Source organism: Clostridium sp. JS66 (genome assembly GCF_033561535.1).
Taxonomy (GTDB): domain Bacteria; phylum Bacillota; class Clostridia; order Clostridiales; family Clostridiaceae; genus Clostridium_AM; species Clostridium_AM carboxidivorans.
The window spans coordinates 5,651,809-5,767,151 of record NZ_CP131467.1 but is presented as its reverse complement, the minus strand read 5'-3'; the positions used below and the strand labels follow the sequence as shown (position 1 = coordinate 5,767,151).

The 115,343-nt window shown below is 31.0% G+C and carries 94 protein-coding genes, 6 tRNA genes, 6 rRNA genes, 1 riboswitch and 3 other annotated features (2 of these 110 only partly in view); of the genes, 80 read left to right on the top strand and 26 right to left on the bottom strand.

Annotated elements, in window-relative coordinates:
* From Q6H37_RS26745 to pyrE, 10 genes are all read left to right on the top strand, one after another.
* Positions 1-823, top strand: the 3' portion of a protein-coding gene (locus tag Q6H37_RS26745) for a double-cubane-cluster-containing anaerobic reductase (protein WP_318737929.1). Its footprint begins 437 nt before the window's first position; the window shows 823 of its 1,260 coding nt (coding positions 438-1,260); the start codon falls outside the window, past its left edge; the stop codon is at positions 821-823.
* A 16-nt stretch (positions 824-839) separates the two neighbouring features.
* Positions 840-1,091 (top strand): DUF3343 domain-containing protein, encoded by a 252-nt coding sequence (locus tag Q6H37_RS26740; protein ID WP_318737928.1) that lies wholly within the window; start codon positions 840-842, stop codon positions 1,089-1,091.
* Between the two features lie 71 nt (positions 1,092-1,162).
* The gene (locus Q6H37_RS26735) at positions 1,163-1,921 is read left to right on the top strand and encodes an acyl-CoA dehydratase activase (protein ID WP_318737927.1); all 759 of its coding nucleotides are present in this window, start codon (positions 1,163-1,165) and stop codon (positions 1,919-1,921) included.
* Positions 1,922-2,145: 224 nt separating this feature from the next.
* Positions 2,146-3,066, top strand: coding sequence for an aspartate carbamoyltransferase (gene pyrB, locus Q6H37_RS26730; protein ID WP_318737926.1), 921 nt, complete (start codon positions 2,146-2,148; stop codon positions 3,064-3,066).
* 20 nt (positions 3,067-3,086) lie between these two features.
* Positions 3,087-3,518, top strand: coding sequence for an aspartate carbamoyltransferase regulatory subunit (locus Q6H37_RS26725; protein WP_318737925.1), 432 nt, complete (start codon positions 3,087-3,089; stop codon positions 3,516-3,518).
* Positions 3,519-3,558: 40 nt separating this feature from the next.
* On the top strand, positions 3,559-4,743 hold the full coding sequence (locus Q6H37_RS26720) for a dihydroorotase (RefSeq protein ID WP_318737924.1): 1,185 nt from the start codon (positions 3,559-3,561) through the stop codon (positions 4,741-4,743).
* A gap of 48 nt (positions 4,744-4,791) precedes the next feature.
* Positions 4,792-5,664 (top strand): orotidine-5'-phosphate decarboxylase, encoded by an 873-nt coding sequence (gene pyrF / locus Q6H37_RS26715; protein WP_318737923.1) that lies wholly within the window; start codon positions 4,792-4,794, stop codon positions 5,662-5,664.
* A 39-nt stretch (positions 5,665-5,703) separates the two neighbouring features.
* Complete coding sequence (locus Q6H37_RS26710) at positions 5,704-6,444, top strand: dihydroorotate dehydrogenase electron transfer subunit (RefSeq protein WP_412523890.1); 741 nt, start codon at positions 5,704-5,706, stop codon at positions 6,442-6,444.
* A gap of 34 nt (positions 6,445-6,478) precedes the next feature.
* A complete protein-coding gene (locus Q6H37_RS26705) occupies positions 6,479-7,372 on the top strand; it encodes a dihydroorotate dehydrogenase (protein ID WP_318737922.1) in 894 nt (297 codons plus the stop codon).
* Between the two features lie 27 nt (positions 7,373-7,399).
* Positions 7,400-7,981: an orotate phosphoribosyltransferase gene (gene pyrE, locus Q6H37_RS26700; RefSeq protein WP_318737921.1), complete on the top strand. Its 582-nt coding sequence runs from the start codon at positions 7,400-7,402 to the stop codon at positions 7,979-7,981.
* 647 nt (positions 7,982-8,628) lie between these two features.
* On the opposite strand, the gene Q6H37_RS26695 is transcribed toward pyrE, so the two are convergent.
* Positions 8,629-9,450, bottom strand: a complete 822-nt coding sequence (locus Q6H37_RS26695) for an FtsX-like permease family protein (protein WP_318737920.1) — start codon at positions 9,448-9,450, stop codon at positions 8,629-8,631.
* Positions 9,451-9,997: 547 nt separating this feature from the next.
* On the opposite strand from Q6H37_RS26695, the gene carA reads away from it, so the two are divergent.
* From carA to Q6H37_RS26635, 12 genes are all read left to right on the top strand, one after another.
* Positions 9,998-11,059: a glutamine-hydrolyzing carbamoyl-phosphate synthase small subunit gene (gene carA, locus Q6H37_RS26690; RefSeq protein ID WP_318737919.1), complete on the top strand. Its 1,062-nt coding sequence runs from the start codon at positions 9,998-10,000 to the stop codon at positions 11,057-11,059.
* 31 nt (positions 11,060-11,090) lie between these two features.
* A complete protein-coding gene (gene carB, locus Q6H37_RS26685; RefSeq protein ID WP_318737918.1) occupies positions 11,091-14,279 on the top strand; it encodes a carbamoyl-phosphate synthase (glutamine-hydrolyzing) large subunit in 3,189 nt (1,062 codons plus the stop codon).
* 200 nt (positions 14,280-14,479) lie between these two features.
* On the top strand, positions 14,480-15,253 hold the full coding sequence (locus tag Q6H37_RS26680) for a hypothetical protein (protein ID WP_318737917.1): 774 nt from the start codon (positions 14,480-14,482) through the stop codon (positions 15,251-15,253).
* A gap of 14 nt (positions 15,254-15,267) precedes the next feature.
* Entirely contained in the window at positions 15,268-16,050 is a 783-nt protein-coding gene (locus tag Q6H37_RS26675; RefSeq protein ID WP_318737916.1) for a sugar phosphate isomerase/epimerase, read from the top strand.
* A gap of 173 nt (positions 16,051-16,223) precedes the next feature.
* On the top strand, positions 16,224-17,516 hold the full coding sequence (gene tig, locus Q6H37_RS26670; RefSeq protein WP_318737915.1) for a trigger factor: 1,293 nt from the start codon (positions 16,224-16,226) through the stop codon (positions 17,514-17,516).
* A gap of 108 nt (positions 17,517-17,624) precedes the next feature.
* Positions 17,625-18,209 (top strand): ATP-dependent Clp endopeptidase proteolytic subunit ClpP, encoded by a 585-nt coding sequence (gene clpP, locus Q6H37_RS26665; RefSeq protein ID WP_007064191.1) that lies wholly within the window; start codon positions 17,625-17,627, stop codon positions 18,207-18,209.
* Between the two features lie 20 nt (positions 18,210-18,229).
* Complete coding sequence (gene clpX / locus Q6H37_RS26660) at positions 18,230-19,519, top strand: ATP-dependent Clp protease ATP-binding subunit ClpX (protein WP_318737914.1); 1,290 nt, start codon at positions 18,230-18,232, stop codon at positions 19,517-19,519.
* 214 nt (positions 19,520-19,733) lie between these two features.
* Positions 19,734-21,413, top strand: a complete 1,680-nt coding sequence (gene lonB, locus Q6H37_RS26655; RefSeq protein ID WP_318737913.1) for an ATP-dependent protease LonB — start codon at positions 19,734-19,736, stop codon at positions 21,411-21,413.
* 224 nt (positions 21,414-21,637) lie between these two features.
* On the top strand, positions 21,638-23,959 hold the full coding sequence (gene lon / locus Q6H37_RS26650; RefSeq protein ID WP_318737912.1) for an endopeptidase La: 2,322 nt from the start codon (positions 21,638-21,640) through the stop codon (positions 23,957-23,959).
* A 14-nt stretch (positions 23,960-23,973) separates the two neighbouring features.
* Positions 23,974-24,561: a ribosome biogenesis GTP-binding protein YihA/YsxC gene (gene yihA, locus Q6H37_RS26645; RefSeq protein WP_007064097.1), complete on the top strand. Its 588-nt coding sequence runs from the start codon at positions 23,974-23,976 to the stop codon at positions 24,559-24,561.
* Between the two features lie 41 nt (positions 24,562-24,602).
* Complete coding sequence (locus Q6H37_RS26640) at positions 24,603-25,382, top strand: CPBP family intramembrane glutamic endopeptidase (protein WP_318737911.1); 780 nt, start codon at positions 24,603-24,605, stop codon at positions 25,380-25,382.
* A gap of 177 nt (positions 25,383-25,559) precedes the next feature.
* Positions 25,560-26,513: a YafY family protein gene (locus Q6H37_RS26635; protein ID WP_318737910.1), complete on the top strand. Its 954-nt coding sequence runs from the start codon at positions 25,560-25,562 to the stop codon at positions 26,511-26,513.
* A 163-nt stretch (positions 26,514-26,676) separates the two neighbouring features.
* On the opposite strand, the gene Q6H37_RS26630 is transcribed toward Q6H37_RS26635, so the two are convergent.
* On the bottom strand, positions 26,677-27,609 hold the full coding sequence (locus tag Q6H37_RS26630; protein WP_318737909.1) for a VCBS repeat-containing protein: 933 nt from the start codon (positions 27,607-27,609) through the stop codon (positions 26,677-26,679).
* A gap of 133 nt (positions 27,610-27,742) precedes the next feature.
* Between Q6H37_RS26630 and Q6H37_RS26625 the strand changes: the two genes are divergently transcribed.
* Positions 27,743-28,981, top strand: coding sequence for an ABC transporter substrate-binding protein (locus Q6H37_RS26625; RefSeq protein ID WP_318737908.1), 1,239 nt, complete (start codon positions 27,743-27,745; stop codon positions 28,979-28,981).
* Positions 28,982-29,084: 103 nt separating this feature from the next.
* On the opposite strand, the gene Q6H37_RS26620 is transcribed toward Q6H37_RS26625, so the two are convergent.
* Positions 29,085-29,495, bottom strand: coding sequence for a transcriptional repressor (locus tag Q6H37_RS26620; protein ID WP_318737907.1), 411 nt, complete (start codon positions 29,493-29,495; stop codon positions 29,085-29,087).
* 248 nt (positions 29,496-29,743) lie between these two features.
* On the opposite strand from Q6H37_RS26620, the gene Q6H37_RS26615 reads away from it, so the two are divergent.
* From Q6H37_RS26615 to Q6H37_RS26585, 7 genes are all read left to right on the top strand, one after another.
* Positions 29,744-31,093 carry a DUF2334 domain-containing protein gene (locus tag Q6H37_RS26615; protein WP_318737906.1) on the top strand — a complete coding sequence of 450 codons (1,350 nt, stop codon included), beginning with the start codon at positions 29,744-29,746 and terminating at the stop codon, positions 31,091-31,093.
* Between the two features lie 307 nt (positions 31,094-31,400).
* Positions 31,401-32,741, top strand: a complete 1,341-nt coding sequence (locus Q6H37_RS26610; protein ID WP_318737905.1) for an APC family permease — start codon at positions 31,401-31,403, stop codon at positions 32,739-32,741.
* 142 nt (positions 32,742-32,883) lie between these two features.
* Positions 32,884-33,471, top strand: coding sequence for an alpha-ribazole phosphatase (gene cobC, locus Q6H37_RS26605; protein WP_318737904.1), 588 nt, complete (start codon positions 32,884-32,886; stop codon positions 33,469-33,471).
* Positions 33,472-33,552: 81 nt separating this feature from the next.
* A complete protein-coding gene (cobS, locus tag Q6H37_RS26600; RefSeq protein ID WP_318737903.1) occupies positions 33,553-34,311 on the top strand; it encodes an adenosylcobinamide-GDP ribazoletransferase in 759 nt (252 codons plus the stop codon).
* Between the two features lie 15 nt (positions 34,312-34,326).
* Positions 34,327-34,875 (top strand): bifunctional adenosylcobinamide kinase/adenosylcobinamide-phosphate guanylyltransferase, encoded by a 549-nt coding sequence (gene cobU / locus Q6H37_RS26595; RefSeq protein ID WP_318737902.1) that lies wholly within the window; start codon positions 34,327-34,329, stop codon positions 34,873-34,875.
* A 99-nt stretch (positions 34,876-34,974) separates the two neighbouring features.
* Positions 34,975-36,018, top strand: coding sequence for an FAD:protein FMN transferase (locus Q6H37_RS26590; protein WP_318737901.1), 1,044 nt, complete (start codon positions 34,975-34,977; stop codon positions 36,016-36,018).
* A gap of 117 nt (positions 36,019-36,135) precedes the next feature.
* Entirely contained in the window at positions 36,136-36,330 is a 195-nt protein-coding gene (locus Q6H37_RS26585) for a DUF1858 domain-containing protein (RefSeq protein WP_007062705.1), read from the top strand.
* Positions 36,331-36,402: 72 nt separating this feature from the next.
* Here the strand turns inward: Q6H37_RS26585 and Q6H37_RS26580 are convergent, their stop codons facing one another.
* Entirely contained in the window at positions 36,403-37,305 is a 903-nt protein-coding gene (locus Q6H37_RS26580; RefSeq protein ID WP_318737900.1) for a cation diffusion facilitator family transporter, read from the bottom strand.
* Between the two features lie 222 nt (positions 37,306-37,527).
* Between Q6H37_RS26580 and Q6H37_RS26575 the strand changes: the two genes are divergently transcribed.
* The 3 genes from Q6H37_RS26575 (at position 37,528) to greA (ending at position 40,711) form a co-directional block, all read left to right on the top strand.
* Positions 37,528-39,366, top strand: a complete 1,839-nt coding sequence (locus Q6H37_RS26575; protein WP_318737899.1) for an APC family permease — start codon at positions 37,528-37,530, stop codon at positions 39,364-39,366.
* Between the two features lie 106 nt (positions 39,367-39,472).
* A complete protein-coding gene (locus Q6H37_RS26570; protein ID WP_318737898.1) occupies positions 39,473-40,126 on the top strand; it encodes a peptidylprolyl isomerase in 654 nt (217 codons plus the stop codon).
* A gap of 117 nt (positions 40,127-40,243) precedes the next feature.
* A complete protein-coding gene (gene greA, locus Q6H37_RS26565) occupies positions 40,244-40,711 on the top strand; it encodes a transcription elongation factor GreA (protein WP_318737897.1) in 468 nt (155 codons plus the stop codon).
* 40 nt (positions 40,712-40,751) lie between these two features.
* Here the strand turns inward: greA and Q6H37_RS26560 are convergent, their stop codons facing one another.
* The 4 genes from Q6H37_RS26560 to Q6H37_RS26545 are packed head-to-tail and all read right to left on the bottom strand — an operon-like array spanning position 40,752 to position 44,467.
* Positions 40,752-41,855 (bottom strand): ABC transporter permease, encoded by a 1,104-nt coding sequence (locus Q6H37_RS26560; RefSeq protein WP_318737896.1) that lies wholly within the window; start codon positions 41,853-41,855, stop codon positions 40,752-40,754.
* Between the two features lie 15 nt (positions 41,856-41,870).
* Entirely contained in the window at positions 41,871-42,644 is a 774-nt protein-coding gene (locus tag Q6H37_RS26555; RefSeq protein WP_318737895.1) for an ABC transporter ATP-binding protein, read from the bottom strand.
* 13 nt (positions 42,645-42,657) lie between these two features.
* Positions 42,658-43,773 (bottom strand): HlyD family secretion protein, encoded by a 1,116-nt coding sequence (locus Q6H37_RS26550; RefSeq protein ID WP_318737894.1) that lies wholly within the window; start codon positions 43,771-43,773, stop codon positions 42,658-42,660.
* A gap of 19 nt (positions 43,774-43,792) precedes the next feature.
* The gene (locus Q6H37_RS26545) at positions 43,793-44,467 is read right to left on the bottom strand and encodes a TetR/AcrR family transcriptional regulator (protein WP_318737893.1); all 675 of its coding nucleotides are present in this window, start codon (positions 44,465-44,467) and stop codon (positions 43,793-43,795) included.
* Between the two features lie 284 nt (positions 44,468-44,751).
* Here Q6H37_RS26545 and Q6H37_RS26540 point away from each other — a divergent pair, with 284 nt between their 5' ends.
* Positions 44,752-45,600, top strand: a complete 849-nt coding sequence (locus tag Q6H37_RS26540) for a YitT family protein (protein ID WP_318737892.1) — start codon at positions 44,752-44,754, stop codon at positions 45,598-45,600.
* 35 nt (positions 45,601-45,635) lie between these two features.
* Here the strand turns inward: Q6H37_RS26540 and Q6H37_RS26535 are convergent, their stop codons facing one another.
* From Q6H37_RS26535 to Q6H37_RS26515, 5 genes are all read right to left on the bottom strand, one after another.
* Positions 45,636-46,163 (bottom strand): hypothetical protein, encoded by a 528-nt coding sequence (locus Q6H37_RS26535; protein WP_318737891.1) that lies wholly within the window; start codon positions 46,161-46,163, stop codon positions 45,636-45,638.
* A 21-nt stretch (positions 46,164-46,184) separates the two neighbouring features.
* A complete protein-coding gene (locus Q6H37_RS26530) occupies positions 46,185-48,632 on the bottom strand; it encodes a glutathionylspermidine synthase family protein (RefSeq protein ID WP_318737890.1) in 2,448 nt (815 codons plus the stop codon).
* A 29-nt stretch (positions 48,633-48,661) separates the two neighbouring features.
* Positions 48,662-48,970 (bottom strand): hypothetical protein, encoded by a 309-nt coding sequence (locus tag Q6H37_RS26525; RefSeq protein ID WP_318737889.1) that lies wholly within the window; start codon positions 48,968-48,970, stop codon positions 48,662-48,664.
* A 5-nt stretch (positions 48,971-48,975) separates the two neighbouring features.
* Positions 48,976-49,626, bottom strand: a complete 651-nt coding sequence (locus tag Q6H37_RS26520; RefSeq protein WP_318737888.1) for a hypothetical protein — start codon at positions 49,624-49,626, stop codon at positions 48,976-48,978.
* Between the two features lie 71 nt (positions 49,627-49,697).
* Positions 49,698-49,883 carry a hypothetical protein gene (locus tag Q6H37_RS26515; protein WP_007062720.1) on the bottom strand — a complete coding sequence of 62 codons (186 nt, stop codon included), beginning with the start codon at positions 49,881-49,883 and terminating at the stop codon, positions 49,698-49,700.
* Positions 49,884-50,200: 317 nt separating this feature from the next.
* On the opposite strand from Q6H37_RS26515, the gene Q6H37_RS26510 reads away from it, so the two are divergent.
* The 3 genes from Q6H37_RS26510 to pflB all read left to right on the top strand — a co-directional run bounded on the left by Q6H37_RS26510 (position 50,201) and on the right by pflB (position 54,777).
* Positions 50,201-51,733: a transglutaminase domain-containing protein gene (locus tag Q6H37_RS26510; protein WP_318737887.1), complete on the top strand. Its 1,533-nt coding sequence runs from the start codon at positions 50,201-50,203 to the stop codon at positions 51,731-51,733.
* A 141-nt stretch (positions 51,734-51,874) separates the two neighbouring features.
* The gene (locus tag Q6H37_RS26505) at positions 51,875-52,219 is read left to right on the top strand and encodes a cupin domain-containing protein (protein WP_029163009.1); all 345 of its coding nucleotides are present in this window, start codon (positions 51,875-51,877) and stop codon (positions 52,217-52,219) included.
* A gap of 150 nt (positions 52,220-52,369) precedes the next feature.
* Positions 52,370-52,453: riboswitch (ZMP/ZTP riboswitch) on the top strand.
* A gap of 77 nt (positions 52,454-52,530) precedes the next feature.
* Positions 52,531-54,777, top strand: a complete 2,247-nt coding sequence (pflB, locus tag Q6H37_RS26500; protein WP_318743170.1) for a formate C-acetyltransferase — start codon at positions 52,531-52,533, stop codon at positions 54,775-54,777.
* 90 nt (positions 54,778-54,867) lie between these two features.
* On the opposite strand, the gene Q6H37_RS26495 is transcribed toward pflB, so the two are convergent.
* From Q6H37_RS26495 to Q6H37_RS26485, 3 genes are all read right to left on the bottom strand, one after another.
* Positions 54,868-55,569, bottom strand: coding sequence for a L,D-transpeptidase family protein (locus tag Q6H37_RS26495; RefSeq protein ID WP_318737886.1), 702 nt, complete (start codon positions 55,567-55,569; stop codon positions 54,868-54,870).
* 47 nt (positions 55,570-55,616) lie between these two features.
* The gene (locus Q6H37_RS26490) at positions 55,617-56,210 is read right to left on the bottom strand and encodes a flavin reductase family protein (RefSeq protein ID WP_318737885.1); all 594 of its coding nucleotides are present in this window, start codon (positions 56,208-56,210) and stop codon (positions 55,617-55,619) included.
* Between the two features lie 178 nt (positions 56,211-56,388).
* Positions 56,389-57,972 (bottom strand): DEAD/DEAH box helicase, encoded by a 1,584-nt coding sequence (locus Q6H37_RS26485; RefSeq protein WP_318737884.1) that lies wholly within the window; start codon positions 57,970-57,972, stop codon positions 56,389-56,391.
* Positions 57,973-58,145: 173 nt separating this feature from the next.
* Here Q6H37_RS26485 and Q6H37_RS26480 point away from each other — a divergent pair, with 173 nt between their 5' ends.
* From Q6H37_RS26480 to Q6H37_RS26465, 4 genes are all read left to right on the top strand, one after another.
* Positions 58,146-59,378, top strand: a complete 1,233-nt coding sequence (locus Q6H37_RS26480; RefSeq protein WP_318737883.1) for a pitrilysin family protein — start codon at positions 58,146-58,148, stop codon at positions 59,376-59,378.
* Between the two features lie 12 nt (positions 59,379-59,390).
* A complete protein-coding gene (recX, locus tag Q6H37_RS26475) occupies positions 59,391-60,257 on the top strand; it encodes a recombination regulator RecX (RefSeq protein WP_318737882.1) in 867 nt (288 codons plus the stop codon).
* A gap of 99 nt (positions 60,258-60,356) precedes the next feature.
* On the top strand, positions 60,357-61,544 hold the full coding sequence (locus tag Q6H37_RS26470) for a transglutaminase-like domain-containing protein (protein ID WP_318737881.1): 1,188 nt from the start codon (positions 60,357-60,359) through the stop codon (positions 61,542-61,544).
* Between the two features lie 71 nt (positions 61,545-61,615).
* The gene (locus tag Q6H37_RS26465) at positions 61,616-62,467 is read left to right on the top strand and encodes a polysaccharide deacetylase family protein (RefSeq protein WP_318737880.1); all 852 of its coding nucleotides are present in this window, start codon (positions 61,616-61,618) and stop codon (positions 62,465-62,467) included.
* Between the two features lie 91 nt (positions 62,468-62,558).
* Here the strand turns inward: Q6H37_RS26465 and Q6H37_RS26460 are convergent, their stop codons facing one another.
* The gene (locus Q6H37_RS26460; protein WP_318737879.1) at positions 62,559-62,912 is read right to left on the bottom strand and encodes a tetratricopeptide repeat protein; all 354 of its coding nucleotides are present in this window, start codon (positions 62,910-62,912) and stop codon (positions 62,559-62,561) included.
* Positions 62,913-63,065: 153 nt separating this feature from the next.
* Positions 63,066-64,085, bottom strand: coding sequence for an ABC transporter substrate-binding protein (locus Q6H37_RS26455; protein WP_318737878.1), 1,020 nt, complete (start codon positions 64,083-64,085; stop codon positions 63,066-63,068).
* 198 nt (positions 64,086-64,283) lie between these two features.
* Here Q6H37_RS26455 and Q6H37_RS26450 point away from each other — a divergent pair, with 198 nt between their 5' ends.
* From Q6H37_RS26450 to Q6H37_RS26430, 5 genes are all read left to right on the top strand, one after another.
* Entirely contained in the window at positions 64,284-65,111 is an 828-nt protein-coding gene (locus Q6H37_RS26450; RefSeq protein WP_318737877.1) for a PRD domain-containing protein, read from the top strand.
* A gap of 244 nt (positions 65,112-65,355) precedes the next feature.
* The gene (locus Q6H37_RS26445; protein ID WP_318743168.1) at positions 65,356-67,323 is read left to right on the top strand and encodes a glucose PTS transporter subunit IIA; all 1,968 of its coding nucleotides are present in this window, start codon (positions 65,356-65,358) and stop codon (positions 67,321-67,323) included.
* Positions 67,324-67,451: 128 nt separating this feature from the next.
* The gene (locus tag Q6H37_RS26440; protein ID WP_318737876.1) at positions 67,452-67,583 is read left to right on the top strand and encodes a hypothetical protein; all 132 of its coding nucleotides are present in this window, start codon (positions 67,452-67,454) and stop codon (positions 67,581-67,583) included.
* Between the two features lie 65 nt (positions 67,584-67,648).
* Positions 67,649-67,866 (top strand) — a binding site (T-box leader).
* Positions 67,867-68,050: 184 nt separating this feature from the next.
* Positions 68,051-70,699 (top strand): valine--tRNA ligase, encoded by a 2,649-nt coding sequence (locus Q6H37_RS26435; RefSeq protein ID WP_318737875.1) that lies wholly within the window; start codon positions 68,051-68,053, stop codon positions 70,697-70,699.
* A gap of 182 nt (positions 70,700-70,881) precedes the next feature.
* The gene (locus Q6H37_RS26430; protein ID WP_318737874.1) at positions 70,882-72,225 is read left to right on the top strand and encodes a folylpolyglutamate synthase/dihydrofolate synthase family protein; all 1,344 of its coding nucleotides are present in this window, start codon (positions 70,882-70,884) and stop codon (positions 72,223-72,225) included.
* A 55-nt stretch (positions 72,226-72,280) separates the two neighbouring features.
* Here the strand turns inward: Q6H37_RS26430 and Q6H37_RS26425 are convergent, their stop codons facing one another.
* Complete coding sequence (locus tag Q6H37_RS26425) at positions 72,281-72,523, bottom strand: TIGR03905 family TSCPD domain-containing protein (RefSeq protein WP_007063101.1); 243 nt, start codon at positions 72,521-72,523, stop codon at positions 72,281-72,283.
* 130 nt (positions 72,524-72,653) lie between these two features.
* On the opposite strand from Q6H37_RS26425, the gene Q6H37_RS26420 reads away from it, so the two are divergent.
* Positions 72,654-73,541, top strand: coding sequence for a YncE family protein (locus Q6H37_RS26420; RefSeq protein WP_318737873.1), 888 nt, complete (start codon positions 72,654-72,656; stop codon positions 73,539-73,541).
* Positions 73,542-73,548: 7 nt separating this feature from the next.
* Here the strand turns inward: Q6H37_RS26420 and Q6H37_RS26415 are convergent, their stop codons facing one another.
* Entirely contained in the window at positions 73,549-74,073 is a 525-nt protein-coding gene (locus Q6H37_RS26415) for a DUF4364 family protein (RefSeq protein WP_318737872.1), read from the bottom strand.
* Positions 74,074-74,276: 203 nt separating this feature from the next.
* On the opposite strand from Q6H37_RS26415, the gene pdaB reads away from it, so the two are divergent.
* The gene (gene pdaB / locus Q6H37_RS26410) at positions 74,277-75,029 is read left to right on the top strand and encodes a polysaccharide deacetylase family sporulation protein PdaB (protein WP_318737871.1); all 753 of its coding nucleotides are present in this window, start codon (positions 74,277-74,279) and stop codon (positions 75,027-75,029) included.
* Positions 75,030-75,249: 220 nt separating this feature from the next.
* Entirely contained in the window at positions 75,250-75,945 is a 696-nt protein-coding gene (locus Q6H37_RS26405; RefSeq protein ID WP_318737870.1) for a single-stranded DNA-binding protein, read from the top strand.
* 39 nt (positions 75,946-75,984) lie between these two features.
* Here the strand turns inward: Q6H37_RS26405 and dapD are convergent, their stop codons facing one another.
* Positions 75,985-76,695, bottom strand: coding sequence for a 2,3,4,5-tetrahydropyridine-2,6-dicarboxylate N-acetyltransferase (gene dapD / locus Q6H37_RS26400; RefSeq protein WP_318737869.1), 711 nt, complete (start codon positions 76,693-76,695; stop codon positions 75,985-75,987).
* A gap of 164 nt (positions 76,696-76,859) precedes the next feature.
* Here dapD and Q6H37_RS26395 point away from each other — a divergent pair, with 164 nt between their 5' ends.
* The 18 genes from Q6H37_RS26395 (at position 76,860) to Q6H37_RS26310 (ending at position 102,490) form a co-directional block, all read left to right on the top strand.
* On the top strand, positions 76,860-77,843 hold the full coding sequence (locus tag Q6H37_RS26395) for a sulfide/dihydroorotate dehydrogenase-like FAD/NAD-binding protein (RefSeq protein WP_318737868.1): 984 nt from the start codon (positions 76,860-76,862) through the stop codon (positions 77,841-77,843).
* A gap of 57 nt (positions 77,844-77,900) precedes the next feature.
* The gene (locus Q6H37_RS26390; protein WP_318737867.1) at positions 77,901-79,181 is read left to right on the top strand and encodes an FAD-dependent oxidoreductase; all 1,281 of its coding nucleotides are present in this window, start codon (positions 77,901-77,903) and stop codon (positions 79,179-79,181) included.
* A 671-nt stretch (positions 79,182-79,852) separates the two neighbouring features.
* Positions 79,853-81,364 (top strand): 16S ribosomal RNA (locus Q6H37_RS26385).
* Positions 81,365-81,587: 223 nt separating this feature from the next.
* Positions 81,588-84,486, top strand: a 23S ribosomal RNA gene (locus Q6H37_RS26380).
* Between the two features lie 51 nt (positions 84,487-84,537).
* A 5S ribosomal RNA gene (gene rrf, locus Q6H37_RS26375) occupies positions 84,538-84,654 on the top strand.
* A 7-nt stretch (positions 84,655-84,661) separates the two neighbouring features.
* Positions 84,662-84,736, top strand: a tRNA-Asn gene (locus Q6H37_RS26370).
* 685 nt (positions 84,737-85,421) lie between these two features.
* Positions 85,422-86,933, top strand: a 16S ribosomal RNA gene (locus tag Q6H37_RS26365).
* Between the two features lie 223 nt (positions 86,934-87,156).
* A 23S ribosomal RNA gene (locus Q6H37_RS26360) occupies positions 87,157-90,055 on the top strand.
* A 51-nt stretch (positions 90,056-90,106) separates the two neighbouring features.
* Positions 90,107-90,223, top strand: a 5S ribosomal RNA gene (gene rrf, locus Q6H37_RS26355).
* Together the 16S, 23S and 5S rRNA genes with 1 tRNA gene alongside form the textbook arrangement of a ribosomal RNA operon.
* Positions 90,224-90,427: 204 nt before the next feature.
* The gene (locus Q6H37_RS26350) at positions 90,428-91,579 is read left to right on the top strand and encodes a pyridoxal phosphate-dependent aminotransferase (protein ID WP_318737866.1); all 1,152 of its coding nucleotides are present in this window, start codon (positions 90,428-90,430) and stop codon (positions 91,577-91,579) included.
* A 588-nt stretch (positions 91,580-92,167) separates the two neighbouring features.
* Positions 92,168-92,578 carry a methylaspartate mutase subunit S gene (gene glmS / locus Q6H37_RS26345; RefSeq protein ID WP_007062959.1) on the top strand — a complete coding sequence of 137 codons (411 nt, stop codon included), beginning with the start codon at positions 92,168-92,170 and terminating at the stop codon, positions 92,576-92,578.
* 66 nt (positions 92,579-92,644) lie between these two features.
* A complete protein-coding gene (locus Q6H37_RS26340) occupies positions 92,645-94,096 on the top strand; it encodes a methylaspartate mutase subunit E (protein ID WP_007062960.1) in 1,452 nt (483 codons plus the stop codon).
* A 49-nt stretch (positions 94,097-94,145) separates the two neighbouring features.
* Entirely contained in the window at positions 94,146-95,387 is a 1,242-nt protein-coding gene (locus Q6H37_RS26335) for a methylaspartate ammonia-lyase (protein WP_318737865.1), read from the top strand.
* A 158-nt stretch (positions 95,388-95,545) separates the two neighbouring features.
* On the top strand, positions 95,546-97,279 hold the full coding sequence (locus Q6H37_RS26330; protein ID WP_318737864.1) for a sigma-54 interaction domain-containing protein: 1,734 nt from the start codon (positions 95,546-95,548) through the stop codon (positions 97,277-97,279).
* 299 nt (positions 97,280-97,578) lie between these two features.
* Entirely contained in the window at positions 97,579-98,364 is a 786-nt protein-coding gene (locus tag Q6H37_RS26325; RefSeq protein ID WP_318737863.1) for a gamma-glutamyl-gamma-aminobutyrate hydrolase family protein, read from the top strand.
* Between the two features lie 96 nt (positions 98,365-98,460).
* Positions 98,461-99,870, top strand: a complete 1,410-nt coding sequence (locus Q6H37_RS26320; RefSeq protein WP_318737862.1) for an amino acid permease — start codon at positions 98,461-98,463, stop codon at positions 99,868-99,870.
* A 320-nt stretch (positions 99,871-100,190) separates the two neighbouring features.
* Positions 100,191-100,973, top strand: a complete 783-nt coding sequence (locus tag Q6H37_RS26315) for a gamma-glutamyl-gamma-aminobutyrate hydrolase family protein (RefSeq protein ID WP_318737861.1) — start codon at positions 100,191-100,193, stop codon at positions 100,971-100,973.
* Between the two features lie 149 nt (positions 100,974-101,122).
* Positions 101,123-102,490: a sodium:alanine symporter family protein gene (locus tag Q6H37_RS26310; protein ID WP_318737860.1), complete on the top strand. Its 1,368-nt coding sequence runs from the start codon at positions 101,123-101,125 to the stop codon at positions 102,488-102,490.
* A gap of 156 nt (positions 102,491-102,646) precedes the next feature.
* On the opposite strand, the gene dapB is transcribed toward Q6H37_RS26310, so the two are convergent.
* The 3 genes from dapB to Q6H37_RS26295 are packed head-to-tail and all read right to left on the bottom strand — an operon-like array spanning position 102,647 to position 105,330.
* The gene (gene dapB, locus Q6H37_RS26305; protein ID WP_318737859.1) at positions 102,647-103,393 is read right to left on the bottom strand and encodes a 4-hydroxy-tetrahydrodipicolinate reductase; all 747 of its coding nucleotides are present in this window, start codon (positions 103,391-103,393) and stop codon (positions 102,647-102,649) included.
* Positions 103,394-103,405: 12 nt separating this feature from the next.
* Positions 103,406-104,287 (bottom strand): 4-hydroxy-tetrahydrodipicolinate synthase, encoded by an 882-nt coding sequence (gene dapA, locus Q6H37_RS26300; protein WP_318737858.1) that lies wholly within the window; start codon positions 104,285-104,287, stop codon positions 103,406-103,408.
* A 47-nt stretch (positions 104,288-104,334) separates the two neighbouring features.
* The gene (locus tag Q6H37_RS26295) at positions 104,335-105,330 is read right to left on the bottom strand and encodes an aspartate-semialdehyde dehydrogenase (RefSeq protein ID WP_048030317.1); all 996 of its coding nucleotides are present in this window, start codon (positions 105,328-105,330) and stop codon (positions 104,335-104,337) included.
* Positions 105,331-105,689: 359 nt separating this feature from the next.
* Between Q6H37_RS26295 and Q6H37_RS26290 the strand changes: the two genes are divergently transcribed.
* The 11 genes from Q6H37_RS26290 (at position 105,690) to Q6H37_RS26240 (ending at position 111,732) form a co-directional block, all read left to right on the top strand.
* Complete coding sequence (locus Q6H37_RS26290; protein ID WP_318737857.1) at positions 105,690-107,393, top strand: peptide ABC transporter substrate-binding protein; 1,704 nt, start codon at positions 105,690-105,692, stop codon at positions 107,391-107,393.
* An 81-nt stretch (positions 107,394-107,474) separates the two neighbouring features.
* Positions 107,475-107,726, top strand: coding sequence for a small, acid-soluble spore protein, alpha/beta type (locus Q6H37_RS26285; protein WP_007062971.1), 252 nt, complete (start codon positions 107,475-107,477; stop codon positions 107,724-107,726).
* A gap of 107 nt (positions 107,727-107,833) precedes the next feature.
* Positions 107,834-108,589, top strand: a complete 756-nt coding sequence (locus Q6H37_RS26280) for a class I SAM-dependent methyltransferase (RefSeq protein ID WP_318737856.1) — start codon at positions 107,834-107,836, stop codon at positions 108,587-108,589.
* A 3-nt stretch (positions 108,590-108,592) separates the two neighbouring features.
* Complete coding sequence (hslO, locus tag Q6H37_RS26275; protein ID WP_318737855.1) at positions 108,593-109,477, top strand: Hsp33 family molecular chaperone HslO; 885 nt, start codon at positions 108,593-108,595, stop codon at positions 109,475-109,477.
* Positions 109,478-109,572: 95 nt separating this feature from the next.
* A tRNA-Val gene (locus tag Q6H37_RS26270) sits at positions 109,573-109,648 on the top strand.
* 5 nt (positions 109,649-109,653) lie between these two features.
* A tRNA-Asp gene (locus Q6H37_RS26265) sits at positions 109,654-109,730 on the top strand.
* 5 nt (positions 109,731-109,735) lie between these two features.
* Positions 109,736-109,811 (top strand) — tRNA-Phe (locus Q6H37_RS26260).
* A gap of 15 nt (positions 109,812-109,826) precedes the next feature.
* Positions 109,827-109,901 (top strand) — tRNA-Gly (locus Q6H37_RS26255).
* Positions 109,902-109,905: 4 nt separating this feature from the next.
* Positions 109,906-109,979: transfer RNA gene (locus Q6H37_RS26250), tRNA-Cys, on the top strand.
* A 136-nt stretch (positions 109,980-110,115) separates the two neighbouring features.
* On the top strand, positions 110,116-110,937 hold the full coding sequence (locus Q6H37_RS26245; RefSeq protein WP_318737854.1) for a MerR family transcriptional regulator: 822 nt from the start codon (positions 110,116-110,118) through the stop codon (positions 110,935-110,937).
* Between the two features lie 93 nt (positions 110,938-111,030).
* Positions 111,031-111,732, top strand: coding sequence for a B3/4 domain-containing protein (locus Q6H37_RS26240; RefSeq protein WP_007062976.1), 702 nt, complete (start codon positions 111,031-111,033; stop codon positions 111,730-111,732).
* A 96-nt stretch (positions 111,733-111,828) separates the two neighbouring features.
* On the opposite strand, the gene Q6H37_RS26235 is transcribed toward Q6H37_RS26240, so the two are convergent.
* Both Q6H37_RS26235 and Q6H37_RS26230 read right to left on the bottom strand, forming a co-directional pair.
* Positions 111,829-112,299, bottom strand: coding sequence for a hypothetical protein (locus Q6H37_RS26235; protein ID WP_318737853.1), 471 nt, complete (start codon positions 112,297-112,299; stop codon positions 111,829-111,831).
* Positions 112,280-113,014 carry a DUF6873 family GME fold protein gene (locus Q6H37_RS26230; protein WP_318737852.1) on the bottom strand — a complete coding sequence of 245 codons (735 nt, stop codon included), beginning with the start codon at positions 113,012-113,014 and terminating at the stop codon, positions 112,280-112,282. Before Q6H37_RS26230 ends, Q6H37_RS26235 begins: the two co-directional genes overlap by 20 nt.
* 137 nt (positions 113,015-113,151) lie before the next feature.
* On the opposite strand from Q6H37_RS26230, the gene ytxC reads away from it, so the two are divergent.
* Positions 113,152-114,051, top strand: coding sequence for a putative sporulation protein YtxC (gene ytxC / locus Q6H37_RS26225; RefSeq protein ID WP_318737851.1), 900 nt, complete (start codon positions 113,152-113,154; stop codon positions 114,049-114,051).
* A gap of 105 nt (positions 114,052-114,156) precedes the next feature.
* Positions 114,157-114,427, top strand: a binding site (T-box leader).
* A gap of 141 nt (positions 114,428-114,568) precedes the next feature.
* Positions 114,569-114,854 (top strand) — a binding site (T-box leader).
* 72 nt (positions 114,855-114,926) lie between these two features.
* Positions 114,927-115,343, top strand: partial view of a threonine--tRNA ligase gene (gene thrS, locus Q6H37_RS26220; RefSeq protein ID WP_318737850.1) — the 5' end (the start) only. Its footprint extends 1,500 nt past the window's final position; only the first 417 of its 1,917 coding nucleotides appear in the window; its start codon is at positions 114,927-114,929; the stop codon falls past the right edge of the window.

Genomic DNA, 115,343 nt, shown 5'->3' with positions numbered 1-115,343 from the left:
TAAGAAAAAAGCTTGGGAAGTATTAGAAGATTATGTTCCAGTACATGTTATGGATTTACCACAGATGAAAAGAGCTAAGGACTATACAGCATGGAGTAGTGAGATAAAAGATGTTATTGCAAAAGTTGAAGAACTTACAGGCAATAAAGTTACAGTTGATAGTCTTAAAGAAGCTATAAGAACAGCTAATGCTAAAAGAAGAGCACTAAAGAGATTATATGATTTAAGAAAGTACAAGCCATCGCCAATTAGTGGATTGGATTGTCTTTTAATATCTCAAATTGCTTTTTATGATGATCCTCATAGATTTGTTGAAAAACTAAATGAACTTTGTGATGAATTAGATGAAAGAGTTAAGAATCTAAAAGATCAAGGAAAGAAAAGATTAATGATAACAGGAACTCCTATGGCATTGCCAAACTGGAAACTTCATTCTATAATCGAGGGATTAAATGCACAAGTAGTAGTGGAAGAAACTTGTACAGGTACAAGATATTTTGAAAATGAAGTATCAGAAGAAGGCGAAACTATAGATGATTTAATTAAAAATTTAGCAGATAGATATTTAAATATAAACTGTGCTTGTTTCACTCCTAACACAGGCAGAATAGATGATATAATAAAATATTCAAAGGAATATGATGTAGATGGTGTAATAGATTTTAATTTATCCTTCTGCCATACTTACGCAGTTGAACATAAAGCAGTTGAGAAAGCTTTAAAAGAAAAAGATATACCTGTTATGCATATAGAGACAGATTATTCAACAGAAGATGCTGGACAGATAAAAACAAGAGTAGAAGCTTTCCTTGAAATGATTTAAAAAGAGGGTAAGCAAAATGCAGCAAATAAGATATTATATACTATTTCCATCTCATACAGAAGGTATGAAATTGGAGAAAGTGTTGAAAGAACAAAAAATAAAGTATACAATAGTACCAACACCTAGGCAACTTTCAACTTGCTGCGGTATTTCTATAATGTATAATAAAGAGGATGAAGATAAGATAAAAACTTTAATAGATATGCACAATGTGAAAACTTTAGGTTTTCATTCTGTGGATAGAAAAGTAAAAAATCCATATTTATAAGTAGAAAAATTTAAATGGGGAATGGGAAAGTATATTTTCCATTCTCTATTCTGTTAAACTGGAGGTTTTTAATGTTTTACGTAGGAATAGATATAGGATCAACTGCTTCAAAGGTTTGTATTTTTAATGGTGATGAAATGGAAAATACCTTTGTTTTGCCTACAGGATGGAGTAGTGTAAAAACAGCAGAGGACATAAAAGAAAGATTGGAAGAATTAAATTTGAACAAAGATAACTCTAGGATTGTTGCTACAGGTTACGGCAGAGTTTCTGTGCCTTATGCAGATAAAACTGTTACTGAAATAACTTGTCATGGAAAAGGAGCATACCATATTTTAGGTGAAGACTGTACTGTTATAGACATAGGAGGACAAGATACTAAAGTAATAACTGTACAGGATGGAAAGGTAACTAATTTCACCATGAATGATAAATGTGCAGCAGGTACAGGAAGATTTTTAGAACTTATGGCAAACACTTTGGGACTCAGTATAACAGAAATGTGTGAAATGTCAGAGCAAGGGGAAGAAATTACTATAAGTTCTATGTGTACAGTTTTTGCAGAATCAGAAGTTATAAGTTTAATTGGCAGTGGAAAAAAAAGAGAGGATATTGCTTGTGGAGTAGTAGATTCTATCGCAAGTAAGGTAAAGTCTTTATGCCAAAAACATTCAGATAGTTTCAACTACTTTTTAACAGGCGGATTAAGTAGCAATAAGTATATAATAAAAAAATTATCGGAAAAGCTTCAATCAAAGGTTAAAGCTGATGAATTAGGCAGATATGCAGGAGCTATAGGTGCTGCATTAGTAGCAAAGTCCTTGAAATAGATATTGACTTTGTATATAAATTATGATACAGTAAATAAGATAAAAGTTGAATATTAAAATTTTTATAACCTTTAAAACTAATCCAGAGAGATTAGAAAGGCAAATTGAAGAAAAAAGTATAATCAAAATGTATGTAGAAACCATGCCTTCCTTAATCTTTAAAGGAAAGGCATTTTTTTATACCTTTAAATTTAGCACAGAGAGGCTAAGAAGGAGGAGATATTATGTTAAAAGGTAGAAATTTAATAGACCCTATGGATTTTACATTAGAAGAATTAGAGGAAATTTTTAAATTAGCAGGTCAAATTATTGCAAGTCCAGAAGAATTTACCCATGTTTGTCAGGGTAAATTACTAGCCACACTATTCTATGAACCAAGTACAAGAACTAGATTCAGCTTTGAAGCAGCAATGTTAAGACTTGGTGGTCAGGTTATAGGATTTTCAGAACCAAATTCAAGTTCAGTTGCAAAGGGAGAAAGCGTAGCAGATACTATAAGAACAGTAGGGTGTTATGCAGATATAGTTGCTATGAGACATCCTAAAGAAGGAGCACCTAAGGTTGCAGCTATTAATTCTCCAATACCAGTTATAAATGCTGGAGATGGTGGACATCAGCATCCAACACAAACACTTACAGATCTTTTAACAATTAAGTCTATAAAAGGCAGATTGTCAAATTTAAAAATAGGTCTTTGCGGAGATTTAAAATTTGGAAGAACAGTTCACTCCCTAATAAAGGCTATATCTAGATATCAAAATAATAAATTTGTTTTGATAGCCCCTAAAGAACTTAAAGTCCCAGAGTATATAATTAAAGAATTAAATAAAAATAATATAGAGTATAAAGAAGTAGAAAAGTTAGAAGATGTTATAGGAGATTTGGATATACTTTATATGACAAGAGTTCAAAAAGAAAGATTTTTTAATGAGGAAGATTATATAAGACTTAAGGATAGCTATATATTGGATGAAGCAAAAATGTCTATAGCATCAGAGGATATGATAGTTCTTCACCCTCTTCCAAGAGTTAATGAAATAGCCTATGAAGTAGATGATGACCATAGAGCTTGCTATTTCAAACAAGCTAAATACGGAATGTATGTGAGAATGGCATTAATTGCTAAGCTTTTAGGTGTTAGATAATTTTGAAGGGGGATTATAATATGTTAACAATAAATAGTGTGAGAAATGGTATAGTAATAGATCATATAAGGGCTGGACACGGAATAAAGATATTTAATTACTTAGGATTAGATAATGTTGATTATTCAGTTGCATTAATAATGAATGCAGAAAGTAAGAAGTGTGGAAAAAAAGACATAATTAAGATAGAGAATAATTTAGAATTGGATCTTAAAGTACTAGGATTTATAGATCCTAATATAACAATAGATATAATAGAAGACGAACAAATAAAGGAGAAGATAAAATTAAAGTTACCTGAAAAAGTTGAAAATATAATAAAATGCAAAAATCCAAGATGTATAACTTCTGTAGAAAGAGATTTAGCACATGTATTTTATCTTACAGATGAGGAACATGGAGAGTACAGATGTTTATACTGTGACGAAACCTACAGAGTTTCAGATATGTAGAACCGAATTAACTCTTAGTTGGAAGAAAGGGGATGCATATATGGAACTATTAATAAAAAATGCAAAAATAGTAGATTGGTCGCAGAATTTTATTGGAGATGTTTATATAAATGAAGGTATAATTTGTGAAATGGGAAAGAACTTAAAAAAGGATTGTAAAATTATAGATGCTGAAGGATTAACATTATTACCATCATTTATAGACTTACATGTACATTTTAGAGAGCCTGGTTTTACAAATAAAGAAGATATTGAAAGTGGAAGTTATGCTGCAGCTAAGGGTGGATATACTATGGTAAACCTTATGGCAAATACTAAGCCTGTATGCAGCAATATGGATACTATAAATTATGTTTTAAATAGAGCAAAAGAAGTAGGAATTATAGATGTTCATCAAGTATCAAGCATAACAAATAACTTTGATGGAAAAGATATAAGTCACTTAGATAGATTAGATCCTTCTGTAAAAATAATATCAGAGGATGGAAGTGACGTAATGGATAGCAAAGTTATGCTTGAGGCAATGGTTAAAGCAAAAGAGAGCGGCAGAATTGTTATGTGTCATTGTGAGGAACATTTACTTAGTAATATAGATACAAGGTTGTCAGAAAACACTATGACATGGAGAAATATAGCATTAGCTGAATTTACAGGATGTGCAGTTCATATAGCACATGTAAGTACAAAAGAATCCATGGAATATATTATAGAAGCTAAGAAAAAAGGAATTAATGTAACTTGTGAAGTTGCACCACACCATATAGCACTTGTAGATAATGATTATAGAGTAAATCCTCCTATTAGAAAAAAAGAGGATGTTGAGTTTTTAATAAAGTCTATAAAAGATGGATGGGTAGATGCTATAAGTACAGACCATGCACCACATACGGCAGAGGATAAAAAGAATGGGTCACCAGGAATATCAGGAATAGAAACTGCTTTTTCAGTATGCTATACAAAGCTTGTAAAAGAAGAAAAAATAAGTTTTAGTAAGCTTTCAGAGATAATGTCTAAAAATCCAGCTTATATAATGGGTGTTAAAAAAGGACAAATAAAAATAGGCTATGATGCAGATTTAGTTTTAGTAGATACAGAGAAAAAATATGAAATATGCTCAGATACTTTTAAATCAAAGGGTAAAAATACTCCTTTTAATGGAATGCAAGTATATGGAGCTGTGATAAGAACATTAAAGTCTGGAAATACAGTATTTAGCGAAATGTAAAAGTGAGCATAAAAATCCAATAAAGTATGAATGGAGCTGTAATCAATTATGATAATAGATAAATTGTTTGAAAGTGTAGAAAAGAATGGTCATGTATGTGTTGGTTTAGATACTGATATAGAATATATTCCTAAGTGGGTAATTAACAAGAATACTTCAATAGAAGATGCTATTTTTGAATACAATAAAAATATAATAGATGCAACTTTAGATGTAGCTAGCTGTTATAAAGTTCAAATAGCATATTATGAAGCATTAGGTATATCAGGGCTAATGGTTTATAAGAAAACTCTTGAATATATAAGAAGTAAAAAGGCTATAGTAATTGCAGATATAAAAAGAGGGGATATAGCTAAAACAGCAGAGATGTATGCAAAAGCACATTTTGAAGGAGATTTTGAAAGTGACTTTGTAACTCTAAATCCATATATGGGCTTGGATGGGGTGGAACCTTATTTACCTTATGTGAAAAATAAAGAAAAAGGTTTGTTTTTGCTAGTTAGAACATCTAATAAAGGTGCTGAAGATATACAGTATGTAGATACGAAGGAAAAAGAAAAAGTTTATAACGTCGTAGGAGAAAAAATACAACAAATTGGAGAGCAGTGCATGGGAAGCTGTGGATATAGTTCCATAGGTGGAGTTGTTGGATGTACTCATGTAGAAGAAGGAATAAAGCTTAGAGCTGATTTAAATAAGATGTTTTTCCTTATACCTGGATATGGAGCACAAGGAGGAAAAGCTGAAGATGTAGCACTTTACTTGCATCAGGGAAATGGTGGAGTAGTTAATTCTTCTAGAGGAATATTACTTGCCTATAAAAAGGTTGAAGATGGAGAAAAAAATTACGCAGAATGTGCAAGAAAAGAAGCTGTAAGAATGAGAGATGACATACTTAGTAAATTGAAAATTAATGGCTAAATATATATAATTAGTTATTTAGGGAAGAGAGAATGATTTATGGAAAAAGTAAAGATGAATTATTCAACTGAAAAAGTTTATGAAAATATTGAAATAGAAAATCCAGTATATAAATTAACTATTAAAGGCAAGTTTAATGGTAAGCCAGGTCAGTTTTATATGTTGAAATGTTGGAACAAAGAGCCTATTTTATCAAGGCCTATAAGTATAAATCATATAGATGAAGAAAAAATAGTTTTTTTATATCAAGTAGTTGGTGAAGGAACTGAAATTTTAAGTAATTTGAAGAAGTTTGAAACTGTAGAAATTATGGGACCACTTGGAAATGGATTTGACATAGATGACATAAAAGGAAAAGTAGCCATAGTTTCAGGAGGTATAGGAACAGCGCCTATGCAGTATGTGGCAGAATCCCTTAAGGAGTGCAAGGTAGATTTGTATGCAGGGTTTAGAGATAAAAGCTACATTATTGATGAATTTAAGGGAATTGTTGAAAATGTAAATATATCAACTGAAACTGGAAGAGAAGGACATAAGGGATATATAACGGATATATTTAAACCTGAGCTTTATGATGTAGTCTTATGCTGTGGACCAGAAATTATGATGAATAAAGTAATTAAGCTTTGCAAAGATAAAAATGTAAAAGTTTATGTTTCTATGGAAAAACATATGGCCTGTGGTGTAGGCGCCTGTTTAGTATGTACTTGTAAAACAAAGCATGGAAACAAAAGAACCTGCAAGGATGGTCCAGTGTTTTCAGGGGAAGATATCATATGAGTTATTAATTAATAACTCAGAATGGAGAATTAAGATGAATGTGAATATATGCGGAGTAGATTTGAAAAATCCAGTTATTGCTGCGTCAGGTACTTTTGGTTTTGGTGAGGAATATGCTAATTTTTATGATATATCAAGATTAGGAGGAATATGTACTAAAGGTCTTACATTGAATCCTAAAGAAGGAAATGATGGTATAAGAGTATTTGAAACAAGAGGCGGAATGTTAAATAGTGTAGGACTTCAAAATCCAGGAGTTGATCATTTTATACAGTATGAACTTGAAAATATGAAAAAGTTTGATACAGCTATAATAGCCAATTTAGGTGGAGCAGCTATTGAGGATTATATAAAAGGCGTAGAAAAGCTTAATAGTACGGATATAGACATACTAGAACTTAATATATCCTGTCCTAATGTTAAATCAGGAGGAATGGCTTTTGGAATTAAATCAAAAGTTGCTTTTGAAGTAGTATCTGAAGTTAAAAAGATTTGCAAAAAACCTTTGATGGTGAAACTTTCACCTAATGCAGAGGATATCATAGATATGGCCTATAGATGTTGTGAGGCAGGAGCAGATTCTATATCTCTTGTAAATACTTTTAAAGGTATGGCTATAGATATTAATAAAAGAGAACCTGTATTTAATAATATTTCAGCAGGTCTTTCAGGTCCTGCAATAAAACCTATAGCACTTAGAATGGTTTATGAAGTTAGTAAAGCAGTAAATGTTCCTGTAATAGGACTTGGAGGAATAAGCAGCTGGAAGGATGCTGTAGAATTTATTATGGCAGGTGCTACTGCAATTCAAGTTGGAACAGCAAATTTTATAAAGCCAGATATATGTTTAGATATTATAAATGGAATAAAGAGTTATATGGAAAAAGAAAATATAAAAGATTTATGTGAAATAAGAGGAATCGTATAAAATTTCATGTATATGGAGGAATTTAAAATGGAAAACACAGATAAAATGGTTATAGATACACTGAAAGAAGTAGGTGCACTTTTAGAAGGACATTTCCTTCTATCTTCAGGAAAACATAGTAATAGATATTGCCAGTGTGCAAAATTACTCCAATATCCTGATAAAGCTGCAAAAGTTTTAAAAGTAGTAGCAGATAAGCTTAAAGATGTAGATTTTGATATTATAGTAGGACCAGCTATGGGAGGCGTAGTTGTATCCTATGAATTAGCAAGACAAACAGGAAAGCCTGGAATATTTGCTGAAAGACAAGATGGAAATATGACTATAAGAAGAGGATTTGAAATAAAGAAAGGACAGAAGGCTATAATATCAGAGGATGTTATAACTACAGGTAAGTCTTTTCTAGAAGTAGCAAATATAATTAAAGATCTAGGTGGAGAAGTAGTAGGAATAACCTGTATAGTAGATAGAAGGGCAGAAGGGGTAGAAGTAGAATATCCTTTATACAGTGCTGTAAAGTTAGATATTAAAAGTTATGAAAAGGAACAGTGCCCTATGTGCAAAGAAGGTACCCCATATGTAAAACCTGGCAGCAGGAATATTAAATAATTAGCTAAGTATTTTCCTTAATATATATATTTTATATATTTTTGAATTTCATTTTAGACCTCAAACTTTTTAAGTTTGGGGTCTGTTTTTTTTATATGTATTCTATTAATTAAATTCTTTCCATAAAGGACGTAATAAGAAAAACATGATTAAGTATGAAATTATCGTAAATGTTATAGGAAGAATTATATGTATTAAGGTCAAATTAGGTGTATTGAATTTTTTAAAAAGCGTGAATATATCACTTGGAATATTTAATATTAAATATAAAAGTATACCCATTTTACTTAGCTTAAGTATTAAAATAATGCTTAATATCTGAATTAAATATAAAACTAAGTGAAGTAAAATCGTATTTTTTGATACACTAACTGACCCTATATTTATTAATGATAATAATTGTTGGGTCATATCTAGTGTGGAAGAAAATGTAGGGAGTATCAAGAATATAATAAGGAATAATCTAAATTTACTTTCTTTTTCCATTAATGTCACCTCTTATATTAATTTTAAATTGTTTAGAATATACCAGCATATAACTGCACCAATAAATCCTCCTATATTGCAACTTATAATTGCAAGTTTAGAAATAAAAAATGCTTTATAGCTATTAAAGGATTTTTTATTTCCGACTTTTACTTGCTCCATTAAATTATTAAGAACTTTTTTACAACCAAAGTACTTCCTATAGTACTTAGAATTATCCCAATAAGTATAAAGCTCCATGACATAGTTGTTAATATAAAAGAAGGATCTATAAAGCTAATAAACACTGTTGATAAATAAGGAGTTACTTGTTTATATATAAAACTATATAAAAAATAAATTATTATTACTGCGGACACTGATCCTAAAAATCCAATTATCATTCCCTCAAGAATAAATGGACATCTAATAAACCAATCTGTTGCACCAACATATTGCATTATACTAATTTCATTATGTCTTGGATATATAGCAAGTTTTATTGTATTTTTAATTAAAAAGAATGATACTGCCATAAGTATAAGGAAAAGTATTGCTCCTATCAATTGAATTATTTTAGTTAGTACTAAAGTTTTTATTGGAACATTTTGTCCACCTTTAATTTCTTTTATACCTTGTAATCCACTAAGCTGAGAAATTATTTTAGGTATATTATTTGGTCCATTTACTTTAATTATATAAGATTTTGATAGAGGGTTATAATTTTTAAAAGTAATATCAGTTACATCATTTGTCACTTTTATTTTATTATATATATTTTGCTGGTCTGTAATCTTTATATTATCCTTTAAAGTTACTCGTATTTCAAATTGGGAGTAAATACTGATAATTCCCATTTTAATATTCAATATGAATAGCAAAAATAATCCTAAAACAAATAATGTTGACATTACTGTAGTAATTGAAGAAATGCTAACAGTAGCGTTTCTTCTAAGATTTTTTAAAGCGTCTTTTAAAAAAAAATTTAAGATACTAGGCCTCATAATTGTAACTACCCCTTTCTTCATACCTTGTTAATTATAACATAATAAAACATATTTTGACATTACTACTAAAGTAACTATAGTTGAGAAAGTTTCATAACACATATTTATAGCTGTAAATTTAAAACGTGGAAATAGAGTTTATATCTTGATATATAAGTAAGCGATGGGACACATACCGTACCACAAAAAACTAGTTTCACATCAATATGCGAAGCTGGTTTTTTAATAAAAATCTTCTTTTACAATTTAATTTTTGCATTGTGTAAAAGTTACAATTAAATAAAACGCTAATAGTACTTTTTTAATTAAAAGCTTTTATTGACAACAAATCAGCATTGTGATATTCTATGTATAAATATTAATAGTAATGAATAAAAATAAGCAGCCTAAATTTGAAAATTAACGTAAAATCAATTAAAAAGCAAATGACAAGTTTCATTTTATACATAAATGTTGCATAAATTTAAGTTTAAAGTGAAATAGGTTTGAACCTTCTGTGACATACAGGGGGCTTTATTTATAAAAAATTATAGAGGTGAATAGTATGAACGGATTATTATATTTAGAAGATGGAAGCATATATGAGGGAAAAGGTTTTGGCAAAAATGGAACTTCTGTTGGAGAGCTTGTTTTTAATACTTCAATAACGGGATATCAGGAAATACTTACAGATCCATCTTATGCTGGACAGGTAATAACAATGACGTATCCATTAATAGGTAACTATGGTGTAAACAGTTTTGAAGATGAATCTACTAAAGTACATGCAAAAGGTTTTGTGGTTAAAAACATATCAGATAATCCTTCTAACTACTTAAGCGAAAATACTGTAGATCAGATGCTTAAAAGGATGAATGTAGTTGGGGTTTATGATTTAGATACAAGAAGTATAACTAAGAAGGTAAGAAATAAAGGAGCCATGAAGTGTGTAATATCAACAGAAGAATTAAGTAAAAAACAGCTTGATGAATACTTAGACAAAACTGAACTACAAGGAAACTTTATGGAAGAGGTTAGTACCAAGAAAGCTATTCACATAGAGGGCCAGGGTGCAAAGGTTGCTGTTATAGATTTTGGAGTAAAATCAAATATAATAGAAAATTTAAAGCATAGAGAGTGTGATATAACAATATTGCCTTATGATACAGCTTATGAAGAAATAGTAAAACTCAATCCGCAAGGAATTCTTTTGAGTAATGGACCTGGAGATCCTAAAACAGTAAAAGAAGGAATAAAATTAATAAAAAGTATAATTGATAAATATCCGATCTTTGGAATATGTTTAGGACATCAGATGTTGGCTCTAGCAGTTGGAGGAGATACTTATAAGATGAAATATGGACATAGAGGTGGAAATCATGGGGTATATGATATAGAAAAGGATAGAGCATATATAACATCCCAAAATCATGGATACGCAGTAGATGCTGAAAGTGTAAAAGAAAAAATGATTATAACTCATGTAAACTTAAATGACAATACAGTGGAGGGCATGAGACATAAAGAGCTTCCTGTATTTTCTGTGCAGTTTCATCCAGAAGGTGCACCAGGACCACAAGACTCAGCATACTTGTTTGATAAATTTATAAAATCAATGAAGGCATAATTAAAGGTTTGGAAATCAGGAGGTAGCAATAATGGCTTTAGATAAAAGTTTAAAAAAGGTTTTAATATTAGGATCAGGTCCAATAATAATAGGTCAAGCAGCTGAATTTGATTATTCAGGAACTCAAGCATGTAAAGCTATAAAGGAAGAAGGTATAGAAACCATTCTTATAAATAGCAATCCAGCCACTATAATGACAGATAGTAACATGGCAGATAAGGTTTATATAGAACCTTTAACTTTAGAATGTGTAAAAGAGATAATAAGAAAAGAAAGACCAGATGGAATCTTAGCAGGCTTTGGAGGTCAGACTGCCTTAAATCTTGCTATGGAATTGAAAAAAAATGGTGTGTTAGATGAATTTAAAGTAGAACTTTTAGGAATAAATAGTGAAGCTATAAAAAAAGCAGAGGATAGAGAAGAATTTAAAAAGCTAATGATAGAAAACAATCAACCTATACCTATGAGTATTATAGCTACTAATGTAGATGAATGTGTTGATTTTGTAGATAAGTATGGCTTTCCTGTAATAATAAGACCTGCATATACACTTGGAGGAACTGGCGGCGGAATAGCTGAAAACATGGATCAGCTTCTAGAAATATGTGATTTGGGAATAAAAATGAGTCCTATAGGTCAAATACTTTTGGAACAAAGTGTAGCAGGATGGAAAGAGCTTGAATATGAGGTTATAAGGGATGGAAAAGATAACTGTATTATTATATGTAACATGGAAAATATAGATCCTGTAGGTATACACACAGGTGACAGTATAGTAGTAGCACCTTCACAAACTTTAAGAGATAAGGAATATCATATGCTTAGAAAAGCAGCCATAGATATAATAAGAAGTCTTAAAATAGAAGGTGGATGTAATATACAATTTGCACTGGATACAGAAAGCAGCAATTATGTGGTAATAGAAGTTAACCCTAGGGTTAGTCGTTCTAGTGCTTTGGCTTCAAAAGCTACAGGATATCCTATAGCAAAAATAGCATCAAAAATAGCTATTGGTTACAGTTTGGATGAATTGAAAAATTACGTTACTGGAAATTCCAGTGCTTGTTTTGAACCAACATTAGATTATGTGGTAACAAAAATACCAAAGTGGCCATTTGATAAATTTAGCAAAGCAGAGAGAATGTTAGGTACTCAAATGAAGGCTACAGGAGAAGTAATGGCAATAAGCAGAACTTTTGAAAGTTCACTATTAAAAGCTGTAACATCTTTAGACGGAAAGTTCTCTACTTTAAAGATACACAAAATGGAAGAAATGACTGTGGATGAACTTATAGAAAAGATAAAAATGCAGGATGACCAAAGAATATTTGCTGTAACAGAGGCTTTAAGAAAAGGGGTCACTGTAGAGAAATTGCATAATATAACTAAAATAGATAAATGGTTTTTAAATGGCATAAATAATATTGTAGTTATGGAAAATAGGCTAAAAACAGAAAAAATGAATGCGAGCCTTTTATATGATGCAGAAGCAATGGGATTTATAGAAGAAGAGATATATGGAATTTCAGGAGAATCTAAAGAAGAAATAGATGATTTTAGAGTTAAGAACAATATATATCCAGTGTACAAAATGGTTGATACCTGCAGTGGAGAGTTTGAAGCACAAACACCTTATTACTATTCTTGCTATGAGGATGAGGATGAAAATATAATAACTGATGATAAAAAAGTATTGGTAATAGGTTCAGGTCCTATAAGAATAGGACAGGGGATAGAATTTGATTACTGCTGCGTACATGGTGTATGGGCTATAAAGGAAACTGGACATAAAGCAATAATAATAAATAATAACCCTGAAACAGTAAGTACCGATTTTGATACAGCAGATAAGCTTTATTTTGAACCACTTCATATTGATGATGTAATGAATATTGTAAATAGGGAAAAGGTAGAAGGCGTTATAGTTCAACTTGGTGGACAGACATCTATAAATTTAGCACAAAAACTTTATGAAAAAGGTGTGAAGATATTAGGAAGTTCTTTTGAAGCTATAGATCTTGCAGAAGATAGAGATAAGTTTAGAAAGTTTTTACAACAACTGAATATTCCATCACCAACAGGAACAGCAGTTACAAGTATTGAGGAAGCTTATAAGGCAGTAGAGAAACTTCAATATCCAGTGGTAGTAAGACCTTCCTATGTAATTGGAGGCCGTGCTATGGAAGTGGTATATGATAAAAAGGGTCTTACAAAATATATGAATGAGGCAGTTCAAGTTTCAACAGATCATACTATTCTTATAGATAGATATATTAAAGGAACAGAAATAGAAGTTGATGCTATATGTGATGGTGAAGATATATTAATGCCAGGAATAATGGAACATGTTGAAAGAACAGGAGTACATTCAGGAGATAGTATAACAGTATATCCTTATATGACTTTAAAAGAAGAAACAATAAATACTTTAATTGCATATACAAAAAAGATAACAAAGAATATGAATATAATAGGACTTGTTAATATACAATATGTATTTGATGGAAATAATGTTTATGTAATAGAAGTTAACCCTAGAGCATCAAGAACAGTGCCTATACTCAGCAAAGTTACTGGTGTGCCAATGGTTAAAATAGCTGTAGAAGTTATGTTAGGAAAAAAATTAAGTGAGTTTAAGTATGGTACAGGTCTTTTAAAGAATAAAGATTTATTTGCTGTAAAGGTACCTGTTTTTTCAGGAGAAAAGCTAGCTGATGCAGATATGTACTTAGGACCAGAAATGAAATCTACAGGGGAAGTACTAGGAGTAGATCATACTTTAGATAAGGCCATATATAAGGGATTTAGTGCTTCTGGTGTGAATATAGTTACAGAAGGAAGTATTTATGTGTCATTAAAAGATGTAGATAAAAAAGAAGGAATAGACATAATAAAAGATTATCAAAAACTTGGATTTAAATTTTATGCTTCAGAAGGAACTGGTAACTATTTAAAGGAAAATTCAATAGATTGTACAATAATAGGTTTGGATCAGGTTTCAGAATTTATAGTGGATGGAAAAATAAAAATGCTTATAAATACACCAACTAGAGGAAATAATCCTGAGAGTGAAGGATTTAAGTTAAGGCGTAAAGCTGCCGAATATAGAGTTCCAGTATTTACATGTATAGATACTGCAAAAATATTTTTAACAGCTATAAATTTTAAAAAGAGCAATGAAAAAATAGAGTATATGAGCATGTTAGAATATTTAAATTAATATTAAAAAATCTTATGAAAATTGTTTTTCATAAGATTTTTTTACTTAAATTGATTTGAATTTTATAAATAAAATATTTGTAATAGTAACAAAAAATTATTATTATTTATGCTTTTGAGTTATAATAAATAATGAGTTATTATGGTATAATAAAAGAACAATAGTATAATTTTTAATATTTTATGTAGGAGGAATTGAAGGTGGCAAAACCAAGTATATTTAGTAAAGACTATGAAAAGAAGATGAGAAGAAGAAGGAAAACAATCACCTTCGCTGTTGTCATAGGTGTTGTTTTAGTTATATTTACAGCAATATCTGCCCAAGGAATATTTAAGGATATAAGTAAGAACATAAATCAGGCTAAAAATGTTACTACTGATAATACTAAAGAGGCAAAAAAACAACCAGAAATAACTCCTAAAAAGGAACAAAAAACAGAAAAATCAACAGGTTATGCAATTAGTTTAAGCAATGGAAAAAGTATAAATGCAATATATGAAACTAAAAATGGAGATAAAGTCTTTAAAGGGGTATCGCCAACAGAAAGTAATGTAGTTTATAGTATAAGCCCATCAGGTAAGAATATGATAGTTTATGATGATAAAGTTCAAGGTATTATACTTGTGGATATAAATGGAAATAAGCAAGATATAAGCAATATGCAGTATACTGCAAGTGATGGAACAGTAATAGCAAGAAATGCACAACTTTCAGCACAACCTAACTATGTGTGGTGTTCTTCACCAAGATTCATAGATGAAAACAATGTTGCATATATAAGCCAACTTCCATGGTTGGGAAAGACTACAAAGTATGTTTGGATTGAGACTATTGCAAATAAAAATCAAATGTTAGTTCAAAATATTCCAGAAAGTGAAGATGTAAAATTTGATAAGTTAACAGATAAAGGATTAACAGTAATTTCAGGTGGTAAAACTTTATTTTTAACATCAGATGGAAATGTTAGTGAATAAGTTTGGAGGACACAATGGAAATAGGTATATCATCAGCTAGCTTTTACCCTAATATTGATACTGAAAATAGTATAAGCTTTATGAGTAATTTAGGATTTAAAAGTGGAGAAATATTTTTAAATAGCCCTAGTGAATATGAAGAGGATTTTGCAGAAAAAGTTTTGGAAGAAAAGCTTAAATATGATTTTAAAATTCATTCAGTTCATTGCTTATCTTCAGCTTTTGAACCTTATCTTTTTGATGATTATAAGAGAAGAAGAGATGACATGTTTTTATGTTTTAAGAAGGTATGCAGGGCAGCTAAGATTTTAGGTGCTAAATGTTACACTTTTCATGGAATGAGATATAAGAATATAAATGATTTAAATTATAAACTTGTATTAGAGGTATATAATAAATTAACATATTTAGCTATGGAAGAAGGTATAGAGCTTGCTCAAGAAAATGTATCTTGGTGCATATCTTCAGATTTAGGATTTTTAAATATGGTAAAGGAAAATGTAAAATATCCAATATATTTTACATTGGATATAAAGCAAGCATATAAAGCACATACACTTCCAGAAAAGTATATGGATATAATGGGAAGCTCTATGGTTAACTTTCATATAAACGATAGAGATGATAACAATGTTTGTTTATTGCCAGGGAAAGGTGATGTAAATTTTAAAAAAATATCTTGTAAATTAAAGGAAATAGGTTATAATGAAATAGGAATTATTGAAGTATACAGTAATAACTATTCTAGTTATGATGAAATTAAAGCCTCAAAACAGTTTTTGACTAATGAAATATAAATTAAAAATTAATTGTAAAATTTATATTTTTTGGTATATAATTATAATACAGAAATTTAATCTAAATGTTAAATAACTCATAACATTAATTCAATGTATGTTAATACTTTTAAATATATGTTATAATGTTGTGGTTAACATAAGCACGTATGGTGATTAGGAGGAATAGTATAATGAATGCTAAAGTAGAAAAAATAGAAAATAATGTTGTAAAATTAGAAATAACAGTTGATGCACAAGAATTTAAGGGAGCAATGAAAAAGGCATTTAACAAAAATGCTAAAAAGTTTAATATACCAGGATTTAGAAAAGGTAAAGCTCCAAAAAATATAATAGAAAAGTATTATGGAAATAATGTATTTTATGAAGATGCAATAAACTTCTGTTGTGATGATACATATCCACAAGCTTTACAAGAAAATGATGTAAAGCCAGTTGATTATCCACAAATAGACATAGTTCAAATAGAAGAAGGAAAAGATTTCATATATACAGCAAAAGTAACTGTTGTTCCAGAAGTAAAACTTGGGGATTACAAGGGACTAGAAGTTAAGAAAAATGTATATGAAGTAAAAGATGAAGAAATTGATAATGAATTAAAAGCAATGCAACAGAAAAATGCAAGAGTTGAAACAAAAGAAGAAGGTTCAATTGAAAAAGGAAATATAGCAGTTGTAGACTTTAAAGGTTTTGTTGATAATAAAGCTTTTGAAGGTGGAGAAGGAAAAGATTATGAACTAGAAATTGGTTCAGGTACATTTATAGATAACTTTGAAGATCAGTTAATAGGTTTAAACAAAGGGGATTCAAAAGATGTTGTAGTAACATTCCCAGAAGAATATGGCAAAGAAGAATTAAATGGCAAGGAAGCAACTTTTAAAGTTACTGTTAAAGATATAAAATTAAAAGAGCTACCAGCTTTAGATGATGAATTTGCTAAAGAAGTTTCAGAATTTGATACAATAGATGAGTTAAAAGCAGATCTAAAGAAAAAGATGGAAGAAGCAAATGAATTAAGAACTAAGAGAGAATATGAAGAAGCAGTTATTGATGCAGTTTGTGAAAATGCAACAATAGATATTCCTAAAGCTATGATAGATAAAGAAATTGACAATATGTTAAAAGATCTAGAAATGAGATTAAAATATCAAGGATTAGACCTTCAAACATATTATCAATATACAAATAATACAGAAGCAAAAGTTAGAGAATATATGAAAGAAACTGCAGAAAAGAGAGTAAAGACTGATTTAACTATTGAAGAAATATCAAAAGTTGAAAAAATTGAAGCAACAGAAGAAGAACTTTTAGCTAAAGCAGCAGAAATGGCAAAACAATATGGCGGCAAAGACATCGAAAAAACATCAAAATTAATCCTAGATTCACAGAAGAGTTATTTAAAACTTGGTGTAATTAATGAAAAAGTTATAAAGATGTTAGTAGACAATAGTAAAGAAATAGCATAATATGTTAAAAGGATTAATTGCCAGGAATTTTTCTGGCAATTAATTTTAAATTTATAAATTTTAAATGGGTTAAAATCATTCATATGATTTAAAAAGGAGGAGAGAATTATGAGTTTAGTACCAGTAGTTGTTGAACAAACTAATAGAGGAGAAAGATCTTACGATATCTATTCTAGGCTACTGAAAGACAGAGTAGTAATGTTAACTGAAGAAGTTAATGATGTAACTGCTAGTCTTGTGGTTGCACAATTACTTTTCTTAGAGGCTGAAGACCCTGATAAGGATATATATTTATACATAAATAGCCCAGGAGGCTCTATAACAGCTGGAATGGCAATTTATGATACAATGCAATATATAAAACCAGATGTGTCTACAATATGCATAGGAATGGCTGCTTCAATGGGAGCCTTTTTGCTAAATGCAGGTGCAAAAGGAAAGAGAGTTGCACTTCCAAATGCTGAAATTATGATACATCAACCATTGGGAGGATTTCAAGGTCAGGCAACAGATATAGGCATTCATGCTGAAAGAATACTAAAAATAAAGAAAAAATTGAATACTATATTCAGTGAAAGAACAGGTCAGCCACTAGAAACGATTGAAAAGGATACAGAGAGAGACAACTTTATGTCAGCAGAAGAAGCTAAAGAATATGGACTTATAGACGAAATTATGGTAAAGAAGAAATAACCTTATAGAGAGGTGTAGAGATGGCCAAAATTGATGATAAAAAGCAATTAAAATGTTCTTTTTGTGGTAAAACTCAAGATCAAGTTAGAAGATTAATAGCAGGACCAGGCGTATACATTTGTGATGAATGTATAGAACTTTGTTCTGAAATAATAACTGATGATTTTGAAGAAGATGCTCAAGTAGATATGACATCTCTTCCAAAACCAATAGAAATAAAAAACTATCTTGATCAATATGTAATAGGTCAAAATGAAGCAAAAAAGTCTTTGGCAGTAGCAGTTTATAATCATTATAAGAGAATAAATTCAAATACTAATAATGATGATGTAGAATTACAAAAAAGTAATATTTTATTACTAGGACCTACAGGTTCAGGAAAAACTCTTTTAGCACAAACATTAGCTAAGTTTTTAAATGTTCCATTTGCAATTGCAGATGCTACAACTTTAACTGAAGCTGGTTATGTAGGTGAGGATGTTGAGAATATACTTTTAAAGCTTATTCAAAATTCCGATTATGACATAGAAAGAGCAGAAAGAGGAATTGTATATATAGACGAAATAGATAAAATAGCTAGAAAGTCAGAGAATCCATCTATAACAAGAGATGTATCTGGAGAAGGAGTACAACAAGCATTGTTAAAAATACTTGAAGGTACAGTAGCTTCAGTACCACCTCAAGGAGGAAGAAAGCATCCACATCAGGAATTTATACAAATAAATACTACAAACATATTATTTATTTGTGGTGGTGCCTTTGATGGAGTTGACAAAATTATTGAAAGTAGAACTAGAGTAAGCACCTTGGGATTTGGAGCTGAAATACAGTCTAAAAAGGAAAAGGATATAGGAAAACTTTTACAAGAAATAATGCCAGGAGATCTTTTGAAATTTGGCCTTATTCCTGAATTCGTAGGAAGACTTCCTATAGTAGTGACTCTTGATGCATTAGATAAAAATGCCTTAATTAGTATATTAAAAGAGCCTAAAAATGCACTTGTTAAGCAGTATAAGAGACTTTTCGAAATTGATAATGTTGAACTCGATTTTGAAGATGAAGCTTTGGAAGCTATAGCTAATGAAGCTGTAAAAAGAAACACAGGTGCTAGAGGGTTAAGAGCTATAATTGAGGAAACAATGAAGGATATAATGTTTGAAATTCCTTCAAAAGAAGAAATTGCTAAAGTAGTTATAAACAAAGATACTATAGAGACGAAGAAGCCAGAGCTTATTAACGCAGAAGGAGATAAGAGAACTCCTATAAAAGTAAAAAAGTCTAGAACAAGAAAAGGTTCAGAAAGCGCATAATATGATAATAAAAGAGTACTGTTTTTATTCAGTACTCTTTTTTATTTTAAAGTAAAGCTGATATAACAATTAGTAAAAATTTTATAATATAAGATTTTTATAGAATATACAAAATAAAAAATGTGCATAATATGAAAATGACAGTATCCATGAAAAATAATAATATTATAACATATAGTCATGAAATAAAACTATTGGAGAGAGGTTTTAAACGATGATGTACACTTTAATGATTATTGAAATGGTATTTACTATAATTATGGGGCTTTATTTTTTAAATGCACTTAAAGGTCAAAAATCGAATAGGATAGTTATTGATAAAGAAAGTAAAAAAGAAATGGAGAACTTAAAAAAGCTCAGAAATATAAAGCTCACAGAACCTCTTACGGAAAAGAGCAGACCATCAGATTTTAATGAAATTATAGGTCAGGAAAAGGGGATAAAAGCACTTCAAGCAGCACTTTGTGGTCCAAATCCACAACATGTAATAATATATGGACCTCCTGGAATTGGTAAAACAGCTGCAGCTAGGTTAGTGCTTAAATACGCTAAGAAAAAAAATTATTCTCCTTTTACTGAAGTTTCAAAGTTTATTGAAATAGATGCCACAACTATAAGGTTTGATGACAGGGGAATAGCTGATCCGCTTATAGGTTCTGTCCATGATCCCATTTACCAAGGAGCAGGACCTTTAGGAGTTGCTGGTATACCTCAGCCTAAGCCAGGAGCAGTTACAAAGGCTCATGGAGGTATATTATTTATTGATGAAATAGGCGAACTTCATCATATAGAAATGAATAAGCTTTTAAAGGTATTAGAAGATAGAAAAGTTTTTTTAGATAGTTCATATTACAATTCATCAGATACAAATATGCCAACATATATTAGGGATATTTTTGAAAATGGTCTTCCAGCTGACTTTAGGCTTGTTGGTGCAACAACAAGGAATCCAGAAGAAATTACTCCAGCTTTAAGATCTAGGTGTGTTGAAGTGTTTTTTAGAGCACTTAATCCAGAAGAAATTAAAACAATAGCTCTTAACGCTGTAAACAAAATAGGTTTTAACATAGATGATAAAGCTTGTAGTATGGTGGGTAAGTATTGTGAAAATGGTAGAGATGCTGTAAATTTAATTCAATTAGCTTCAGGTATAGCTTTAAATGAGGATAGAAATAATATTACAATAGAAGATGTTGAATGGGTAATTGAAAATGGACAATATTCGCCAAGATTTGAAAAAACAATAAATGATAGTCCTGCTGTGGGTTATGTTAATGGTTTGGCTGTTTATGGATCAAATATTGGAGCTGTAATGGAAATAGAGGCTACCGCTAAAAAATCTAATACTAGAAAAGGAGTATTGAAAATAACAGGTATTGTAGAAGAAGAGGAAATAAGTAATCAAAATAGAAAAATGATAAGAACTAGTACGGCTAGATGTTCTGTAGAAAATGTGATTACTGTTATTGAGAGAAGCTTTGGGCTAAATTGTGACGAATATGATATACATATAAACTTTTCAGGAGGAGCACCAGTAGATGGACCTTCTGCAGGTATAAGCATTGCTACAGCAGTATACAGCGCTATAAGCAATATTCCTGTAAGTAATGAAGTTGCAATGACAGGAGAGCTGTCTATACATGGAGATGTAAGAGCTGTTGGTGGAGTAAATGCCAAAGTTCAGGCAGCAAAAAAAGCAGGTGCCAAAATTGCCATAATACCAGATGAAAATTGGCAGCAAAGTTTTTCTAAATTAGATGGAATAAAGGTTATAACAGTTAAAAATATAAAAGAAGTTATAAAAATAGCATTGGAAAAAGAAAATGTAGAAGATAAATCCAATTGCATAAATACTAATATTGATGTATTAGCGGCAGAATCTCTAAAGGCTTAAAATCAAAAAAAGTATTTTAATACTAAATTTATTTTTGTGTTAAAGTACTTTTTTATATGATTTTTAATTTAAAAAGAATAAACTACTTATTTATAATCTAAAAAACATAACAAGTTGAATAGAGTAATTGAAAAAAAACTATTTTATGGGTATAATATATTAGTCTAATTATATATTAAATTATTATTAAGTTGAAATAAATTTGAAAAGTGAGGGGAGAAATAATGGAGAAAAATTTAGAAGTTCTTCCTCTGATTCCGTTAAGAGGCATTACTGTGTTTCCATATATGGTTCTACATTTTGATGTTGGCAGGGAAAAGTCTATAGTTGCGATTGAAGAAGCAATGCTTAATGAACAAAAGATATTCTTAGCAGCTCAGAAAGAAGCCAAGATTGAAGAACCTGAAGAAGAAGATATATTTGAAACAGGGACTATTTGTAATATAAAACAGATTCTTAAGCTTCCAGGTGATACTATAAGAGTATTAGTAGAAGGAGAAAGCAGAGGAAAGCTAGCAAAATATATTGAAAAAGAACCATTTTTAAAAGTTGAAGTTGAGAGTTTAGTAGATGAAGATGGTATTAACAATAATAAATGTGAGGCATTAGTTCGTTCAATTAGAAAAAACTTTGATGAGTACATAAAATTATCAGGAAGTATACCAATAGATACAATAGTTACACTTGAGGAGCTAAATAATCCAGGAAGGCTTGCAGATGTTATAAGTTCGTATCTTACGCTTAAACAAGAAAAAAAGCAGGAACTTTTAAACACATATGAAGTAGAAGAAAGACTTCAAAAGCTTTTAGATATATTAATTAATGAAGTTGATATATTAAAAATAGAGAGAAAAATAGGTGTAAAAGTAAAAAATAAAATTGATAAAGTACAGAAGGAATATTATCTAAAGGAACAACTAAAAGCTATACAAGAGGAACTTGGAGAAGAAGACGAGGATAAAAAGGAATTAGCTAAATATAAAAATAAAATAAGTAAAGCTAAACTTCCTAAGAATGTTAAAGAAAAAGCTTTATATGAATTAGAAAGATTAAAAAGTAATGGAGGATATTCAGCAGAAAGTGGAGTAATAAGAACATATCTTGACTGGATATTAGATCTTCCTTGGAATAAACAAACGGAAGATAACTTAGATATAAAATCAGCTAGAGATGTATTAGAAAAAGAACATTATGGACTTGAAGATGTAAAGGATAGAATAATTGAATATTTAGCTGTTAAAAAGATGAGCAATTCATTAAAAGGACCAATACTTTGTCTTGTTGGACCTCCAGGAGTAGGAAAGACTTCTATAGGCAAATCTATAGCACATGCTTTAAACAGAAATTTTGTTAGAATGTCCTTAGGTGGTGTTAGGGATGAAGCTGAAATAAGAGGACATAGAAAAACTTATGTAGGAGCTATTCCAGGAAGAATAATATATGGAATGAAGCAAGCTAAGTCGAAAAATCCTTTATTCTTATTAGATGAAATAGACAAAATGAGCAATGATTTTAAAGGTGATCCAGCAGATGCACTTTTAGAAGTATTAGACAGTGAACAAAATAGTACATTTAGAGATCATTATCTTGAATTGGAATTTGATTTATCAAATGTATTGTTTATAACTACAGCTAACAGCTTGGAAAATATACCTAGACCATTATTAGATAGAATGGAAATAATAGAGGTTTCAGGATATACCAGTGAAGAAAAGTTCCATATAGCAAAAGAACATTTAGTAGCAAAAGAATTGAAAGCACATGAAATAGATGATGATAAAATAAAGATATCTGATTCAGCTATACAACTTATAATAGATAGCTATACAAGGGAATCAGGAGTTAGAAGCTTAGAAAGAAAAATATCTTCTGTAATAAGAAAAGCTATAGCAGAGATTATGGAAAAAGATAAAAAGAGAATAATACTTAATTCAACTAAAGTGAAGACTTATCTTGGACCTGAAATATTCACTTATGATAAAGCTGATGAAGAAGATAAAGTTGGAGTAGTAATGGGGATGGCATGGACAGGATATGGTGGAGATACTTTACCTGTGGAAGTAACTGTTATGCCTGGAACAGGGAAATTAGAACTAACTGGTCAATTAGGTGATGTCATGAAGGAATCTGCTAAAGCTGGATATAGTTATGTTAGAGCTAACGCTCATAAATATGGAATAGAAGATAATTTCTATAAAGAGAAGGATTTGCACATACACGCTCCAGAAGGTGCTGTACCTAAAGATGGTCCATCAGCAGGTGTTACAATGATAACTGCAATTATATCTGCACTAAGCGGCATAAAGGTTAAGCATAATGTAGCTATGACTGGCGAAATAACCTTAACAGGTAGAGTCCTTCCAATAGGTGGACTTAAGGAAAAAAGTTTAGCTGCTTATAGAGCAGGTATTACTACAGTAATAATACCAAAGGACAATGAAAAAGATTTGATAAAAATACCAAAAACCGTTAGAGGCAAAATAAATTATATATTGGCGGATAAAATAGATATTGTTTTAGAAAATGCCTTAGTTAAAAATGAGTAGGTGAAAATAAATTTATGGAAATAAAACAATCGGAATTTGTAATTTCTGCAGTTGTACCAAATCAGTATCCTCAAGATAACAGAGTTGAAATAGCTTTTGTAGGAAGGTCTAATGTAGGAAAATCATCTTTAATAAATACTTTAGTTAATAGGAGAAAGCTGGTTAAGGTAAGTGGTACTCCTGGAAAGACCAGATTAGTAAACTTTTTTTTGATAAATAATGAATTTTATTTTGTTGACTTACCTGGCTATGGATATGCAAAGGTTTCAAAGTCAGAAAAGGAAAGTTGGGGCAAAGTAATTGAAAGGTATTTAACAGGTAGAGAACAATTAAAAAAAGTTATGCTACTTGTTGATTGCAGGCATAAACCCACTGAGGATGACATAATTATGTATAAATGGATAAAGCATTATAATTATGATGCTATCATAGTGGCAACTAAAATTGATAAATTGAAAAAAGCTGAATTGAGAAAGAATTTAAAGGTTATTAGAGAAACATTTGAATTAAGTGATGATGAAGAAATTTTGACTTTTTCTTCATTAAAAAAGCTGGGTAAAGAGGAACTTTTGGATGCAATTGAGCAGTGTATAAATAACTAGCTGCTATAAGAGTTGAGGATACGAAATAAGGAGAATATATAATGGTAAAATATGATATTATTAAAGACCTGCTTGTATTTTTATTTGTTTATGTTCCTCCAATTGTAATTTTTATAAGGTTTTCGGCGGAAAGAAATAGAAGTAAAATAGTATTATCTATAGTAGCTTTAGTATATTTAATAGCATCTTTATTTACAAATAATATCTTTCCATTTATTTTTACGATTATCAATATTAAGTATTTAAAAGATGCTAATAGAGTATATAGTTTATATTCATCAAGGCAAAGTTTAAAACAAACTTTAAGTCAAAGATTAAGTGATGATTTTGAAAGATTTGGATTTAGCTTAAAAAAATTTAATATTATTTCGGCTATAAAGTTATCGACTTTTTCTTATGTTGTAGTAATCATAATTGCTAATATAGAAACGATGATTGTTTCTAAGTTTAATGTGCAAGTTAAAGAACAGGAAGTAGTTACTTGGATGTCTAATATGCCGTTAAATAGATTTCTGATAATAATTCCAATAGTTATAATTTTTGCACCAATACTTGAAGAATTTGTTTTTAGATGGCTGCTATTTGAAAAGACATTTACGCCTAGGGTAGGTATCTATTTAGCAACTTTGTTGAGTAGTATAATTTTTGGCTTTATTCATTTTAATTTAAGAGCTTTTCCTTTATTAATTTGGATAGGAATATACAATTGCTATTTAATAGAAAAAAAGGGATATTGGTATTCCGTGTTCAATCATTTTACATTTAATTTTGTGACTACTATGGCGTTATTAATAAGTAAATTATCTCAAATCAACATGTGAAAACAGGCATATATGGTTTTTTAAACTGTATATGTCTATTTTTATATCTTTAAGTTTAATGAATAATTTAAAAAAATAAAAATTTATTTTAATATTTTGTATGAAAATGCTAAAAAATTTGTTAAAAATACCGATATAATTAAAGATTAGGATAAAATTATACTGGGGGTAAAAAGTATGTCTAAAATTTCTCATTTAATAGAAATGATAATTACATTACAATACAAAGGACTTACTACGGCAACGGAATTAGCAGAAACTTTAGAAGTTGATAAAAAAACTATATATAGATATATTAATAGTTTAAATAAGGCTAACATACCAGTGCATACTAAGAAAGGCAGGTATGGAGGATTTTATATAGATCAAGAATTTTATATGAAACCGTCAAAACTTAACAAAGAGGAATTGCAATCTTTACTTATGTCTACGCAAATACTTACAAAAGAAAATGGTTTTATGTATGAGAGAGATTTGCAAACAGCTGTAACAAAAATAAAAAGTTTATATGTGAATTCAGACGATGAACTAAAATATTTAAATGAAAATGGAAATTTTAAAATTAATGAAGCTGGGGGACTACAAAACTTACAAGATAAAATATCTCAAATAAATTATGCTATGAGTAGAGGAAGAACTTTAAGCATAAACTACTTTTCTGCAAATAAAAATAATTTAACTATAAAAAAGATGGATCCGTATAACTTGATTTTTAGAGAAGGTGCATGGTATATAATAGGTTACTATTATAAGAGTGATCGTGTTGAAAGTTTTAAAATATCAAGAATACAGAGTTTAAAGATAACAGATGAAATATATATGATACCTCATACTTTTTCTTTAAAAACATATTTAGAGGAAAACTGGGCTGTTTTTAAAGGCGATAAAAATAAAGTTATAATAAAGTTTGATAAAAAGGTTTCAGACTTTATAGAAAATGGGAAGTGGCATCCTGATGAACAATTGCAAAAATTAGATGATGGATCTTTATTGTTAATTATGTATTTGGATGAATTGCAAGAAGTAAAAAATTGGATATTAGGATTTGGCAAAAATGCAGAAATTATTGAACCTGTAAAACTTAGAGAAGAAATAAAAAAAGAAATAGAAGATATGTATAAAAAATATTAAAAATTTTAGTAAAAAGTGAATAAAATTTTTCAAAGTAGGATATTATAATAAATGTAATTAGGAGATATAATCTCCTAAAGTGTCAAGCAAATTACATTTTAGTTTGTTTGATACTATAACCCCCCATCCCCCTTGGGACCGTAAAACGGTCCCTTTTGTTTTTTTAAAATAAATAAGAAATTTTAAAGTAGTAATTTCCTTTGTTAACTTCACTAGGAGTTAATAAAAGATTTATAGTATAGTTTTTTATTAGATTTTTATCTGAATTTGATATTCCTCTGAAATTTAAAGTCCAATATACTTCAGAAACTTCTCCGTCTTCATTACACTTATTTTCTTTAAATATACCATCTTGAAATACATAAGTGTTATTATCTGAAGATAGTTGTTTTATAAGTGGCAAATTTTTATCAGATAAGTTGGGGATAAATATATCTTTAGGTTTATAAGATTCTCCTTGAGGAAGACTCTGTATAAATTGAATAAAAGTAGCTATTGTGTCTGTACCCATAAAAGTAGGATTGTTATCATAATTATAATTTTTAAATTTATAATTTAAAAATATATAATTTGAAAGAGTAACAGTGTTGCCTTGAAGCTTGCCTGATAGTACCTTTGGAGTTTTATTATTTTTGCAATCAATAAATCCTAAAATATTATTGGAATTTGAAAGTACATTATCAAATTTACTGCCATTCCAAACAAAAACATATTGAGCAGGGTTGTCTCTATTTGAAGCTTGAATAAATATTTCAGGAATTTTATCCCTTGATACATCCATAAGAGTTACTCGCATAGGCCAGTAAGGTGAGTAATTAAATAAAGCAGAGGAGTTTTTATATGGTGTAATGGGATAACTTTTATCTTTAATTTTGACATCCATAGAATACTTATCATCAAATCTTTTTACTGATAGTATGTCCTTTTTTCCATCACCATCAAAGTCAGCCTTTAATACTTTGCTTTCAGAAATACTATTAAAGGTGGGAGAATAATGTTTTGATAAAGATAGTATAACTATCAATATAAAAATTATCAATGTAAGTATTATAAAGTAAATATATTTCTTTTTTAGAAATATCACTCTAAATTTCATATGTTTCACCTCCATTTAATTATATGAAATTATTATATATTTAATTATTATGTACAAAATAAAATTAGAAGTACTTTGCATATAAAAAATTTAATGTTTAAGTTTTTAGCTAGAAAGGAGGTAACTAAACTTTATGATTTACAAGAAAAAAAGTGTAGCATTATTTTTAATATTGCTATTTGTTATCAATATTGTGGCTTGTAATAAGGCAAAGGATTCAGAAAAAGAAAAACAATTAAATATATATGTGGATTTGAAAGATAAAGAGTCTTCAAGTATATTGAAATCAGCAATAGAAGGATATAAAAAAGATAACCCTAAAGTAAAAGTCAGCATTAATAATGCTATAGGAGGTAAAATAGAAGAAGACATAGGTAAGAACAGTAATACTGATATAGTATTTACTTCTAGAAATAATATGATTAAGTTAAGTAGAAAAGGCTTATTAAGTGATATGGGAAATTTTTATGATGAGAGTAAACTTAATGATAAATATTATACTATAGTAAATTCTTATGGAAGATTTAATGATAAATATTATGGAATTGGTTTAATTCCATATACTATAGAAATTTTTTATAATGAAAGTTATTTTAAAAAAGAAAATTTAAAAGTTCCATCTAGTATTGATGAATTAAAGAACACATTAAAAAGTTTAAATGAAAAATCAATAAAAATTCCTGTAATTTTAACAGAAGATCTAGATATAAACAATGGATTAGCTTCTATGATAATAAATAACAAAGTTAGTATGAGAAAGTTAGAAAGCAAGTATGATAGTGGAGCTGAGTTTTACAAGTCTCTAAATGAAATGCAGCAGGCTTTTGATGATATGGCAGCTTTTATAAAACAAAATAACATAAGCAAAAATACTTTTGAAATTGGAAATGAAAGCAGTGTAAATAAATTTATCAAAGGTGATTTACCTTTGATTATAAGTTCATCATATTATGTGAAGGATTTTAAGGATGAAAATAAAGATGTGAAAATTATAGAAAATTTTACTGGTGGCAATTCCTCAAAAATGGTGGTACCTGTAATTTGTAATTCTATACTTTGCACACCTGTAAACAGTAAAAATAGTGAAGAAATAAATAGTTTTACAAAATTTATAATAAGCGACGATTTTCAAAAAAAGCTTGTAGAGGAAGGCTTTGTAACTGGAAATAAGAAAGCAAACAGTTCTATAAAATCTGGGGTTAAATCTGTGGTAGTTAAGCACTTAAAAGAAAGTACTGAAAATAATATAATTTTTGTGGAAAATGTTCCTGAAAAATTAAAAAGTGCAATATCTTCTAAAATAGATGAATTGTTATCAGGTAAGCCAAGTACTAAAATGTGGGAAGAAATTGTAAATGATGCCTATAAGTAAAAGTATAATTAATGTGATTTCAGAGCATATATTTAAATAAAAAAATTTACACTTCAGATTTTAAGTTCAGTATCTGAAGTGTAAAAAGTCAATTAAGTTAAATTTAGTTTTTGCAATTTTTGCATATTCCGTAAAAGTACACTTGATTTCCTACTACATCATATTCAGTATAACTTTTAATTTTGTCATTTAAATCAGAAAAACAAATTCCGTCTATATCTTCTACTTTTCCACAGCTAAGACATTGTATGTGAGGATGTGGAAGCACATTTCCGTCATATCTAAAGTTCCCCTCACCAACATTGATTTCTTGAACAAGATTCACTTCAACTAAAGTTTTTAAAGCCTTATAAACAGTTGCAAGGCTCATAGTAGGGTATTCTGGTTGAAGTGCTGTATATATTGTCTCAGCAGATGGATGTTCTTTAGTTGATTGTAAAAATTTATATACTGCAATTCTTTGTGGAGTAAGTTTTAATTTTTTTTCTCTAAAAATACTAGATAAAGTATCCATATACACCATCCTTATTATATAATTAATAATATTATATAATAAAAATTATTTGTTGTCAAAGTAATTTTACACCAATAAATAATAATACATTAAAGTAACAAAATAGTAAAGTTCTTATTGTGTTTTTTTATATTTATTTTAATGACATATTTAATAAAAAAGTGTAAAAAATATAAATATATATGCTTATAAATATTGCAAAATTACAAATGTTAAACCAATAAAAAGTATTGAAGGGATAGGATTTGATGAAAAAAATATTTAAAAGTAAATTAATAATGTTTATAACAATATTTTTTCTACTATTTATATTTAGTATTAAGTTTGTCAGCAGTGAAATTTTAAATAGAAGCAAAGAAAATATTTCTAATTTCAAAGGATTAGATATGAAAAAAGATTCTATATTAATTAATTTTGAAAATAAATTATTGAATTTAGAATTGCCTATATATGTGGAAAGTAATAGGTATTATTTGCCTTTGAGTGAGATAACTGAAAAAGTAGGTGGAAAGATAATTATAGAAAATGGTTTAGCAAATATTAACCTTAAAAATGATAACATTAAAATTGATAGTATAAATAAGAAATTTACTGTAAATAAGGAGCAATATGACTTAAAGAGAAGAGCTATAATACAGGATAATGTATTATATGTATCTATGATTGATTTTACTAAGATATTAAATTTGAAGACTTATTGGGATATACAAAATAAAACTATATATTTTTATAAAAATAGAGATAAAGTGGGTCTAAGTGAGGAAAAGCATGGTAATAAAGCAGCTCTTATAAGATTGGAAGATATTACTGCAGGTGGAATATATTCATCAAATGAAGCTTTAGAAAAATTAAGGATAATATCAGATTACTTATATAAACAGAATATACCATTTCATGTAGCTTGGGTTCCTAGATATGTAAAGCCTTGCGATAATATTGATAACGATATTTCGGAAAGTTATAGTATGTATAATGCAGATTTTTTATTTACATTGGACTATTTTGTGGATAAAAATGGAGTAATTGGATTACATGGATACACACATCAATATGGAAATACTACAAGTGTTGATGGATTAGAATTTCATCGAAGCAAAAGTGATAACATTCCAGAAGATAAAAGCTATTCAACGGAAAGAATAAATAAAGCTTTAGATTGTGCGGAAAAGTTAGGCATAAAATGTGACTTTTTTGAAACACCTCATTATGGAATCTTAAAGAATCAACTTAGTAGTGTAGAAGAAAAATTCAACTATATATATGAACCTTATTCAGAAGATGGAGGAGCAACATGTTGTGAACATATTTTCAAAACTAATAGTAATGGGAAAAAAGTAATTTATATTCCTACACCTTTGGATTATGTAGATGGAAAGAAAGATTGTTCTAATATGTTAAAAAAAATAAGAAAGCTTAACCAAAATTTATTAGGTAGTTTTTTTTATCATCCTTACATTGAATTTGAAGATATAAAAATAGATAGAGGAGAAGATGGTTATCCATATTGTAGCTATTCAGAGCAATCTGTTTTGCACAGCGTAATTAATCAATTACAAAGACAAGACTATAAGTTTTGTAAAATAAATGATATCAAATAAAAAAATAAGTTATACGATTATGCATTATTTAGTTAATGAATTATTGATATAAATGAAAGAAATTATTCAGTTGTTTTAATTTATTGTATCAACATAGTTAAAAATATAACAATGTGAAAAATAGAACTAAGTAGATTAAGTTTTAAAATCACAAAATATGTTCGCGAATTCCTGTCATTTTTAGTATTTTGTATAAAATTGAAAAACTGTTATGAAATTTATCTTGATTTAAAGTTAAATTGATGTTAATATTTTATCGTGATAAGAATTTGTCACACTTTAAAATTTGTAGGGAGGTAATCTCAAAATGGGCAAAAGTGAATTAAAAAAAGAAATAGGTCTTGTGCCTGCTCTTGCAATCGTTATCGGTATGGTTATCGGTTCAGGTGTATTCTTTAAGCCTAAGGCAGTATTTACAGCAACTGGAGCACCAGGATTAGGAATGACGGCATGGATTTTAGGTGGAATTATATCTATAGCAGGAGGACTTACAGCTGCTGAAGTATCTGCAGCAATACCGAAAACAGGTGGTATGGTAGCATACTTAGAGGAAACTTATGGTGATCTTTGGGGATATCTTTTGGGTTGGGCTCAAACGGTTATATATTTTCCTGCTAATATAGCTGCACTTGCCATAATATTTTCTACACAGGTTTTATCATTATTAGGTTTAAACGATTCCATGTTAAACATAATAGCAATTATAGTTATAGTATTTTTAATGTGTATGAATTCATTAGGGTCAAAAACAGGTGGAGCTATTCAAACTGTAGCTACAGTTTGTAAGTTAGTACCATTATTTGCAATTATAGTAGTTGGGCTTATGAAAGGTGACGGAGGAGCAGCAAGATTATTCCCAATGACAGCTGTTAATCACCCTATAGGTACAAGCCTTGGTTCAGCTTTGGTAGCAACAATGTTTGCTTATGATGGTTGGATAAATGTTGGAGCTATATCAGGAGAAATGAAAAATCCAGGTAAAGATTTACCTAAAGCTATTGTTGGTGGATTATCATTAGTTATGGCAGTTTATTTATTAATAAATGTAGCATATCTTTTCGTATTACCAGCAACTGCTCTTGCAGGAACAAAAACACCAGCAGCTGATGTTGCAACTATAATCTTTGGACCATCAGGTGGTAAGATTATAACTGTAGGTATACTAATTTCTATATTTGGAGCATTAAATGGATATATATTAACAGGAATGAGAATTCCATATGCAATGGCTGTAGAAAATAAGTTACCAGGAAGTGCTTGGTTAGCAAAATTACATCCTACATTTAAAACACCAATAAATTCAGGTATATTATTAACTATTATATCAATACTACTAGTATTTTCAGGTAAGTTTGACCAATTAACAGATTTGTTGATTTTTGTAATATGGATTTTCTATGTTATGACATTCCTTGCAGTGTTTGTGCTTAGAAAAAATCAGCCAAATCTTCCAAGACCATATAAAGTTCCATTATATCCTATAATACCAGCAATAGCTATTATAGGGGGAGCTTATATAATATTAAATACTTTATTTACTCAACCAATGAATGCTGGAATAGGTATTGTGTTAACTGTAATAGGTTATCCTGTATATTTGTCTAGAAAGAATAAGTTTAAGAAGTCAGATGATGAACACACTGCTTAAAATTTAAGAGAAAACCTGTAGATGAAATTGTCTACAGGTTTATTTTTATATAGATAAATGTTTATTCAAATGAATAATGATTTGTCCATTTTGCATATTTGCTATATAATTTATTTGTGAACTATAGGGATGGGGGGATTATATGAATTTATATTTTGTAAGACATGGAGAAACTGAATGCAATAAAAGTAAGCTTTATTATGGTAATTTAGATGTATCAATCAGTGAAATCGGTTTTATGCAGGCAAAGAAAAGTTCAAAAATGCTTGAGAATATAAGCTTTAATAGAGTATATGTTAGTGAGATGAAAAGAGCTAAGCAAACGGCTAAAATCATATTAGATAAAAAAGAATGTAGTATAATTGAAGATTTTAGAATAAATGAAAGAAATTTTGGTGCATTTGAAGGAAAAAGTTATAATGAGATAAAAGAGACTTATCCGAAAGAGTGGAAGGTTTGGTGTGAAGATTGGAAGAATGCAGTACCACCAAATGGAGAAAGTTATGTGCAGTTTTATGGGAAAATAAAAGACTTTATGGATAACGTTTTACAACTTAAGGATGACAATATTCTTATTGTAACCCATAGTGGTGTTATAAAGTCTGTATATTGTTATATTTTAGACAACAATTTAGATTTTTTTTGGAAGTTTAATTCAAAAAATGGTGATATAACTCTTATAAAGTATGAGTATGGAAATATATATATAGATAGCATATGTCATGTTTAGATTTACATAAAAATTATAATTAAATTTAATATATACTTACTTAACTTTTGCAGTTTAAAAATAATATCAAAGGAGGTTATTATGAAAAAAATATTCAATAGTTTTCTGTTAGTAATTCAATTTTTTACTAGAATACCTGTAAATATAAATTTACCTTGTGAAATGGAGGATTTTAAGAGAGGGTCAACTTTTTTGCCTATTGTAGGTTTAATAATTGGTATTATTCAGTGGGCAGTGTATGAAGCATTTATAAAGATATTACCAGTTGATGTGGTAGTAGTGATAGTAATTTTAATTGGAGTTATTATTACTGGCGGCTTTCATATAGACGGATTAGGGGATACCTTTGATGGTTTTTTTGCTTTTAAGGGTGAGGAAAGAATAATTGAAATAATGAAAGATAGCAGAATAGGTACATATGCATGCATTGCAACAATAATGAATTTTTTGTTTAGATATTCACTTTTAACATATATAGCTCCTAGATATTCAATGGCAATTATAGTGGTTCCGGCAATATCTAGATTTTGTACTGTTTTCATATCTTACATAGGCAATACTGCCAAGAATACAGGTACAGGAAACTTTCTTATAAGTAATGTAGGAAAAACTCAATTATTTATAAGTTTTATAATGACTTTAGCAGTGTTATTATTAATGATCCATTGGAAATATACTGTGATTTTAATGATTTCAGGAATAATTTTTACATTTGTATTCAATTTATTTTGTAAAAGTAAAATAGGTGGACTTACAGGAGATACTTTAGGAGCAAGTAATGAATTAAATGAAATACTTGCATTAATTATTATTACAATACTAGTTAAGAATTTTATATGATAGGAGAGCATTAGCATGGGAAAAATAGTATTAGTTACAGGTGGAAGTAGAAGTGGAAAAAGTACTTTTGCAGAAAAAATTTTAGAAGGCAAGGATAATGTGTTGTATATTGCTACAGCTAAAGTTACAGATGAAGAAATGAAAAAAAGAATAGAAATTCATAAAAAGAGCAGAAATCAAAAATGGTTAACTTATGAAGGATTTAAAGATTTAGATAAAACTTTGCAAAAGGACAATAATAAATATGTAATGTTAGAATGTATAGGTACTATGGTTACAAATTTGATGTTTGACAAAAATATTGATTTTGATACTATTTCATTAGAAGAAATAGCAAAGCTAGAAAAGGAAATAAAAGATGAAGTAAAGAAAGTAATTACAATAGCAAAAGAAAAAGATAAAGAATTAATTATAGTAACAAATGAAGTGGGCTGGAGCATAGTACCAGGATATAGGCTTGGAAGAATTTTTAGTGATATTCTAGGTCATGTCAATCAATATATAGGAAGTTTAAGTGATGAAGCTTATATGGTTGCATGCGGATTCCCTATTAAACTTAAATAATTACTATAAGCTTAACTGATTAAATTTTTTATCATTTATTAACTATTAAGATAGCATGAAAATTAAACTTGAATAAAATGTAAAAATGAGGTTATGAATATGAAAAAAATAATAAAAAGCGTTAGCATAGCAATTTTTATGGTAGTATGTATTTCAGTATTTTATGGATGTGGAAAAAAGAATTTACAACCACTTGATAAAACAGAGTATATGTTAGGTACTGTTTGTTCCATAAAGGTATACGATGGCAATAAGCAGCAAGCTATTGACAGTGCATATAAAAGAATTAAAGATATAGAAAATAAGATGAGTGTAAATAAAAGTGGAACTGAGTTGGATGCTGTTGCTGACAAGGCTGGAAAGTCTTATGTTAAGGTATCAGATGATACTTTATATGTCTTGAAAAAAGGAAAATACTACTCAGAACAGTCTAATGGAGCGTTTGATATAACTATAGGACCTTTAGTTAAGCTTTGGGGAATAGGAACTGATAATCCTAAAGTGCCTTCTATACAGGAAATAAACCAAAAAAAAGCTTTAATAAACTATAAAGATCTTATTATGGATGAGAAAAACAAGCAGGTAATGCTGACTAAACCTGGAATGTCTTTAGATTTAGGTGGTATTGCAAAAGGTTATGCTGCAGATGAAGCTACAAGAATACTAAAGGAAAATGGGGTTAAACATGCTATTGTAAACCTTGGAGGTAATGTGCTTGCTATTAATGACAATCCAGAAGGCAAACCATGGACAATAGGAGTACAAAATCCATTTAATACTACAGGAGATTACTTTGCTACAATAAATGTTACTAATAAAACAGTTGTAACTTCTGGAATATATGAAAGGTTTTTTGAAAAAGATGGCAAAAAGTATCATCATATTTTAAATCCTTTTACTGGTTACCCAATGGATAATTCCCTTGCTAGTGTTACATTAGTTACAGATGTCTCTATTGATGCAGATGCTATGACTAAAAACATATTTTATAAGGGTATGGAAAAGGGTCCTGAGTATGTGAAAACATTAAAAGGGGTAGATGCTATATTTGTAACCAAGAATAAAGAAGTTTATATAACTGATGGTTTAAAGAATAATTTTGAAATTACTAATTCAGAGTTTAAGCTTATAAATAAAAAATAATAATAAATTTTTGTTATAAAAGAAATAATAATACTTGATAAGAAAATGACTAAGTATTACAATTACAATGTGATACTAAATTTAGTATTGTAAATAAGAAAAAGTGAGGTACGTATTATGGAAAAAATAACTAAGGACATGACAATTGGAGAAATAATAAGAGTAAATCCAAAAGCTGCTGAAACTTTAATGACTTTTGGAATGGGATGTGTAGGATGCCCTTCAGCACAAGCTGAATCATTAGAAGAAGCTGCTCAAGTTCATGGTATGGATATAGAAAATTTATTAAGAGCATTAAATGCTTTAGCATAGAATAATTTTAAGAAGCAGCAATTAAGTGTAATAAAAATACCCGTATTTATGGTTTATGAATACGGGTATTTTTTATTTGCATTTCTCTTTTTTGGTAAATTTACAGTAAGAACAATTTTTGTCGCAAGCTTCCAAGTGTATCATAGCATGAGTATTTTTTAGAGATTTTTCAATATCATTTTCTATTATATCGCAAATGTCATGAGCATCTTTTATAGTCATATTTTCAGGAAAAACTAAATGTAGATCGATATATTTAGTACGTCCAGATTTTCGAGTCCTTAGGTCATGAAAGTCACAGTATACAGCACTATGCTTGTCAATGGCAGCTTTTATTGAGTTTATTTGTGTATCAGATAATTTTACATCCAAAAGAGGTTCAAAAGCTGTTTTTAAAAGATCATAAGCTTCTTTTAAAATAAATATAGCAACTATAATGGCAACTACAGGATCTAAAAAGTGTAACTTGGTGATCCATATTAACAATAATCCTGTACCAACACCTAGAGATGTATAAACATCTGCTTTTAAATGAAGAGCATCTGCCTCCAAAGCTATAGAATCTTCCTGTTTAGCAATTTTATATATTTTTTTTGATACTATATAATTTACCAAAGCAGATACAAACATGACTATAAATCCTATACCTATTGAGCCTACAGCTTTAGGATGCATTATTTTTTTTACAGCTTCTACTATTATCCATACAGAAGCTCCAAAAATAAGTAGTGATTCTAATACACCTGATATATTTTCCACTTTTCCATGACCATATGGATGATCCTCATCTGCTGGTTTATCAGATATTTTCACGGAAAAGAAGGCAATAATTGCAGCTGCTAAATCCATAGTAGAATGTATTGCTTCAGATATAATACTCACTGAACCTGTAAATATACCTACGAATATTTTCATTAATATAAGACTTGAATTAGAAAGTATAGAAAGTCTTGCAACTTTTACCTTTGAGTTCATTTTAAAGCCTCCTAAAGATTATAACTTATTATCAGTTGATAATTAAATATACATATATAATAAATGCATATCACTTAAAAGTCAAGAGGTTTTCAAGACGATATATGTTATCAATTGATAAAGAATTTTAATCTCTTTTAACTAGTATTTGTAAAACTTTGATCATATTTATATTGTATTGTAACTTGAATAATGGGGTAAAATAGCTTTGAGGTGAGTATTATGTTAATGAATTTAAAACAATTTTTAATAGGGAAACCTTTAAAGTCTGAAGAAATTCATCATGAAAAATATAGTGTATTTAGAGGTTTACCAATACTTTCTAGTGATGCAATATCCTCTGTGGCATATGCAGGAGAAGAAATTTTATGGGTTTTGATTCCTGTTATAGGAATGATGTCATATACATATATGTTTTATGTTGCTTTAGCTATTGTAATACTTTTATGTATCTTAGTATTTTCATATCGTCAAACTATAGATAGTTATCCTAATGGTGGTGGATCATATAAAGTATCCAAAGAAAATTTAGGTACTAAATGGGCCTTAATAGCAGGCGCATCATTAACAATAGATTATGTGCTTACAGTTGCTGTAAGTGCTAGTGCTGGTACAGCAGCTATAACTTCAGCTTTTCCTAAAGCTTTAACTCATAAAGTAATTATAACTGTATTAATAATTATAGTAATGTGTATAGGTAACTTGAGAGGAATAAGGGAATCATCTAAATTGTTTAGTTTACCTACTTATTTTTTTATAATGTTATCTATAATAATGATAATATATGGAATAATAAAATTTTATATTTTAGGATACACTCCAATACCAATACAAAATGCTCCTCAAGCTGTTGGTGATATAACCATATTATTAATATTAAGAGCTTTTGCAGGTGGTTGTACTGCATTAACTGGTGTAGAAGCTATTAGTGATGGAGTGCCTAATTTTGAAGAGCCAGCTCAGAAAAATGCTAAAACAGTTTTATTTCTTTTAGCATTAATAATAATGATTATATTCAGTGGTATATCATATTTGGCTACTTTATATAAAGCAGTACCTAGCCTTGATAAGACTGTTATTTCTCAGATAGCAGAACAAGTATTTGGAAAGGGAATAATGTTTTATATAATGCAGATAGCTACAACCCTCATACTAATAATGGCAGCAAATACAGCATTTTCTGATTTGCCTTTGCTTTTATCGTTTATAGCTAAAGATGGTTATGTACCAAGACAATTTTTAACTAGAGGTGATAGATTAAGTTATTCAAATGGAATAATTGTTTTATCCTTTGCGGCTATATTTTTAACTGTGCTTTTTAAAGGAGAAACACATTTCTTGCTACCATTGTATGCTGTGGGAGTATTTATTTCATTTACTTTATCTCAAACAGGCATGGTAGGGAAGTGGTTAAAAAGTAAAAAAGCGGGATGGAGGCATAAAGCTTTTATAAATGGAGTTGGTGCCCTTGTTACTTTGATTACAGCTATAATAATAGGATATACTAAGTTTTTACATGGAGCTTGGGTTGTATTTTTTCTCATACCTTTTGTAGTATATTTAATGAAGAATGTAAGAAAACATTATGATGAAATTGCTGAGCAATTAAGTATGGAAAATCAGGATTTACCAAAGTTTAATGAAGAAAAATTAAAACACTTTATTGTTCCAGTTGGTGGTTTAAATAAATCTGTACTAAAAACTTTAAACTATGCAAAATGTTTATCAGATGATATAGTGGCTTTTCATGTATCTGTGGATGATGAAGAAAGTGAAAAACTTAAAAGTAAATGGAAAAAGTATAATATTTCAGTTCCATTAGTAATAAAACAATCTCCCTATAGAGAAATTAGAAATCCTTTAATGAAATATATATTTTCGGAAGAATATCCTTCAAATCCAGGAGATGTAGTGACTATAGTTATGCCTCAATTTGTAGTTAGTGCTTGGTGGGGAAATATACTTCACAATCATACTGCATTAATTTTAAAGAATACTCTTTTAAGAGAAAAAAATATAGCAGTTATTACAGTGCCATATATTATAAAAAGCCGAGTATAGGTTAATTCGTATTGTAAAGCATTATGCTTACTTTATGAATATCTAGTTGATAAATATACTTACTTTAGTTATACTAAATTGAGTATATTTAGAAGAAGGTGTAATAATGAAATTAAATAAAATTATAATTTTGCTGTTGTGTGTAATAGCTGCTTTTATAATTTTTGGATGTTCCCAGAAAAATTCTGTGCAGGGATCTAAAAAATTTAAAGCTGTAGATGAAAAAACATTACATGATGCTGCTAATCCAATAGCTACAATAACTATGGAAAATGGTGATGAGATAAAGGTTGAATTATATCCTAAAGCGCCAAATACTGTGAACAATTTTATATACTTAGCCAATAAGGGTTTTTATAATGGATTAACTTTTCATAGGGTTATACCTAAATTTATGATTCAAGGTGGATGTCCAAAGGGTGATGGTACTGGAGGGCCTGGTTATAAGATAAAGGGAGAGTTTGCTGAAAACAGATTTTCTGAGAATGGATTAAAGCATACAAGAGGAGTGATTTCTATGGCTAGGTCACAAGAAAATGATTCAGCTGGATCACAATTTTTTATTATGCATGGAGATGCAGCAAGTCTTGATGGAAAGTATGCTGCTTTTGGAAAAGTTATTAAAGGAATGGATGTAGTGGATAAAATAGTTTCTGTGGATAGAGATTCTAAAGACAAACCTAAGTTATCACAAGTTATGAAGAAAATAACAGTGGAGACTTTTAACAAAAAGTATAGTGAGCCTGAGAAAATTAAGTAAATTATGAATTAATGTTCTTAACCTGCGTCTTGTATTATTAATTTACTAATATTATAATAGTAAAATGAGGTTAATTATGTTAGATTAACACAATTTAAGATAGTAGGTGATTTTTTAATGCGTAGTATAATGTTGACAGAAGCTGGTAAGAAAAAGCTAGAAGAAGAATTAGAATATTTGAAAACTGTAAAAAGAGCAGAAATTAAAGCTGCTTTGAAGTATGCCCGTGCGCAAGGAGACTTAAGTGAAAATGCTGATTATGATGCAGCAAAAGATGATCAATCTATGACTGAGACAAGAATAATGGAATTAGAGCAGCAGCTTAAAAATGCTGTTATAATTGAAGATTCTGATGAAGATCATGTATTTGGTATTAATAAAACAGCTCTTGTAAAGTTCTATGATATTGATGATACTGAAGAAGTTACTCTTGTAAGTTCAGTAGAATCTGATGTTAAAAATATGAAAATAAGCATAGAATCTCCTTTAGGTGCGGCTTTATATAAAATTGAAGTTGGTAAAAAGGTTGCTGTTGAATCACCAGATGGAGAATATGAAGTAGAAGTTTTAAAAATATTAGACTAAAACAAAGTTCACTTCCTTTATTGAAGTGAACTTTATTTTTTTAATCTAATGTCTTATTAAACTTTTTCATAGTGGCTCCTATAATTATGAAAATTAAAATTAGTAGTGAAATAATAGGACTTAGCAGATAAGAGATTCCTACACCCTTAACAATTATTCCTCTTAGTATTTGTAAAAAATAAGTCATAGGGAGTATGTTACTTAAATAGTATATAAATTTAGGCATAGCTTCTCTTGGAAACATAAAGCCAGAAAGAAGTACACTTGGAAGTAATAAGGCTATAGAAGCTTGCATTGCTTGAAGTTGATTTTTAGCTACTGTAGATATAAGCATACCCATTGCCAGAGAGCATATTAAAAACAAAGTTCCAAGAAATATTAGTAATGCCATGCTGCCTTTTACAACTACACCAAATATTAAATTTCCTAGTAATAAGGAAATTACCATATCAAAAAATCCTATTATAGTATAAGGTATGAGTTTACCAACTACGAGTTCAAAAGGGGTAACAGGAGTCATAATAAGCTGCTCTATGGTACCTTTTTCTCTTTCTCTTACCATGGCAAAAGATGTAAGTATTACAGTGATATTTTGAAGAATAAGTCCAATTACTCCAGGAATATTAAACTTACTGCTTTCTAGCGTTGGATTGTAAAGTACTAAAGGTTTTAAAGTTAATTTTTTTACATTAACGGATTTTATTTTAAATGAATAATTATTTGCTATAAGCTGAGAATAGGATATGGCAGTTCTAGCTATAGTTGGGTCTGATCCATCTACTAGAACTTGAATCTCTGTTTGAGAATTTCTCCTTAAATTTTTTGTATAATCAGGAGGGATTATTAGACCCACTTTTACCTTACCCATGCTTATATATTTTTCTACTTCTTCCGAAGAATCCATAGAGCCATATAGTTTAAAGTAATATGAATTAGTAAATTTGCTTATAAGTTCTCTACTTTCTAATGTGTTGCTGCCATCATAAATGGCTAAGTTTACATTGTTTACATCTGTATTTACGGCAAATCCAAACAACAAAAGCATCATAACAGGCATTAGTAAGGCTATAATTAAACTTGCTTTATCTCTCCTTATATGGATAAACTCTTTTTTAGTAATGGTAAGTAATCTTTTACATTGCATCTATATCACCTTCTTTTATTCTGATGCTTTTAAATCATTAAATGAAGATATAACTTGTCTATTAGAAAGCTTTTTAACATAGTTTATAAATACTTCTTCTAAATTTTCGGTATTATGTTCCTTGTAAAGATTCTCAGGAGTATCTATGGTAATAAGCTTGCTATTATATATAAAACCAATAATATCGCAAATAGAGGCTTCATCCATGTAGTGAGTAGTTACAAGAACTGTTATACCATCCTTAACAAGTTCTGTTATTGTATGCCAAAACTCTCTTCTTGAAACAGGATCTACACCAGCAGTAGGCTCATCTAATATAAGCAGTTTAGGGTTATGGATTAATGAACATCCTAGTGCTAATCTTTGCTTCCATCCTCCAGATAGGGTTCCAGCCAAGCTTTTTTCTTTTCCCTTTAAATTTGCCATGATAATAAGCTCTTTTTTTCTTTCTTCCAAGAGTTTTTTAGGGAGCATATATATGTTGCCATAGAAGTCTAAGTTTTCTTCTACAGTTAGATCTTCATAAAGACTAAATTTTTGAGACATATATCCTATATTTTGTTTGATTTTTTCCGTATCTTTTATAAGATCATATCCCAAAACCTTTCCTTCACCTAATGTTGGACTTAATACACCACAAATCATCCTTATAGTGGTAGATTTCCCCGAGCCATTTGGTCCTAGAAATCCAAAAATTTTACCCTTAGGTATGTCAAAAGATAAGTTGTCTACTGCTGTGAAATTACCAAATTTTTTTGTAAGGCCTTTTATAGAAATGGCATAATCCATAATGATGCACCTCCTATTTTAAATTTACATCAAAAAGCATTCCTGATTTTACAATATCCAAATTATCTAATATTTGTATTTTAACTGCGTATACTATTTTCATTCTATCTTTTTTAGTCACTATGTTCATAGGAGTAAATTCAGCATCTGGTGATATATATGTGATTTTTCCTTTTATAGTTTTATTTTTTATAAAATCACTTTTTAGAGTTACATTTTTATCTAATTTAATGTTGGGAAGCATGCTTTCAGGTACATAAATCTTAACCCAAATATTCTTTGTGTCAATTAAAGTAGCTACAGCTGTTCCAGGAGTAACATATTCACCTTTTTTGAAGTTAATAGTTTGAACAGTACCATCCACTGCGGATACTAAATTATTTTTATCTAATTGAATTTTAGATAATTCATAGGAATTTTGAGCTTTATCTAAATTATATTGAGCAGTGTTTTTGTCTCTTTCAGTGGCACCATTTACTAAAAGGTTTAATTTTTCACTGGCAGCACTTAGTTGTGCTTTATAATTATTTAATTGTGCTTGAGACATATCCATTGTACTTTTTGCATTGTTTAGAGTATTAGATATATTATCTAAATCATTTTTAGCTGCATCCACTTTGTATTTTGACTCTGAGCCACTGTTATATAGAGTAACAGTATCATCATATAATTTCTTTTTGTAATCATAATTAGTTTTAGCAGCATCTAAATTATTTTTTGCATTATTTACACTTGCATCTCCTTGTTTTACAGCTGCTTGAGCCTGTTCAACTAATGCTTGTTGAGCTTTTATTTCTTCAATTCTATTACCATCTTTAATTTTTTCAAGTTCATTTTCTGCATTTTTTATACTGATTTCAGAATTTTGGAGGTTAACTTCAGTTTCATCTGATGATATTATTGCTACTAAATCACCGCTTTTAACTTTACCACCTTCTTTTATCTTCATATCGCCAATTTTACCTGAAGTTTCAGAAGTTACGTTAATAGTATCGGCTTCAGCAGTACCAGAATATATAAATTCATCAGATTGTTTGTCTTTTAATGATTTAACTATAAAGAAAACAGAAAATGATAATATAAGTGCCATAAATAAAATTGCAAATTTTAAGATTCTTTTTCTATTCATTTTAAAACCCTCCCAAATATTATTTTGCAACTCCATGTAAAAAAATATCTACTATTTGTTTTATCTCTTCTTCATCATTTTCACTGCTAAAATAGTCTGGAAAAACATTACCAAGTACTATATATCCAAGCAGTAGACTCATCATAGTTCTTGTCATTAGCATGGGATCTACATCTCTAAAATTTTCGTTTTTAATATTTTGATCCATAAAGTTATTTATAAATGGTATCACTTTAGGACCTAAATTTTTTTGAATAGTTTTAAGAAGTTCTGGTTGATATGCAGCTTCCATAAATATGGTTTTAATTAATGGAAAGTTTGAATATACTAAATTTAACCTATCCAAAAGTAATTCTTCCATTAATTCATCTATTGGCTTATTTTTTTTGTTTTCTATTATTGTTTCTGCTGATTTAATAGCTAAAGGTTTAAAAAATTTTATAATTAGAGGTATTAAAAGTCCGATTAATAGATCTTTTTTGGTTTTATAGTATCTAAATATAGTACCTTCCGCCACTTCTGCTTCTTTTGCAATTTCACTAGTCCTGCTTCCTTGGAATCCTTTTTCTGAGAATATCTTCATAGCTGCTTCTAGTATTTGCCACTGCCTTTTTGTTATACTCTCTTCTAAACCTTCTTGATCGTTTAAAAGTTTTTCTATGTCATCCTTTATTTGATCATCATTTAAATTCATGATATCACCTCATCATTTTTTAGAATAAATGAGTACTCACTCATTTATTCTAATTCTAATACCTACCATTTTTTTTGTCAACTAAAAGTTCATAAAAATTAAACTAAATATTGACAGTAAAAAGTATTATGTGATACCATATAATTGGATTATAATTTAGCTTATGAAAAGACATTCATGCAAAAGTTTTGTAATGTGTGATATGAGAGCATATAAATCTGAGGAAATATTTTACTTGGATTTATATGCTCTTTTTAGTGAATATTATACTAGGAGGAGTGAGTATGAAAAATAAATTAAAAAGCTTTTTCTTAATTTTATTAGGTACATTTCTTGTTTCATTTGGAACTTATTTTTTCCTTGCTCCAAATGAAATTGCAGCAGGGGGAATAAGTGGAGCTGCTATAATTATAAATAGCATTTTCCCTAAGATACCTATTGGCATATTGATGATGGCAATGGAGGTTGTATTATTTACAATTGGAATAATAGTTATAGGTCCTGTGTTTGGAGGAAAAACTGTATTTTGTAGTTTTACTATATCAGGAATGATGCTGCTTTTAGAGGAACTATTTCCAAAGCTACATCCATTAAGTAACGATGTCCTTGTGCAACTTATATTTGGAATATTAATTTCTGGATTAGGTATGGGAATTGTATTTAATCAAGGAGCCTCTACAGGTGGAACTGATATTATTGGCAAAATAATAAATAAGTATTTTAAAATTAGTATAGGTAAATCTGTTCTGATTCCAGATATACTAGTTACTGCAGCTGCATCTTTGGTGTTTGGAATAGATAAAGGTTTGTATGCTATATTAGGAGTTATAATAAACTCAACTATAATTGATAAAGTAATAAAAAGTATCAATACCTATAAGCATGTGGCCATAATAAGTAGTGAAGGAGAAAAAATTAAAAGTTATATAGTTAAAAAACTTGATAGAAGTGCTACTGTATATTATGCTAAAGGTGCATATAAAAACAACGAAAGAGAAGTTATAACTACAGTAATAAGTAGAAAAGAATTTTTTAAATTAAGAGAGTATATAAGCTTAATTGATGATAAGGCATTTATTACTGTAAATGAAATAAATGAAGTTCTTGGTGAAGGATTTCAAAACATTATATAAATAAAATAAGCAAATTGCCATGCAATTTGCTTATTTTATTCATCTGATGTGGTGAGTTCACCACAATTTTTTATTGAATTTTGAGGAATATATACTTTGTAACAATATCTTTGTTGAGTCTTTACTACCTTTCCATTTTTATCCTTCTTCACATAATCTGTGGCGTAAGCTTTAACTGTACCTGGCTTATCTAATGTATTAGAATAATCAACATAATATATGTCTACTTGTTTGTCAATAACATCTATATTTTCTGATTTTTGATTATTTTTTTCTGCTTGAAAAATGTAATGAGTCTGGCCGTCTAATGTGCCTTTGCCTAGGTAGAATCCATCTACATTAACTAGATTACAACTATCTATAAATTTTTCGTTTTGCACAGTATACCCCACCAAATTTTTCTCATCTTGTCTTTGCTTATATTTTCTTTGGCCGTATATTCCTACCACTGCCAAAATAGCTAAAATGCATACAATAACTTTAATTACTGTACGTTTATTTATAGATTTTTTATTATTTTGTTGGTATAATTTTGTAGAAGTAAATTTATTTTTTTTACTCATTATATGACCTCCTTTATCAAGTCATCGGATAAATATAGGGGAATATATACAGGAGTTGGTCGTTACCAGATTTCCTAATCTAGTATACAGACCACAAAATTTATCACCAGTTATATAGGTGCCAATAATAGGGTATAAAAGCTTATTTTCCTTGTGTAAAGTTGAGTAAACATCATAATCTATTGGAGTTATATGCTCTCGTTTCTGAAAAATAAAATTGTATTCAGGTTCTTTAGATACTTCATATCCTAATAAGACACCATTGCCCTCCCTTTCTAAAAGTGGTTTTATACAAATATCAGTTGTATTAAGTTTCTCTACATCAAAACTAGTTTGTGATATATATTTTTCGATAATAAGATTTTCGTCTTTAGAAAAAAAACCTTGTTGTTTTAATTCAAAGATTAAAGCTAAAAAAGCCTTGGTTTGGGTAACTATGGTATGGGGAGGGTTTATACTAAGGGTATTTTGTTCCATAGCCTTTAGTATATCTGTTTTATCTTCATGAATAAACCAATCTAAGGGATAATATCTAAATACAGCGTCCAAAGGTTTACCATAAAGATATAAATTATTGTTATTAACTTTTACATCGTAGATATTTCCCATATTTATGTTATAAGGAAGGTCTTTAACTATATTATATATAATTCGCGTATTATACCAATCCTCATAATAAGTTCCAGATAAAATACCTATATTGTTAATATGATGATTTTTAGAATAATCCTTTAATATTTTAAAAAATTCTTCTTTTATCATACTAACCATGTTTTCATTAGGATTTTTATATGGAATATTTAATTCTTGTTGTATTATTTTACTTATACCAATACTTTCAACTAAACCTGCAGGGGTTTCAGAATTAATTTCTAAAAGTTTCCACTCACCTTGCTCGTTAAGGCACCAATCTATTCTTCCTAAAAATAAAAAGGAATCCGTATGTTTAGCTTTAACTATATTTTCTAGTCCATTAATACCTAAAACCTCAGAAAATGTATTAATATTTTCTAATACTAAGTTTTGGGCTTTTTTAAATATGGTGCATATACTATTTGCAGCATTTTTTAGTTCATCAAATTTATTTTTGTCTAAAATAAGGCTGTCTAGAGATGTATATTCTTTATCCCTGAAATAACTTCCAGTAAAATCGTATTCCATCATAGCCCTATCACTTACTTTATTCCAAACTTCTTTTCTATTATTTCCTGTAAAATGGAATATATCTATATGCTTATCTGAAAAGCCTATAGGTGTTATCCATGTATCTTCATCACAGGTTAAATAGCTTTCATTCCATCTAGTACAAAAGCCTTCTACTTTTCCGTCTATAAGATAAACTCCGAAGTTTCCAAAAGCCTCTTTAGGTATAAATCTATTTTCTGATACTGTAGTTACAGCATCTTTGTGAATAGCACAAAATTTTTGAAGAATGAAATCATCTGGATTTTCCAAAACATATTCTACTGATTTTTTCCATTCCTCTTCTGAATGCAATATTCCAATAAATACATTTTCGCTATATCGTCCATAAATAGGTTTCAAAACATAATTGTTTTTATTTTTTATTACATCTTCTACATAATCTTTTTTGAAAATACGAGTTTGTGGAAGAGTATTTTTTATCACTTCTCTTTCACGCTCACTTAATCTTTTATCTTGTTTTTCTATTAATGACCATAGGTAAGCAAATAAACTTTTACATTGACCAATGATTACCCTAGGATCGTTTATAATGAGAATTTTACCTTGATTATATAAATTTAAAATTTTTTCTATATGGCAAACTTCATCCATATGTTCTGTAGGGAATTGTCTTAAAATTACTTGTATTTTTTCCTTACCAAAAGCAAGTAAATTTCCATCTATAACTTTTAAATTTTTAGGACCTACAGCTATAAAATGGAAATTAGAATCTTCAATAATATCTTTATATAAAAATGATAAATGGCATTCTTCTAAATGACAAGGATCTATAAGTACAGCTATATTAAATGTTTCATGTACATGATCCTTAAAAAAATCATGTACTATATTTTTAAAAGAAGCTATAAATTTATCTTTAAATCCACTATTTAAATTATTATGGGTTTCCAAGTATTCACTAACTAAGATTTCTCTTTGAGCACAAGGTTTGTCATAATTAAATTCGGAGAAAAAAATTCCGCCATCTTGTCTTATAAATGCGTCATATCTTACCCAAAACATAGGGCTTAATGGAATTTTTAGATTTACAATATCCTGTTTAAATTTAAAGTCCTTTATATATTCTTGAAAATCAGAAAAATTTCCATTAATATTTTTTATTATTCTTTTAACTAGAAAATCTAAAGTTTCTGCAGATTCTTTCATATTATTTAGTGTTTTAGCATCCAGATAGAAGGGGCAGGGAGAAAATATGGTTTCTTTCCTTCTGCAATCTATCATGTAGTAGTCAAACAAAAGTTTATCAGTTAAAGAGTTGTACACTTTAAAATCATCTCCACAAAGTAATATATTTAACTAGATACGCTTCCAGCATGTACTCCAGAATATCCACCACTAGATGATGGGGTAGTCCAGGCTTTCCATCCGCTAGCAGTACCTGTATTTATACTAGATTTGCTGCCGCTGGATGTTGAACTAGAGTTAAATATAAAAGGTGTCGAATGTGAGTAAGAAGTAGACTGGCTTTGATTATCATCTTCCTTATCTTTGTCTTTATTTTGATGTGCACAACCAGTTAATGCTAATGGATTTACTAACACCATCGATACTGCAAGACTTAGTGCAGCAGCTTTATATTTCCATGATTTTTTATTATCCATAAATTTTATTCTCCAATCATATATTTGTTTACCTCTATACTATAATGCTCTAGATAATCAAAATAACAAGAAATATCTTCTTTAATAGATGTTTTATAAATATAAACTACATTGGCAAAGTTTAATTCCTTTAACAATTCGTAAGAGGGCATATCCTCCTCGGTAGTTTCATATTGGTTATTAAAGCAGTTTTCTTCAGTGCCTGTGGAATCAGAGATATATCTGTCGTTATCTAATATAAAGATATAACCTTCAGTTTTTATATCACAAATTTTTTCTCCGCAAGTAATTAAATTACTTATAAAATCTTCTCCTTGCACTAAACCATAAGGATGAAGTATAGCATTAAAAGTAAGTATAGGCTTTATCTTTAGGCTGTTTTGAAGCATGCAGGCAAATTTAATACTTTCACTTCCAGGTATGTCTAAGATGAAAATAGTATTATGCCTCTTATATTTATTTATTATATGCTTAGTTTCGTTAAGTTCTTTTGTTTCATTACATGTAATATCAAATTTTTTTATAATAAAGTTTGGATAGTTTTTAATAGAAACAAATGGCGTGGATTTAAAAAAGCACTGAAAAGGTTCAGTACCATTTTTCCACTTTAAATAGATATCATATATATTATAATTATCAAGATAATTCAAACTCATATAACTGGTTATGAAAATTATAACAAAACATAACCATACTCCTCTCCTAATTATTTTAGGTTAATGTTTTTTTAATAAACGATAGCTACAAATTTATTTACATTTATTATATGAGTATATCCATTAAGATCCTTTATTACTAAAAAACCTTCTCTTTGAACCTCTATACTTACATCATTTATGACTATATCTGGATTCGAATTATTATAGGATTCTGCAGAAGTGTAAAGATTTAAAGTTTTCCTTTCAGTAAACATTTTGTATATCCTCCTTAATATTTATATATTTTGAATTTATACAAATATTATCATCTTATAGGAATCTATTCAATAACGATTTTAGGTTAAATATTGTAAAAAAAGAAGATTTATAAATATAAAATATGGTTCTAATAACTATTACATGAGTTTTGGCTTATTATCTTATAAATAATAAATAAATTTAAATATATTTATCACTATGTATATAAAAATAATTTGTTATAAAAGAAGTTATTTTTGAGAACTTAAGGAAACTAAGATAAAATATATGGTATAATGTATACAAATTTATTTTGCAAAAGGAAGTGAAATATGTGAAAAGAATTTGGAAATTAATCACTAGTATGATAGTTATATCTTTAGTTACTTTTGCACCCGTTTTTGTACAAGCATATGGAGTAAAAGGTTCAACTGAAAATTCTGATTATAATATTAAAATAAATAATATTAATGAAAAATATTATAGTGGAAATATAAGCAGGAAAAATAAAAATCTTCTTAATGCATCTGTACAACAGCAAGTAAAACAACCTAATCTTTTATATAGTAATAATTCTTGCAGTACTATAGATCAAATTAAACAAGTAGCCAAAGATAATTATTTAAATAGAAATACAAGTTTTTCCATACATTATACAGGAAACTTTTCGGATTTAAAAGGTATATTGAATGAAGTACTAGATTATATTGATGAATCTGATGATTATTTGGCAAACTCTATTGTAAGCTCTGAAGTAAGGTATCATGGATATAATCAAGATGTAGATATAGATTTTACTGTAGAATATTTATTAACATATGATCAGGAAAATTGGGTAGATCAAAAGGTGAATTCTATACTTCAAAATATAATAAGAACTTCTATGACACAAGATCAAAAGGAAAAGGCTATACATGATTACATAGTTGCAAATACTGCTTATGATGAAACTCTTGTAAAGCATAGTGCTTATGACGCATTGCATGATGGAACTACAGTATGTCAAGGATATGCACTTTTAGCATATAAAATGTTAAATAAAGCAGGTGTACCAGCCAAAATTGTAGTTGGTATGGTAGATGGAAGTAGTGTAGAAAATCATGCTTGGAATTTGGTAAATCTTAATGGAAAGTGGTATCAATTAGATTGTACATGGGATGATCCTGTGCCAGATGTTCAGGGAAGAATAAGCTATGATTATTATAATTTAACAGATGATCAATTGGCTAAAGATCATGACTGGAATAGATCAAAGTATCCAAGTGCTAATACAAATTATGATTTAAGTATTACTAATGTACCAGTTAAGTCTGTGGTATTGGACAAACATCAGATAACTTTAAAAGTGGGAGAAATTACATCATTAACTGCAAATGTATTACCAGCTAATGCTTCAGATAACTCAATAAATTGGAAATTTGATGCACAGGGATTAATTTCTTTCGATGGAATAAGTATAAAGGCTTTAAAACCTGGTAAGGTTTATATAAATGCAGTATCAAATGATGGAGCCTTTAAAGATACTTGTGTTGTAACAGTAGTTAATGATACAGAAGTAGACTTTAATAATTCTAGACAGTGGCAAGAAAAGACAGGTATAGATCCCAATAAGTCATGGAGACTAAAGTTTACTAAAAGTGTAGCTAGTTCTACAGCAAATAAAGACAATATATATGTATTGGATGAATTATATAACAGAGTAGATGTTGATATAAGTTTTGATGTGACCAAAGATATTTTAGTAGTTAAACCTGCACAAAGTTATCAATCAGGTAAAGTATATTATTTAGTGGTAACTACAAATGTTGCTTCTGATTCAGGACAAAAAATATCTACACCTATTATAATGAAATTTACAATTAAATAGTAAAAAATAACAGCTAACTTTTAGCTGTTATTTTTTGTAATGAAATTTATTATGCTGTAACTAATGGTACAGATTAATTATATAATTTGTATTACTATTTAAATATAAGGAAATACTTATATTGTTAGGAGGTAAGAAATTATGGAGAAACATTTTATAAAGAATATCGATTTTGCAAAACCATTAGAGTTTGAAGGACTTGTAGACTATGAAGAGGGAAGAGTTGTAAGTAGAACTTTAGCTCAAGGAAAAGCTCTTAGTGTAACTTTATTTGCATTTGATAAAGGTGAAGAAATTAGCTCCCATTCGGCAGGAGGGGATGCTATGGTTTATATTCTTGATGGTGAATCTGAAATAACCATAGGCGATGAGAAGTTTAACGTTAAAAAGGGTGAAACTATAGTAATGCCAGCACATGTACCACATGCACTTTTGGCTGCAGAAAAGTTTAAAATGCTATTAGTAGTGGTTTTTAGTTTGACATAATTAAAAAATAATGTAGGTATTTATGAGTATTTTTATATTTATAAATTGACAAACAACGAATTATTGTTTACTATTATATTATTAAATTTAAAAAAACTAAAAAATCATTATTTAATTCTATGTAAAAGTCATGCAATTAAAGATTTTTTAGCAGAATCACATAACTGGCGGAAGTGGAGTTTACCACAGGGAGTGTGATTTATAAGAAAAATGTCGACCGCCTGGGCAAACTGTCCAGGCGGCTTTATATTTTTTGAAGCTTCCTGGATATGTAAAGAAATATTTTAATTAGGTAGGGAGGCATTTTTATGATTATGAAACAATGGCAAGGATTTAAATCAGGTATATGGACAGAGGAAATCGACGTAAGAGAATTCATACAAAAAAACTATACAGCATATGAAGGTGACAAAAGCTTTTTAGAAGTACCAACAGAAAAAACAAAGAAGCTTTGGAAAGAAGCAGAAGAGTTAATTATAGAAGAAATTAAAAAAGGAATTATAGATGTTGAAACCAATGAAATTTCAGGTATAAATAATTTTAAACCTGGTTATTTGGACAAGGAAAATGAAGTTATAGTAGGATTTCAAACAGACGCACCACTAAAGAGAATAATGAATCCTTTTGGTGGAATGAGAATGGTAGAACAGTCCTTAGAAGAATACGGCTTTAAGATGAATGAAAATATAGAAAATTATTTTAGTAAGTATAGAAAAACTCATAATCAAGGAGTATTTGATGCTTATACAGAAGCTGCAAGAAAAGCAAGAACGGTTGGACTTCTTACAGGACTTCCAGATGCTTATGGTAGGGGAAGAATAATAGGAGATTACAGAAGAATAGCTCTTTATGGAATAGACTTTTTAACAGCACAGAAGAAAAAAGATCTAAATGAGCTAGTAGGACCAACTACAGATGAACTTATAAGACTTAGAGAAGAAGTATCAATGCAGATTAGAGCTTTAGGTGAAATAAAAGCTATGGCGGCATCTTATGGCATAGATATATCAAAGCCAGCATCAAATGTTGTAGAAGCAGCTCAATTCTTATACTTTGGATATTTGGCAGGAGTAAAAGAAAATAATGGAGCAGCAATGTCTATAGGAAGAAATACAACATTCCTTGATATATATATAGAAAGAGATTTAAAAAATGAGGTTATAACAGAAGCAGAAGCACAAGAGATAATAGATCAGCTTGTTATAAAATTAAGAATGGTAAGACATTTAAGAACACCAGAGTATAATGATTTATTTGCAGGGGATCCTAACTGGGTGACAGAATCCATAGGCGGAATTGGAGTAAATGGGAAATCATTGGTTACAAAGACAGCTTATAGATTTTTACACACATTAACTAATTTAGGACCAGCACCAGAACCAAACATGACAGTTTTATGGTCAGAAAAGCTGCCACAAAACTTCAAAAATTATTGTGCTGAAATGTCCATAAAAACAGACTCTTTGCAGTATGAAAATGATGATATAATGAGACCAATATATGGAGATGACTATGGTATAGCTTGCTGTGTATCTGCTATGGAAATAGGAAAGAGAATGCAGTTCTTTGGAGCAAGAGCAAACCTTGCAAAATCATTACTCTATGCGATAAATGGAGGATATGACGAAAAGAAAAAAGCTAAGGATGGAAGTTTGATTAAAGTTGTACCAGATATAGAAAAGATGGAAGATGAAGTTCTTGACTTTAATAAGGTAATTAAGAGTTATAACAAAGTTATGGAATATGTAGCTGAATTATATGTAGATACAATGAATACAATTCACTACATGCATGATAAATATGCTTATGAAGCAGGACAGATGGCTCTTCATGATACAGCTGTTAAAAGATTTATGGCTTTTGGAATAGCAGGCTTATCAGTAGCAGCAGATTCATTAAGTGCTATAAAATATGCAAAGGTTAAACCAATAAGAAATGAAGATGGAATAACTGTGGACTTTGAAATAGAAGGAAGCTTCCCTAAGTATGGAAATGATGATGATAGAGTTGATGATTTAGCAGTACAGTTAGTTAAGAAATTTTCAAATGAGCTTAAAAAGCATAAAACTTATAGAGATGCAGAACATTCATTATCAGTGTTAACAATAACATCAAATGTGGTATATGGTAAGAAAACAGGAACAACACCAGATGGAAGAAAAGTAGGTGAGCCACTAGCGCCAGGAGCAAATCCAATGCATGGAAGAGATGAAAATGGAGCATTAGCATCACTTAACTCAGTTGCAAAAATACCATATAGAACTTACTGTCAGGATGGAGTATCAAATACATTCTCTATAATACCAGATGCACTTGGAAAAGATGAAGAAAGCAGAATAGTAAATCTTGCAAACATGATGGATGGATATTTCTCACAAGGAGCCTTTCACTTGAATGTAAATGTGTTAAACAGGGAAACGCTGATAGATGCTATGGAAAATCCAGAAAAGTATCCCACACTTACAATAAGAGTATCAGGTTATGCTGTTCATTTCAACAGATTAACTAGAGAACAGCAGCTAGAAGTTATAAGCAGAACCTTCCATGAAAAAATGTAATTTAAAATTAAAAGGTAGATTAAAAGTGTAAAAAGCTTTTAATCTACTTTTTTAAAAACATTTTTTATATGTATTAGAATACAAAATATTTTAATCAATTAATTTTACACCTAGTTTGGAATAGAAACTGTAGCTTATAGTATCAGATATAGGAAGAGAATTATCCTTCTGAAATTTATGAACTACAGATTTAAAATAATCATTATAAATGCCATTAGGCTTAGAATTATAGTAACCTTTTGTTCGAAGCATAAATTGAAGCTGATATACATCTGATCCTGTCATTCCAGGTTTTAAAGTTCTGAGGTAATTTCCAAAATTACCATAAGGTCCTCCCCAAACAATGACAGTTGTACCATATGGAATAATTTTATATAATTCTGCCACTTCTGAGTTCTTCATTCTTATACATCCATGGGATGAATTCCATCCTATGGAGCCAGGAAATAATGTGCCATGTATACCATACTTACCCCAGGGGACGTTAAAACCCATCCAGTAGCCCCCAAAACCATCACCCCAATTGTCCTTGTTTACTATTTTCCATGTACCCAAAGGGGAAGGAGTATCATATTTTCCACTTGCCACTTGATAACTTTTAAATTGAATACCATCTTTAAAAACTATTAAATTATTAGAAGAAACATCAACTACAATTATATAATTACTCTTAGGATTATTTATATTGAAAGCATTTCTATTAGATGATGATTTATATCCACAATATATTATTATAGCCTCAACAATTAATATTGAGATTAAAATTATTAGTAACTTTTTAAACTTAGACATAAAAATCCCCCCTCTAATATATTATGAAAGAGGGGAGATTTAAAGCATTATTTTTTAAATTTATTTTTAGATTTTTTCTTTTTTTGAACGGAATATCCGAATTTACCCAAAGCTTTTGAATTAAGAGAAAAATATTCTCCGTGGGAATAACATATTAAGTTTGCTTTTTCTAAGTGAATTTTACCATTTTCGTCTAAAAGATTTTCTTCTACATGAATAGCTAACACTTCAGCTAGAAACAAATCGTGACTTCCAAGAGGAGTGATAGTTTTAACTTTACACTCTAAAGAGACAGGACACTGTTTTATACTGGGAACTTTAACTTTTTCACTTTCTTCTAATGTTAAATTACAGTGTTTTATTTTATCTATATTTTTTCCAGAACGCACACCACAGAAGTCTAAAGTTCTAACCATATCTTTAGATGGTAAATTAACCACAAATTCTCCCGTTTCTTTTATGTATTCGTAAGAAAGTCTTTCAGGACGTATAGCTGCAGTTATCATAGGAGGTTTAGTACAAGCAGTGCCAATCCACCCTACAGTAAATACATTTATTTTTCCTTCTTTATTTTGAGAAGTTATAAGAACTGATGGAACAGGATTAAGCATTGCACTTCCTTTAAAAGATATTTTAGTCATAACTTTTTCCTTTCTTCAACTAACATGTTATGCTTATGGTAATATAATTTAGTTTATTTGTAAATGTTTAAGCTATATTCAAAAAATAACCCACAAATGTGTTACATTTGTGGATTTATTTTAAACATGAAAAAAGTTCACAATTATAATTTGTTTGAATTAAGGAGCTTTTTTCATATTATTTACGGGAATGACTATTTTTACTTTTAGCTACTTCTATATTAACTCTTCTACCATTTAATCTTTTACCACTGCTTCTGGACAAAACTGCATCCAATAAGTCTTCAGGTAGATCTATGAAGGTAAATTTATCAAATATATCTATATCTCCGACTTCATTTACATCTATATCGGAAGTTTCTTCTAAGAAATTAAGTATTTTAACAGGAGTAACTTTATCAATTCTACCTACAGATAAAAATAATCTTACAGGTTTAGTTGATTTTCCTAAATCTTCATTATTATAATCAAAATTAAATTCTCTATCAAAGAGCATTTTCATAAGAGCAGCAGCAACGTCTACTAAATTATAATCTTCATCTAAGCCTGTTGCTACAGGTATAAAGTCCTTGTAGTCATTTTGCTCTAGAGTATTTTTTACATCCTTTAACATACTGTTATACTTAGCTTCAAAAATTTCATCTAAAGTAGGGATTTCTTTTCTCTTTATTTTACTTTTCGTAAATTTTTCTAACTGCTTTATCATAATATATTCTCTAGGAGTTACAAGAGAATAAGCAATTCCTTCTTTATTAGCTCTTCCAGTTCTACCAATTCTATGTACATAAGATTCCATGTCTTGAGGTAAATCATAGTTTATTACATGAGATACATCGTCAACATCTATACCTCTAGCAGCAACATCTGTAGCAACTAAAAAGTCTAAAGTACCTTCTTTAAATTTTCTTAATGTATTTAATCTTTGATTCTGTCCCATGTCACCATGCATACCTTCAACGTTATATCCTCTTCCTTGCATAGATTCTACAAGTTCATCCACACCTCTTTTAGTTTTACAGAAGATTATAGCACTAGAAGGTTCATCTATATCTAAAATTCTGCATAATGATTCAAATCTATCTTTATGCTTTACTTCATAATAATATTGCTTAATTTTTTCAACAGTTAAAGAATTTTTAACTATCTTTATATGTTTTACTTCATTTTTCATGTATTTAGAAGCAAGTTTTGCTATTTCTTTTGGCATAGTTGCAGAGAAAAGAAGCGTCTGTCTATCCTTGTTTAAGGCTTTTATAATCTCTTCTATATCATCTATAAATCCCATATTAAGCATTTCATCGGACTCATCCAAAATTAAGAATTTAACACCACTTAAATCTAAAGTATTTCTTTTTATATGGTCTAAAATTCTACCAGGAGTTCCTACTACAACATCTACGCCTCTTCTTAAAGACTTAATTTGTCTATCAATTGGCTGGCCACCATATACAGGAAGTAACTTTGTTTTTTTAAACTTTGCAATACGAGCTAATTCATCATTTACTTGTATTGCAAGTTCTCTTGTTGGGGTAAGTACTAGTGCAGATATTTTATCACTAGATTCTATCTGACTTAATACAGGAGCCCCGAAAGCCAAAGTTTTACCTGTACCAGTTTGCGCTTGACCTATCATATCATTACCTGATAAAATAACAGGTATTGCTTCAGCTTGGATTTGAGAAGGTTCTTCAAAACCCATAGCGTCTATAGCTTGTAAAACCTTTGTATGAAGGTTTAAATCACTAAATTTAATATTTTCCATTCAAATTCCTCTTTCTTTTTTATAATACAAAACAAATCTTATCATATCACAGTACTTAGATATTAGCAAATGAAATTTTTATTATATTTATTATATGTAGCTTTTTATTTATTATAATATAAAATATAATATATTTATAAGTTATATTTTAACCCAAATAAAGGAGATATGTTATGTTTGATGCTAAACAAAAGGTTATGCCTAATGGAATAAGATTAGTTACTATAAAAAAAGATACCCAAATAGCTTCTATAAATGTAGGAGTTAAAATAGGATCCATATATGAAAATATTAACGAGAAAGGAATATGCCACTTTATAGAACATATGCTTTTTAAAGGAACTAAGAATAGAGATAATGAAAAATTGAATATGGATTTAGAAAATTTATGTGGAGAATATAATGCCTATACGGATAAAAACAGTACGGTATATACTATTACTACATTAAATGAAGAATTGGAAAATGGAATTGAAATTTTATCGGATATGCTTAGAAATTGTATTTTTCCACAAGATGAAATTGAAAAAGAAAGAGAGGTAATATTAGCAGAAATAAGAACAAGTAGGGACGATATAGAAGATTTAAGCTTTAAAAAAGTAAATGAAATAGCTTTTAACAAAGGTCCTCTAAAATATGAAATTATAGGGGATGAGAAAAGTGTTAAAAATCTTACTAGAAGAAAAATAGTGGATTTTTATGAAAAATATTATGTTCCTAACAACTGTTATATATCTATAGTTTCACCTCTTGACCATGAAGAGGTTTTTAATATAGTTTGGAAGTATTTTAATGAATGGATATGGAAAGAATTTAAAAGGAAGGAAGTTATTGCAGAAAAAAATATTCCAATAAAAAAGATTTCTTATAAAAAAAATATAGAACAAAGCACAATAATTTATCTTTTTACATTTCATCATATAAGTAAAGAGGAGGAATTGGCACTTAGAATATTGAATCATAAATTTGGAGAAAGTGCTAATTCAATATTATTTAGAAAGCTTAGAGAAGAAAAGGGATTTGCCTATGATGTATATACCGATTTGGATTTAACGAATTATGTTAAAACTCTCTATATATACACTGCTGTAGGTGAAGAAAATATAGATCAATCACTAGAAGTAATAGATGAATGTATTAAAGAAATAAAGAATGAAGAAATAGTATTTGACAACAATACTATAAAACATATGAAAAAGGTCTTAAAAACTGCTATTGCTTTTACTTTAGAAGACGCATCAGATATAGGAAATTATGTGCTTCACCAAGCAATTGATGAAGATAATATATATAAGTTTGTTACAGATATGGATGAAATAGAAAAGGTAAAAAAGGAACATATATATAATGTTGCTAGGCTTATTTTTAATGAGCCAACTATACACATATTTAAAAGTGAAAAATAAGGTGATTATATAATGGAAAATTCAAAAAAAATCATTACTAAAGTTGAAATTCAGAAAAGAAACAAGGATAGGGTAAATGTGTATGTTAATCATGAATTTGCCTTTGCATGTAGTGCAGAATTAGTATATATTCATAATATTGAAAAGGGAAAGAGTGTGGATTTTAATTACTTAAATGAAATAATAATGGAAGATAACTATATGAAATGTAAATCCACTGCTCTTAAAATTATAGAAAAAGTGTACAAGACACAAGCACAGATATCCTCAAAGCTTCTTGAGAAGGGATATGATGAAAAAACTGTAATTAGAACTATAGAATTCTTGAAAAAATATGGTTTTATCAATGATGAAAAGTTTGTACAAATGTATATAAAAGATAAGTTAAAAAGCAATGGGAGAAATAAAATAAAATACGATTTGATAAAAAAGGGAATAGACGAGAAAAAAATAAGTGAAGGCTTTGCTTGTATAGGGAGTGGAGTTGAAAAAGAGACAGCAATTAATTTAGCGGAAAAAAAATACAACTTATTGATTAAAAATGAAAAAGATTATAGAAAGATTTATAAAAAAGTAGGAGAATTTTTAATTAGAAAGGGATATAATTCAGATATAGTTTCAGAAACACTAAACAATGTTATAAAAAAAGATTTTAATGATTTTGAGAAAAAGGATGAAACTCATGATAACAAACAAACTGATTTAGATAAATTACATGAGCTTGCGGAAAAAAGATATAACATAATAGTAAAATCTGAGCAGGATTATAAAAAAGTTTATAAAAAACTTAGTGATTATCTTTTGAGAAGAGGATATTCATGGGAAAATATAAAAACTGTATTGCGTTCTATTGTAAGTAATGAAGATTCATATATTTAACAAAAAACCTCTTATTATCAAGTGAAAGTATATATTTTAGCTTTGTTAAGTATAGAATTATAAAGTGCCGTCAGGTATAAGATTAAGAGGTGAGTACAAATGTTAGGCATAAATAATATCAATATGGTAACCATAGCCCTTATTTTAATATTTCTTTATCCTTTAATAAGAGGATTTTTGTTTAAATTTTCATCCTATGATTTAAAATCAGATATTAATGAAATTAATAGAAGTATATCTTTTATTTTAGCTTTGTTTTTAGGAATTTACTTTGGAAGAAAGGTATTTATTCAACATGATTCTGGGATCTATAAAAGAATATATACATCAATACCATCAGATTTTTTAAATTATATAGAGAGCAATACTCTTATAATTTATGCTGTAATAATACCTTTAATAATACTTATAATTTATAAAATTATTAAACTTAGTTTAGAAATTATAAATTGTTTAACTGTTTATCCTATGTTAGATATAATAGAAAAATCTTTAAGTTCTAAAGGAAACTTCTTTAGGAGATTGACAGGATTAGTTTTTCAATTGCCTAAAGCTATATGTTATTTACTTTTAGTAACACTTGCATTAAATATACTGTCTATGTTTAGTACAAATGCAAAGTTAAATAAGTATTTAGAAGCATCAAAACCTTACAATATTATGTGTAAGGAAGCAATAATACCTATTACAAATTCAACTATAGCAAAAAAGCTTCCTAGTATTATAGATAACTCTTTTAAAATTGTCATCAAGCAAGGGGAAAGTAAGGAAATCGCACCTGGAAAAGTTAATAATAACGATAGAACTGTAGTATATTATAATGGAGTTACTTTAGATCAAGGAGTAAAATCTAATGATGAAATAAATAAATTTTCAAGAAGCATAGTATCAAAAGAAGATACAACCAAAGGTAAAGCAAAAATAATATATAACTGGATAGGAAAAAATATAGCTTATGATCATGATAAGGCCAATAAGGTTTTAAACAACGATTTTAATGTACAATCTGGTGCTATATATACTTATGATACTAGAAAGGGTATTTGTTTTGATTATTCTTGTTTATATGTGGCTATGTGTAGAGCAAATGGTATAAAGGTAAGATTGATAACAGGTGAGGGATTCAATGGAGTTAGTTGGGTAAGTCATGCATGGAATCAGGTTTATTTACCGGAAGAACAAAAGTGGATAAATGTAGATTCTACATTCTATAGGGGAGGTAATTATTTTAATAGCCAGAGATTTCAGTTAGATCATAAAAATGCACAGATAGCAGGTGAATGGTAAAATGCTTATTTGCCTCAGAAAATTTAATATCTTGTGTAATTATGAATGATAGAATTTAGGGGATGATATGGATGGAAAAATACGAAGAAAGGATTAGAAAAAATAAAGTGAGACAAAGAAGGAATTTTGTATTATCAGTTATTTCTTTATTAATTCTATTTTCAGTTGGTTTTTTCATAGGGGGGAAGATATCAGCCAGAAAAAATGTTGTAGTTAACGCTGCAAATTCAAAAGAACAGCAGAAAAAGTTAGATCAAGAATCTATGAATAAAAGAGAGAACAGTGTGAATCCTAATAATACAAAAGATGAAGGAGCCTTTGATCCTTATAAATCAGATGGTAAGAAAGTAGTATATTTAACTTTTGATGATGGACCATCCACCAATAATACGCCTAAAATATTGGAGATACTTAAAAAATTTAATGTAAAGGCTACTTTCTTTGTTATTGGACAAAATGCTGAACAAAATAAGGATTTGATAAAAAGAGAAATATCAGAGGGACATGTAGTAGGTAATCACACATATACACACGATATGCACTATGTATATTCTGATCCTAAAGTTTTTATCAATGATTTGGATAAGTGCAATAATGTACTGAAATCTATTATAGGAAGTAAATATAGTTTAAAGCTTATAAGATTTCCAGGAGGATCTTTTGGACAGAGATTAGCTCCATTTAGACAGGAAGTTAAAAAAGCAGGATATCATTATGTGGATTGGAATGATCTAACAGGAGATGCAGAACATAATAGTGTTCCTGTAAGTAGTTTAATCAGTAAAGTTAAAACTTATGGTAATCAAGAGCATTTAGTAATTTTGATGCATGATGCACCAGCCAAAGTTACAACAGTACAAGCATTGCCGCAGGTAATAGAATATTTTAAAGCAAAGGGATATTCATTTGAAACTTTAAAATAAGCAAAACACAGAATTATTAAATTTTAGTATAATCTATATAGATAATATAAAATAAGTGCAGAAAAACATAAAAGTTTATTCTGCACTTATTTTATTTAGATAAATGTTTTTTTATTATAATATTTATAGCTTTTTCACAATCGACATCATCATTGTTTAAACACCAAGCCATATTAAAGTATATTAGGGCCTTTTTGTTATCATTAAGCATCACATAGCAATATGCAAGATTAAAAAAGTATTTACTTTCCTTTTTGATCATAATGGCTGATTTAAGTAGAGAAATTGCTTTTTCATACTCTTTAAGTTTTATAAAACATACTGCTGAGTTATAAAGGGCAGCAGATTCGTTATCTTTATATTGAACGGCTTTTTGGTAAAGATTAATAGCGTTCTGGTAATCTTTTGCATTATAATACTCATTGGCTTTGTGAAAGTAACTCATGTGAATCCTCCTCAAGTTTTTATATGAATTTATCTATTTGTATAGTTTTCTAATTATTAGGTTTCATGGATTATATTAAATTTATATCCATGTTTTAAGAAAAATATTCCATAATAGCCATGAAACATTATTTATTCATGTTTTTTAACAGAGTTACTTAATAACTTTTTCAGCAAAACTATTATTTACTATTTTGCTGAAAGCTGGTCTTTGAGGAATGAGGCTTGGATTATAGGATTGAATTATATCCATAAGTCTGTTAAGATTTTCTTCTTTCATTACAGGTGCTGAAGCAAAGGCATTTATTGATCTATAATTTTTCACTACAGATATAATTATGCTTTCATCTGTTCCAGGGAAGAAGGATTTTATGGATTTTGCTACTTCTTCATCACTGTGCTTTTGAACCCAAATTTGACCCTTATAAATAGCCTTAGTAAACTTTTCTATAACTTGAGGATTTTTATCCATGTAGGATTTTGTTGAAAAGTAACAGGTATAAGGTATAACTCCAGCAGATTTTCCTATGGAAGCCACAATATATCCGGATTTATCCTGTTGAAGCATACTTCCTGTAGGTTCAAAAAGAGCTACATAATCTCCTGTACCAGCCTTAAACGCTCCAGCAGTAGCAGTATAAGCAACATTTGTTATAAGATTTACATCCTTTCCAGGTTGAATACCATGATTTTTTAACACATATTCTAAGCTCATTTCAGGAACACCACCAGGTCTTCCGCCTATGATACTTTTACCTTTTACATCTTCCCATTTAAAATCTTTTACATCATTACGTCCTATAAGAAAAGAACCATCAGTTTGAGTAAGCTCGGCAAAAAGAACAGGATAATCTTCTTTATTCTGATTGTTAATATATATTACTTGCTCTGGTCCGCAGAAACCAATATCACAGCTTTTGCTTAATACTTGCTGCATAGTTTTGTCAGCGCCTTGTCCAGTTGTAAGATCTATGTTTATACCTTCTTCTTTAAAAAATCCTTGATTTATAGCTGCATACATTGGAGCATAGAAAACAGAACGGGCAACTTCGTTTAACTTTACAGTAGTAACAGTATTAGTAGATTTCTTATCACCACCACAACCAGCAAAAATAACAGCAACAAATACAAAACTTAGTAGAAGTGAAAAAATATGAAATTTTTTATTTTTCATAATACATCCTCCGATGTTTTTTATATCAATTCATAATATGACTTTTAAGGAAATTGTGTTAAAGTTTTTATTATCAAACACATAAAAATATACTTTGATATAAAAAGTGGTATAATAGATATATGTTTGTGATCGGAATATTATAGCAAAATTTTGTATATCTCAGTTGATATATAAATAAGAATGGGAGGGGAACATTTGGAACAGTATATAGTAAAAAAAGTTTTAAATAATAATGTTGTGATTGCTGAAAAGAATGCAGAAGAATTTGTTATAGTTGGAAAAGCTATTGGATTTAATTGTCACAAGGGAGCTGAAATAGGAGAAGATAGAATTGAAGGAATATTTGTAAAGCAGTCAGCAAAATCCAATGAAGAATTTAATGAAGTATTAAAAAAGATTAATAGTGAAATTATAGGTATTTCAGAAGAAATAATTTCATTATGCGAAAAAGAACTAGGATTAAAAGTCAGTGAAGCCATACATATATCTCTTCCAGACCACATTAATTTTGCTATTACAAGAATTAAGGAAGGAATAAAAATTGAGAATCCATTTTTGAATGAATTAGAAGTACTATATCCTAAGGAATATAAGCTGGCAGAAAAAGCACTTGAAATGATTAATGATAGATTTCAGGTGAATTTACCTGAAGATGAAATAGGTTTTATATGTATGCATATTAATGCAGCTATCAGTGAAAAAAAAGTAAGTGATACGTTAGTACATACTAAAAAGATAAACGAAATTATGCAGTTTATATTTAAATTATTAAAAAAGAAAATTGATACAAAATCTTTAAGTTATATAAGAACGATTACACATTTAAATTTTATGATAGAAAGAATATTGGATAACAAATCCATTAAAAATAGTTTGCTTGATGCTATAAAAAAGGAATATTATAATGAGTACGGAATAGCAATCAAAGTTGCTATGAAAATTGAAGATTTATTTTCTGTGAATGTTCCAGAAGATGAGATTGGATATATTACTTTACATATAAATCGAATTAAAGATATATAGGCAGTGTTACTATTAAATTAGGCATGAGCTTAAAGAAGTAACTATTTGTATAGTTATTGTATTTTTGCTGATGTCTTTTACTTTTTACATTTAATTATATAAACTGATGTGCTGGGATATATTAAAAACAATATAATAGCCTGTTATATACATTTAATATTGAAACCTTTTGGATAAAATATAAATAGGAGGAAATGATGTGGAAAAGTTATTTGCAGTACTACAGAAAGTCGGCAAATCTTTGATGCTTCCCGTATCAGTTTTGCCGGCAGCTGGATTGCTATTAAGATTTGGTCAGCCAGATTTATTAAATTTAGCTTATGTAGCTAAAGCAGGAGATACTATTTTTACTAATTTACCAATGATTTTTGCAGTTGGAGTAGCAATTGGATTTTCAGGAGGAGAGGCGGTTGCGGCGCTAGCAGCAGTAGTGGGACAGCTCATACTTGAAGCTGTAATAAAAGTAGCTAGTTCCAATGCTGCAGAAGTATTAGCAGCAAAGGTTGCTTCTGAGCAGCATATGACATTGTCAACTTTTATGAAAACTACAGCTTATACAGACATAGTTTCAAAGACTACAATTAACATGGGGGTTTTTGGAGGTATTTGCATAGGGTTGATTGCTGGAGTCCTATATAATGAATTTCATAATATTAGGTTGCCACAAGTTTTAGGATTTTTTGGCGGAAAAAGATTTGTACCAATTATTACAGCTATTGCAGCTTTAATATTTGGAATAGCTGGTGTAAATGTTTGGACTCCAATTCAAAATGCAATTAATGTATTCTCACAATGGGCAGATACATCTATACTTGGACCAGCGTTTTATGCAGCTGGTAAGAGATTATTAATTCCGGTTGGATTACATCATATATATTATCCAGCATTTTTATACCAATTTGGACAATATGTTTCTGGTGGTGTAACTTACTTTGGTGATTCAGCTAGGTATTTTCATGGTGACCCTACTGCGGGAGTATTTATGGCATCAGAATTTCCAATTTTAATGTTTGGTCTTCCAGGAGCTGCAACTTCTATAATTATGGCTTCTAAGAAAGAAAAGAGAAAACAAATAGCTGGTATGATGATTTCTGCAGCTTTTGTTGCATTTCTAACAGGAATAACAGAGCCAATTGAGTTTTCTTTTATATTTGTAGCACCAATATTATTTGTATTCCATGTACTTGCAGCGTTTTCATCCGGAATTGTTACTAGCTTATTACACATTAGATTGGGATATACATTTTCAGCATCATTTATTGATTATTTGCTAGGATTTAAATTTGCTGGGCATCCATTGCTTATTTGGCCAATAGGTATAGCATATTTTGCTATATATTTCTTTGTATTTTATTTTACAATTAAGGAAATGGATATAAAGACACCAGGTAGAGAGGATGAAGACAGTTTAGAAGTAGTATACATAAATGCTAAAGGTAGTGAAAAAGCAGCTAAAATTTTAGAAGCTGTTGGTGGAAAAGATAACATTAAATCTTTAGATGCATGTATTACAAGATTAAGATTTATTTTAAAAGATGTTTCAAGGGTTGATAAGGATACATTAAATGCACTTGGAGCAGCTGGTGTATTGATGATTGGAAATAGTGCTCAAGCTATTTTTGGTACAGAAGCAGAAAGAATTAAAGATGATATAAAAGCTATTATTAGAAGCGGAGGAGTTGTAAAGAATTCAGATTACGATGAAATTTCACCAAACAATGAAGCTGCATTGGATGGAAATAAAAAAGCTGCAATTAGATCATGTACACTATTTAATCCTGTAGATGGAGAAATAGTTGAATTAGAAAAGGTGCCTGATGATGTCTTTTCAGATAAAATGTTAGGTGATGGATTTGCTGTTATACCAAAAGGAAATAAAATATATTCTCCTGTAGATGGTAAAATAAAGGTATTATTTCCTACTAAACATGCAGTTGCAATTGTGACAGATGATGGACTAGAAGTATTGGTACATGTAGGTATTGATACTGTAAAATTGAATGGTGAAGGATTTATAGCACATATTAAAAAGGAAGATAAAGTTAAAAAGGGAGATTTACTTTTGACTTTTGATTCCAAGGTAATTAAAAAGAAAGCTAAAAGTATAATTACACCAGTAATTATCACTAATATGAATTCGGTAGAAAGTATTAGTATAGATTTAGGAAAAAAGAAACACGGTGAAAGTACGGCTGTTATAACTACAAAATAAATAGATATTTTACAGCTACTTAGTATGCTTTATTTAAAAAAACTTCAATCTATTTTTTATATATTTTATTTAGAATAAAAGCTTCTTATTGAGGAAAATATAACATTGTAAATAAGGAGGGTTTAATTATGAGTGTAAAAAATAGACATAAAGCAGGTAATAGAGAGAATAAGAAAAATGATGTGAATAGGCCAAGTGGAGATAAAAAAAATACTAAAAATCCACCAGATTATGAAAATTTTAAAGGAGAGCCTATATAAACTTTTAAAAACATACTTGACAGTTTAATAATTAAGGTTATAATAATATTTAAGTTAATATAGTTTTATTGGCTGTGAAGAAGAGGAGTAAAGGTAAGGAATATATTAAGAGAGGAAAGTTTATTGGCTGAAAGACTTTCTATATGGATTACTTTGAAGGTAGCTTCTGAGCTTCTTTATTGAAATTAAGTAGATAAAGACGGTTTTCTTAACCGTTAGTTGTATTAAGAGCCTGTAATTTTGCAGGAAAAAAGGTGGTAACGCGAGGTTTTTCGTCCTTTTAAGGACGGAAAGCCTTTTTTATTTTCCTGAAAATTAATAGTTAAGAAAAATTTCATTTAATATTAGATTTTAACTAACTTGTTTATGAAGGTAAAAATATGCTGCTGTCAAAAATGGCAAATATGCAGATGAATATATAATGGCAAGATGCAAAAATATATAAGGAAACTTAAGGAGGAAATTTTATGTCAAAAAATAAGGAAATGGCAACCACTTATAATCCAAAAGAATTTGAGGGCAAACTTTATAAGAATTGGGAAGAAAAAGGATACTTTACTCCAAAGGTGGATGAAAATAAAAAACCATATACTATAGTATTACCACCACCAAATATAACAGGAAAGCTTCATTTAGGTCATGCACTAGACGATACTATCCAGGATATAATTATAAGAACAAAGAGAATGCAGGGATATAGTACTTTATGGCTTCCAGGACAAGATCATGCAAGTATAGCAACAGAAGTTAAAGTAGAAAATGAACTTTTAAAGCAAGGTCTTAAGAAAAAAGAAATGGGTAGAGAAGCATTTCTAGAAAAAGTTTGGGATTGGGCAAATGAATATAGAGAAAGAATAAGAAATCAAGTAAAACAGCTGGGATCATCTGTAGACTCCACAAGAGAATGTTTTACTATGGAAGAAAAGGCTAATAAAGCTGTTAGAACTTTCTTTGTTAAGTTATATAATGAAGGACTAATCTATCAAGGAAACAGAATAATAAATTGGTGTCCTAAATGTCAAACTGCTATATCTGATGCAGAAATTGAATATAGTGAACAAGAAGGACACTTTTGGCATATTAAGTATCCAGTAGTAGGTAGTGATGAATATTTAGAGATAGCTACTACAAGACCAGAAACAATGCTTGGGGATACAGCTGTTGCAGTTAATCCTAAGGATGAAAGATATACTCATTTAGTAGGAAAAACATTAATGCTTCCATTAGTTAATAAAGAAATTCCTATAATAGCAGATGATTATGTTGATATGGAATTTGGAACTGGTGCAGTTAAAATTACTCCAGCTCATGATCCTAATGACTATGCAGTTGGTAAGAGACACAATCTTCCAGAGATAATTGTTATGCATGAAGATGGAAGAATTAATTTCCCAGGAAGTAAATATGATGGCCTTGACAGATATGAAGCTAGAAAAGTTATAGTTGAAGATTTAAAAAATCAAGGTTTCTTAGTTAAAATTAAAGATCATGCTCATAATGTAGGATGCCATGATAGATGCGGCAGTACTATTGAACCTATGATTTCAAAGCAGTGGTTTGTAAAGATGGAATCTTTAGCAAAACCAGCTTTAGATGTTGTTAGAACTAAAAAAGTTAAATTTATACCTGAAAGATTTGAAAAGACATATTTTAACTGGATGGAAAATATTCAAGATTGGTGTATTTCAAGACAATTATGGTGGGGACATAGAATTCCTGTTTGGTATTGCAAAGATTGCGGTGAAGTTATTGTAAGTGTAGACGAACCAACAAAATGTACTAAATGCGGATCAAGCAATTTAGAACAAGATAAAGATGTACTTGATACATGGTTCAGTTCAGCTTTATGGCCTTTCTCAACACTTGGATGGCCAGAAAAAACACCAGATTTCAAATACTTTTACCCAAATAGTACATTAGTTACAGGATACGATATAATATTTTTCTGGGTAGCAAGAATGGTATTCTCAGGATTATATTGTGCAGATGATATTCCGTTTGAAAATGTATTAATTCATGGAATAGTAAGGGATTCTGAAGGAAGAAAGATGTCTAAATCCTTAGGGAATGGTGTAGACCCATTAGATGTAATAGATCAATATGGAGCAGATGCTTTAAGATTCACTCTTATTACAGGAAATGCTCCAGGAAATGATATAAGATATTATCCTGAAAGGGTAGAATCTTCTAGAAATTTTGCAAACAAGATATGGAATGCATCAAGATTTGTACTTATGAATTTAGATGAAGAAATCATGAATAAGTACAAAGATTGCAAGAATTATAGCTCTGCAGATAAATGGATTTTATCTAGAATGAATACTTTAATAAAAGAAGTAACAGACAATATAGAAAAATTTGAATTAGGTATAGCAGCACAAAAGGTTTATGATTTTATTTGGGGTGAATTCTGTGATTGGTATATAGAACTTGTTAAGCCTGTTATGTATGGAGATGATGAGGAAGCTAAGGGGATTGCCTTTAATGTTTTAAATAATGTATTATCTACAAGTTTACAATTGTTACACCCAATAATGCCATTTATAACAGAAGAAATATATACTCACCTTTATACTGATTATGAGTCGATAGTTATATCAAAATGGCCTGAGTATAATGAAGCGCTTAATGATGAGAAAGCAGAAAAAGATATGGAATATATCATCGAAGCTATTAAATCATTGAGAAATGTGAGAACAGAGATGAATGTACCACCATCAAGAAAAGCTAAGGTAATGGCTTATATAACAGAAAGTGCTGCATTAGAAGCATTTAAAAACGGTGAGGATTACTTCAAGAAACTTGCTTCAGCAAGTGCAGTAGAATTTTTAAATACTAAAGAAGAAGCTCCAGAAAATGTAGTTTCAGTAGTTACAAGAGGAGCGGAAATGTTTATGCCTTTACTTGATCTAGTAGATCTTGAAAAAGAACTTGAAAGATTAAATAAGGAAAAAGAAAAGTTAGAAAAGGAAATAGATAGAGTAGAAAAGAAACTTGCTAATGAAAAATTTGTGTCAAAAGCACCTGAAGCAGTAGTTAATGAAGAAAAAGCTAAAGGTGAAAAATATAAAGAAATGCTTCAATCAGTATTAGAAAGACTACAAAGTTTAAAATAGTTGAAAAGAATATAATTATTTTGTGCAACTGCTGGCGATACATATTGTCAGCAGTTTTTTATTGCAATTGATTAAATATTAAAAATTTAGTAAAATAAAATGGAATTCAATACAGGTTTCAAAAAGAAATAACTTGGAGATACTAGTTATTTTGTAAAATTAAAATATGGGGATGTGACAGTATGAATTATGAAGATACTATGAAGTATATAACTAACACGGCCAAATTTGGTAGTAACTTAGGCTTAAGTAGAACAGAAAAGATATTAGAGCTTTTGGGAAATCCACATAAGAAAATAAAATATATACACGTAGCTGGTACTAATGGGAAAGGATCTGTTACAGCTATGATTTCAAAGATACTAATAGAATCGGGTTTCAAGGTAGGAATGTATACATCTCCTTATCTTGAAGAGTTCGAGGAAAGAATTCAGATAAATGGAACTAATATATCTAAAGAGGCTTTAAGTAGTGTAGTTACAGAAGTTTCTAAAGCAGTTGATAAAGTTATAGAATTAGGTTATGATCATCCTACTGAATTTGAAATAATTACTTGTGCTATGTTTTATTATTTTTGCAAAGAGAAAGTAGACTTTGGTGTAATTGAGGTAGGATTAGGAGGAAGGTTAGATTCTACAAATGTAGTACAGCCATACAATTCTCAACTTGGTGGTGGGGTATTGGCAAATGTAATTGTGTCTATAAGTAGAGATCATATGAACATATTAGGAGATACTCTAGAGAAAATTGCCTATGAGAAGGCAGGAATAATAAAAAAGGGTGTTTCAGTAATTATGTATCCTCAAGAAAAGTCTGTAGAAGAGGTAATAGAAGGAGTATGTAAAGAAAGAGGATCAAATTTACTAAAAGTTCCTTTTAATTGTGTAGAATATGTTGAAAGTGAAAAAGTAAGCAGTAACAGTAATAAGTATGTACAAAATTTAAGAGTAAAGACTTCTAGCAATATTTATAATATAGAATTATCTCTTTTAGGAAAGCATCAAATGGTAAATTGTGCAACAGCTATTTTTGCTATAGAAGAAATTATAAAACAAGGTTTTAATATAGAATTAAATAACATATTGAATGCACTAAAGAATGTTAAATGGATTGGAAGACTTGAGGTGATGAAAAATAGACCTCTAGTAGTAATAGATGGAGCACACAATATAGATGGCATTACCAAGTTAAAGGAAAATATAGAGAAGTATTTTAGTTATAGAAAAATGATTTTAATTCTTGGTATATTAGCAGATAAAGAAGTAGAAAAGATGGTAAGTACTATAGCACCTATGGCGGAAAAAATTATAGCAGTAACTCCTGATAGTTATAGAGCTGAAAATGCACATGAATTAGAGAAAATAATTAAAAAGTGCAATGCTAATTGTGAATCTAAGGACAATTATGAAGAAGCTTATAAAACTGCATTATCCTATTTAGAAGAAGAAGATATTTTGATAATATCAGGTTCTTTATATATGATAGGCGGAATGAGAAAAATTATTACAAAAATTAATATAGAATAGATCATAGAGTGCAAGGTAACTACATTGCACTCTATTTTTTATGTAAAATTTAAATTTAACGTACAGCTTGTTCCAATGCGGTAGCAAGTTGATCAGGACAAGAAGTATCTTTTCCACCACAAGTAATTCCTTTTAATTTTTTTATAGCATCATTTACATCCATGCCTTCTATAAGACTTGATAACCCTTTTAGATTACCATTACATCCACCTGTAAAGCATACATTACATACTTTGTTGTCAACTATATCAAAGTTTATTTGACTTGAACAAACACCTTTTGTTAAATAATTATACATAAATATCACCACCTTTTTTTAAAGCAATAAAGATATTATATATAATATTAAAAAATTACTCAATATAATGAGTAAAAAAATATGTCCATTTTCGTTAATATTCATATTATATTTGTGAGGGGGGATAAACTTGAATTATCTATATGTGTGTAATACTTCTTCTGATTTTATTTCTAAAGTAAATTTAAATGAATTTAAAGAAGAAAATAGAATATTTTTAAAGCGTTATAGTACGGATGATAGAATTGGCCCTCATGGTATATGCTTAAGTGATAAAAGAATTGTAGTAGCCAATAATTACAGCAATACTATGTCTATTGTAAACTTAGAAGAAGGTATAGAAGAAAGTACTCACTACATAGGTGTACATTGTAACGATGTGGTGGTATTTCGAAATAATGCATATATAATATGCGGTGACCTTAACAGCCTATTAGTTTTTGATCTAGAGAAAAAACAAGTAACAGCAGAAATTCCATGTGGGAGTTTGCCTCACAGCATATGTTTGAATAAAGAAAAAAAGCTTTTACTAATTTCAAACATGGAGGATGATAGTATAACCTTAATTGACTGTGTTAATAATGAAAACATAAAAAACATAAGGGTAGGCGCTTATCCTACTAAAGCCCTTTTTACTGTAGATGGTAGATATGCTATTATCTGTGAAAGTAATATAGGTGCAGACTTTAGGGGAAGCATAGCTGTAATGTGTTTAAAAAATCATAAAATAATAAATAGAATAACGGCAGGAAATTCTCCTGTAGATATGTTTTGTAATGAAAGATTTTGTTTTGTATCTAACTTTGGTGATGGAACTATAAGTATTATAGATATAAATTTTTATAGGGAAGATAAGAATATAATAGTAGGAGGAATGCCTAGGGGAATAATAAAGTATGGTGACAGTATTTATATAGGAGATAACTATAATAATTTATTAATAAAGGTAAATATAGAAAATGAAAAGAAAGACTATATACCTATAGGAGGAGAACCTACAGGTATGATTTTAATCTAAAGCAATATTAATTTATAAGTAACTGAATGATCTTCTCATATAATTCAGAAGAATTATTTTTCCACTTATGGCATAAATCCTTAGCATCCTTATTAGAGCCAACATTAAGTTTAATATCTATAAGTATAGAATCATTTTCTATAGCTTTTAGATTTACAATAAAATTACCTTTTTTTCCAAGGGTATAATCAGCAGTTATAGTTACTTCTTTCTTTATGTTTTTTATTTCTTTATTTAAGTAGTCTTCTACAGCGTTTATTTTATCTTCAGATATTCTATTTTCGAATAAAGAGAGAACTTTAATACCTTTTTCTGTAATTACAAGTCTGTGATTGCCTGTTTCATCTGTGTACTTTAAAAAATTAGAGGAAAGCAATTCATTTAAGTATTGTTGAAGAGTAAAATAATTTATAAAATTATTCTCTAAAATAATTTGTGTTATCTGATTATTAGAAACAGGGAACTTAATTTTTTTAAATATAAAAAGTAGTAGAAGTTTATTTTCCGCTAATTCTAAAGTATCTTCAAACATGTTTATCCTCCTAATAAAAATTAATAATCTTATTATAAAATATATTATAACATAAAATATATGAAAATAAATAAAGTACTTTAAATAGTTAAGTGCTTTATTTTCATTTATAAATATTATTGTTTTTTAAATTATATGTAATATTTATATACAAATAGTACTATATAAAATTAAGGGAATAAAATGTTTTAGGGGGGAAACTATTGAAAGCTAAAATGGTTAAAAAAGTTTTTTTGGCAATGTTTTTACTATGTGTTGCAATTATAGGGTCGGTTTTTTATAAGAATAAAAATATAGCTACCTTTATCAATGTAAATAGAAATTTGCCAATATATTATGTTGATACAAAGGATAAAAAAATTGCATTAACATTTGATGTGAGTTGGGGGACAGATAACACAGATAAAATTTTACAAGTACTGGATAAGTATAATGTAAAGGCAACATTTTTTTTAGTGGGAGGATGGGTAGACCAATATCCAGAGAAAGTAAAAAGTATATACGAAAAAGGGCACGAAATAGGAAATCACTCAGACAGACATCCTGATATGACTAAAATTTCAAGAGACAAAATCATAGAAGATATAGACATTAATGATTCTAAAATAAGAAAATTAACAGGTGAGGGAACAAAACTTTTTAGATGTCCAGAAGGTTCATATAACAATCTAGTTGTACAAACGGTAAAGGCTACAAATCATTATTGTATTCAATGGGATGTTGATAGTATAGATTGGAAAGAAGAAGGTGCGAATTTAGAATATGAAAGAGTTGTAAAGAAAGTAAAAAACGGTTCCATTATACTATTTCATAATAATGCAAAGTACACACCAGATAATTTACCAAAAGTTATAGAAAAGTTGAAAAAAGAAGGCTATGAGTTTGTTAAAGTTGGAGATTTAATTTATAAAGATAATTATCATATAGATTATGATGGTAAGCAAATACGAAATTAGTATAAATATATAAAGTTTAAATAGAACCTTATTGAAAGTAGAGTTATATTTGTATTATAATGGAAATAAAGGTATGAATCTTAAGAGGAGGAAATCTTAACAAATACAATATGATAATTAAATATAATGCAATTTAACTTTTATAAGTATAAATTGGGTATTTTATGAATAATTATAGGGTGATAAGATAATTTGAAAACGAAAGGAAAGAGGGGTTATGATGGAAAATTCAATGCTAAATAATAAAATTTATTTAGAAGGAAAAGTAATTTCAGAATTACAATTTAGTCATGAAATGTATGGGGAAGGATTTTATACTTTTTATATGGAAGTTTCCAGGTTAAGTGAAGCAAAGGATGAGTTATTTATAACAGTATCAGAAAGACTTATAGGTGGAATGGATATTAAAGTAGGCACAGAACTTATGATAGAAGGTCAGTTAAGATCTTATAACAAATTTATGGATGGATCAAATAGATTAATACTAACAGTATTTGCAAGAAACATATACTACTGTGAAGAAAAAAGCAAAAATCCTAATCAAATATATTTGGATGGATTTATTTGTAAAGAACCAGTTTATAGGACAACTCCGTTTGGAAGAGAAATTTCAGATATACTTCTTGCAGTTAATAGAGCATACAATAAGTCAGACTACATACCAACGATTGCATGGGGAAGAAATTCCAGATTTTGCAAAACGTTAAAAGTTGGTGACAATATAAAAGTTTGGGGTAGATTGCAAAGTAGAGAATATCAAAAGAAAATATCTGATACTGAAACAATTAAAAAGATTGCATATGAAGTATCTATATCAAAAATGGAGAGGTCTGAAAAATCTGATGAGGATGATGTAAAAGAAAATCAACATGAAAAAGGAATTGATGAGGCTTTAATAGATAAACAAATATCTTAGTAAAAAAAGCAAACTGCAGTGCAGTTTGCTTTCTGTTTTCTATTTTCTTAGATCTTCCAATATTTTAGTTTTATCTTTAGTTTTATCATCTACTGTTTTAATTACTTTTGCAGGAATACCAGCTACAACAACTCCAGCAGGTACATCTTCTACAACAACTGAACCAGCAGCTACAACAGAACCTTTTCCTACTTTTACACCTTCAAGGATTACTGCATTAGCACCTATTAAAACATCATCTTCTATTTCACAAGGTGATTTACTTGGTGGTTCAAGAACGCCAGCAACAACAGCACCTGCACCTAAGTGAACTCCTTTTCCAAGTTTACCTCTAGCACCAACAACAGCATTCATATCTACCATAGTGCCTTCGCCTATTTCAGCGCCTATATTTATAACAGCTCCCATCATTATAACAGCATTTTTATCTATTTTAACCTTGTCTCTTATAATAGCGCCAGGTTCGATTCTAGCATCTATTTTTGTAACATCAACAAGAGGAATTGCTGAATTCCTTCTGTCATATTCTATTCTAAATTTTTTTATTTTGTCTTTGTTATCATCTAAAAATTTAGAAACTTCTTCTGACTCTCCAAAAAGTACATGAAATCCACCGTTACCGTAATCTTCTATGTTTCCTAAGCTGCAATTTTCAATGTTACCGTCAACATAAACTTTAACAGGAGTAGATTTTTTTGCTTCTTTTATGTATCTTGCTATTTCATATGGATTAGTTAAATCATAGTTCATAGGGATAACCTCCTAAGTTAAATATTTATAGTTATTAATATTATAGTTATTAATATTATTATAATAAATATATTTTGTCAATTAAAGAGGTAAAGTATTTTTCAGTAACAAAAATGTGTTGAGTAAAATATTTTAATAGTAGAGTGCTTTGGGAGGTAATGTAATTGGATTATGAAATGAAAGATTGTATTGATGCTGGAAGTATTTATTGTCCATGTCATTTATCTGAAACAGGAGATTGCATATTGTGTTCACAACTTTCAGGAAAAAATTTTTGTGACTGCATAAATTGGAAGGGTGTGTGCATATATCAAGAGTTTATTTTAAACAAAAGTAAAGCTAAAGAGGGAAGAAAAAATTACTTGTGCACAATAGTGAAGAAAGAGCAAGTAGAAGAAAGCCTATATATTTTTACAATAAATGCATCTCACAGCTTAGTACATGATCTTGTATATCCAGGAAGCTTTATATTTATAAGAAATCCACAGTGCACAAATTATTATGATACACCAATTTCTATTATGGAAGCAGATACAGAGCAAAACACATTGAAAATTGCCATAGAAACGAAAGGGATTAAAACAAAAAGCATATGTAAACTCAATGAAAATGAAAAAGTGTTGGTTAGAGGACCATTTTGGAACGGCATATTAGGATTAAAAAATGTATATAAAGCAAAGGATGGTGTGTCCATAGTTATAGGACGAGGAATAGGTATAGCACCCCTAATACCTGTTTTAAAAAAATTACATTCTAATGAAAATAGTATTATAGCAATAATTGATAAAATTCCTTTTAATAATATTTTTCAAAGAGAATATTTTGAAAAATATAATTCAGAAATATTAGAGTGTAAGATGTTGGAGCAGGGTGAACTTACAAAAGAACTAAAAAACATGATAAAACAAATTTTAAAAGTAGAAAATGTAAATTTAATTCATTGCGATGGACCAGATATACTTATTTACAGACTAATGGAGTTTGTTGATGAAAATATTAACTTCTCGTGTTGTAATAATTCCAAAATGTGCTGTGGAGAAGGTGTATGCGGTACTTGCAGTACCAGATATAGAAATCATGTAGTAAAGAAGTTATGCAAGGTACAGATAGATCCTAAACATGTATTTAAAGAGAGAAGACTTATATAGAAGGGTTTTAAAGATAGGGGAATTTTAAATTTATAATTTAATATAGGAGGTTTTTTAATGAAAGTAGTTATAATTGGCGGTGGATGGGCCGGATGTGCGGCGGCTATAAGTGCAAAAAAGGCAGGCGCAGATAATGTTTCTCTTTATGAAAAAACTGATATGTTGTTAGGACTTGGTAATGTAGGAGGGATAATGAGAAACAATGGAAGATATACTGCAGCAGAAGAATTAATAGCCTTAGGAGCAGGAGACTTAATAAATATAACTGATAGCAATACAAGGCATAAAAATGTAGATTTTCCCGGACATAAACATGCATGGCTTTATGATGTAAATAAAATTGAACCTGCAGTAAGAAGATATATAGAAGCTATGAATATAGAATTAAATATGATATGTAGAATAATTGATGTAAACAAAGATGAAAATAAGATAAAAGGAATATATTTATCAGATGGAAGTTATGTGGAGGGAGATGTATTTGTTGAAACTACAGGATCTACAGGTCCTATGGGAAACTGTTTGAGATATGGAAATGGATGTTCAATGTGTGTACTTAGATGTCCTGCCTTTGGACCAAGAGTTAGTATAAGTATGAGAGCTGGTGTAGATGATCTTCAAGGAGAAAGAGAAGATGATATATATGGAGCCTTTAGTGGTTCTTGTAAATTGTGTAAGGAAAGTCTAGCTGATAATATAGTAGAAGAGTTAGATAAAAAAGGGGTAGTTGTTTTAAAGGTTCCTAAAGAGGATGTAAATATGGATAAGTTGAAGGCAAAGGTATGTCAACAATATGCATTAAAAGAATTTGCTGAAAACGTAGTACTATTAGATACTGGGCATGCAAAACTTATGACATCTTACTATCCACTGCAAAAGTTAAGAAAAATTAAAGGATTAGAAAATTCAAAATATGTTGATCCTTATGCAGGTGGAAAGGGTAACTCCATTAGGTATTTATCTGTAGCCCCTAGAACGGACGATATGAAAGTAAAAGGAATAAGCAATTTATTCTGTGGTGGCGAAAAAAGTGGACTTTTTGTAGGACACACAGAAGCTATATGTACTGGAACATTAGCAGGTCATAATGCAGTAAGATGTGTATTAAATATGCCTCCTCTTATTCTCCCAAAGACTACAGCTATAGGAGATATTATAGCTTTTGCAAATTATAAAATGATGACTAAAGAAGGAAGAAGAAATAGATATACTTTTGCAGGTGCTGAATACTTTAAGAGAATGCAAAAGTCAGGATTATATTCTACAGATAGGAAAGAAGTAGAAGCTAGAATCCAAAAGTTAAAGTTAAATAATATTATGAATGAAAAAATAGTTTGAAAGTAAACTTAAAAATCTAAATTATCTTTACTAAAACCACTACAGTGAGATATCTATATTAAAGAGCAATTATCTCACTGTAATATTTTTGATAAAAATATATCATATAAACTAACTCAGGCGTGTCCATATACAAAATAGTAAGTATAATAGAGAATTAATGAATATTATCAAGTATATTTTAAATTGTGGAGAATTGTATTAATTCTTTGTATTTTTATAAGTGGTAAGATATCACTTGTCACTTGGAAGTGCAGTAAGCACTGTGAATAATTATTAGTTTTTTATAAAGTGTTAGATTGTAGAGAGATTGGTTGAAATTACCGATTGACAGCTTTGAGTGATAGTGATAAGATGTAAATCTGGTGGTAAATAAGCCGCAGAAAACGTCAGTTGAATTGGTAAGAAATTACTAGTTGACAAAACTGATTTAAGCATGATATGATAGACATCCAATCACAAATTAGTGATAACTTAGCAGTGTCAGACAAGTAAAAATTACTAGTTGACAAGTAAAAGCAAACATGATAAAATACAAGAGCCGCTGAAATGCGGCAAGATCCTTGAAAATTAAACAGAGTGAAAGTAAGATATAAATCTTATTTTAAATAAGCCAGTATTAGTTAAACTAATAAGTTTAACGTCAATAATTTGAGTACAGATTAAACTTTAAAATTGAGAGTTTGATCCTGGCTCAGGACGAACGCTGGCGGCGTGCTTAACACATGCAAGTCGAGCGATGAAATCCCTTCGGGGATGGATTAGCGGCGGACGGGTGAGTAACACGTGGGCAACCTGCCTCAAAGTGGGGGATAGCCTTCCGAAAGGGAGATTAATACCGCATAACATTAGTTTTTCACATGAATTACTAATTAAAGGAGTAATCCGCTTTGAGATGGGCCCGCGGCGCATTAGCTAGTTGGTGAGGTAACGGCTCACCAAGGCCACGATGCGTAGCCGACCTGAGAGGGTGATCGGCCACATTGGAACTGAGACACGGTCCAGACTCCTACGGGAGGCAGCAGTGGGGAATATTGCACAATGGGCGAAAGCCTGATGCAGCAACGCCGCGTGAGTGATGAAGGCCTTCGGGTTGTAAAGCTCTGTCTTTGGGGACGATAATGACGGTACCCAAGGAGGAAGCCACGGCTAACTACGTGCCAGCAGCCGCGGTAATACGTAGGTGGCGAGCGTTGTCCGGATTTACTGGGCGTAAAGGATGCGTAGGCGGATGTTTAAGTCAGATGTGAAAATCCCGAGCTTAACTTGGGAACTGCATTTGAAACTGGATATCTAGAGTGCGGGAGAGGAGAATGGAATTCCTAGTGTAGCGGTGAAATGCGTAGAGATTAGGAAGAACACCAGTGGCGAAGGCGATTCTCTGGACCGTAACTGACGCTGAGGCATGAAAGCGTGGGTAGCAAACAGGATTAGATACCCTGGTAGTCCACGCCGTAAACGATGAATACTAGGTGTAGGAGGTATCGACTCCTTCTGTGCCGCAGCTAACGCAATAAGTATTCCGCCTGGGAAGTACGATCGCAAGATTAAAACTCAAAGGAATTGACGGGGGCCCGCACAAGCAGCGGAGCATGTGGTTTAATTCGAAGCAACGCGAAGAACCTTACCTAGACTTGACATCCCCTGAATTACCTGTAATGAGGGAAGCCCTTCGGGGCAGGGAGACAGGTGGTGCATGGTTGTCGTCAGCTCGTGTCGTGAGATGTTAGGTTAAGTCCTGCAACGAGCGCAACCCTTATCATTAGTTGCTACCATTAAGTTGAGCACTCTAGTGAGACTGCCCGGGTTAACCGGGAGGAAGGTGGGGATGACGTCAAATCATCATGCCCCTTATGTCTAGGGCTACACACGTGCTACAATGGTGAGTACAGAAAGATGCAAGACCGTGAGGTGGAGCAAAACTTTTAAAACTCATCTCAGTTCGGATTGTAGGCTGAAACTCGCCTACATGAAGCTGGAGTTGCTAGTAATCGCGAATCAGCATGTCGCGGTGAATACGTTCCCGGGCCTTGTACACACCGCCCGTCACACCATGAGAGCTGGCAACACCCGAAGTCCGTGAGGTAACCGTAAGGAGCCAGCGGCCGAAGGTGGGGTTAGTAATTGGGGTGAAGTCGTAACAAGGTAGCCGTAGGAGAACCTGCGGCTGGATCACCTCCTTTCTAAGGAGTCGACAAAGTAGGTAATTCTACTTTGAAGGTTTATTTAATAGCTCTGTTTAATTTTGAAGAATCTAATTCTTCAAATTGTTCTTTGAAAATTGCACAGTGAATATAACTTTTAAATTAAAAGTAAAGCTAAAGGTAAAACTACTTATTATATAAGTAAAAAAACCTTTGTAGATTTTAACTAAGAAAATTGTTGAAAGACAATTTTCACATGAATGGTCAAGCTACAAAGGGCGCATGGTGAATGCCTTGGCACCAGAAGCCGAAGAAGGACGTGATAAGCTGCGATAAGCTTTGGGTAGGCGCAAATAGCCTGAGATCCAGAGATTTCCGAATGGGGAAACCCACAATGCTAACGCATTGTACTGTAAACTGAATACATAGGTTTATGGAGGTAAACCCGGGGAACTGAAACATCTAAGTACCCGGAGGAAGAGAAAGAAAAATCGATTTTCTAAGTAGCGGCGAGCGAAAGGGAAAGAGCCCAAACCAGGAACTTGTTCCTGGGGTTGCGGATAGATCATAAATACTGTGATTTCTTAATTGAAGAGAGCTGGAAGGCTCCGCCGTAGAAGGTAACAGTCCTGTAAGTGAAAAGAAATAGCAGTCAGATCTACTCCAGAGTACCACGAGACACGTGAAACCTTGTGGGAAGCAGGGAGGACCACCTCCCAAGGCTAAATACTAACTGGTGACCGATAGTGAAGCAGTACCGTGAGGGAAAGGTGAAAAGAACCCCGGAAGGGGAGTGAAATAGAACCTGAAACCGTGTGTCCACAACCGGTCGAAGCACTTTTATGTGCGACGACGTGCTTTTTGTAGAACGAGCCAGCGAGTTACGGTATGTAGCAAGGTTAAGTACTTAAGGTACGGAGCCGAAGGGAAACCGAGTCTGAATAGGGCGAAAAGTTGCATGTCGTAGACCCGAAACCGGGTGACCTATCCATGGCCAGGATGAAGCGGAAGTAAAATTCCGTGGAGGTCCGAACCACGTTGGTGTTGAAAAACCATGGGATGAGCTGTGGATAGCGGAGAAATTCCAATCGAACTCGGAGATAGCTGGTTCTCCTCGAAATAGCTTTAGGGCTAGCGTTGAGATTGAGTAATGGAGGTAGAGCACTGAATGGGCTAGGGGCTGACAACAGTTACTGAACCCTATCAAACTCCGAATGCCATATACTTGTATCTCAGCAGTCAGACTACGAATGATAAGATCCGTGGTCAAAAGGGAAACAGCCCAGATCATCAGCTAAGGTCCCAAAGTGTAAGTTAAGTGGAAAAGGATGTGGGATTTCTAAGACAACTAGGATGTTGGCTTAGAAGCAGCCACTCATTTAAAGAGTGCGTAATAGCTCACTAGTCAAGAGATCCTGCGCCGAAGATGTCCGGGGCTAAAACTTACCACCGAAGCTATGGGCTCGAAAGAGCGGTAGAGGAGCTTCCTGTATGGAGTGAAGTCGTACCGAAAGGAGCGGTGGACTGTACAGGAGTGAGTATGCTGGCATAAGTAGCGAGAAATAAGTGAGAATCTTATTGGTCGAAAACCTAAGGTTTCCTGAGGAAGGCTCGTCCGCTCAGGGTTAGTCGGGACCTAAGCCGAGGCCGAAAGGCGTAGGTGATGGACAATCGGTTGATATTCCGATACCGCCAATTGACGTTATTACAAATGGGATGACGCAGGAGGATAGGATGTGCACACTATTGGATGTGTGTCTAAGCACTTAGACAGATCAGACAGGCAAATCCGTCTGGTTAATGTTGAGGTGTGATGGGGAGTGGCTTTATGCCGCGAAGTATCTGATTCCACGCTGCCAAGAAAAGTCTCTATGGAGGATGTTGGTGCCCGTACCGCAAACCGACACAGGTGGGTGAGGAGAGAATCCTAAGACCATCGGAAGAATTGTTGTCAAGGAACTCGGCAAATTGACCCCGTAACTTCGGGAGAAGGGGTGCCTATGAAAGTAGGTCGCAGAGAATAGGCCCAAGCAACTGTTTAGCAAAAACACAGGTCTCTGCTAAAGCGAAAGCTGAAGTATAGGGGCTGACGCCTGCCCGGTGCTGGAAGGTTAAGGGGAATACTTAGCGCAAGCGAAGGTATGAACTTAAGCCCCAGTAAACGGCGGCCGTAACTATAACGGTCCTAAGGTAGCGAAATTCCTTGTCGGGTAAGTTCCGACCCGCACGAATGGCGTAATGACTTGGGCACTGTCTCGACAACAAATCCGGCGAAATTGTAGTGCAAGTGAAGATGCTTGCTACCCGCGATTGGACGGAAAGACCCCGTAGAGCTTTACTGCAGCTTAGCATTGAGTTTCGATATTGTCTGTACAGGATAGGTGGGAGACTGCGAAACAGGGGCGTCAGCTTCTGTGGAGTCATCCTTGGGATACCACCCTGACAGTATTGGGATTCTAACCGGCGGCCATGAAACTGGTCACGGGACATTGTTAGGTGGGCAGTTTGACTGGGGCGGTCGCCTCCAAAAAAGTAACGGAGGCGCCCAAAGGTTCCCTCAGAACGGTTGGAAATCGTTCGAAGAGTGCAAAGGCAGAAGGGAGCCTGACTGCGACACATACAGGTGGAGCAGGGACGAAAGTCGGGCTTAGTGATCCGGTGGTTCCTCGTGGGAGGGCCATCGCTCAACGGATAAAAGCTACCTCGGGGATAACAGGCTGATCTCCCCCAAGAGTCCACATCGACGGGGAGGTTTGGCACCTCGATGTCGGCTCGTCGCATCCTGGGGCTGAAGTAGGTCCCAAGGGTTGGGCTGTTCGCCCATTAAAGCGGCACGCGAGCTGGGTTCAGAACGTCGTGAGACAGTTCGGTCCCTATCCGTCGCGGGCGTAGGAAATTTGAGAGGAGCTGTCCTTAGTACGAGAGGACCGGGATGGACTGACCTCTGGTGTACCAGTTGTTCCGCCAGGAGCATGGCTGGGTAGCTATGTCGGGACGGGATAAACGCTGAAAGCATCTAAGCGTGAAACCCACCTCAAGATTAGATTTCCCATAGCGTAAGCTAGTAAGACCCCTTGAAGAACACAAGGTTGATAGGTCAGAGGTGTAAGCATGGTAACATGTTCAGCTGACTGATACTAATAGGTCGAGGGCTTGACCAAATGAATTCACTGTGCAATTTTGAGATAACAAAATCTCTAAAATTAAATAAATCTGGTGATAATGACATAAAGGTAACACCCGTTCCCATTCCGAACACGATGGTTAAGCTTTATAGTGCCGATGGTACTGCAGGGGAGGCTCTGTGGAAGAGTAGGTCGTTGCCAGGTAATGCGTTCCGCGATAGCTCAATGGTGGAGCACTCGGCTGTTAACCGATAGGTTGAAGGTTCGAATCCTTTTCGCGGAGCCAATTTTATATGAATTGTTAAAGACTACAGATATGTAGTCTTTTTTTACGTTTATAATAAATATATACTTAATTTAATAATGCTTAAATTTAACCAATCAGTTCTTTTATAATATAGGAAATTTAATTCAGTAGATCTATACAATTTTAAACTTTTATATATCACCTATTCTATATAAATTTTTTTCGAAAAAGTGATTTTGATCAATTTAAAATAAAATCCGTAGTTTATTTCAAGTAAACTAAGTCAGGTGTGTCAGTATATGAATTAGTAAGTATATAGAAGAATGAGTGTGAATTATAAGGTTCATGTGAAGTAATCATATGTGTTATTAAGTTTTTATAATTGTAAAGGTGGTAAGATATCACTTGTCGCTTGAAGAAATTACAGGTGGTCATAAATTACATTAGTTAGTTGGTAATAAGTTACTGGTTGACAAGCTTAAATTAGCGTGATAAAATGTATACCTGATCACAAATCAGTGACAACTTGGCAAGGTCAAATTGGTAACAAATTACTAGTTGACAAGCTAAGATGAACATGATAAGATATAAAAGTCGCTGAGATGCGGCAAGATCCTTGAAAATTAAACAGAGTGAAAGTAAGATATAGATCTTATTTTAAATAAGCCAGTATTAGTTAAACTTATTAGTTTAACGTCAATAATTTGAGTACAGATTAAACTTTTAAATTGAGAGTTTGATCCTGGCTCAGGACGAACGCTGGCGGCGTGCTTAACACATGCAAGTCGAGCGATGAAATTCCTTCGGGGATGGATTAGCGGCGGACGGGTGAGTAACACGTGGGCAACCTGCCTCAAAGTGGGGGATAGCCTTCCGAAAGGGAGATTAATACCGCATAACATTAGTTTTTCACATGAATTACTAATTAAAGGAGTAATCCGCTTTGAGATGGGCCCGCGGCGCATTAGCTAGTTGGTGAGGTAACGGCTCACCAAGGCCACGATGCGTAGCCGACCTGAGAGGGTGATCGGCCACATTGGAACTGAGACACGGTCCAGACTCCTACGGGAGGCAGCAGTGGGGAATATTGCACAATGGGCGAAAGCCTGATGCAGCAACGCCGCGTGAGTGATGAAGGCCTTCGGGTTGTAAAGCTCTGTCTTTGGGGACGATAATGACGGTACCCAAGGAGGAAGCCACGGCTAACTACGTGCCAGCAGCCGCGGTAATACGTAGGTGGCGAGCGTTGTCCGGATTTACTGGGCGTAAAGGATGCGTAGGCGGATGTTTAAGTCAGATGTGAAAATCCCGAGCTTAACTTGGGAACTGCATTTGAAACTGGATATCTAGAGTGCGGGAGAGGAGAATGGAATTCCTAGTGTAGCGGTGAAATGCGTAGAGATTAGGAAGAACACCAGTGGCGAAGGCGATTCTCTGGACCGTAACTGACGCTGAGGCATGAAAGCGTGGGTAGCAAACAGGATTAGATACCCTGGTAGTCCACGCCGTAAACGATGAATACTAGGTGTAGGAGGTATCGACTCCTTCTGTGCCGCAGCTAACGCAATAAGTATTCCGCCTGGGAAGTACGATCGCAAGATTAAAACTCAAAGGAATTGACGGGGGCCCGCACAAGCAGCGGAGCATGTGGTTTAATTCGAAGCAACGCGAAGAACCTTACCTAGACTTGACATCCCCTGAATTACCTGTAATGAGGGAAGCCCTTCGGGGCAGGGAGACAGGTGGTGCATGGTTGTCGTCAGCTCGTGTCGTGAGATGTTAGGTTAAGTCCTGCAACGAGCGCAACCCTTATCATTAGTTGCTACCATTAAGTTGAGCACTCTAGTGAGACTGCCCGGGTTAACCGGGAGGAAGGTGGGGATGACGTCAAATCATCATGCCCCTTATGTCTAGGGCTACACACGTGCTACAATGGTGAGTACAGAAAGATGCAAGACCGTGAGGTGGAGCAAAACTTTTAAAACTCATCTCAGTTCGGATTGTAGGCTGAAACTCGCCTACATGAAGCTGGAGTTGCTAGTAATCGCGAATCAGCATGTCGCGGTGAATACGTTCCCGGGCCTTGTACACACCGCCCGTCACACCATGAGAGCTGGCAACACCCGAAGTCCGTGAGGTAACCGTAAGGAGCCAGCGGCCGAAGGTGGGGTTAGTAATTGGGGTGAAGTCGTAACAAGGTAGCCGTAGGAGAACCTGCGGCTGGATCACCTCCTTTCTAAGGAGTCGACAAAGTAGGTAATTCTACTTTGAAGGTTTATTTAATAGCTCTGTTTAATTTTGAAGAATCTAATTCTTCAAATTGTTCTTTGAAAATTGCACAGTGAATATAACTTTTAAATTAAAAGTAAAGCTAAAGGTAAAACTACTTATTATATAAGTAAAAAAACCTTTGTAGATTTTAACTAAGAAAATTGTTGAAAGACAATTTTCACATGAATGGTCAAGCTACAAAGGGCGCATGGTGAATGCCTTGGCACCAGAAGCCGAAGAAGGACGTGATAAGCTGCGATAAGCTTTGGGTAGGCGCAAATAGCCTGAGATCCAGAGATTTCCGAATGGGGAAACCCACAATGCTAACGCATTGTACTGTAAACTGAATACATAGGTTTATGGAGGTAAACCCGGGGAACTGAAACATCTAAGTACCCGGAGGAAGAGAAAGAAAAATCGATTTTCTAAGTAGCGGCGAGCGAAAGGGAAAGAGCCCAAACCAGGAACTTGTTCCTGGGGTTGCGGATAGATCATAAATACTGTGATTTCTTAATTGAAGAGAGCTGGAAGGCTCCGCCGTAGAAGGTAACAGTCCTGTAAGTGAAAAGAAATAGCAGTCAGATCTACTCCAGAGTACCACGAGACACGTGAAACCTTGTGGGAAGCAGGGAGGACCACCTCCCAAGGCTAAATACTAACTGGTGACCGATAGTGAAGCAGTACCGTGAGGGAAAGGTGAAAAGAACCCCGGAAGGGGAGTGAAATAGAACCTGAAACCGTGTGTCCACAACCGGTCGAAGCACTTTTATGTGCGACGACGTGCTTTTTGTAGAACGAGCCAGCGAGTTACGGTATGTAGCAAGGTTAAGTACTTAAGGTACGGAGCCGAAGGGAAACCGAGTCTGAATAGGGCGAAAAGTTGCATGTCGTAGACCCGAAACCGGGTGACCTATCCATGGCCAGGATGAAGCGGAAGTAAAATTCCGTGGAGGTCCGAACCACGTTGGTGTTGAAAAACCATGGGATGAGCTGTGGATAGCGGAGAAATTCCAATCGAACTCGGAGATAGCTGGTTCTCCTCGAAATAGCTTTAGGGCTAGCGTTGAGATTGAGTAATGGAGGTAGAGCACTGAATGGGCTAGGGGCTGACAACAGTTACTGAACCCTATCAAACTCCGAATGCCATATACTTGTATCTCAGCAGTCAGACTACGAATGATAAGATCCGTGGTCAAAAGGGAAACAGCCCAGATCATCAGCTAAGGTCCCAAAGTGTAAGTTAAGTGGAAAAGGATGTGGGATTTCTAAGACAACTAGGATGTTGGCTTAGAAGCAGCCACTCATTTAAAGAGTGCGTAATAGCTCACTAGTCAAGAGATCCTGCGCCGAAGATGTCCGGGGCTAAAACTTACCACCGAAGCTATGGGCTCGAAAGAGCGGTAGAGGAGCTTCCTGTATGGAGTGAAGTCGTACCGAAAGGAGCGGTGGACTGTACAGGAGTGAGTATGCTGGCATAAGTAGCGAGAAATAAGTGAGAATCTTATTGGTCGAAAACCTAAGGTTTCCTGAGGAAGGCTCGTCCGCTCAGGGTTAGTCGGGACCTAAGCCGAGGCCGAAAGGCGTAGGTGATGGACAATCGGTTGATATTCCGATACCGCCAATTGACGTTATTACAAATGGGATGACGCAGGAGGATAGGATGTGCACACTATTGGATGTGTGTCTAAGCACTTAGACAGATCAGACAGGCAAATCCGTCTGGTTAATGTTGAGGTGTGATGGGGAGTGGCTTTATGCCGCGAAGTATCTGATTCCACGCTGCCAAGAAAAGTCTCTATGGAGGATGTTGGTGCCCGTACCGCAAACCGACACAGGTGGGTGAGGAGAGAATCCTAAGACCATCGGAAGAATTGTTGTCAAGGAACTCGGCAAATTGACCCCGTAACTTCGGGAGAAGGGGTGCCTATGAAAGTAGGTCGCAGAGAATAGGCCCAAGCAACTGTTTAGCAAAAACACAGGTCTCTGCTAAAGCGAAAGCTGAAGTATAGGGGCTGACGCCTGCCCGGTGCTGGAAGGTTAAGGGGAATACTTAGCGCAAGCGAAGGTATGAACTTAAGCCCCAGTAAACGGCGGCCGTAACTATAACGGTCCTAAGGTAGCGAAATTCCTTGTCGGGTAAGTTCCGACCCGCACGAATGGCGTAATGACTTGGGCACTGTCTCGACAACAAATCCGGCGAAATTGTAGTGCAAGTGAAGATGCTTGCTACCCGCGATTGGACGGAAAGACCCCGTAGAGCTTTACTGCAGCTTAGCATTGAGTTTCGATATTGTCTGTACAGGATAGGTGGGAGACTGCGAAACAGGGGCGTCAGCTTCTGTGGAGTCATCCTTGGGATACCACCCTGACAGTATTGGGATTCTAACCGGCGGCCATGAAACTGGTCACGGGACATTGTTAGGTGGGCAGTTTGACTGGGGCGGTCGCCTCCAAAAAAGTAACGGAGGCGCCCAAAGGTTCCCTCAGAACGGTTGGAAATCGTTCGAAGAGTGCAAAGGCAGAAGGGAGCCTGACTGCGACACATACAGGTGGAGCAGGGACGAAAGTCGGGCTTAGTGATCCGGTGGTTCCTCGTGGGAGGGCCATCGCTCAACGGATAAAAGCTACCTCGGGGATAACAGGCTGATCTCCCCCAAGAGTCCACATCGACGGGGAGGTTTGGCACCTCGATGTCGGCTCGTCGCATCCTGGGGCTGAAGTAGGTCCCAAGGGTTGGGCTGTTCGCCCATTAAAGCGGCACGCGAGCTGGGTTCAGAACGTCGTGAGACAGTTCGGTCCCTATCCGTCGCGGGCGTAGGAAATTTGAGAGGAGCTGTCCTTAGTACGAGAGGACCGGGATGGACTGACCTCTGGTGTACCAGTTGTTCCGCCAGGAGCATGGCTGGGTAGCTATGTCGGGACGGGATAAACGCTGAAAGCATCTAAGCGTGAAACCCACCTCAAGATTAGATTTCCCATAGCGTAAGCTAGTAAGACCCCTTGAAGAACACAAGGTTGATAGGTCAGAGGTGTAAGCATGGTAACATGTTCAGCTGACTGATACTAATAGGTCGAGGGCTTGACCAAATAAATTCACTGTGCAATTTTGAGATAACAAAATCTCTAAAATTAAATAAATCTGGTGATAATGACATAAAGGTAACACCCGTTCCCATTCCGAACACGATGGTTAAGCTTTATAGTGCCGATGGTACTGCAGGGGAGGCTCTGTGGAAGAGTAGGTCGTTGCCAGGTAATGAAAAGAAGGATCGCTAAGTAATTTAATTGCTTAGCGATTGTTGTTTTTTACTATATAAAGAAATAAAGTCTTGATTTTATTATTTTGATTACATAATATAAACTAAACATAATGTTTTGATAAAAAGGTTTTTATGATAATATATTGATAAAGTATTAAAGCTAAAATTCATTATATAAATAGAGAGGGGCTAATGTAATATGGATAATACTATTTCTAGAAATGTGCAAAATATAGAGATTTCAGGTATTAGGAAGTTTTTCAACAAAGTAGTTAATTACCCAAATGCTATTTCCTTAACTTTAGGTCAGCCTGATTTTAATGTACCTGATAAAATTAAAAAGGCTATGATTGAAGCAATAAATGAAAACAAAACTACATATACATCAAATGCAGGAATTGTAGAGCTTAGGGAAGGAATATCAAACTATTTAAAAAACCAAAACATAAACTATGATAAGGATGAAATATGTATTACCGTTGGTGGCAGCGAGGGGTTAATGGATGTTTTTGCAGCTTTATTGAATCCTTCAGACAAGATTCTTATACCAACGCCAGCTTATCCAGCTTATGAAAGCTGTGTAAAGCTTATTGGAGGAGAGATTATAAATTATAGCTTAAACAGCAATTTTTCTATTAACTTTGAGGAATTGAAAAGTTTAATAAGCAAAGAAAAACCTAAGGCTATAGTTGTATCATACCCATGTAATCCAACTGGAGCTATTTTATCAAGGGAAGATAATAACAAACTCCATGAGATAATTAAAGATAATGAAATTGTAGCTATAACTGATGAAATGTATAGTTCATTATGTTTTGAAGATCAATATTATTCTATAGCTCAATTTGATGATATAAGGGATAAAGTAATTGCTGTTGGTGGTTTTTCAAAAATGTTTTCTATGACAGGTCTTAGAATAGGATATGTGTGTGCAGTAGAAGGTTTTATGAATGCCATAATGAAGGTTCACCAATATAATGTATCATGTGCACCATCTATTGTTCAGTGGGCAGCTTGTGAGGGATTTAAAAGCTGCATGGAAGATGTAGAATATATGAGAAAAGAATTTATAAAAAGAAGAGACTATTTATATAATAGATTTATTAAAATGGGATTCGAATCAAATGTTCCTATGGGGGCCTTTTATATGTTTCCATCTATAAAAAAATTCAATATGAAAAGTGATGAATTTTGTGAAAGGCTTCTAAAAGAGGCAGGTGTTGCTGTTGTTCCAGGTTCAGCTTTTGGAATTGGTGGAGAAGGTCATATGAGAATTTCTTATGCATATAGTATGGAACAATTAAAAGAAGCATCAGATAGAATAGAAAATTTTATAAAAAGTTTAAAGTAATTTACCGTGATTTAACTGTTGATTTGAAATTTTTTATTTAAATAAAGATAAATAGCAAAAAAATGGACTTTGATAAAAGTCCATTTTTTTCATGTAATAAAGATTTTTTTTTTTAAATATCTAAATTTCATCGAAGCTTAATCGAAATATTTTTAAGTAAATGGATAATAAAGTAAAAACAATATGTACATGAATGAAATTATGCAATTTTTAGGGTTAAGATATTCAAAGTATATTTTAATGTACTAAGACATAATTTGGATTTGTAAAAATATGTGTAACTTAACAAATCCATTAATATTAGGCTAGATAGACTGTAAATTCATAATACTTTATAAATGATTTTAAAATATTATGAATGATAAAGTAGTGTGCTAAAGTACTTTAAATATGACGAAATATTCTGAAAAAAGATTTTTTTTGAAAACGTTTGATATGCGTTTTTTCATGTGGTATTATAAAAAAGAGCAATGGATTAGTCCATTAATCCATTAGCTAATATAAATTTGTAATAAGGCCATATTATATAAGTTATAGGTTTTAAAAATATAAATAAATTTTTAAAAGTAAGTTTTGGGGGGTTTCATAATGAAAACTTTAGTTATTGGAGTAATTGGTTCAGATTGTCATGCAGTTGGAAACAAAATATTAGATCATTCATTTACACAAGCAGGATTCAATGTAGTTAATATTGGTGTATTATCTCCACAAGAAGACTTTATAAATGCAGCAATAGAAACTAATGCAGATGCAATAGTAGTATCTTCACTTTATGGACATGGAGAAATTGATTGTAGAGGATTAAGAGAAAAACTTAATGAATCAGGATTAGATGGAATACTATTGTATGCTGGTGGAAATTTAGTAGTAGGAAAACAAAAATGGGAAGATGTACATAAGAAGTTTAAAGAAATGGGATTTGATAGAGTATACGCACCAGGAACATCACCAGAAATTACAATTGCAGATTTAAAAAAGGACTTAAAAGTTGAAGATTAAATAAAAATTGTATTAAAACTATATTAATGAAAAAATACTTGATAAGTTTATTAGGAGGTAATTGAGGTGGAACTTAAAAATAAAAAGTGGACAGATGAAGAATTTTTCGAAATGAGAAAAGAAGTATTAAGTCAGTGGCCAACAGGAAGCGAAGTAGACTTAAAGGAAGCAGTAGAATATTTAAAAAAGGTACCTGAATATAAGAGCTTTCCAGCAAAATTAAGAAAAGCTAAAGAAGCAGGAATAACATTAGCACAACCAAGAGCAGGAGTTGCACTAATAAATGAACATATAGAACTTCTACAACATCTTCAAAATGAAGGAAATGCAGATTTACTACCATCAACAATAGACAGTTATACAAGACAAAATAGATATGATGAATGCGAAATAGGAATAAAAGAAAGTTTAGCAGCAGGAAGATCATTATTAAACGGATTTCCAGGAGTAAACCATGGAGTAAAAGGATGCAGAGAAGTATTTGAAGCAGTAAATTTACCACTTCAAGCAAGACACGGCACACCAGATTCTAGGTTACTTGCAGAAATAATACATGCAGCAGGATGGACTTCAAATGAAGGTGGCGGAATATCTTATAACGTTCCATATGCTAAAAGTGTATCAATAGAAAAAAGTTTATTGGACTGGCAGTACTGCGATAGACTTGTTGGATATTATGAAGAGCAGGGAATATCAATCAACAGAGAACCATTTGGACCTTTAACAGGAACTTTAGTTCCACCAAGTACATCAAATACAGTGGCAATAATAGAAGCATTACTTGCAGCAGAACAAGGAGTTAAGAACATAACAGTAGGGTATGGACAGTGCGGAAATTTAGTTCAAGATGTTGCGGCAATAAGAGCCTTAGAAGAACAAGTAAATGAATATTTAAAACAATATGGATATAACGATGTTTATATAACAACAGTATTCCACGAATGGATGGGAGGATTCCCACAGGATGAGGCTAAAGCGTTTGGAGTAATATCATCAGGAGCAGCAACGGCAGCACTAGCAGGAGCAACAAAGGTTATAGTAAAAACACCACATGAAGCATTGGGAATACCAACAAAAGAAGCAAATGCAGCAGGAATAAAAGCAACAAAAATGGCATTAAATATGTTCCAGGGACAGAGACTTCCAATGTCAAAGGAATTAGAAACAGAAATAAGCATAATAAAAGCAGAAACTAAATGTATGATGGATAAGTTATTTGAACTTGGAAATGGAGATTTAGCAGTAGGAACAGTAAAAGGTTTTGAATCAGGAATAGTAGATATACCATTTGCACCAAGTAAATTTAATGCTGGAAAAATGATGCCTGCTAGAGATAATAATGGAGCAGTAAGATACTTCAACTTTGGAAACTTACCATTAACTGAAGAATTAAAGGCATTCAATACAAGAAAGTTAGAAGAAAGAGGAAAGTTTGAAGGAAGAGAAGTAACATTCCAGATGACTATAGATGATATATTTGCTGTAGGCAAGGGAGTTCTAATAGGAAGACCAGAATAATGTAATTAATTAAATATATAAAGAGTATTTAGAAAGATGGGTGTAAAAAATGAAAATAGTTGACGTTATTTGTTCAGAATCAAAAACAGGATTTTATTTTGATGATCAGAGAGCTATAAAAAAAGGAGCAGGACACGATGGATTCACTTATGTAGGAGAACCAGTAACAGAAGGATTTAAAAATGTTAGACAGGCTGGAGAAGCTATATCTGTTATGATTATATTAGAAGATGGTCAGGTAGCATATGGAGATTGTGCAGCAGTACAATATTCAGGAGCAGGCGGAAGAGATCCTCTATTTTTAGCTAAAGATTTTATTCCAGTTATAGAAAAAGAAATAGCACCTAAGCTTATAGGAAGAGAATTAAAGGAATTTAAAGCATTAGCAGAAGAATTTGATAAAATGCAAGTTAATGGAAAAAGATTACATACAGCTATAAGATATGGAGTAACTCAAGCAATACTTGATGCAGTAGCAAAAGCTCAAAAATTAACTATGGCAGAAGTAATAAGAAATGAATACAATCCAGGTTATGAAATAAAAAGAGTGCCTATATTTACTCAATCAGGAGATGACAGATACGATAATTCAGATAAAATGATAATAAAAGGTGCAGATGTAATGCCACATGCACTTATAAATAATGTAGAAGAAAAACTAGGATTAAAAGGTGAAAAATTATTAAAGTATGTTGAATGGTTAAGAGATAGAGTAATAAAATTAAGAACAAAAGAGGATTACAGTCCAATATTCCACATAGATGTATATGGAACAATAGGAGCTGCATTTAAATATGATACAAAGGCAATGGCTGATTATATAGAAACATTAGAAGAAGCAGCAAAACCATTCCATTTGAGAATAGAAGGACCGATGGATGTAGAAGAGAGACAAAAACAAATGGAAGCATTAAGAGACTTAACAGCAGAATTAGATGGAAGAGGAATAAAAGTAGAATTAGTTGCAGACGAATGGTGTAATACAGTAGACGATGTAAAATTCTTTACAGACAATAAAGCAGGACATATGGTACAAATAAAGACACCTGATTTAGGTGGAGTAAATAATATAGCAGATGCAATAATCTACTGTAAAGAACATGGTATGGGAGCATATTGTGGAGGAACATGCAATGAAACAAATAGATCTGCCGAAGTAACTACAAATATAGGTATGGCCTGCGGTGCAAAACAAGTACTTGCTAAACCAGGAATGGGCGTAGATGAAGGATACATGATAGTTAATAATGAAATGAATAGAGTTATTGCGCTTGCAAATAGAAGAAAGTAATCGAATTTTGAGAAAAGGCAGTTTTTTATTAAACTGCCTTTTTCATTCATTTTGATATTATCAGTAAATTTACATGAAATTATTCATGTGATAAAATACAAGTAATGATTTTAAAATTGCAATTCTAAATATGAATATTAATAAAGTGGTGAAATTATATGTATAGTGCAATGTATGAAATAAGAGAATTTATACAGAATTTAATAGAGACAACAAGTTCCATTATTGAGTTTGATATCTATGTTATGGATAGTCATTTAGTAAGGGTTGCTGCAACTGGGTTATTTAAGGAATCTATAGGACAAGCACTTCCAAAGGGATGTGCCAATGATTACGTTATAGAAAATGGCGAGGTTCTAATTATAGATAGCCCTAAAGGTAATAAAATATGTGATACATGTCCCATTAAGACTTATGGAAAATGCTTTAATGAGTATTCTATAGCATATCCTATAAAAAATGATGGAAAATGCATTGGAGCTATTACGATTATGTCATTAACTTCTAAACTTAAAGAAAAACAGGTTAAAATAAGAAGTCAACTTATTACTTTTTTAGAAAGGTTAGCAGAAAGTATTTTAACTAAAATAAAGGAAAAAGAAACAAAGGATAGATTAATAACAGTTTTAAATTCTATAAGTGAGGGAGTTGTGCTTACAAGCTCCTCAGGCGAAATACTTGTTTTTAACAGTGTTATGGAAGAAATACTAAAACATAAGAATAATATAAAAGAAATTTTTGTGGAAGATAACTTTGAAAATATAATAAGTGATTTTAAAGAGGAAACTGATAAGGAATTGGAGGTTATTTTAAGAGCACCAATCCCCAATAATAGAATGTTTGTAAGTGTAAAATTCATAAATAATAGTAATGAAAAGACAGATATTCTTTTTATATTTAAACATAAAAAGGAATTGACTAATATAGCATATAAACTTTTAGCTGATGCTTCGCATTTAAATATAAATCTTGACAGTATAAAAGGTAATAGCAAGCTAATTAATCAAACTAAAAATCTGGCTACACAAGCGGCAAAATATGAATCTAATATTTTAATTTTAGGGGAAAGTGGTACAGGAAAAGAAGTATTTGCGCGAGCTATTCATAAAATGAGTAAAAGAAAAGATGAACCTTTTATAGCTATTAATTGTGCTGCAATACCTGAAAATCTTCTTGAAAGTGAACTTTTTGGATATGAAAGTGGCGCTTTTACAGGTGCAAATAAAGGTGGAAAGCCGGGCAAATTTGAACTTGCTAATGGAGGAACTATTTTTCTTGACGAAGTTGGAGATTTATCATTACATTTGCAGCCTAAATTACTTAGAGTTATAGAGCAGGGACAATTGGAAAGGGTAGGAGGAGTAAAGTCCATAAAATTGGATGTGAGAATAATTTCAGCTACTAATAAGGATCTTGAAGCTATGGTAAAAAAGGGAGAATTCAGAGAGGACTTTTTTTATAGATTATGCGTAATACCGATAATGATACCTCCTCTTAGAAAGCGACTAGAGGATATAGTTTTACTTGCAGAGTATTTTCTTGATAAGTATAATAAAAAATTAAATAAAAATATAGTTGGTATATCGGAAGAAGTAAAAAAGCAATTATTGCTATATGATTGGCCAGGAAACGTAAGAGAGCTGGAGAATGTTGTTGAGTACTCTGTCAATATGGAAAATAAAGATATACTTACATTGTCATGTATCCCTAAAAAAATAAGTGCAGGGAAAAAAGAAATTCAATATAATAATTTAGAATCAATAAGGAAAAAATGTCTTGAGGAATTAATAATTAAACATGGTAGCACTCTTGCAGGTAAACAAAAAATTGCAGAAGAATTAGGAATAAGTCTTTCTACATTATATAGAGATATAAAAAAATATAATTTATAAAATTCAATATGAAGTTCAAAATGAAAAATCTATTGTCAAAATGACAATAGATTTTTGTTGCAAAATGACAGGAAAATGCGATATTATAGAGACGTATTATTAAAATGACAATTCATTTTGACAATATTGATTAAAAAATAATGTCGCATATGTCCAAAATTTCAGAATCTTAATTGTGGCATGTTTATTGCTACTATATATTGTGAAAATTCTAAAAAGAGTTAAAAGGGGGAAAGTACTGAATTAACTATAATTCAACTAAAATGTGAATTTTCATTGATAATATAGGAGGAATAAATATGAAACCAGTTATAGGCATATGTGCAGATTATTCTTATGGATTAAATGGAGTTTATGAGGGCTTTGGATGTGGATTTGATTATCAACTTGCTGCCAATGATTATGTTAAGGCAGTTGAAAAATCAGGAGGAATTCCTGTAGTTATCCCAGTATTTAATGATTTGAGTAATATTGAAAACGTTATCGATATTGTTGATGGTATAGTTTTTGCAGGTGGAGCAGATATTGAACCAAAACATTATGGACAATACATAGGAACAAAAATAGGACAAATAATTCCAGAAAGAGACAGGCAGGAACTGCAATTAGCAAAAAATATTATTGAAAATACTGAAATTCCCATTTTAGGTGTTTGTAGAGGATATCAACTTTTAAATGTAGTTTGTGGAGGAACTCTTTATCAGGACTTATCTGAAATTCCATTAGAATTAAGAAATAATAAAATTATAAATCATTCAATGAAGGGGTCACCAAAATATAACCCGGTACATGAAGTTAAGATTAATGAAAAAAGTAGATTTTATAAAATTTTTAATAAAAAAAGTATAAGCGTGAATTCTTATCATCATCAAGCAATAAAGGATGTAGCTGACGATTTTAATGTATCTACTATGTCACCAGATGGAATAGTTGAAGCTATAGAATTAAAAAGGGAAGATAGATTTGTGGTAGGTGTACAATGGCATCCTGAAATGTTGAGCGAACGCAATGATGAGCAACTTTTGATATTTAAGGCACTTATAAACGCTTGTAAGGAATATAAAATACTTCACTGTGCTAGTTAAGCTGATTGGCATCACTTTATAATTGCAAATAATATGAATAATTAACTGAATGAAATAATTTAGATTTAAGATTTAAGATTTAAGGGGGTTAAAAGTATGAGTGATAAAAATAATGGTTCGCATGAAAATCTTGAACGTGGATTAGAAGAAAGACATATTCAAATGATAGCGTTAGGTGGTGCAATAGGTGTTGGCTTATTCTTAGGCTCAGCAACAACTATTAAAATGGCAGGACCTGCAATTTTGCTATCATATTTAGCTGGAGGAATTATCTTATTTATTATTATGCGTGCACTTGGTGAAATGGCAGTTGAACATCCAGTTGCAGGTTCATTTAGTGCTTATGCTAATGAGTATATGGGACCACTTGCAGGATATTTAACAGGATGGACTTATTGGTTGAATTGGGTTTCATGTTGCATGGCGGAACTTACTGCAATAGGAATTTATATTAACTTCTGGTTTCCGGGAATTCCTAAATGGGGATCAGCTCTTACAGCTCTTGTTATTATGGTATTTGTAAACTTAGTTGCAGTAAAAGCCTTTGGAGAATGTGAGTTTTGGTTTGCTCTTATAAAAGTTGTTGCCATTATTCTTATGATTATCGTAGGCTTAGTCATGATTGTAACTGGAATAGGTAATGCAGGAAAGCCTATTGGTTTTTCAAACTTATGGACTAATGGAGGATTTTTCCCTAATGGAGTAAAAGGACCTATAAGTGCTTTGGCATTGGTTACTTTTGCTTTCTTTGGTACTGAACTTATAGGTATTACTGCTGGTGAAGCAAAAAATCCAGAAAAAACTATACCATCCGCTATTAATAAAGTTTTCTGGAGAATTTGTATATTCTATGTAGGAGCATTAACAGTAATCATGTGTCTTTATCCATGGAATAAAATAGGGGTAATTGGCAGTCCGTTTGTTTTAACATTTAGTAAACTTGGCATTAAATCTGCAGCTGGAATTATAAACTTTGTTGTATTAACAGCAGCGTTGTCTGGATGCAATAGTGGTATTTATACAACAGGACGTATGGTATATAACTTGTCCCTTCAAGGTTCAGCACCAAAAGTTTTTGGAAAAGTTAGTGAAAGACATGTTCCTATGAATGCAATTTTGGCATCTTCAGCATGTATGCTAATTGGTGTTGTGCTTAACTATTTTCTTCCAGGTAAAGTATTCGTGTATCTTGCTAGTATTGCAACTTTTGCAGGATTATTTGCATGGTTTATGATAGTTTTAGTACAAATAAAGTTTAGAAAGGGTCTTACACCTGAACAAGTAAAAAAATTAAAATTTCCAATGAAGATGTATCCATATACAAATTACTTTGCTTTAGCATATTTAGTATTTGTATTTTTGGTAATGTCACTAAGTCCTGATACTTTAATAGCAGTTATTGTAGGACCGATTTGGCTTATAGGTTTAACTGTTTGTTATTATGCATTTGGTCTTAATAAAAACAATTCTTCTAAAGAGGAAGGCAAAGTTAAAGAAGGTTGCTAATTAAAAATATAAAAATATATAGTAAATTCAAAATGAAAAGCTTGTTGTCAAAGTGACAACAAGCTTTTTTATTGTTAAAACATATGAAAATAAATGTTTTAAATTTCTATTTTCAAAATGATAAATCGTTTTGAAAATAGAAATTTAAAAATAACCGTGAACACTTAGAAAAGTCTATAAATTTGAAATTGGCATACTTATTGCTGTTGTATATAATTGTAAAGACCGGAAGGAGGATTTACAATGCATAATATTTAAAGCATCAATTGTGGTATTTTAAATAATAAAAAATTTATTGATAAAAATAGGAGGAATAAAAAATGAAACCAGTTATAGGCATATGTGCAGATTATTCTTATGAATTAAATGGAGTTTATGAAGGATTTGGATGTGGATTTGATTATCAGCTTGCTGCAAATGATTACGTTAAAGCAGTGGAAAAAGCAGGTGGGATTCCTGTAATTATACCTGTATTTAGTGATAGAAATAATGTTGAAAATATTATTGATATTGTAGATGGTGTAGTTTTTGCAGGTGGAGCCGATATTCAACCAAAATATTATGGAGAAAATATAGGAGATAAAATAGGAAATATAATTCCAGAAAGAGATGAACAGGAATTACAATTAGCAAGAAATATTATAGAAAATAGTAAAGTTCCTATTTTAGGTGTTTGTAGAGGATATCAACTTTTAAATGTAGTTTGCGGAGGAACTCTTTATCAAGATTTATCTCAGGTCCAATCAGAATTAAGAAATAATAATTTTATAAATCATTCGGCTAAGGGATCACCAAAATATAACCCAGTACATGAGGTTAATGTTAATAAAAAAACTAAATTTTATAAAATTTTTAATAAAGAAAAGTTAGGAGTAAATTCTTATCATCATCAAGCTATAAAAGATGTAGCTGATACATTTAATGTTGCTACTGTATCACCAGATGGGATAGTAGAAGCTATAGAAATGAAAGGTGATAGATTTGTATTAGGTGTGCAATGGCATCCTGAAATGTTAGGTGAACGCAATGATGAACAGCTTTTGATATTCAAAGCATTAGTAAATGCTTGTAAAGAATATAAATTAGCTAATTGTGCTAGCTAAACGTTAGCACATTAAGCTAAGTGAATTAGCTTTTGGAAAATTTCAATGTTCATAATTGACTAGTTTAAGTAAACGTTTAAAATTAAGTTTTGTATACATATTAGAATTTAATAGACTTGATAATTTATTTGCAAAAGGGAGGAACCTAAATGGAACAATTATTACAACAAATATCAATTATAGTGTGGGGTCCATGGACAGTAATCGCTTTAGTGGGATTAGGTGTTTATTTAACAATCGGTACAAGATTTTTACAAGTAAGAAAGTTTCCTTTTATTCTTAAAGAAACCTTTGGAAAAATATTTATGAAAAAATCTGAAATTAAAGGAGAAGGAACTTTAACTCCATTCCAATCAGCTACTACAGCATTAGCATCCACAGTGGGTGTCGGAAGTATTGTCGGAGTTGCAACGGCTTTGGCTTTTGGAGGACCAGGCTCAATATTTTGGATGTGGATTGCGGCATTCTTTGGTATGTGTACTAAATATGCAGAAATTACTTTAAGTATAGCATACAGGGAAAAAAATGAAGAGGGAGAATTTGTTGGTGGACCTACATATTACATGAGAAAAGGTTTAAATTCTAAATTTTTGGCAAGTTGGTTTGTAGTGACTTTAATATTAAATACTTTGTCAGGAACTATGATTCAGTCAAATGCCCTTGCAGGAAATATTATGTACTATTTTAATGTTCCATCTAAAATAGTTGGATTTGTAATAATAGCTCTTGTAGGAATTGTATCTATGGGTGGAATAGGTAGAATTGGAAAAGTTACTTCAAAACTTATACCATCAAAAGTTATACTTTACCTCACATCAGGTATTATAGTTATATTATTTAATATAACAAAGGTTCCAGATGCATTTATGATGATTTTTAAATGTGCTTTTTCACCTGCTTCAGTAGGCGGTGGAATAGGTGGATTTGCAGTAGCACAAGCTATCAGATATGGAATCAATAAAGGATTGTATTCTAATGAAGCTGGACAGGGAACAGCACCTATTGCACATGCTACAGCAAAAACAGATCATCCTGCACGTCAAGGAATGTGGGGAATTGTAGAAGTTTTCATTGTTACTTTTGTTATATGTACAATAACTTCTTTAGCTATTTTAACAACTGGTGTACTTGGATCAGGGCAGTCGCCAAATATTTTAACTAGTGTAGCTTTTGGAAAGGTTTCACCTATTTTTTCTTATGTAGTAAGTATAAGTGTTGTATTATGTGCCTATTCTACATTAATTGGTTTATGTTACTATGGAGAATCTACATTAAACTATATTGGTGGTGCTAAGCTTGGAAAATGCTATAGATACGTATTTTTAGTATTTATTTTCTTGGGTTCTGTAGGTGCGCTAAAAATGGTTTGGTCAATTGGAGAAATTGTAATCGGTTTAGGAGCACTTTCAAACATTATTGCCATTGTTCGTTTAAGTCCTCAGGTATTCAAATTAACTAGAGAATTTTTTGATGATAATGATGAAAATGAAGAAATTGAATATAAATCTGCTGGGTAGTAAAGTGGTTTTATTAAGATAGATTTTTTAAGCTCATTGTAAATATATAATATAAAAAATAAAAGCCATGAAAATAAGTTTAGCTTAATTTCACAGCTTTTATTTTTTATATTATATTTAATGGATTAGAGTTTTTTCATCTAATCTATTAAATATTTATTTTATTACATCATCCATGGAATATAATCCTTTATCTTTTCCAAACATAAATTGACAAGCTTTAAGAGCTCCAATGGCGAATATATCTCTTGACATAGCTGTATGCTTTAATTCTATAATTTCGTCCTTACCGGCAAATATAACCTCGTGATCACCAACTATAGAACCACCTCTAACTGCATGTATTCCTATTTCGTCATGAGTTCTTTTTGATATGCCTTCTCTTCCATAAACAAATTTAGTTTCTTCATGTATAGAATCTTTTATAGTATTACCAAGAAGAATAGCAGTACCACTTGGAGCATCAACCTTTTGATGATGGTGCTTTTCTATTATTTCAATATCAAAATCCTTATAGAGTAATTCGCTTATATTTCTTAATACTTTGTTTATAACATTAATTCCTATGGACATATTAGCTGAACGGAATACAGGTATCTCTTTTGATGCTTTATTTATCTCATCAATTTGTTCCTTGGTATATCCTGTAGTGCAAAGAACGATTCCTATATTTTTTTCTTTGCTATATTTAAGTAGTCCTTCTAAGGCATCTGGTCTTGAAAAATCTAGAATAACGTCAGCATCAACAGTACACTTAGATATGTCTGCAAATACTGGAAAACTAGTTTTTTCGGTGTTTTTATCTATTCCAGCTGCAATAGTTAAATCAGAAGAACTATCTGCTAGTTTTGATATAACTTTGCCCATTTTGCCATTACATCCGCTTAATATAATTTTAACCATGGAAAATCCTCCTTACTTTAAAAGCCCATAATTTTTAAGTTCTTTTTTCAAAACATCTAGATTATTTGGAACCATGTCACAAAGAGGAAGTCTTAAATTTCCAACATTCATTCCCATGATATTCATAGCTGTTTTAACAGGTATTGGGTTTGTTTCTATGAATAATGCATTTGTTAAAGCTAAAGAATCTAATTGTATTTTTAATGCTTCTTTTACTTTACCATTTAAGAATAATTCACACATATCATGTACATCCTTAGGAATTACATTTGCAAGTACAGATATAACACCAATTCCGCCTAAAGCCATTATAGGAATTATTTGATCATCATTTCCAGAATATATGTCAAGTTTATCACCACAAAGAGCTTTTATTTCGGCTATTTGGCTTATATTTCCACTAGCTTCTTTAACAGCAACTATATTATCTAATTCGCATAATATTTTTAATGTTTTTGGAAGTATATTTAATCCTGTTCTTCCAGGTACATTATAAATAATAATAGGGCTTTTAACACTAGTTGCAATAGCTTTAAAGTGCTCAACAAGACCTTTTTGTGTAGTCTTATTGTAGTAAGGCGTTATTACTAAAAGTCCATCTACTCCTATACTTTCTGCCCACTTACTCATATTAATAGATGCGGCAGTATTATTTGATCCTGTACCTGCTATTACTGGTATTCTCTTTTTAACTACATCAACTGTAAATTTAATTGTCTCTTTTCTTTCTTGTTCAGACATAGTAGAAGCTTCACCAGTAGTTCCACAAATTACTATAGCATCTGTACTAGATTTAATATGCCATTCAAGAAGCTCTTCTAACTTCTTAAAATCAACGCCTCCATCCTTAAAAGGAGTAACGATAGCAACAGCTGAACCTTTGAATAAACTCATACAAACACCTCATTTTATTTATATATTATAAATAATTTTGTTTTAAATTATTTATTTCCTTTTACAATGCACTCAGCAATTTGTATTGCGTTAGAAGCTGCACCTTTTCTTATATTATCTGCTACAACCCATAGGTTTAGTCCATTATCTATACTGAAATCTTTTCTTAATCTTCCAACATAAACTTCATCATGACCAGCAGCTTCTACAGGCATTGGATAAACAAGGTTATCTACATCGTCTTTTAATATAATGCCTTCAGCATTTTTATAAAGAGAGAAGATATCCTTTATATCAAATTCTTTATTTAATTCTACATTTATACTTTCACTATGACCATATACAACAGGAACTCTTACTGTTGTAGCTGTTATTTTTAAATTATTATCATGTAATATTTTTTGTGTTTCATCTATCATTTTCATTTCTTCTTTTGTGTATCCATTTTCTAAAAATACATCTATATGTGGTAAAACATTACCTGCTATAGCATAAGGAAATTTTTTAGGTGCAGTGCCTTTATAACCTTCTACTAAATCATTGTAGCCACCCATACCAGCACCAGATACTGCTTGATAAGTAGAATAAATTATTCTCTTTATACCATATTTATCATATAAAGGTTTTAAAGCTACAACTGCTTGGATTGTAGAACAGTTAGGATTAGCTATTATTCCTTTATTCCATTTAATATCTTCAGGATTTACTTCAGGAACTACCAAAGGTACTTCAGGATCCATTCTCCAAGCACTACTATTATCTATAACTGTAGTACCGTATTTTGCAAAAATAGGTGCAAATTCCTTACTTACGCTGCCCCCTGCAGAAAATAAGGCAAAGTCTATTTTTTTATTTTTTATGTTATCTTCTTTTAATTCTTCAACAGTTACATCTTTGTCTTTAAATTTTAATACCTTTCCAGCGGATTTTGCAGATGCGAAAAAGTAAATTTCAGCTACTGGAAAATTCCTTTCAACTAATACTTCTATAAATTTTCTTCCAACCATTCCTGTGCAACCAACTACTGCTACATTATAATTCATTTCTAAATGCCCCCTAAAATTTATTTTACTTAATATTATATAATGAATCTTAATAAAAATATACTCTTTTTTATTAGTAGTAAAGCCTTATACAATTATTATATTATAATTTTTTAATATGTTTATTGCTAAATGTGCTTAAAATTTGCAAAAAATGCTTTATGATATAACAATAGAATTAATTAGCCTTATACTATTTTATAGAATAATAAGTTGTTAATATTTTATATGTACAAAAATAAAATGTACAAATTTCATATGTTTATGTTTTATTAAAGAGAATTTGGTATAAAATTAAGATATGAAAGTATGTTACATAGTTTAATTAAAAAGGATAAGTACGAAGGAGGTACCTTTCTTTGAATATTAAAAGATTATTATCTGTAATTGTTATTTTAACCTTGACTTCAACATCAGTACTAACAGGATGCAGTAAACCAAAAAAAGTTGAAACTGCTACTAAAACAGAAATTGATAAGAGTCAATATTTAAATCTTACTTTAGATAGTGAACCAAAAACTTTAGATCAATCTAAGGCTAAAGATCGCAGCTCGCTTCAAATACTGTCAGAAGTGAATGAAGCACTTACAAGAATAGAAACAGATTCATCAGGAAAGGAAATAGTTAAACCAGCAGGAGCAAAAAGTTGGGATGTGTCAGAGGATAAGTTAAAATGGACATTTCATATTAGGGACAATCAGTGGTCCGATGGGAAAAGTGTTACTGCAAAAGATTATGAATATGGCATAAAGAGAACATTAGATCCTCAAATTCAATCACCTAATGCATTTTTATTATATTCTATAAAAGGCAGCAAAAAATATAATGATGTTAAAACAAACGCAAATAAAAATATGTCATCTGATATTGTAGGGGTAAAGGCATTAGATGCTAAAACTTTAGAAATAGATTTGGAATATCCTTGTGCATATTTTATTAATATAACAAGTTCTATAGTAATGCAGCCTCAAAGGCAGGATATAGTTGAAAAATACAAAGATAAATATGGAAGTGAAAAAGATAAGATGGTATTTTGTGGACCTTTTATTATAAAACAATGGGTTCATAATGATAGAGTTGAACTTTATAAAAATGATAAGTATTGGGATGCCAAAACAGTAAAACTTGAAAAATCAAATTTTAAAATTTTTAAACAAAGTAATACTATATCTAATGAGTTGTTGAATGGGGCTTTAGATGGAGCTCAGATTACAAATATAGAAGCTAAAAACAAAATAAAAAAACAATCAAAATTTGACTTAGTAAAACTATCAGAGCCAACTACTGATTTTGAGTTTTTTAATGAAAAAAATAAGATATTTTCTAATGTTAATGTTAGAAGGGCATTTTCTTTATCCATAGATAGAGAGGAAGTTTCTAAAACTCTATGGAAAGGATTATACATGCCAGCATATGCTTTTGTACCTCCTTCACTTCAAATAGGAAAAGAAGATTTTAGGGAAAAAGCTAACTTTGAGCCGGTAAAAAAATTAAAAGAAGATGGAAATAATCCAAGAGAACTTTTAGAAAAAGGATTAAAGGAACTTGGTATGGATACTGATCCATCAAAAATTACCATAAGATATATACAACCAGGGGTTGATGCAAAACAAAAAGACATAGCAGAGTTCTTTAGAAAAATGTATGAAAAGAATTTAGGAATAAATATAAAGATAGAGTATGCAGATGGAGATAACTTTACAAAGAAAATAGAAAGTGGTGACTATGATTTAGGTTCAATGACTTGGTTTGCAGATTATAATGATCCTATGTCAGAATTTTATTTATGGGTTACAGGTTCAAATATTATTTGTACAAATTGGTCAAATAGCAAATATGATAGTCTAATTATTAATGCAGCAAACTTAAGCCAGGATAAAAATGAAGATAGATTTAACGCGTTCAAGCAAGCTGAAAATATATTATTAGCTGAGGATGCAGTAATAGCACCTACAGTGTATAGAAGTAAAGAATTATACAAATGTAAATATGTTAAAAATATTATGTTTACGTTATTTGGAGCGCCATATGAAATAAAATATGCGTATACTGAAGGAAGATAATTATAGAGGATTAACTTTACTTTAATATGCATAAATAATCCCTTTCGTGTAAAAAATAATAAAAAGAAAGGGGGAAATATTATGGGAAAGACTCCATTGAAAAAGGTTATAAAAGCTAAGCTTAAATCCCACAGAGAATTAAGTATTGAAGAAAAACTTAGAGAAAAAATGAAATATGAAATAGCTCATGAATTAGGATTAGATGATAAAGTTAGTAAATATGGGTGGGGAGCTCTTACTGCTGAGGAAACAGGAAGAATAGGTGGAATAATGACTAAAAGAAAAAAGCAGAATAATCTTCCTACAAACAAAATGATTTCAGAAAGAGAATGAGGTCAATAATATAGCTTTTTATTAAGTTTATATTATTGACTTATACTTTAAAAGTCTATAATATTAATTGGTGATATATTGAATTTTACTTTTGAAAGGAATTGAAAATGAAGTGTTATAAGGATTTTGCACATATTTATGATGAACTCATAAATAAAGATATAGATTATAAAAGTTGGGTACAAACTATATTAAAAAATTATGATGAGCTAAATATGGATAGAAAAGATTATTTGGATCTTGGATGTGGTACAGGAAACATAACTGAACTTATAGCAGCAAAGTTTGTTTCTTCTTGGGCTGTTGACTTATCTTATGATATGCTTACAGAAGCAGAAACAAAGATGAGGAGCAAAGGTATAAAGGTTAAGTTTGTCTGTCAGGATATAACTCAATTAAATTTGAACAAAAAATTTAATCTTATAACCTGTTGTCTTGATTCTACAAACTACATATTGGAAGAAGAAAAGCTAATAGCATATTTTAAAGGAATACATAATCATTTAAAAGATGATGGTATATTTATATTTGATACGAATTCTTATTATAAGCTTACAAAGATACTTGGAAATAATATTTACAATTATGATGATGAAAATGTAACCTATATATGGGAAAACTTTTTAGAAGATGATATTGTGGACATGTATCTTACATTTTTTGTGAAGCAAGGAGAATATTATAGAAGGTTTGATGAAGAACACAGTGAAAGAGCTTATAAACATGAAAGAGTTTGTGAACTTCTAAAGTTATGCGGATTAGAACTTGTAAAAGTTATGGATAACTATGAAGAGAAAATTATAAGCCGTGAAACAGAGAGAATAACTTATATAGTGAAAAAGAGAAATAAGGAGGAAGTTTAGAATATGAAAGATAAATTAGTAAGAGCTGTGGCTAATAACGGTGATATAAGAATAATAGCAGCTACAACTACAGAACTTGTTAATGAGGGGATACAAAAGCATAAATGTGCTCCTACAGCAGCTGCGGCATTAGGAAGAATGCTTACAGCGGGAAGTCTTATGGGTTCTACGTTAAAATCTAAAAATGATGCATTAACTCTTAAAATTTCTGGAGGTGGAGAAGCAAAAGGAGTAGTTGTTACAGCTTATTCAGATGCTAGAGTAAAGGGGTGCATTGGTAATCCATTAGTTGATTTACCTGCTAATAGCAAAGGAAAACTAGATGTAGGTGGAGCTATAGGTAAAAATGGAAGTCTTGTAGTAATAAAGGATATGGGGCTAAGAGAGCCTTATGTTGGTCAGGTGCCTATTTATACAGGTGAAATAGGTGATGATTTAGCTTATTATTTTACTGTTTCAGAGCAAACTCCATCAGCTGTTGGATTAGGGGTGCTTGTAGATACCGATTTGAGTATAAAAGCAGCTGGCGGATTTATAGTACAGATGATGCCAGGAGCAAATGATCTTACTGCAGATTTAGTAACTTATAGATTGCAAGAGATACCATCTATAACAGAAATGATGACTAAAGGAATGAATATAGAAGAAATTCTTAATTATATTTTTGAAGATATGGATTTAAAGATATTAGACAGCATTATACCTTATTATAAATGTGATTGCTCAAAAGAAAAGGTTGAAAAAGCTTTAATAAGCATAGGATTAAAAGATCTAAAAGAAATATATGATGAAGGAAAAGATGAAGAACTTAATTGTAATTTTTGTAATAAATCTTATACATTTAAGCATGACGAAATAGGGGAACTTATAAAATTAGCAAGTAAATAATGGGGAATTTTAAATTCTCCAATTTATTTAATAAAAATAGTTGACAACTTTTGTAGTAAGTTATATAATACTAATTGTCGCAGTTAGTAATACTTGGGCGCATAGCTCAGCTGGGAGAGCATCTGCCTTACAAGCAGAGGGTCACAGGTTCGAGCCCTGTTGTGCCCACCAAGTATGGCCCAGTGGCTCAGCTGGTTAGAGTGCTGGCCTGTCACGCCAGAGGTCGAGGGTTCGATCCCCTTCTGGGTCGCCATGTGTGGCTGGATAGCTCAGTCGGTAGAGCAGAGGACTGAAAATCCTCGTGTCCCTGGTTCGATTCCTGGTCCAGCCACCAATATTAAATTAAAATGCGGGAGTGGCTCAGTGGTAGAGCGTCACCTTGCCAAGGTGAACGTCGCGAGTTCGAATCTCGTCTTCCGCTCCAATATGGCGCTATAGCCAAGTGGTAAGGCAGAGGTCTGCAAAACCTTTACCCCCAGTTCAAATCTGGGTGGCGCCTCCATAAAAGTAGTCTAATCAGTAGTTAGACTACTTTTTTTATATTCATTTTTGTAATTACCATAACTTATATATTGGATTTTGTATGAAGATATCTATATACTATAAAAACTATACTTTTAATATTGGAGATGAATTCAATGAAAGATTTATTTACCGTTGGTGAAATGTCAAAGTTATTTAATATTAATATAAAGACATTAAGGTATTATGATGAAATTAATCTGTTTAAGCCAATATTTATAGATAAGACTAATAGTTATAGATATTATTCAACAGAACAATTTGAACAATTAAACACAATAAAATATTTAAAAGCACTTGGTATGTCGTTAAAGAACATAGATTATCACTTGAAGGAACGAAGCATTGATAACATTATGGATTTATTAAAAAAGCAGAAAAAAATTACGGAAGAAAAAATGAAGGATTTGGAATCTATAAAACAAAAAATTGAGAACAGGATAAACCAAATTAATTATGCTAGTTATAAAGAGAACTTAGATGTAATTCAGGAAATTGAATTCGAAAAAAGAACTATTGTCTTATTAAAGCAAAGGATAAAATCTGATAATGATTTAGAATTGTCAATTAGACAGTTGGAGAATAAGACTAACAAAGATGCTTCTATATTTAATGGAAAAGTAGGAGTGTCAATTTGCATGGATAAATTAAATTATAGAATATTTGATGAATATGATTATATTTTTTTATTTACAGAAGGTGAAAGATATAATAAGAATTTGGTAAAAGTACTATCTCAAGGAGTTTATGTTACTATTCGTTTTTGTGGAACCCATAGGGATTCTCCAATGTACTATGATAAACTTTTAAGATATATTGAAGAAAAAGGGTATACAATTATAGAGAATTCAATAGAAGTAACACTAATTGATTTTGGATTAACCGTTGATAAATCACAATTTGTAACTGAAATTCAAATATTGATAAATAAATATTGACACTCCAGTTACTGGATGGTTTATAATTTTCTGAACAGATAGGTGAAAAAGATAAACTAATAGTAAATTATAGTTTGGAGTAGGTGATTAATTATGAAATTCAGTGTGTCAAAAGATGTTTTTGAGAAGTTAGGTAATATGTGTATTGGTATTGTAGTAGCTAAAGGTATTGATAACAGTGTGGAAAATGCTGAAGTAACTAAACTTCTAAAGAATAGTATAGAATTAAATGAGACAAAATTTGAAGGTAGAAATGTGAAAGAAGTAGAAGAAATAATGCATTATAGAGATGCATTTATGGAATTAGGTATTAATCCAAACAAATTTAAAAGTTCTATTGAAGCAATGATTGCAAGGGTGGCAAAGAAAAAAGGGCTGCCTAATATAAATCCAATTGTTGATATAGGAAATGCAATCTCACTAAAATATCTTGTTCCACTAGGTGCTCATGATATGGATACTGCTGGAGGAGATATTTCTATTAGGTTTTCAAAAAAAGGAGATACTTTTATTCCTTTTGGAGAAACTGAAGCAGAATGTTTAGAAGATGGGGAACTTATTTACTTTGCAGGACACGAAGTAAGAACAAGAAGATGGATATGGAGGCAAAGTGAAAAAGGAAAAATTGTAGGAGAAAGTAAAAATATATTTTTCCCTATAGATGGATTTAAGGGAAAGAATTATGACAATGTAATTAACGCAAGAGATGAACTAGCAGAATTATTAAAAAAGAATTTCAATTGTGAAGTAAAAGTAGGATTAGTGGATATAAACAACACTGAATTTGAATTGTAAATAAGGATTACTTTCTTCCAAGTAAAGCTCGTAAAATGCCATTTAGGCATTTTACCCAGCTGAACTTTATTAACCGTATTTTTAGTATATCTAAAACTAAAATATTAGAGTTTCTTTTTTTGAATCTTCCAATAAGGAAAACCTCTCTAGTTCTATATAATTTGAATCCTTTATATCCTTTAAAATTTTTGATAGATATTCATCTTTAAATTTAAACTGACATTCATATTTAATTTCACTATTTATGGAATAGTCTATATGAGAAGGAGCAATCCCAACTACATATAGTGGAAAAAGATGTTCTATACTTTTATTTATTAGAGCATACTGATATATTGTAGAGTCTACTATTTGACCATTATAAACATTAAAGCAGTGAGCATATTGTCGTTTATATCCATTCACTTCTACATAGAGAATTCCTCTTATAGCAGGAATATCCATTTCAAGCTTTCTACCAAATTGATAAATCAAACTTGATAATATAGGAGCGTTATTTAAAATTTGATATCTGCTTATACAGTATTTACATATAGTGTCCATCATTTTACTTTTCTCTAAGTTCATTTTGATGATCCTCCTTATTAACTATAAAAATACTTCCTCTATCTATTAGCTTTCCGCTGCTTAAATAAATAGGATTTACATCATATTTTTCTAGAAACTTTATTACTTCATCTTCATATAAGTAATTTTTTAAGTTTCCATAAAAAGCCATAGAGTTTTTGTTTAAAAGACCGCAGCAGCCACCTATAAAGCCATAGTTTAATCCTGGCAGTAATATGTCTCCAGGTGGAAGTAAAAGTACGTCTATATTTTCGCTAATTAAAGCTTTAGCTATAGATTTATCACTGGTTATAATAGCTTTATCATTTACAATGGCAGTGGAACATTTAGTATAACCCTGCTTAACATTTATTGTTTTTTTATCTTTTACATAAAGCATAAGATTAGGATCTGTATACTTTAGGTTATGAACGAACAAATTTGGCATATTCACACTGTTTAACAAAATATCATAGGGATATTTTTCTTGAAGATTATTTTGAGAAAAAACCACTTTAAAATTTATAGAAATCAGCTTATCTACAAATTCTTTATTCATATCTTTATGAACCATTATTGTATCCTCAGAAATTATATGTAAAAGGATATCAGGATGTCCACATACTGCTTCATAGAGCAAATTTGATGGCGGACATATCAATATTTCATATCCTAATTTTTTAAGATTACCTTTTTCTTCATCACTTAGTCTAAAATCTACAATAGCATACTTCATTATTCAATGCACCTCTTTTTATAAAGCTATTATATATTATAACTTTATATTTTCGTGATATGTCGATATTTGAAAATAAATTTTTGAATATACATTTGTTTTAAACATATACTATTTCAAAGAAGGGAGTGGAAATAATGTTATTGCTTACTGTTGTATACGATAATGATAAAGAGAAAGTAATAGATGGAATAAACAATATAAAAGAATATTTTAAAAATAAAAATGTAATAATAGGAATTTCGGAAAGTATAGAATCCAATACTCACTTCGTAAAAATATTTTGTAATGAAGAGTTAAATGATAGATTGAGTAATATGTTTAATGTAAATATAGCTAATATGTTGTATGAAATTGTTATAGATGAATTTTATAAAAAGGATATGGAAATGTTTTTATGTGATACGTATTTTTTCCTTAGACATGATGAAATAAAAGAAATAAGAGAAAATAGCATAAAAGTATTAAAGGGGAAAGAGTCAATAATTGATGAAAATTCAATTTATTATATGAATAAGAGGAATGCTATAATTGACAAAATAGTGGAGTGCATAGTTGAAAATAAAGAAATAAATATAAATGGATTTATAACTTTTAGAATGAAAGAGCTAAGAGAAGATTTAGAAGAAATAGTTGATAAGGTTGTAGAAAGATATATGACCGAAAAAGAATATAATGAATTTATAAAATTATTAAAGTACTTTGTGGAAATTCAAGAAAGTAAAATAGAAGAAATAAATATAATTATAAAAAGTGACGGTAAATATTTGATACAGGATAAGGAAGGTAATGATATAGGAAAAAAACTATTTGCTGATTTAGGAGATCTAAAATATAAAGAAAATACAAATATGGATGATATGATCATAAGTATGTTGATAACTAATTCACCGGGAAAAATAATAATTCATTGTGGGGATAATTGTAGAAATTTGGATTTGATAGATACTATAAAAAAGGTTTTTACAGATAGAGTTCAGATGTGTGATACCTGTAAAATATGTGAAAAGATTAAACACAGTCTCAATAAAGTATGAATTGTAATAATATAAAATTAATAAAGAAAGCATAAAAATATTTAAATATTTTTAATTTAAAGTGTTGACAGTTATTATTTTAGATACTATAATGAGGTATATAATTTAAAGACGTTGATAAGGAAGAGTAAATGACAAACTACTCCAAGAGAGAAAAATCCATTGGGTGAGAGATTTTTTGAGTAAGGGTTATTGAAAACCACCTTTGAGTCGAATACTGAAATTATAGTAAGTATATCCGCTGCCTGCGTTAAAGGTGTAGAGATATCAGTAAAGATAAAATATTATAGCTTTAGTAGTTTTTATTAAAGTATAATTTAGATAATTTGATTACTGTTAAAGTTGGGTGGAACCACGAATAGCACTCGTCCCATGTGTTGGGATAGGTGTTTTTTTATTTAAAATTAACATTAATTGGTGATGTGGGTAAAATTTTAATTATATCATGTTTGAAATTAAATTTCAATAAAAAATACAAAAAACTATTGACAACTATTAACTTAAAAGAATATAATATACAAAAACAGTGATAAGGAAGAGTAGATGTGAAGCTGCTTTAAGAGAGAAGGACCCATTGGTTGAAAGGTTCTTTAGGTAAGAGGCATTGAAAACCACCTTTGAGTTGAATACTGAAATTATAGTAAGTATATCCGTTTCCTGCGTTAAGGGGTTTAGAGATAACAGTAGATATGCAGTAGAAAAATTTTATTTTCTTTATTGTATAGCTTTAATAATCCTTGCCTAAATAAGGCTTAGATGCTGTTGAAGTTGGGTGGAACCGCGAAATAACACTCGTCCCATATTTATTTATGAGACGAGTGTTTTTATATTGTAAATAATTATAATTTAAATAAAAAGATTAGGAGGAAATTATTATGGTAAAGATTACTTTAAAAGATGGAAGTTTAATTGAGGTAGAAAAAGGAACAAAAGTAGCTGATGTAGCTGCTAAATTGAGCACATCCCTAGCAAAAAAGGCGCTAGGAGCTAAGATAGATGGTGAAAGAGCAGAATTAATGGCAGAAGTTAATAATGATTGCAAACTTGAAATATTAACTTTTGATGATGAAGATGGAAAATGGATATTAAGACATACAGGTTCACATATACTTGCTCAAGCGGTAAAGAAAGTATATCCAGAAGTTAAATTAGCTATAGGACCAGCAATAGATACAGGATTTTATTATGATTTTGATGCAGAATTTTCTTTTACTCCAGAAATGCTTGAAAAAATAGAAGTAGAAATGAACAAAATAATTAAAGAAAATTTAAAACTTGAAAGATTTGAGCTT

Bases quoted from the DNA above. Each gene is read 5' to 3' on its own strand.
- Q6H37_RS26740 (WP_318737928.1), top strand. From the start codon at position 840: ATGCAGCAAATAAGATATTATATACTATTTCCATCTCATACAGAAGGT.
- Q6H37_RS26735 (WP_318737927.1), top strand. From the start codon at position 1,163: ATGTTTTACGTAGGAATAGATATAGGATCAACTGCTTCAAAGGTTTGT.
- pyrB (WP_318737926.1), top strand. From the start codon at position 2,146: ATGTTAAAAGGTAGAAATTTAATAGACCCTATGGATTTTACATTAGAA.
- Q6H37_RS26725 (WP_318737925.1), top strand. From the start codon at position 3,087: ATGTTAACAATAAATAGTGTGAGAAATGGTATAGTAATAGATCATATA.
- Q6H37_RS26720 (WP_318737924.1), top strand. From the start codon at position 3,559: ATGGAACTATTAATAAAAAATGCAAAAATAGTAGATTGGTCGCAGAAT.
- pyrF (WP_318737923.1), top strand. From the start codon at position 4,792: ATGATAATAGATAAATTGTTTGAAAGTGTAGAAAAGAATGGTCATGTA.
- Q6H37_RS26710 (WP_412523890.1), top strand. From the start codon at position 5,704: ATGGAAAAAGTAAAGATGAATTATTCAACTGAAAAAGTTTATGAAAAT.
- Q6H37_RS26705 (WP_318737922.1), top strand. From the start codon at position 6,479: ATGAATGTGAATATATGCGGAGTAGATTTGAAAAATCCAGTTATTGCT.
- pyrE (WP_318737921.1), top strand. From the start codon at position 7,400: ATGGAAAACACAGATAAAATGGTTATAGATACACTGAAAGAAGTAGGT.
- Q6H37_RS26695 (WP_318737920.1), bottom strand. From the start codon at position 9,450: ATGAGGCCTAGTATCTTAAATTTTTTTTTAAAAGACGCTTTAAAAAAT.
- carA (WP_318737919.1), top strand. From the start codon at position 9,998: ATGAACGGATTATTATATTTAGAAGATGGAAGCATATATGAGGGAAAA.
- carB (WP_318737918.1), top strand. From the start codon at position 11,091: ATGGCTTTAGATAAAAGTTTAAAAAAGGTTTTAATATTAGGATCAGGT.
- Q6H37_RS26675 (WP_318737916.1), top strand. From the start codon at position 15,268: ATGGAAATAGGTATATCATCAGCTAGCTTTTACCCTAATATTGATACT.
- tig (WP_318737915.1), top strand. From the start codon at position 16,224: ATGAATGCTAAAGTAGAAAAAATAGAAAATAATGTTGTAAAATTAGAA.
- clpP (WP_007064191.1), top strand. From the start codon at position 17,625: ATGAGTTTAGTACCAGTAGTTGTTGAACAAACTAATAGAGGAGAAAGA.
- clpX (WP_318737914.1), top strand. From the start codon at position 18,230: ATGGCCAAAATTGATGATAAAAAGCAATTAAAATGTTCTTTTTGTGGT.
- lonB (WP_318737913.1), top strand. From the start codon at position 19,734: ATGATGTACACTTTAATGATTATTGAAATGGTATTTACTATAATTATG.
- lon (WP_318737912.1), top strand. From the start codon at position 21,638: ATGGAGAAAAATTTAGAAGTTCTTCCTCTGATTCCGTTAAGAGGCATT.
- yihA (WP_007064097.1), top strand. From the start codon at position 23,974: ATGGAAATAAAACAATCGGAATTTGTAATTTCTGCAGTTGTACCAAAT.
- Q6H37_RS26640 (WP_318737911.1), top strand. From the start codon at position 24,603: ATGGTAAAATATGATATTATTAAAGACCTGCTTGTATTTTTATTTGTT.
- Q6H37_RS26635 (WP_318737910.1), top strand. From the start codon at position 25,560: ATGTCTAAAATTTCTCATTTAATAGAAATGATAATTACATTACAATAC.
- Q6H37_RS26630 (WP_318737909.1), bottom strand. From the start codon at position 27,609: ATGAAATTTAGAGTGATATTTCTAAAAAAGAAATATATTTACTTTATA.
- Q6H37_RS26625 (WP_318737908.1), top strand. From the start codon at position 27,743: ATGATTTACAAGAAAAAAAGTGTAGCATTATTTTTAATATTGCTATTT.
- Q6H37_RS26620 (WP_318737907.1), bottom strand. From the start codon at position 29,495: ATGGATACTTTATCTAGTATTTTTAGAGAAAAAAAATTAAAACTTACT.
- Q6H37_RS26615 (WP_318737906.1), top strand. From the start codon at position 29,744: ATGAAAAAAATATTTAAAAGTAAATTAATAATGTTTATAACAATATTT.
- Q6H37_RS26610 (WP_318737905.1), top strand. From the start codon at position 31,401: ATGGGCAAAAGTGAATTAAAAAAAGAAATAGGTCTTGTGCCTGCTCTT.
- cobC (WP_318737904.1), top strand. From the start codon at position 32,884: ATGAATTTATATTTTGTAAGACATGGAGAAACTGAATGCAATAAAAGT.
- cobS (WP_318737903.1), top strand. From the start codon at position 33,553: ATGAAAAAAATATTCAATAGTTTTCTGTTAGTAATTCAATTTTTTACT.
- cobU (WP_318737902.1), top strand. From the start codon at position 34,327: ATGGGAAAAATAGTATTAGTTACAGGTGGAAGTAGAAGTGGAAAAAGT.
- Q6H37_RS26590 (WP_318737901.1), top strand. From the start codon at position 34,975: ATGAAAAAAATAATAAAAAGCGTTAGCATAGCAATTTTTATGGTAGTA.
- Q6H37_RS26585 (WP_007062705.1), top strand. From the start codon at position 36,136: ATGGAAAAAATAACTAAGGACATGACAATTGGAGAAATAATAAGAGTA.
- Q6H37_RS26580 (WP_318737900.1), bottom strand. From the start codon at position 37,305: ATGAACTCAAAGGTAAAAGTTGCAAGACTTTCTATACTTTCTAATTCA.
- Q6H37_RS26575 (WP_318737899.1), top strand. From the start codon at position 37,528: ATGTTAATGAATTTAAAACAATTTTTAATAGGGAAACCTTTAAAGTCT.
- Q6H37_RS26570 (WP_318737898.1), top strand. From the start codon at position 39,473: ATGAAATTAAATAAAATTATAATTTTGCTGTTGTGTGTAATAGCTGCT.
- greA (WP_318737897.1), top strand. From the start codon at position 40,244: ATGCGTAGTATAATGTTGACAGAAGCTGGTAAGAAAAAGCTAGAAGAA.
- Q6H37_RS26560 (WP_318737896.1), bottom strand. From the start codon at position 41,855: ATGCAATGTAAAAGATTACTTACCATTACTAAAAAAGAGTTTATCCAT.
- Q6H37_RS26555 (WP_318737895.1), bottom strand. From the start codon at position 42,644: ATGGATTATGCCATTTCTATAAAAGGCCTTACAAAAAAATTTGGTAAT.
- Q6H37_RS26550 (WP_318737894.1), bottom strand. From the start codon at position 43,773: ATGAATAGAAAAAGAATCTTAAAATTTGCAATTTTATTTATGGCACTT.
- Q6H37_RS26545 (WP_318737893.1), bottom strand. From the start codon at position 44,467: ATGAATTTAAATGATGATCAAATAAAGGATGACATAGAAAAACTTTTA.
- Q6H37_RS26540 (WP_318737892.1), top strand. From the start codon at position 44,752: ATGAAAAATAAATTAAAAAGCTTTTTCTTAATTTTATTAGGTACATTT.
- Q6H37_RS26535 (WP_318737891.1), bottom strand. From the start codon at position 46,163: ATGAGTAAAAAAAATAAATTTACTTCTACAAAATTATACCAACAAAAT.
- Q6H37_RS26525 (WP_318737889.1), bottom strand. From the start codon at position 48,970: ATGGATAATAAAAAATCATGGAAATATAAAGCTGCTGCACTAAGTCTT.
- Q6H37_RS26520 (WP_318737888.1), bottom strand. From the start codon at position 49,626: ATGAGTTTGAATTATCTTGATAATTATAATATATATGATATCTATTTA.
- Q6H37_RS26515 (WP_007062720.1), bottom strand. From the start codon at position 49,883: ATGTTTACTGAAAGGAAAACTTTAAATCTTTACACTTCTGCAGAATCC.
- Q6H37_RS26505 (WP_029163009.1), top strand. From the start codon at position 51,875: ATGGAGAAACATTTTATAAAGAATATCGATTTTGCAAAACCATTAGAG.
- Q6H37_RS26495 (WP_318737886.1), bottom strand. From the start codon at position 55,569: ATGTCTAAGTTTAAAAAGTTACTAATAATTTTAATCTCAATATTAATT.
- Q6H37_RS26490 (WP_318737885.1), bottom strand. From the start codon at position 56,210: ATGACTAAAATATCTTTTAAAGGAAGTGCAATGCTTAATCCTGTTCCA.
- Q6H37_RS26485 (WP_318737884.1), bottom strand. From the start codon at position 57,972: ATGGAAAATATTAAATTTAGTGATTTAAACCTTCATACAAAGGTTTTA.
- Q6H37_RS26480 (WP_318737883.1), top strand. From the start codon at position 58,146: ATGTTTGATGCTAAACAAAAGGTTATGCCTAATGGAATAAGATTAGTT.
- recX (WP_318737882.1), top strand. From the start codon at position 59,391: ATGGAAAATTCAAAAAAAATCATTACTAAAGTTGAAATTCAGAAAAGA.
- Q6H37_RS26470 (WP_318737881.1), top strand. From the start codon at position 60,357: ATGTTAGGCATAAATAATATCAATATGGTAACCATAGCCCTTATTTTA.
- Q6H37_RS26465 (WP_318737880.1), top strand. From the start codon at position 61,616: ATGGAAAAATACGAAGAAAGGATTAGAAAAAATAAAGTGAGACAAAGA.
- Q6H37_RS26460 (WP_318737879.1), bottom strand. From the start codon at position 62,912: ATGAGTTACTTTCACAAAGCCAATGAGTATTATAATGCAAAAGATTAC.
- Q6H37_RS26455 (WP_318737878.1), bottom strand. From the start codon at position 64,085: ATGAAAAATAAAAAATTTCATATTTTTTCACTTCTACTAAGTTTTGTA.
- Q6H37_RS26445 (WP_318743168.1), top strand. From the start codon at position 65,356: ATGCTTCCCGTATCAGTTTTGCCGGCAGCTGGATTGCTATTAAGATTT.
- Q6H37_RS26440 (WP_318737876.1), top strand. From the start codon at position 67,452: ATGAGTGTAAAAAATAGACATAAAGCAGGTAATAGAGAGAATAAGAAA.
- Q6H37_RS26435 (WP_318737875.1), top strand. From the start codon at position 68,051: ATGTCAAAAAATAAGGAAATGGCAACCACTTATAATCCAAAAGAATTT.
- Q6H37_RS26430 (WP_318737874.1), top strand. From the start codon at position 70,882: ATGAATTATGAAGATACTATGAAGTATATAACTAACACGGCCAAATTT.
- Q6H37_RS26425 (WP_007063101.1), bottom strand. From the start codon at position 72,523: ATGTATAATTATTTAACAAAAGGTGTTTGTTCAAGTCAAATAAACTTT.
- Q6H37_RS26415 (WP_318737872.1), bottom strand. From the start codon at position 74,073: ATGTTTGAAGATACTTTAGAATTAGCGGAAAATAAACTTCTACTACTT.
- Q6H37_RS26405 (WP_318737870.1), top strand. From the start codon at position 75,250: ATGGAAAATTCAATGCTAAATAATAAAATTTATTTAGAAGGAAAAGTA.
- dapD (WP_318737869.1), bottom strand. From the start codon at position 76,695: ATGAACTATGATTTAACTAATCCATATGAAATAGCAAGATACATAAAA.
- Q6H37_RS26390 (WP_318737867.1), top strand. From the start codon at position 77,901: ATGAAAGTAGTTATAATTGGCGGTGGATGGGCCGGATGTGCGGCGGCT.
- Q6H37_RS26350 (WP_318737866.1), top strand. From the start codon at position 90,428: ATGGATAATACTATTTCTAGAAATGTGCAAAATATAGAGATTTCAGGT.
- glmS (WP_007062959.1), top strand. From the start codon at position 92,168: ATGAAAACTTTAGTTATTGGAGTAATTGGTTCAGATTGTCATGCAGTT.
- Q6H37_RS26335 (WP_318737865.1), top strand. From the start codon at position 94,146: ATGAAAATAGTTGACGTTATTTGTTCAGAATCAAAAACAGGATTTTAT.
- Q6H37_RS26330 (WP_318737864.1), top strand. From the start codon at position 95,546: ATGTATAGTGCAATGTATGAAATAAGAGAATTTATACAGAATTTAATA.
- Q6H37_RS26325 (WP_318737863.1), top strand. From the start codon at position 97,579: ATGAAACCAGTTATAGGCATATGTGCAGATTATTCTTATGGATTAAAT.
- Q6H37_RS26320 (WP_318737862.1), top strand. From the start codon at position 98,461: ATGAGTGATAAAAATAATGGTTCGCATGAAAATCTTGAACGTGGATTA.
- Q6H37_RS26315 (WP_318737861.1), top strand. From the start codon at position 100,191: ATGAAACCAGTTATAGGCATATGTGCAGATTATTCTTATGAATTAAAT.
- Q6H37_RS26310 (WP_318737860.1), top strand. From the start codon at position 101,123: ATGGAACAATTATTACAACAAATATCAATTATAGTGTGGGGTCCATGG.
- dapB (WP_318737859.1), bottom strand. From the start codon at position 103,393: ATGGTTAAAATTATATTAAGCGGATGTAATGGCAAAATGGGCAAAGTT.
- dapA (WP_318737858.1), bottom strand. From the start codon at position 104,287: ATGAGTTTATTCAAAGGTTCAGCTGTTGCTATCGTTACTCCTTTTAAG.
- Q6H37_RS26295 (WP_048030317.1), bottom strand. From the start codon at position 105,330: ATGAATTATAATGTAGCAGTAGTTGGTTGCACAGGAATGGTTGGAAGA.
- Q6H37_RS26285 (WP_007062971.1), top strand. From the start codon at position 107,475: ATGGGAAAGACTCCATTGAAAAAGGTTATAAAAGCTAAGCTTAAATCC.
- Q6H37_RS26280 (WP_318737856.1), top strand. From the start codon at position 107,834: ATGAAGTGTTATAAGGATTTTGCACATATTTATGATGAACTCATAAAT.
- hslO (WP_318737855.1), top strand. From the start codon at position 108,593: ATGAAAGATAAATTAGTAAGAGCTGTGGCTAATAACGGTGATATAAGA.
- Q6H37_RS26245 (WP_318737854.1), top strand. From the start codon at position 110,116: ATGAAAGATTTATTTACCGTTGGTGAAATGTCAAAGTTATTTAATATT.
- Q6H37_RS26240 (WP_007062976.1), top strand. From the start codon at position 111,031: ATGAAATTCAGTGTGTCAAAAGATGTTTTTGAGAAGTTAGGTAATATG.
- Q6H37_RS26235 (WP_318737853.1), bottom strand. From the start codon at position 112,299: ATGAACTTAGAGAAAAGTAAAATGATGGACACTATATGTAAATACTGT.
- Q6H37_RS26230 (WP_318737852.1), bottom strand. From the start codon at position 113,014: ATGAAGTATGCTATTGTAGATTTTAGACTAAGTGATGAAGAAAAAGGT.
- ytxC (WP_318737851.1), top strand. From the start codon at position 113,152: ATGTTATTGCTTACTGTTGTATACGATAATGATAAAGAGAAAGTAATA.